Source organism: Hyphomicrobium sp. (assembly GCF_041659645.1).
Lineage (GTDB): Bacteria > Pseudomonadota > Alphaproteobacteria > Rhizobiales > Hyphomicrobiaceae > Hyphomicrobium_B.
Window position 1 is genome coordinate 455386 of the sequence record NZ_JBAZXX010000004.1, and the last position, 112922, is coordinate 568307.

General features: G+C 60.1%; 104 protein-coding genes and 2 tRNA genes. 51 read left to right on the forward strand and 55 right to left on the reverse strand.

What is annotated here, in order from left to right; all coding sequences use genetic code 11:
* Positions 1-38 precede the first annotated feature (38 nt).
* On the reverse strand, positions 39-731 hold the full coding sequence (locus tag WC811_RS16610; RefSeq protein WP_372646432.1) for a TetR/AcrR family transcriptional regulator: 693 nt from the start codon (positions 729-731) through the stop codon (positions 39-41).
* Between the two features lie 255 nt (positions 732-986).
* Here WC811_RS16610 and WC811_RS16615 point away from each other — a divergent pair, with 255 nt between their 5' ends.
* From WC811_RS16615 to WC811_RS16625, 3 genes are all read left to right on the forward strand, one after another.
* Entirely contained in the window at positions 987-2177 is a 1191-nt protein-coding gene (locus tag WC811_RS16615) for an efflux RND transporter periplasmic adaptor subunit (RefSeq protein ID WP_372646433.1), read from the forward strand.
* Positions 2178-2192: 15 nt separating this feature from the next.
* Positions 2193-5366, forward strand: a complete 3174-nt coding sequence (locus WC811_RS16620) for an efflux RND transporter permease subunit (protein ID WP_372646434.1) — start codon at positions 2193-2195, stop codon at positions 5364-5366.
* A 119-nt stretch (positions 5367-5485) separates the two neighbouring features.
* Positions 5486-8773 carry a tetratricopeptide repeat protein gene (locus WC811_RS16625; RefSeq protein WP_372646435.1) on the forward strand — a complete coding sequence of 1096 codons (3288 nt, stop codon included), beginning with the start codon at positions 5486-5488 and terminating at the stop codon, positions 8771-8773.
* An 18-nt stretch (positions 8774-8791) separates the two neighbouring features.
* Here the strand turns inward: WC811_RS16625 and WC811_RS16630 are convergent, their stop codons facing one another.
* The 3 genes from WC811_RS16630 to WC811_RS16640 form a co-directional block, all read right to left on the reverse strand.
* Positions 8792-9997: an extensin family protein gene (locus WC811_RS16630; RefSeq protein WP_372646436.1), complete on the reverse strand. Its 1206-nt coding sequence runs from the start codon at positions 9995-9997 to the stop codon at positions 8792-8794.
* A 202-nt stretch (positions 9998-10199) separates the two neighbouring features.
* Entirely contained in the window at positions 10200-11210 is a 1011-nt protein-coding gene (locus WC811_RS16635) for a helix-turn-helix domain-containing protein (RefSeq protein WP_372646437.1), read from the reverse strand.
* 132 nt (positions 11211-11342) lie between these two features.
* On the reverse strand, positions 11343-11804 hold the full coding sequence (locus WC811_RS16640; protein WP_372646438.1) for a MarR family winged helix-turn-helix transcriptional regulator: 462 nt from the start codon (positions 11802-11804) through the stop codon (positions 11343-11345).
* Between the two features lie 475 nt (positions 11805-12279).
* Between WC811_RS16640 and WC811_RS16645 the strand changes: the two genes are divergently transcribed.
* Positions 12280-14196, forward strand: a complete 1917-nt coding sequence (locus WC811_RS16645) for a hypothetical protein (RefSeq protein WP_372646439.1) — start codon at positions 12280-12282, stop codon at positions 14194-14196.
* A 13-nt stretch (positions 14197-14209) separates the two neighbouring features.
* Here WC811_RS16645 and WC811_RS16650 read toward each other — a convergent pair whose 3' ends face one another.
* Positions 14210-14908 (reverse strand): SDR family NAD(P)-dependent oxidoreductase, encoded by a 699-nt coding sequence (locus WC811_RS16650; protein ID WP_372646440.1) that lies wholly within the window; start codon positions 14906-14908, stop codon positions 14210-14212.
* A 320-nt stretch (positions 14909-15228) separates the two neighbouring features.
* On the opposite strand from WC811_RS16650, the gene WC811_RS16655 reads away from it, so the two are divergent.
* The gene (locus tag WC811_RS16655) at positions 15229-15927 is read left to right on the forward strand and encodes a hypothetical protein (RefSeq protein WP_372646441.1); all 699 of its coding nucleotides are present in this window, start codon (positions 15229-15231) and stop codon (positions 15925-15927) included.
* 103 nt (positions 15928-16030) lie between these two features.
* On the opposite strand, the gene WC811_RS16660 is transcribed toward WC811_RS16655, so the two are convergent.
* The 4 genes from WC811_RS16660 to WC811_RS16675 form a co-directional block, all read right to left on the reverse strand.
* On the reverse strand, positions 16031-16993 hold the full coding sequence (locus WC811_RS16660; protein ID WP_372646442.1) for a phenylacetaldoxime dehydratase family protein: 963 nt from the start codon (positions 16991-16993) through the stop codon (positions 16031-16033).
* 264 nt (positions 16994-17257) lie between these two features.
* Complete coding sequence (locus WC811_RS16665) at positions 17258-17920, reverse strand: response regulator (RefSeq protein ID WP_372646443.1); 663 nt, start codon at positions 17918-17920, stop codon at positions 17258-17260.
* Positions 17917-19296: a sensor histidine kinase gene (locus tag WC811_RS16670; RefSeq protein ID WP_372646444.1), complete on the reverse strand. Its 1380-nt coding sequence runs from the start codon at positions 19294-19296 to the stop codon at positions 17917-17919. The genes WC811_RS16665 and WC811_RS16670 overlap by 4 nt, the downstream gene beginning before the upstream one ends.
* 132 nt (positions 19297-19428) lie before the next feature.
* Complete coding sequence (locus WC811_RS16675) at positions 19429-20580, reverse strand: hypothetical protein (protein ID WP_372646445.1); 1152 nt, start codon at positions 20578-20580, stop codon at positions 19429-19431.
* 592 nt (positions 20581-21172) lie between these two features.
* On the opposite strand from WC811_RS16675, the gene WC811_RS16680 reads away from it, so the two are divergent.
* Together WC811_RS16680 and WC811_RS16685 are read left to right on the forward strand one after the other, a co-directional pair.
* The gene (locus WC811_RS16680; protein ID WP_372646446.1) at positions 21173-21871 is read left to right on the forward strand and encodes a CoA transferase subunit A; all 699 of its coding nucleotides are present in this window, start codon (positions 21173-21175) and stop codon (positions 21869-21871) included.
* Positions 21872-21889: 18 nt separating this feature from the next.
* Complete coding sequence (locus tag WC811_RS16685; protein WP_372646447.1) at positions 21890-22528, forward strand: 3-oxoacid CoA-transferase subunit B; 639 nt, start codon at positions 21890-21892, stop codon at positions 22526-22528.
* Positions 22529-22655: 127 nt separating this feature from the next.
* Here WC811_RS16685 and WC811_RS16690 read toward each other — a convergent pair whose 3' ends face one another.
* From WC811_RS16690 to WC811_RS16715, 6 genes are all read right to left on the reverse strand, one after another.
* Complete coding sequence (locus tag WC811_RS16690; RefSeq protein ID WP_372646448.1) at positions 22656-23576, reverse strand: SHOCT domain-containing protein; 921 nt, start codon at positions 23574-23576, stop codon at positions 22656-22658.
* A 179-nt stretch (positions 23577-23755) separates the two neighbouring features.
* Complete coding sequence (locus tag WC811_RS16695; RefSeq protein WP_372646449.1) at positions 23756-25270, reverse strand: sodium:solute symporter; 1515 nt, start codon at positions 25268-25270, stop codon at positions 23756-23758.
* The gene (locus WC811_RS16700; protein WP_372646450.1) at positions 25270-25506 is read right to left on the reverse strand and encodes a hypothetical protein; all 237 of its coding nucleotides are present in this window, start codon (positions 25504-25506) and stop codon (positions 25270-25272) included. Before WC811_RS16700 ends, WC811_RS16695 begins: the two co-directional genes overlap by 1 nt.
* Positions 25507-25573: 67 nt before the next feature.
* Positions 25574-26170 carry a hypothetical protein gene (locus WC811_RS16705; protein ID WP_372646451.1) on the reverse strand — a complete coding sequence of 199 codons (597 nt, stop codon included), beginning with the start codon at positions 26168-26170 and terminating at the stop codon, positions 25574-25576.
* Positions 26167-26820, reverse strand: a complete 654-nt coding sequence (locus tag WC811_RS16710) for a hypothetical protein (RefSeq protein WP_372646452.1) — start codon at positions 26818-26820, stop codon at positions 26167-26169. The genes WC811_RS16705 and WC811_RS16710 overlap by 4 nt, the downstream gene beginning before the upstream one ends.
* The gene (locus WC811_RS16715; protein WP_372646742.1) at positions 26817-27557 is read right to left on the reverse strand and encodes a MotA/TolQ/ExbB proton channel family protein; all 741 of its coding nucleotides are present in this window, start codon (positions 27555-27557) and stop codon (positions 26817-26819) included. Before WC811_RS16715 ends, WC811_RS16710 begins: the two co-directional genes overlap by 4 nt.
* A 308-nt stretch (positions 27558-27865) precedes the next feature.
* Here WC811_RS16715 and WC811_RS16720 point away from each other — a divergent pair, with 308 nt between their 5' ends.
* Entirely contained in the window at positions 27866-29266 is a 1401-nt protein-coding gene (locus tag WC811_RS16720) for a sensor histidine kinase (RefSeq protein WP_372646453.1), read from the forward strand.
* Positions 29263-29931, forward strand: coding sequence for a response regulator (locus tag WC811_RS16725; protein WP_372646454.1), 669 nt, complete (start codon positions 29263-29265; stop codon positions 29929-29931). The genes WC811_RS16720 and WC811_RS16725 overlap by 4 nt, the downstream gene beginning before the upstream one ends.
* Positions 29932-30001: 70 nt before the next feature.
* Here the strand turns inward: WC811_RS16725 and WC811_RS16730 are convergent, their stop codons facing one another.
* A complete protein-coding gene (locus tag WC811_RS16730; RefSeq protein WP_372646455.1) occupies positions 30002-30964 on the reverse strand; it encodes a LysR family transcriptional regulator in 963 nt (320 codons plus the stop codon).
* A 107-nt stretch (positions 30965-31071) separates the two neighbouring features.
* Here WC811_RS16730 and WC811_RS16735 point away from each other — a divergent pair, with 107 nt between their 5' ends.
* The 4 genes from WC811_RS16735 (at position 31072) to WC811_RS16750 (ending at position 35868) form a co-directional block, all read left to right on the forward strand.
* Positions 31072-31395, forward strand: coding sequence for a hypothetical protein (locus tag WC811_RS16735; RefSeq protein WP_372646456.1), 324 nt, complete (start codon positions 31072-31074; stop codon positions 31393-31395).
* A gap of 654 nt (positions 31396-32049) precedes the next feature.
* Positions 32050-33612 (forward strand): putative bifunctional diguanylate cyclase/phosphodiesterase, encoded by a 1563-nt coding sequence (locus WC811_RS16740; protein WP_372646457.1) that lies wholly within the window; start codon positions 32050-32052, stop codon positions 33610-33612.
* Positions 33613-34026: 414 nt separating this feature from the next.
* Positions 34027-35031: a tRNA dihydrouridine(20/20a) synthase DusA gene (gene dusA / locus WC811_RS16745; RefSeq protein ID WP_372646458.1), complete on the forward strand. Its 1005-nt coding sequence runs from the start codon at positions 34027-34029 to the stop codon at positions 35029-35031.
* A gap of 9 nt (positions 35032-35040) precedes the next feature.
* Positions 35041-35868 carry a sulfite exporter TauE/SafE family protein gene (locus WC811_RS16750; RefSeq protein ID WP_372646459.1) on the forward strand — a complete coding sequence of 276 codons (828 nt, stop codon included), beginning with the start codon at positions 35041-35043 and terminating at the stop codon, positions 35866-35868.
* Here the strand turns inward: WC811_RS16750 and WC811_RS16755 are convergent.
* From WC811_RS16755 to WC811_RS16775, 5 genes are all read right to left on the reverse strand, one after another.
* Positions 35865-36470 (reverse strand): hypothetical protein, encoded by a 606-nt coding sequence (locus WC811_RS16755; protein WP_372646460.1) that lies wholly within the window; start codon positions 36468-36470, stop codon positions 35865-35867. The genes WC811_RS16750 and WC811_RS16755 overlap by 4 nt on opposite strands.
* A gap of 184 nt (positions 36471-36654) precedes the next feature.
* Positions 36655-38160 (reverse strand): phosphomannomutase/phosphoglucomutase, encoded by a 1506-nt coding sequence (locus WC811_RS16760; protein WP_372646461.1) that lies wholly within the window; start codon positions 38158-38160, stop codon positions 36655-36657.
* A 109-nt stretch (positions 38161-38269) separates the two neighbouring features.
* Positions 38270-38851, reverse strand: a complete 582-nt coding sequence (locus tag WC811_RS16765) for a TIGR02281 family clan AA aspartic protease (protein ID WP_372646462.1) — start codon at positions 38849-38851, stop codon at positions 38270-38272.
* Positions 38852-38898: 47 nt separating this feature from the next.
* A complete protein-coding gene (locus WC811_RS16770) occupies positions 38899-39591 on the reverse strand; it encodes a TIGR02281 family clan AA aspartic protease (RefSeq protein WP_372646463.1) in 693 nt (230 codons plus the stop codon).
* A gap of 27 nt (positions 39592-39618) precedes the next feature.
* Positions 39619-41259 carry a sensor histidine kinase gene (locus WC811_RS16775; protein WP_372646464.1) on the reverse strand — a complete coding sequence of 547 codons (1641 nt, stop codon included), beginning with the start codon at positions 41257-41259 and terminating at the stop codon, positions 39619-39621.
* A gap of 225 nt (positions 41260-41484) precedes the next feature.
* Here WC811_RS16775 and WC811_RS16780 point away from each other — a divergent pair, with 225 nt between their 5' ends.
* From WC811_RS16780 to WC811_RS16790, 3 genes are all read left to right on the forward strand, one after another.
* Entirely contained in the window at positions 41485-41970 is a 486-nt protein-coding gene (locus WC811_RS16780) for a thermonuclease family protein (RefSeq protein WP_372646743.1), read from the forward strand.
* A gap of 3 nt (positions 41971-41973) precedes the next feature.
* A complete protein-coding gene (locus WC811_RS16785; RefSeq protein ID WP_372646465.1) occupies positions 41974-42585 on the forward strand; it encodes a glutathione S-transferase in 612 nt (203 codons plus the stop codon).
* Between the two features lie 147 nt (positions 42586-42732).
* Positions 42733-43233 (forward strand): Lrp/AsnC family transcriptional regulator, encoded by a 501-nt coding sequence (locus WC811_RS16790; protein ID WP_372646466.1) that lies wholly within the window; start codon positions 42733-42735, stop codon positions 43231-43233.
* A 12-nt stretch (positions 43234-43245) separates the two neighbouring features.
* Here the strand turns inward: WC811_RS16790 and WC811_RS16795 are convergent, their stop codons facing one another.
* Together WC811_RS16795 and WC811_RS16800 are read right to left on the reverse strand one after the other, a co-directional pair.
* On the reverse strand, positions 43246-44127 hold the full coding sequence (locus WC811_RS16795; RefSeq protein ID WP_372646467.1) for an NAD(P)-dependent oxidoreductase: 882 nt from the start codon (positions 44125-44127) through the stop codon (positions 43246-43248).
* A gap of 124 nt (positions 44128-44251) precedes the next feature.
* Positions 44252-44935: a hypothetical protein gene (locus tag WC811_RS16800; protein WP_372646468.1), complete on the reverse strand. Its 684-nt coding sequence runs from the start codon at positions 44933-44935 to the stop codon at positions 44252-44254.
* A 170-nt stretch (positions 44936-45105) separates the two neighbouring features.
* Between WC811_RS16800 and WC811_RS16805 the strand changes: the two genes are divergently transcribed.
* The 3 genes from WC811_RS16805 (at position 45106) to WC811_RS16815 (ending at position 50722) form a co-directional block, all read left to right on the forward strand.
* Complete coding sequence (locus WC811_RS16805; protein ID WP_372646469.1) at positions 45106-46365, forward strand: threonine ammonia-lyase; 1260 nt, start codon at positions 45106-45108, stop codon at positions 46363-46365.
* A 573-nt stretch (positions 46366-46938) separates the two neighbouring features.
* The gene (locus WC811_RS16810) at positions 46939-49263 is read left to right on the forward strand and encodes a DUF4384 domain-containing protein (protein WP_372646470.1); all 2325 of its coding nucleotides are present in this window, start codon (positions 46939-46941) and stop codon (positions 49261-49263) included.
* A 280-nt stretch (positions 49264-49543) separates the two neighbouring features.
* Entirely contained in the window at positions 49544-50722 is a 1179-nt protein-coding gene (locus WC811_RS16815) for a type III PLP-dependent enzyme (RefSeq protein ID WP_372646471.1), read from the forward strand.
* Between the two features lie 116 nt (positions 50723-50838).
* Here the strand turns inward: WC811_RS16815 and msrA are convergent, their stop codons facing one another.
* The 5 genes from msrA to WC811_RS16840 all read right to left on the reverse strand — a co-directional run bounded on the left by msrA (position 50839) and on the right by WC811_RS16840 (position 53784).
* On the reverse strand, positions 50839-51579 hold the full coding sequence (msrA, locus tag WC811_RS16820; protein ID WP_372646472.1) for a peptide-methionine (S)-S-oxide reductase MsrA: 741 nt from the start codon (positions 51577-51579) through the stop codon (positions 50839-50841).
* A gap of 119 nt (positions 51580-51698) precedes the next feature.
* A complete protein-coding gene (locus WC811_RS16825) occupies positions 51699-52247 on the reverse strand; it encodes a YSC84-related protein (protein ID WP_372646473.1) in 549 nt (182 codons plus the stop codon).
* Positions 52248-52465: 218 nt separating this feature from the next.
* Positions 52466-52945, reverse strand: a complete 480-nt coding sequence (locus WC811_RS16830) for a hypothetical protein (RefSeq protein WP_372646474.1) — start codon at positions 52943-52945, stop codon at positions 52466-52468.
* 157 nt (positions 52946-53102) lie between these two features.
* A tRNA-Val gene (locus WC811_RS16835) sits at positions 53103-53177 on the reverse strand.
* 82 nt (positions 53178-53259) lie between these two features.
* Entirely contained in the window at positions 53260-53784 is a 525-nt protein-coding gene (locus tag WC811_RS16840; protein WP_372646475.1) for a hypothetical protein, read from the reverse strand.
* Between the two features lie 224 nt (positions 53785-54008).
* Here WC811_RS16840 and WC811_RS16845 point away from each other — a divergent pair, with 224 nt between their 5' ends.
* Entirely contained in the window at positions 54009-56405 is a 2397-nt protein-coding gene (locus tag WC811_RS16845; protein WP_372646476.1) for an RND family transporter, read from the forward strand.
* 78 nt (positions 56406-56483) lie between these two features.
* A complete protein-coding gene (locus tag WC811_RS16850; RefSeq protein WP_372646477.1) occupies positions 56484-56861 on the forward strand; it encodes a DsrE family protein in 378 nt (125 codons plus the stop codon).
* 4 nt (positions 56862-56865) lie between these two features.
* Here the strand turns inward: WC811_RS16850 and WC811_RS16855 are convergent, their stop codons facing one another.
* A complete protein-coding gene (locus WC811_RS16855; RefSeq protein WP_372646478.1) occupies positions 56866-57549 on the reverse strand; it encodes an HAD family hydrolase in 684 nt (227 codons plus the stop codon).
* Positions 57550-57713: 164 nt separating this feature from the next.
* On the opposite strand from WC811_RS16855, the gene rpiA reads away from it, so the two are divergent.
* From rpiA to gltX, 8 genes are all read left to right on the forward strand, one after another.
* A complete protein-coding gene (gene rpiA, locus WC811_RS16860; protein WP_372646479.1) occupies positions 57714-58436 on the forward strand; it encodes a ribose-5-phosphate isomerase RpiA in 723 nt (240 codons plus the stop codon).
* A gap of 2 nt (positions 58437-58438) precedes the next feature.
* Positions 58439-58930 carry a DUF2059 domain-containing protein gene (locus WC811_RS16865; protein ID WP_372646480.1) on the forward strand — a complete coding sequence of 164 codons (492 nt, stop codon included), beginning with the start codon at positions 58439-58441 and terminating at the stop codon, positions 58928-58930.
* 46 nt (positions 58931-58976) lie between these two features.
* Positions 58977-60359, forward strand: a complete 1383-nt coding sequence (gor, locus tag WC811_RS16870; RefSeq protein WP_372646481.1) for a glutathione-disulfide reductase — start codon at positions 58977-58979, stop codon at positions 60357-60359.
* 56 nt (positions 60360-60415) lie between these two features.
* Positions 60416-61171 carry an SDR family NAD(P)-dependent oxidoreductase gene (locus WC811_RS16875; RefSeq protein ID WP_372646482.1) on the forward strand — a complete coding sequence of 252 codons (756 nt, stop codon included), beginning with the start codon at positions 60416-60418 and terminating at the stop codon, positions 61169-61171.
* Positions 61172-61309: 138 nt separating this feature from the next.
* Positions 61310-62713, forward strand: coding sequence for a class II 3-deoxy-7-phosphoheptulonate synthase (locus WC811_RS16880; protein ID WP_372646483.1), 1404 nt, complete (start codon positions 61310-61312; stop codon positions 62711-62713).
* 96 nt (positions 62714-62809) lie between these two features.
* Positions 62810-62971: a hypothetical protein gene (locus WC811_RS16885; protein ID WP_372646484.1), complete on the forward strand. Its 162-nt coding sequence runs from the start codon at positions 62810-62812 to the stop codon at positions 62969-62971.
* A gap of 61 nt (positions 62972-63032) precedes the next feature.
* The gene (locus tag WC811_RS16890; protein WP_372646485.1) at positions 63033-64766 is read left to right on the forward strand and encodes an NAD+ synthase; all 1734 of its coding nucleotides are present in this window, start codon (positions 63033-63035) and stop codon (positions 64764-64766) included.
* Positions 64767-64850: 84 nt separating this feature from the next.
* On the forward strand, positions 64851-66227 hold the full coding sequence (gene gltX / locus WC811_RS16895) for a glutamate--tRNA ligase (RefSeq protein WP_372646744.1): 1377 nt from the start codon (positions 64851-64853) through the stop codon (positions 66225-66227).
* Between the two features lie 23 nt (positions 66228-66250).
* Here the strand turns inward: gltX and WC811_RS16900 are convergent, their stop codons facing one another.
* Positions 66251-67528, reverse strand: coding sequence for a DUF2865 domain-containing protein (locus WC811_RS16900; RefSeq protein WP_372646486.1), 1278 nt, complete (start codon positions 67526-67528; stop codon positions 66251-66253).
* Between the two features lie 242 nt (positions 67529-67770).
* Between WC811_RS16900 and cysS the strand changes: the two genes are divergently transcribed.
* Entirely contained in the window at positions 67771-69384 is a 1614-nt protein-coding gene (gene cysS / locus WC811_RS16905) for a cysteine--tRNA ligase (protein ID WP_372646487.1), read from the forward strand.
* A 130-nt stretch (positions 69385-69514) separates the two neighbouring features.
* Here the strand turns inward: cysS and WC811_RS16910 are convergent, their stop codons facing one another.
* Positions 69515-70405 (reverse strand): SDR family oxidoreductase, encoded by an 891-nt coding sequence (locus WC811_RS16910; RefSeq protein ID WP_372646488.1) that lies wholly within the window; start codon positions 70403-70405, stop codon positions 69515-69517.
* A gap of 92 nt (positions 70406-70497) precedes the next feature.
* Here WC811_RS16910 and WC811_RS16915 point away from each other — a divergent pair, with 92 nt between their 5' ends.
* Complete coding sequence (locus tag WC811_RS16915; protein ID WP_372646489.1) at positions 70498-71334, forward strand: helix-turn-helix transcriptional regulator; 837 nt, start codon at positions 70498-70500, stop codon at positions 71332-71334.
* Between the two features lie 32 nt (positions 71335-71366).
* Here the strand turns inward: WC811_RS16915 and WC811_RS16920 are convergent, their stop codons facing one another.
* Entirely contained in the window at positions 71367-71816 is a 450-nt protein-coding gene (locus tag WC811_RS16920) for a nuclear transport factor 2 family protein (RefSeq protein ID WP_372646490.1), read from the reverse strand.
* A gap of 328 nt (positions 71817-72144) precedes the next feature.
* On the opposite strand from WC811_RS16920, the gene WC811_RS16925 reads away from it, so the two are divergent.
* Together WC811_RS16925 and cimA are read left to right on the forward strand one after the other, a co-directional pair.
* Complete coding sequence (locus tag WC811_RS16925; protein ID WP_372646491.1) at positions 72145-72657, forward strand: GNAT family N-acetyltransferase; 513 nt, start codon at positions 72145-72147, stop codon at positions 72655-72657.
* Complete coding sequence (gene cimA, locus WC811_RS16930) at positions 72654-74285, forward strand: citramalate synthase (RefSeq protein ID WP_372646492.1); 1632 nt, start codon at positions 72654-72656, stop codon at positions 74283-74285. Before WC811_RS16925 ends, cimA begins: the two co-directional genes overlap by 4 nt.
* A 31-nt stretch (positions 74286-74316) precedes the next feature.
* Here cimA and WC811_RS16935 read toward each other — a convergent pair whose 3' ends face one another.
* From WC811_RS16935 to WC811_RS16955, 5 genes are all read right to left on the reverse strand, one after another.
* Positions 74317-74556, reverse strand: coding sequence for a hypothetical protein (locus WC811_RS16935; RefSeq protein ID WP_372646493.1), 240 nt, complete (start codon positions 74554-74556; stop codon positions 74317-74319).
* A gap of 85 nt (positions 74557-74641) precedes the next feature.
* Positions 74642-74938, reverse strand: coding sequence for a MoaD/ThiS family protein (locus tag WC811_RS16940; protein WP_372646495.1), 297 nt, complete (start codon positions 74936-74938; stop codon positions 74642-74644).
* Entirely contained in the window at positions 74935-76050 is a 1116-nt protein-coding gene (locus WC811_RS16945; protein ID WP_372646496.1) for a WD40/YVTN/BNR-like repeat-containing protein, read from the reverse strand. Before WC811_RS16945 ends, WC811_RS16940 begins: the two co-directional genes overlap by 4 nt.
* A 195-nt stretch (positions 76051-76245) precedes the next feature.
* Entirely contained in the window at positions 76246-76572 is a 327-nt protein-coding gene (gene soxZ / locus WC811_RS16950; protein WP_372646497.1) for a thiosulfate oxidation carrier complex protein SoxZ, read from the reverse strand.
* A 12-nt stretch (positions 76573-76584) separates the two neighbouring features.
* Positions 76585-77076: a thiosulfate oxidation carrier protein SoxY gene (locus WC811_RS16955; RefSeq protein WP_372646498.1), complete on the reverse strand. Its 492-nt coding sequence runs from the start codon at positions 77074-77076 to the stop codon at positions 76585-76587.
* A gap of 183 nt (positions 77077-77259) precedes the next feature.
* On the opposite strand from WC811_RS16955, the gene WC811_RS16960 reads away from it, so the two are divergent.
* The 5 genes from WC811_RS16960 (at position 77260) to WC811_RS16980 (ending at position 86212) form a co-directional block, all read left to right on the forward strand.
* Positions 77260-78591 carry an FCSD flavin-binding domain-containing protein gene (locus WC811_RS16960; protein WP_372646499.1) on the forward strand — a complete coding sequence of 444 codons (1332 nt, stop codon included), beginning with the start codon at positions 77260-77262 and terminating at the stop codon, positions 78589-78591.
* Between the two features lie 218 nt (positions 78592-78809).
* Positions 78810-81287 (forward strand): acyl-CoA dehydrogenase, encoded by a 2478-nt coding sequence (locus WC811_RS16965; RefSeq protein WP_372646500.1) that lies wholly within the window; start codon positions 78810-78812, stop codon positions 81285-81287.
* A gap of 33 nt (positions 81288-81320) precedes the next feature.
* Complete coding sequence (locus WC811_RS16970) at positions 81321-83342, forward strand: 3-hydroxyacyl-CoA dehydrogenase NAD-binding domain-containing protein (protein ID WP_372646501.1); 2022 nt, start codon at positions 81321-81323, stop codon at positions 83340-83342.
* 151 nt (positions 83343-83493) lie between these two features.
* On the forward strand, positions 83494-84795 hold the full coding sequence (locus tag WC811_RS16975; RefSeq protein ID WP_372646502.1) for an acetyl-CoA C-acetyltransferase: 1302 nt from the start codon (positions 83494-83496) through the stop codon (positions 84793-84795).
* A gap of 103 nt (positions 84796-84898) precedes the next feature.
* Positions 84899-86212 carry a class I SAM-dependent methyltransferase gene (locus WC811_RS16980; protein ID WP_372646504.1) on the forward strand — a complete coding sequence of 438 codons (1314 nt, stop codon included), beginning with the start codon at positions 84899-84901 and terminating at the stop codon, positions 86210-86212.
* Here WC811_RS16980 and WC811_RS16985 read toward each other — a convergent pair.
* Both WC811_RS16985 and WC811_RS16990 read right to left on the reverse strand, forming a co-directional pair.
* Complete coding sequence (locus WC811_RS16985) at positions 86203-86649, reverse strand: MerR family DNA-binding transcriptional regulator (RefSeq protein ID WP_372646505.1); 447 nt, start codon at positions 86647-86649, stop codon at positions 86203-86205. The two genes, WC811_RS16980 and WC811_RS16985, sit on opposite strands and share 10 nt — an antisense overlap.
* Positions 86646-88367, reverse strand: a complete 1722-nt coding sequence (locus WC811_RS16990) for a long-chain fatty acid--CoA ligase (RefSeq protein ID WP_372646506.1) — start codon at positions 88365-88367, stop codon at positions 86646-86648. The genes WC811_RS16985 and WC811_RS16990 overlap by 4 nt, the downstream gene beginning before the upstream one ends.
* Positions 88368-88698: 331 nt before the next feature.
* On the opposite strand from WC811_RS16990, the gene WC811_RS16995 reads away from it, so the two are divergent.
* The 6 genes from WC811_RS16995 to WC811_RS17020 all read left to right on the forward strand — a co-directional run bounded on the left by WC811_RS16995 (position 88699) and on the right by WC811_RS17020 (position 94119).
* Entirely contained in the window at positions 88699-88968 is a 270-nt protein-coding gene (locus tag WC811_RS16995) for an acyl carrier protein (protein WP_372646507.1), read from the forward strand.
* A gap of 95 nt (positions 88969-89063) precedes the next feature.
* On the forward strand, positions 89064-90308 hold the full coding sequence (locus WC811_RS17000; RefSeq protein ID WP_372646508.1) for a beta-ketoacyl synthase: 1245 nt from the start codon (positions 89064-89066) through the stop codon (positions 90306-90308).
* Positions 90309-90543: 235 nt separating this feature from the next.
* On the forward strand, positions 90544-90924 hold the full coding sequence (locus WC811_RS17005) for a cyclophilin-like fold protein (RefSeq protein ID WP_372646509.1): 381 nt from the start codon (positions 90544-90546) through the stop codon (positions 90922-90924).
* Positions 90925-90967: 43 nt separating this feature from the next.
* A complete protein-coding gene (locus tag WC811_RS17010; RefSeq protein WP_372646511.1) occupies positions 90968-92110 on the forward strand; it encodes an L-lactate dehydrogenase in 1143 nt (380 codons plus the stop codon).
* A gap of 330 nt (positions 92111-92440) precedes the next feature.
* Positions 92441-93853, forward strand: coding sequence for an ammonium transporter (locus tag WC811_RS17015; protein WP_372646512.1), 1413 nt, complete (start codon positions 92441-92443; stop codon positions 93851-93853).
* Between the two features lie 74 nt (positions 93854-93927).
* Positions 93928-94119 carry a hypothetical protein gene (locus tag WC811_RS17020; RefSeq protein WP_372646513.1) on the forward strand — a complete coding sequence of 64 codons (192 nt, stop codon included), beginning with the start codon at positions 93928-93930 and terminating at the stop codon, positions 94117-94119.
* Positions 94120-94223: 104 nt separating this feature from the next.
* Here WC811_RS17020 and WC811_RS17025 read toward each other — a convergent pair whose 3' ends face one another.
* From WC811_RS17025 to WC811_RS17035, 3 genes are all read right to left on the reverse strand, one after another.
* A complete protein-coding gene (locus WC811_RS17025) occupies positions 94224-95450 on the reverse strand; it encodes an MFS transporter (protein WP_372646514.1) in 1227 nt (408 codons plus the stop codon).
* 239 nt (positions 95451-95689) lie between these two features.
* Complete coding sequence (locus WC811_RS17030) at positions 95690-96088, reverse strand: DUF305 domain-containing protein (protein WP_372646515.1); 399 nt, start codon at positions 96086-96088, stop codon at positions 95690-95692.
* 141 nt (positions 96089-96229) lie between these two features.
* Positions 96230-96688, reverse strand: coding sequence for a hypothetical protein (locus tag WC811_RS17035; RefSeq protein WP_372646516.1), 459 nt, complete (start codon positions 96686-96688; stop codon positions 96230-96232).
* Between the two features lie 117 nt (positions 96689-96805).
* Between WC811_RS17035 and WC811_RS17040 the strand changes: the two genes are divergently transcribed.
* On the forward strand, positions 96806-97633 hold the full coding sequence (locus WC811_RS17040) for an LssY C-terminal domain-containing protein (protein WP_372646517.1): 828 nt from the start codon (positions 96806-96808) through the stop codon (positions 97631-97633).
* Positions 97634-98009: 376 nt separating this feature from the next.
* Positions 98010-98213, forward strand: a complete 204-nt coding sequence (locus tag WC811_RS17045) for a hypothetical protein (RefSeq protein ID WP_372646518.1) — start codon at positions 98010-98012, stop codon at positions 98211-98213.
* Between the two features lie 105 nt (positions 98214-98318).
* Here the strand turns inward: WC811_RS17045 and WC811_RS17050 are convergent, their stop codons facing one another.
* Positions 98319-98789, reverse strand: coding sequence for a hypothetical protein (locus WC811_RS17050; RefSeq protein ID WP_372646519.1), 471 nt, complete (start codon positions 98787-98789; stop codon positions 98319-98321).
* Between the two features lie 278 nt (positions 98790-99067).
* Between WC811_RS17050 and WC811_RS17055 the strand changes: the two genes are divergently transcribed.
* The gene (locus tag WC811_RS17055; RefSeq protein WP_372646520.1) at positions 99068-99541 is read left to right on the forward strand and encodes a VOC family protein; all 474 of its coding nucleotides are present in this window, start codon (positions 99068-99070) and stop codon (positions 99539-99541) included.
* A gap of 117 nt (positions 99542-99658) precedes the next feature.
* Here WC811_RS17055 and WC811_RS17060 read toward each other — a convergent pair.
* Together WC811_RS17060 and WC811_RS17065 are read right to left on the reverse strand one after the other, a co-directional pair.
* Positions 99659-99734 (reverse strand) — tRNA-Ile (locus tag WC811_RS17060).
* 96 nt (positions 99735-99830) lie between these two features.
* Positions 99831-100598: a hypothetical protein gene (locus tag WC811_RS17065; RefSeq protein ID WP_372646522.1), complete on the reverse strand. Its 768-nt coding sequence runs from the start codon at positions 100596-100598 to the stop codon at positions 99831-99833.
* Between the two features lie 213 nt (positions 100599-100811).
* Here WC811_RS17065 and WC811_RS17070 point away from each other — a divergent pair, with 213 nt between their 5' ends.
* Positions 100812-101543, forward strand: a complete 732-nt coding sequence (locus WC811_RS17070; protein WP_372646523.1) for an SIMPL domain-containing protein — start codon at positions 100812-100814, stop codon at positions 101541-101543.
* Positions 101544-101605: 62 nt separating this feature from the next.
* Here the strand turns inward: WC811_RS17070 and WC811_RS17075 are convergent, their stop codons facing one another.
* The 3 genes from WC811_RS17075 to WC811_RS17085 are packed head-to-tail and all read right to left on the reverse strand — an operon-like array spanning position 101606 to position 103568.
* A complete protein-coding gene (locus WC811_RS17075; protein ID WP_372646525.1) occupies positions 101606-102511 on the reverse strand; it encodes a carbon-nitrogen hydrolase family protein in 906 nt (301 codons plus the stop codon).
* Positions 102511-103119, reverse strand: a complete 609-nt coding sequence (locus tag WC811_RS17080; protein ID WP_372646526.1) for a GNAT family N-acetyltransferase — start codon at positions 103117-103119, stop codon at positions 102511-102513. The genes WC811_RS17075 and WC811_RS17080 overlap by 1 nt, the downstream gene beginning before the upstream one ends.
* 14 nt (positions 103120-103133) lie before the next feature.
* Positions 103134-103568 (reverse strand): ketosteroid isomerase-related protein, encoded by a 435-nt coding sequence (locus WC811_RS17085; RefSeq protein ID WP_372646528.1) that lies wholly within the window; start codon positions 103566-103568, stop codon positions 103134-103136.
* A gap of 137 nt (positions 103569-103705) precedes the next feature.
* On the opposite strand from WC811_RS17085, the gene WC811_RS17090 reads away from it, so the two are divergent.
* Both WC811_RS17090 and WC811_RS17095 read left to right on the forward strand, forming a co-directional pair.
* Complete coding sequence (locus WC811_RS17090; protein ID WP_372646530.1) at positions 103706-104326, forward strand: TIGR02466 family protein; 621 nt, start codon at positions 103706-103708, stop codon at positions 104324-104326.
* 101 nt (positions 104327-104427) lie between these two features.
* Positions 104428-104496: a hypothetical protein gene (locus WC811_RS17095; protein WP_372646745.1), complete on the forward strand. Its 69-nt coding sequence runs from the start codon at positions 104428-104430 to the stop codon at positions 104494-104496.
* A 498-nt stretch (positions 104497-104994) separates the two neighbouring features.
* Here WC811_RS17095 and WC811_RS17100 read toward each other — a convergent pair whose 3' ends face one another.
* Positions 104995-105414 (reverse strand): secondary thiamine-phosphate synthase enzyme YjbQ, encoded by a 420-nt coding sequence (locus WC811_RS17100; protein WP_372646531.1) that lies wholly within the window; start codon positions 105412-105414, stop codon positions 104995-104997.
* Positions 105415-105451: 37 nt separating this feature from the next.
* Between WC811_RS17100 and greA the strand changes: the two genes are divergently transcribed.
* Positions 105452-105910, forward strand: a complete 459-nt coding sequence (gene greA, locus WC811_RS17105; RefSeq protein WP_372646532.1) for a transcription elongation factor GreA — start codon at positions 105452-105454, stop codon at positions 105908-105910.
* A gap of 47 nt (positions 105911-105957) precedes the next feature.
* Here greA and WC811_RS17110 read toward each other — a convergent pair whose 3' ends face one another.
* From WC811_RS17110 to dnaG, 6 genes are all read right to left on the reverse strand, one after another.
* Positions 105958-106452: a VOC family protein gene (locus WC811_RS17110; protein ID WP_372646533.1), complete on the reverse strand. Its 495-nt coding sequence runs from the start codon at positions 106450-106452 to the stop codon at positions 105958-105960.
* Between the two features lie 203 nt (positions 106453-106655).
* Positions 106656-107351 carry an acireductone synthase gene (gene mtnC, locus WC811_RS17115; protein ID WP_372646534.1) on the reverse strand — a complete coding sequence of 232 codons (696 nt, stop codon included), beginning with the start codon at positions 107349-107351 and terminating at the stop codon, positions 106656-106658.
* Between the two features lie 52 nt (positions 107352-107403).
* Positions 107404-107952, reverse strand: a complete 549-nt coding sequence (locus WC811_RS17120) for an acireductone dioxygenase (RefSeq protein ID WP_372646535.1) — start codon at positions 107950-107952, stop codon at positions 107404-107406.
* Complete coding sequence (gene mtnB / locus WC811_RS17125) at positions 107949-108599, reverse strand: methylthioribulose 1-phosphate dehydratase (RefSeq protein WP_372646536.1); 651 nt, start codon at positions 108597-108599, stop codon at positions 107949-107951. The genes WC811_RS17120 and mtnB overlap by 4 nt, the downstream gene beginning before the upstream one ends.
* Positions 108600-108697: 98 nt before the next feature.
* A complete protein-coding gene (gene rpoD, locus WC811_RS17130; RefSeq protein ID WP_372646537.1) occupies positions 108698-110674 on the reverse strand; it encodes an RNA polymerase sigma factor RpoD in 1977 nt (658 codons plus the stop codon).
* 105 nt (positions 110675-110779) lie between these two features.
* A complete protein-coding gene (gene dnaG, locus WC811_RS17135; protein WP_372646538.1) occupies positions 110780-112768 on the reverse strand; it encodes a DNA primase in 1989 nt (662 codons plus the stop codon).
* Positions 112769-112922: the final 154 nt, after the last annotated feature.

Below are 112922 nucleotides of genomic sequence, written 5' to 3' on the forward strand. Positions count from 1 at the left end.
TTGCCGCCGCCTTATGCGTGACGCCTATTCCGTAGGCATCATTTTTCCGGCGAGCCCTCGGCCGAAAACCATGTATTTGCCGGCACGCTGCCCGTGCTGGCTTCCGCCCGCGGGCTTGCCGCAAGCAGGCCGCGAAGCATCGCAACGAGGCGCGATACCGGCCCCTTGCCGCCGCATTGCAGACTGATGCGGGCACCCTCGAAAAGAAGAAATACCTCATCCGCAAGGAGCTCCGGCTCGCGATAGCGTGCAGCCCGGAAGACGTTGACAAGGCTATCGTGTTTCCGCTGCTTGTAGGCTTCGATCACGGCGCGGGCAGGGTGCCCGGCATCCAACTCGACAGCGGCATTCGCAAGCGCACATCCGCGCTCAAGCTTGTTAGCGAGAACGTCCTCGACGTGATTGATCCAAGCAGCGAGCTTCTGTTCGGGAGTGCTCGAACTTTCACCAAGCAGGCGGTCGAGGATCTCGACGTTTTCGCTTGCGAGCTGTTCGACATAGGCAACGATGAGATCGTCCTTCGATCGAAAATGCCGGTAAAGCGTCATCTTGTTCGTGAGGGCGGTATCGGCGATCGCCTCGACCCCAACCGGGTGGACACCGAAACGATAGAACAGCTCGCATGCCGCTATTAAAATGCGCTCGCGCGGCGGCTTACCCGCAAGGCTGGCGCTGATTTCCGTGCGCAACTCGCTGAAATTGCGCGCCTCCCTGTCCAGCGTTGTACCCATCGCCCTCTTGACGAAAAAGTTAGCGGCCGTTAGCTGTGTTACCGATCGGTAACTGCACCCGTGACTCGCTAACATGACTCCTCGGGTCTGTCATTCGCTGTTTGGCGCTCGCGGTCGATGGGGTGGGTCTGAACAAAATTGATCGGTGAACGCGCCGGGGCGCTGTTCGCCGTCGGAACTGGCGCTCGATGTCGAGAACGCGATCGCGTTCGAATGCGACGTTGACGGCAAATATTCGAGATGGAGAAAGAACGCGTGTTCCAACGATCCGCTCCAATCGTCGCGGCTCTGCTCTTTCTGTCGGCGGGCATGTCCGGATGCAGCGAGGAAAAATCCTCGGCTCAAGCTGCGCCGCCGCCACCGCCGCAGGTGACTGTTGCTAAACCCACGAGCAAAGTCGTCACGGACTATGACGAGTACGTTGGCCGGTTCGTGGCGCTCGATTTCGTCGAGGTGCGGGCTCGCGTCTCGGGCTATCTCGATAAAATCCATTTCACCGATGGCCAGATGGTCAAGGCCGGTGACCCGCTGTTCACGATAGACCGCCGGCCTTTCCAGGCCGCTCTCGATCAGTCCCAGGCTGCCATTGCTCAGTCGCAGGCGAACGTCGCTTTCGCACAGGCCGATTTGCAGCGTGGCCAGAGTCTGGTCACAGGCACCACAATCACGCAGCAAACGTTGGATCAGCGCCTCCAGGCGAAGCGCGTTGCCGAAGCCAACCTGACCGCGTCGGAAGCCGCAACCCGTCAGGCGGCTCTCGATCTTGAGTTCACCGAGCTTACGGCGCCTGTCGCTGGCAGAATTGGTGATCGCCGCGTATCGGTCGGGAATCTCGTCACGGGCGGAACAACCGGCAACACGACGTTGCTCGCGACGATCGTCTCCGTCGATCCGATTCGCTTCGAATTCACGATGGATGAGGCGTCCTATCTTCGCTATCTGAACGCAGCGTCCGTAAAGCGTGCTGACAGCATCGATCGCGGCCTGAGCCTTAATGCCCAGCTGAAGCTGATCGACGAGAAAGACTTCGTGCACCAGGGCCACATCGACTTCGTCGACAACGCCATCGATCCGTCGTCAGGAACGATCCGCGGCCGCGCTGTCTTCAAGAATGCCGATGGCCGGCTGACGACGGGCATGTTCGGGCGCATCCGGATTGCCGCGCAAGAACCGGCCGTAGCGCTCCTTGTTCCGGATGAAGCAATCGGCACCGAGCAGGTCCGCAAATTCGTCTACACGATCAACAGCGACAACGTCGTGATGCCTAAATACGTCACCCTCGGCCCCGTTGTGGATGGTCTGCGGGTCATCACGAAGGGCCTCGTCGCCGACGATACGATCATCGTCAACGGCCTGATGCGCGTTCGCCCCGGCGCCAAAGTGACGCCGCAACTGGCGACCGCCGACGCATCGAAATCCAAGGACCAGACGGTCCGGACCAACTAAAGAACGGACCGTCCAATGCGTCTCTCGCACTTCTTTATCGACCGGCCCATCTTTGCGGCCGTCATCTCGATCATCTTCGTCATCATTGGCGCAGTCTCGGTCAGCCGTTTGCCGATCGCCCAGTATCCGGAAATCGCTCCGCCCGTCGTCAATGTCACGGGGCAATATCCCGGTGCCAGCGCCGACGTCGTGGCAGCGACCGTCGCCACTCCGCTTGAGCAGCAGATCAATGGCGTCGAGCGCATGCTGTTCATTTCGTCGAACTCGACGAATGACGGACGCTTCACCATCTCGATCACATTCGACATCGGGACAAATCTCGATATCGCCCAGGTGCAGGTGCAGAACCGCGTCTCCATCGCGCTGCCACGCCTGCCATCCGACGTCCGCAACATCGGCGTGACGGTTGCGAAGGCGTCGCCGGACCTGATGATGGTCGTGCACTTGCTTTCGCCCGACAACTCGCGAGATACGCTTTTCATATCGAACTATGCCAACGTGAACGTCATCGACCAGCTGACCCGTATTCAGGGCGTTGGTTCGATTTCGGTTTTCGGCGGCCGCGATTATTCGATGCGTGTCTGGCTTGATCCCGACAGGCTGCAATCGCTCGCACTGACCGCAAGCGATGTCGTCACGGCGCTCCAGGGTCAGAACGTCCAGGTGGCCGCGGGCATTCTGAACCAACCGCCGCTGCCGAACCCGGGAGCCTTCCAGATTACGGTGCAGACGCAGGGGCGCCTGATAGATCCGAAGGAGTTCGGAAATATCATCGTCAAGCAGTCGAGCAATTCGATCGTTCGCGTGAAAGACGTCGCGCGCGTGGAGCTTGCCGGCCTCGATTACGGCATCAACTCGTATCTCGACAAGCAGGCCGCCGTCGGCCTCGGCATCTTCCAGCTACCTGGTTCCAACGCCATCGAAACGGCAAAGAAGATCCAGGACCAGATGCAGGAAATTTCCAAGACTTTCCCGCCGGGTCTCGAGTATACGATCGTCTACAATCCGACCGACTTTATTCAGCAGTCGGTCAATGCCGTCATTCACACGATCCTCGAAGCCATCGTGCTCGTCGTCTTCGTCGTCATTTTGTTCCTCCAAACATGGCGCGCGGCGGTCATTCCGATCGTGGCGATCCCTGTATCGCTCGTCGGCACGTTCTTCCTGATGGCGCTGTTCGGATTCTCGCTGAACAACCTGTCGCTGTTCGGTCTCGTCCTCGCCATCGGTATCGTCGTCGACGACGCGATCGTCGTCGTCGAAAACGTCGAGCGCAACATGGCGAACGGATTGAGTCCCCGGGAGGCCGCCTACCGCACGATGGAGGAGGTGGGGACCGCGCTCATTGCCATCGCTCTGGTGTTAAGCGCCGTCTTCGTGCCGTCCGCGTTCATCACCGGTATCGCCGGCCAGTTCTATCGCCAGTTCGCATTGACGATCGCCGGTGCGACCGTCATTTCGCTGATCGTGTCGTTGACGCTGTCGCCCGCCCTCTGCGCCCTTTTATTGAAGCCGCATGATGAGAACCCACGGCACAGCATTCTGACTTGGCCGATCCGCGCCTTCTTTGGTGCCTTTAACTGGAGCTTCGACAAGCTCTCGCGCGGCTACGGATGGGTTGCTGGTCGTGCGGTCCGGTTCGCGGCAATTATGCTGATCATTTACGCGGGCCTGATCGCGTTCGGCCTCAATGAATTCCGCAAGACGCCGGTCGGTTTCATTCCCGATCAAGACGGCGGGTATCTGATCACCATCGTGCAGTTGCCGTCGGCCGCCTCGCTGGCGCGCACCGACGCCGTCAATCAGCGCATCGTCGACATGGCTCTCACCGTCCCCGGCGTCGCCCACTGCGTCAATCTCGTCGGCTTCTCCGGCGCAACGCGTGTCAATGCCTCGAACGCCGGAGCGGTCTTCGTCGTGTTGAAGCCGTTCGAAGAGCGCGCGAAAGATCCGAATATGTCGGCGGCCGCCATTCGGGCCGCGTTGCTGAAGAAGTTCTCGACGATTCAGGAGGGACTGGTTCTCGTCGTCGCGCCGCCACCGGTTCGCGGCCTCGGCAATGCCGGCGGTTTTCGCATGATGGTCGAGGACAGGAGCGGCGCGGGCTCGGGCGCCCTGCAGCAGCAGGTCAACGCCATGATGGGCAAGGCCGCACAGACGCCCGGCGTCCGCCAGGTTTTCTCGCTGTTCGAAACCTCCACCCCGCAGCTTTACCTCAACATCGATCGCGTGAAGGCCGAGATGCTTGGGATAAATATCCCCGATGTGTTCGCCGCGCTGCAGACGTACCTGGGCTCGCTCTACGTCAACGATTTCAACATTCTTGGCCGCACGTTCCGTGTCACCGCGCAGTCCGATAGCTCCTTTCGCTTGACGGGGAGGGATGCGCTGGACATTCGCGTCCGGAATAAAAGCGGCAACGCTGTTCCGTTGGGATCGTTCGTAACGGTCAGCGACATCTCTGGCCCGTCGCGTGTCCCGCGCTATAATCTCTATCCGGCCGCCGAGCTCGATGGCTCCGCCGCCATCGGATACTCTCAGGGGCAGGCGCTCGACATCATGCAGAAGATGGCTGGTGAAACATTGGCGCCGGGCTTCAGCTATGAATGGACCGATCTCGCCTTCCAGCAGATCAGAGCCGGCAATACCGCCGTCTTCGCATTTGCTCTCGGCGTTGCGTTCGTGTTCCTGGTGCTCGCCGCCCAGTTCGAAAGCCTGACGTTGCCGCTCGCCGTCATCCTGATCGTTCCGATGAGTTTGATCGCATCGATCTCGGGCGTCATCATTCGTGGCATGGACAACAACATCCTGACCCAGGTCGGTTTCATCGTCCTGATCGGCCTTGCCGCGAAGAACGCGATTCTGATCGTCGAATTCGCTGAGCAACTCGAAGCTCAAGGCCGCAGCCGGTTCGAGGCGGCGACAGAAGCAGCGCGTCTCCGAATGCGGCCGATCATCATGACATCGCTCGCATTTATTCTCGGCGTCGTTCCGCTTGTCTGGGCCGTTGGCGCCGGCGCCGAGCTTCGCCAGGCCCTCGGCACCGCCGTCTTTTCCGGCATGATCGGCGTGACCTTCTTCGGCCTGATCTTCACCCCGGTTTTTTACGTGGTTTGTCGCTGGCTTTCGGGCCTTGGGCGCCGCAGGTCGGAGGGGCAACACGAGCCGCCGCCACATCCCGCGGAATAGGCAACCTGCGTCCTAATTCGCTCACCGGCCCGAGCCGGTGCAAGCCTCGCACATGACGCCGGAGTCAAACTCGACTCCGGCGTTTTTTGTCATGCGGCGGGTGAGGGCGGGGCAGCGATATGAATCGAAGAGAGCGGCGGCGCGCATCGGCGGTTTCGCAACCCATAGCGCAGCGTGTCGAACATCCCGAAGCGGCTCGCCATTATCACGACGCGGTCCAGCATCTGAAACTCGAGCGCTTCGCCGAATCGGAAGTGGCCCACCATCGCGTCCTGTCTCTGGTCCCGAGCCACGCGCCGAGCCTCCACCATCTCGGGCTGATCGCCTTTAAGCGCCGTGAGCTGAACGGCGCCGTCGATTTCATCCGCCAAAGCCTCTCCGTTCAGCCCGATTATCACGAGGCGTGGCTCAATCTTGCGATCATCCTCACAGAGATGAAACGCTCGCAAGAAGCCATCGAAGCCTGTCGGGAATGCTTGGCCTTGCAACCAAGACATGCCGAAGCCCATGCCGTGCTCGGCAATCTCCTTCGCCTCGTCGATGGCGACGAGGCGATGAAAGCCTATAGCAATTCCCTCGCATTAAAGCCGGACCAGCCGCTTGTTCTTACCCGCCTCGGTGAATTGCGCCTGAAGTCGGGTGATGTCGACGCAGCCGCCGCGCACTGCAGGCGAGCTCTCGAACTCGATCCAAATCTTGACGACGCGCGAAATCTCGACCGGCGCTTGTTAGCCGCCACGTCGCGCTCCATCGCAACGCTGGCGGCGGAAATCGAGGCGCAATCGAAGACGGCGAGCGAACGCGCCAGAAGGTTCGATCAACTGGCAACCTATTTCAGGGACGAACGCCGCCTCCCCGAAGCCGCCGACATGGGTCGGCGCGCCGTCGCGGCCGATCCGGGCGTTGCTGACTACCACCTTAATCTGGCCCTTACATTGGAAGGCCTTGGATTTAACGAAGACGCACTCAAGAGCTATCAGGCGGGCCTCGCGATTGAGCCGGACCGAGCCGAAGCATACGCTAGCGTCGGCACGTTGCTCCGGAACATGAACATGCACAACGGCGCCATTCAGGCGCTTGAGCACGCCGTGAAGCTGAAACCCGATTTGGCGACCGCGCATTACGAGCTTGCGATCACCTACAAGCTTCGCGACCGGTTTGACGAAGCATGCACGGCGTTTCAGAAAAGCATCGAGTGCGCGCCGGATTCCGTCGTCAATCGCTTCGAATACATCAACCTGCGGCGTACGCTTTGCGATTGGGACGGGGTCGACGCGGAGGAGCGGGTCTGCCTTCAGATATTCCGGTCAAAGACCGCGCGCATCGCTCCGTTTCAATTGATTTCCTTGTGGTCGAGTCCCTCCGATCAACTCCGGGCGGCCAAGGAGTACGCGAAGACGTTCGACGTTCCTCAATCCCTCCGGTTGGCGACAAACCAAAACCTTCGGCGTTCGGAACAGCGCATCCGTATCGGTTTCCTCTCATGCGATTTCTTCGAGCACGCGACGGCGATGCTGTTCGCCGAAGTCCTGGAAAAGCTCGACCGCAGTCGCTTCGAAATCTTCGGTTACTGTCACAGCCCTGAAGACAACAGCGCCATGCGCCAGAGGATGCTTCGCGCTTTCGACCACACGCGAAAAATCGCCACGACGACGAACCGCGAAGCAGCGGCGATGATCCATGATGACAGCCTGGACGTACTCGTTGATCTCAAGGGCTACACCCGCGACGCACGGACTGAGATCCTCGCCTATCGGCCTGCACCCATTCAGGTGAACTACCTCGGGTATCCCGGTACCATGGGCGCCGATTTTATCGACTATATCGTGGCTGATGCGGTCGTGGCGCCGATGGAAATGCAGGCGAATTATTCCGAGCGGATCGTGCATCTTCCGAACAGCTATCAACCGAACGACCGCCAGCGCGTGATTTCCGACGAGCCCGTGACGCGCGCCGAATACGGTCTGCCTGAAGATGCCTTCGTGTTCTGCTCGTTCAACAATAGCTACAAACTCAATACGACGATGTTCGATCTGTGGATGCCGCTCCTCCGTAAGGTGCCGGGCTCTGTGCTGTGGCTGCTCGTGCCGAACGCGACGTGCGCCAGTAATTTGCGCCGCGAATCCGAAGCGAGGGGCGTCGATCCTTCGCGTCTCGTTTTTGCCGAACGCGCTTCGACCGCGAAGCATCTGGCCCGCCATCGCCTCGCCGACCTCTTCCTAGATGCGCTGCCCTGTAACGCCCACACGACAACCAGCGATGCCCTCTGGGCAGGCCTACCCGTCTTGACGTGCCTTGGTGAGACGTTCGCCGGCCGCGTTGCGGGCAGCCTTCTGACAGCCATGGGGCTGCCCGAGTTGATCGCCTCCAGCCTCGACGATTACCGCGTTCGAGCATTGGAACTCGCTCACGACAGGGAAAAGCTCGACGCGATCCGTCGGAAACTCATAAACCAAAGAGAGACGGCTCCTCTCTTCGATTCAACGCGCTACACGCGCAACCTCGAGAGGTCTTTCGAGACAATGGTTGAGATCATGCGAGCAGGCGAAGTGCCTCGGCCTTTCGTTGTCGTCGAGACCGATCCGCCGCGATCCGCTCCGCCGCCGACGGCCAGCACGACGTCCCCGGTGCTCCGCGCGGCCTTCGACGGGTGCCCGATCTGTGACAGCCGCGAGACATCGCTCGAAAGCGAAGCTCGGATAACGAACCACATGCTCTACAACACCATTCTGCCACCGGTACTGAAATGGCGCCGTTGCACGAGTTGCGATCACGTCTTTACGGAGGGATATCTGACCCCCGCGGGCGCTGCGATCATTCATTCCGCGATCAAGGCCGAAACAAGCGTCGGCAAGGATGCCGAAAATAGCCGCAAGACCTCGGCGAAAATGGTGTCGCGCGTCGCCCGCTTTGTTCCTGACGGCGACTGGCTCGATATCGGCTTCGGCAACGCGTCGCGTGTATTCACGGCTTCGGAATGGGGGTTTCGGGCGGTTGGCATAGATGCGAACGAGGGAAGCGTCGCAAAGCTCAGGAAGTTCGGATATGAGGCCTATCGCGATCTCGATGAAATAAGCGGTGCCGGCCGATTCAGCGTCGTAAGCATGATTGATGTCTTGGATCGCACGCCATTCCCTAGCCACATGCTGGCTGCGGTTCAACGGGTGATGCGCCCCGGTGGCGCCCTCGTCTTGTCGATGGCGAATACGGAATCCATCGTCTGGCGCGCGCTCGATGCAACTGGAGCCAACCCATATTGGTCCGAACTTGAGCGCTATCACAACTTCACGCGCGCACGCCTTGTCGGCCTACTGAGCGCGCACGGCTTTAAATTCGCCGAATATGATATCGCGGAAGATCATCGCAGCGGAATGGAGGTCGTGGCGCTCAAGATGCCTGCCGACTAGCCTTGGCGGTGCGCGGCGCTATTGGCAAAGCGTGAGATGACGCTTTCGCTCTTTCATATCGAGATGCAAATGGTCGTGATGCGCGTCGTTGGTGTCAGGCCCGAGAACGGTGTCGAAGACATCGCACGCGCCGTCGTGAGCCTGATGCAGAAACGCAGACATGGCCTGCTTCTCCTGCTCTTCTTTTAGGGCTTCCGGGGATTTGGGCTTTTCGTCGGTCTTTGGCTTGCCGTCGACCTTTTCCTTGTCTTCGCTCTTCTTCGCGATGTCGTGGGCCCCGAGTTTCGCCGCTGCAACTTGGAATTTGGCCTTGTGCTCGACCGATGCGGCATCGCTCGACTTTTGAGCCCGTTTAAGCTCGTCCGCCGTCGGCCCCCAGTTCCTCGATACACGAATGATCTTGCCGTCCGCCAGAACGAAGGCCGAGACGTCGATGGCGTTCATCAGCGCGTGCTCGCTGATCGGCGCGCGGGCAAGGCCATATCTGTTCCGGCAGGAGTAAGATTCCGCGATCACACGCGCCACCGGCGAGCCAAAGTTCTTCTGCGCCGCCGGCTGCAATTTGTCCGTGACCCAGGAATTGACACTCGCAATCATCTGGCAATTGAGCGTCGCTGCGGGCTCGATCCTGACCTTGCTCTCACTGACACTTTTCAAAAGGCGCGGCGCTGGTGCCCCGCAAATGCCTTCGCGCGTCGGCGGAAGCTCCTCGGAGACGACGGTGATCTTGCCGAGCAGCTTCTCGCAATCCTGTTTTGCCGCCGCAATCTCGGATTCCGTCCAGGATGGCGCGCTCTGTTTATCTGGTGGAACGGGCTTCGTTGATGCTTCGGTATCGGCGGGCAATGCGGTGACGGATGAAGCGGGGCCGTCGGACGCCGACAAACTCGGCCCGTGCGAGTCCGCCGCTTTATCGGTCGGAGGCGCATCGGCTCTCTCATTGGAGGGAGGTGCATCGGCTTTTATTGCGGCTCCAGGCGCAACGGCCGGCGCGATCACCGAAACATCGGATCGCGCATGCAACTCGGCTTCGGGCGGCGAGCTAAGACGTCCCGCGCGGACGATATAGAAGCTGTTCGGCTCGCAGAGGGGGAGGAGAAGGATGCCAAGGAAAACGATGCGCGTCAGCACGATCGAAACGCGAACAGCGAGATCATCGGCCTTGATGGCCGCCTTGGATCGGAGCGCCATGGCGCGAGCTAACAATTCTTGTTGCCTGCTCAAGACGGATCCTATTCGCCGATGCTCCCAAGGGCTCTGGTGCGATTGGAATTTCTAACTGCGATAGCCCCAAAATTTGACGACAGATGGCCTTAACCGGGAGCAAAGGCGAAATATCGGCCTCCACCCTTCGGAAAAAAGGAGCCTTTCGAAACTCTATGAGTGGCGAGAGGTTCCGCCGCGGTCGATTATAAGCGGAATGTCTTCAAATTCGGTCAACGAGGCTGAGGCTATGCTTCTTGAAATCCCTCGGGGTCATGCCGACCATGGCCTTGAAGAGACGACCGAAATGCGAGACGTCGCCAAAGCCCCAGGAATAGGCGATATCGCTGATCTGACGATGCGCCTGCGCAGGGTCTGAAAGGGCCGCCTGACATTTTTCTATTCGCCGGCTGAACAACAGGCGCTGCAGGGACGTCTTCTCGGGGTCGAGCAGCTGGTTCGCGTAGCGAACGGAAATGCCGGCGGCACCCGCGAGGTCTTCGCATGTTGCGTTGCAATTCGATAGGTTGTCGTCGACGACGGATTTGAGCCGCAGAAGAGACGCGAAGCGCGCGGACGAATGGACGAAGCCGTCGCCTTCCGCGTCTTTGATGGCCAGTGCCACGAGATCGAGCAACTGAAGTTTGACCTGAGATTGGGACGGCGCGCTCAAATAAGTGATCTGCTCCGGCAGCAGCTTGGCGAACGTCGAGGCCAGTGCCCCGCCGCCGTGCCCGCCATCGACGCGCCTGGCAGTCCAACGAGCCATTGGTCCGAGCCGCGCCTCGAAATCGCGCCGCGAGACCTCAATCACGAGGCCGCCGGCGTCGTGCGATTGAACGCAAGACGCGGGCCGACCGACGTCCAGCAAGCAGAGGTCGCCGGTCCTCAATTCCGCTTCGCGCCCGTCTTGGGCGATCCGCGCGTTGCCGCTGAGCTGGACGAGAATATGAACGGCGTCAGCAAACTGCGCGGCCTGCCCCTTGGTGCGCCACGCCGTCAGACCATTGCAGCTAAAGGTCGAGAGCGACATTCCGGCTACCCTCACATAACGCAGGTCGCCTTTGAAACGTGTTGGATGGGCTGGGCGAGTCTCGTGGGGACCAAAAACCTTACGGCTCATTTCGAACCAGTATTCGAACCGGTCTCGAGGGTGGACGTCTGATGTGGTGATGAACCATTCGGTCGGCTCGGCCTCTAGAGAGGGAGCCGTATCGCCGAGAATGTGCAGCATTTTACTTTGATCCCTACCCGCTCGCGGATGATACGAGGGGAAGGGATCAGGTCAAATGCTAAGAAAGGAGAGCCGATAATAATTCTGCGGATGGAACTATTGTTCGTGGGCCGAGTTTTTGAAAGTTGGTCTCTATGCGGGCGCCCCTGATTGTTCATCGGTATGAACAGATAGGATCGCCTTCAGTGTCGAGACGAATTGGATTGCTTCGGCCGCGGGAACGCCGGCGAGAAGTTTCTTCTCGACGCGCGAGTAAAGACGGTCGGCTCCGGCGATCACTTTCGCGCCTCGCTTCGAAAGGCGCACGCAATAGGCGCGACCATCGAGTGGGGAGCGTTTGCGTTCGAGCAATCCCTTACGAATGAGACGGCTGACGATGCCGGCGACCGTTGAACGATCTATTCCCGTAATCGACACCAAGTCCGTCTGGCTGAGATTTTCCTGACGCGAGATCGCGGTAAGGATCGCAAGCTGTCTGAGCGTCAGATCGCTATCTGCCGTTTCCGTTGAGTAAAGTTGCGTTGCGCACTGATCGACGCGCCGAAGAAGATGAATGACAGATCGCTGAAGATGGGCTGCCGACCGCTGGCTCATTGCTGAAGTGTTCCTCCGCTAAAAAAGTTCGATTTGATCAGCATGCAAATGCTCCGTGGAGAAAACAGTAGTCGGCCGTGAGTTTCTCTGCTCATGAGGGTTTGAAAGTCGGATGTGAAGGAGATTGCGCAGAATTAAGGTGATCGTGAGCGTCCGAAAATCGTCCTGGCCGCGAGAACAAAACCCGGAGTTCGCATCCGCGCGGACTCATCCAAACATCCTATTGCCGACTCCGGACAATGCCGCGGGCGGCGCTCGAGCCAATCTGTCGCGAGCCAAAGGGGATTCGTGGCAACACGAACCAGCTTTCGCACGCGAAATCGCATTGCTGCAATGGTACTTTTGATCGGATGCGCCATCATCCGCCGCCGGCCCGCAAAAGACCCCCATCGCTGGGGCAGCATGCGTGGTCTAGTGCCCGGTCTGCCCCCCAATATCGAGCGGCCAGCCGGAGCGACGTTAAGGGGAGGCGGCGTTGGCGACCATCATCACCGTGCACGGAACATTCGCCGCGCCGACGGCCGCTGATCCAAATAGCGGCGCGATGCCCGAGCTGCAATGGTGGGAGAAGGGCAGCACGTTCGAAAGCGATATGCGTCAGTTCGTCGAAGCCCGCGACGGCGAACTGAATTTCGTTCCGTTTCCCTGGGCAGGCGATAACAGCGAAGTCGAGCGTCGCGACGCGGGCGATCGGCTGACAAAAGTGATGCGTGAACTCGAAGCCAAGAGCGAGCCATACTGCGTCATCGGACACAGCCACGGTGGCTCCATCCTGTCTGACGCCCTGTTGACCAATGCCGCCCGTCGCCGCCCGCTTGCAAACTTGAAGCGCTGGATCACCGTCGGCACGCCTTTCCTGAAGCTCAGGAAAGAGCTTTGGCTTCTGACGCGGCTAAGCCTCATGCGAAAGGTGATCTTCGTCGCCTCGATGATGCTGTTGATGATGTTCGTCGTTTATATCATCGAGACGCAGATCGGCGGGGAGAGGACGCTCTTTGGAAGCACGTTCCCGCGCGTGTGGGTCTTCACGGGCCTCCTCGCCAGCCTGCCCGCACTCATATTCTACATTGTGCTGCGCTGGCTCGATGGCCGCAGCATGTTGGGCTATCACAGGCGAACCACGAAGCGCGCCTTAGCCAATTTCGGGCCGCGCTGGTTGCCGCTGTCCCATCCCGATGACGAAGCAATCCAAGGTCTTTCGTTGCTTCCCGATGCGCGGCTCGATTTCTTCGACAAATCCTTCGCTGTTTCGTCGATTACGCTCCTTTCGGTGATCGCGTTACCGATCATCTATTTCGCGGTCCTTCTGTCACCGACGACAATGGTGAGCATCGCGGATTGGTTGAAAACGGAAATCTACGATGCCAATGCGTCAGCCGAAGCGGAAGCAGCGTTGAACGACCTGCGCAGTCAGCTGATGTCGGCGCGCAAAGGTGAGGGCGAAGCGGTGACAAGCGAAAGCGGAGCCACTGTACCGTCCCCTCCAGACCGAAAGGCCGCCTGGCAGCAATATCGCCAGAAGCGCAGCGAGCTCGAAGATAAATATCCGAACCTCGATGCGATCGAGCGCGGCATACGCTTCAAGCGGCGCTTCTTTCAGAGGGACGGTCAGGCTTGCGACGGTGGAGTGTTGTGCGGAGCGGGACGGGATCTCGCCGTCAATAGCGGCCTGCTGCTCCACGTCGCCACCGACGAATTGTCCTGGGCATTTGGCGCCGCAGATCTTCAAGATCGAAGCAAGCGTTGGTTCTGGTCGCTGTTCGTCCCCGCAATCATCGTCCCCGCAATCCTTGGCGTCGTTGCCCTCGTTCTGATGGTGCTGATTCAGGGCATTGCGACACTCGTCAGTGCCATCGCCAGCAAGGCGCTGAACAGTATCACCAACGCCGAGGTTAAGCGCGCCGCTTACGGCAACGACACCGACGGAGAGATCGCAATCGGCGCGTTGGATCGCCCGATGTGGGTGGAGAAATCCCTGCCGCGCCTTCCGGCTCCGGTCGCCGATCTCATCACGAACTACAGCAATGCCGCGGCAAGCTTGACCATCGCCAAGTTTCGCCACGCCATCGGTCAAATCCGGTTTGCGGTGCCCCCCCATACGGCTGATACCGCAATCAGCACGTACTTCACATGGAAGGAACTCGTTCACGCGTCGTATTTCGACGTTCCGGAATTTCGCAAGTTGATCGCGCAAGCCATCAGCAGGTCCGAAGGTTTCGTTCCGAGCGAACGGTTTCGCGCCGACCCGGATTTCACACACACGGCAGAATGGCTCGATGCAATAGAGACTGGGCCGGGTACGACGGAAGAACCGGGTGACCGCGAGCCAACTCCGCAAGACTCCAAGGCTGTCGCCGCTGTCGTCGGCTCGACGGTGAAGGCGTCGCCCTAGTTCGAAGTCGATCCTACCAGGGAACCGTCAGTCCCCGGTAGTCGAGAAAGCGCAGCCCCCGTTTCCCAGCCTGCCCCGTAATCGTATCGACGACACGCGGTATGCTTTCCTCAATGCTGAGAGACGCACGCGGACCGCCCATGTCGGTGCGGACCCAGCCGGGAGCGATGATGATAAGCGAGCGCTGGTCGTTCCGGTGCCGTGCCGCATAACTGCACATCAACGTGTTGAGCGCCGCCTTGCTGCCACGATAGATCTCCCATCCGCCATCCTCGTTGTTGGCGACGCTGCCGAGGCCCGAGGACATGACGCCAATCGTACCTTCGTCCGACACGAGATCGCCGAGTCCTTCGATCACGCGCATTGGGCTTAGCGTATTGGTGACCATCAATCGGATGAATTCTTCGGTCGTGACGTTGCCGATTGTCTCATCGGGATTGTTGGCGACGCCAGCATTGACAAACAGGAGGTCGAACGTGCGCCCCTTAAGTCGGTCGCGCAGAGCGCTGACCTCATCCGGCTTAACGATGTCGACCGTTTCGATTTCGAGCGCATGTTCGTATTTATTTTTGAGATCGTGAAGTCGTGTGTGCGTCTTGCCACGCACCGTCCCGACGATGCTCCAGCCGCGATTGAGATCTTCCTCCGCGAGGGCAAGCCCCAAGCCGCGTGACGCGCCGACAATCAAGGCTGTCGGTTTCGTATGAGACATCGGTCGTTCCTTTTAATGGCGCCAATTGCATGTTTCTCGCCTAAGGTCCCGGCGATTCTATGCGGGCGAAATTTGAAGCTTTTGCGGAGCGAAGGCGAGTGCGGATATGTCAACGGAGTGATGACGGAAAGCATCCAACCGGCTTTTCATCCAGCGGAGAATATCGATGCGCAACCCCATAAAGAATAGCTGAAAGGGCTCTCGCCCGTCTCGCTTTGAGCACACCGCATCGCGAACGCGCAGGGTTTCCATGCCGCGTCTTGACGTTGGCCAGTCATGCTGGTTGCCTGCCGCCCGCATCAGGGGTGGGAGTAGCCGAAATGACGAAAGCTCAACACGAGCTTGGGGGCGAGGGCGCGGAGAACGAAGCGAGGGGATACTCGGGTCACCGTCGTGGTTCGTTTTCAGCCGTGATTTCCGTGCTGGCTCTCGCGTTCTCTGGCTACAGTCTTTGGGATAGTTCGCTCAAGGCGCCGGATCTCAAGGTCTTCGTGCCGCCCGTCATCCAATTCACTGCGCCCTATAACAACACCAACTTCGAAGTGGTCGAGGTTCCCGTGACGCTCCTGAATGATGGCGGCCGCACCGGTACTGCCCTTTCGATGGACCTCGAGGTGACGAACCCGAAGACAGGCGAAGTCAAACGCTTTTACGCCGCCGACCTCGGCCGGTGGACGATGGATAAAGCCCGTGCCAACGGCTTTGATCCATTTGCTCCCATTCCACTGGCGGGCAAGTCGAGCAAAACGGAGACGGTTCTCTTTTACACGAACGGGCCGGCGCAAAAGCCGGATCAGATCATTCGCGAACCCGGTACGTACGGCTTTCGTCTCGTGTTGGACGAGGCCGACGTGAACGAATTTGGCCCCATCGATAAGATCTTCCGCCATGGCCCCGCCGAAGTGGAATTCAACATGGAACTGCGGAACTACGATGCCCGCGCCTTCCAGACTGGAACTCTCCCGCTCTATTCGACATCGGGCCGCTCGGCGAAAGGCGGCAGCAGCGCGCAGCCGTAACCGGTCTCGCCAATCGCTCCGGTCTCTGTCTCCAGCCGAACGCAAAGTCCAACGGCGCCTCCCGCGAGGGTGGCGCCGCAGTCGATATAACGATAATGGCTTCCTACACGGCGCGCATAACACCGGTCTTCGGGTGACAGTTGATATACTCGAAATATTGGGCGGCCGCATCGAAGACCGAGACTTCGTGATAGAGAGTAAGGTTCTTGAACTTCTTGGCGAGACGATTGAACGTCACGAAAATCTGTAGATGGGTGTGGTGCGATTCCGCCCACTGCTCGAGATTGGTGATGGAACGCCAGAGGCTGTATCCAAAGCCCTTCTCCAAAAGGTTACCGTTCTCGTCCATATGATGGAGATAGCGGTTACAATAGCAGCCAGATTCGAGGCCGTCGTCGCGCAGATAGTTCATGCCGTCGTGGAGCACCGGCTCGATCTCTTCGAACCACGTCCGGCGTTCCTCACCTTCCGTCAAACTCCAGTCCTCACCGGAGCGGATGAGCGCCAAGTTCTGATGGCCCGCCACGACGACGCGACCGCCGAGAGCCGGCGTTCCTTCCTTGACTGTAAGGCTTCCTGACGGATCCAAAGTATCGGTCTGCGACAGCGGCAGGCGATCGCGCATCGATCCCCAATAGCCGTGCTCGATAATGGGTTCGCTCATGCCACCCATCAAAATACTGATGCCTTCGAGCGGTCCGTGTTCATGCGTGAAGATCGTCTCGAACTGCTCCATACGCGGGCGGAGGATCTCGCGGAAGTAGCCGACGCCCTCATTGAGACGGTCTTGCGACGCCCACCAGCTCGAAATAGCGGGGCTGTCTCTCCACCTTTCATATTCGTTCGGATCCACCCAATAGCCGACAGCGATCAAATTCAGGTAGCCCTGGCCATCGACGAACTGGACGAGATCGTGGCGTGCCGGGCCATCGGCCGCTTTGAAGCTTTGCAGGATGTTTTGAAACGCCGCGCAGGCGCGCCCTTTCATGTCGTCGCCTTTGGACTGAACGCCAAAGTACGCCATGACAAGATTCTCGATCGTCTCCTCGCCCCGCGCCGAATACATCGGGACCGCCGGGTTCCATTTATCGCTGACGCGTCGCGTTCGCGTACGTGGGCATCTCAGATGACTTGGGATCGAAGAGTCCAAGGGCATGAGGTCGTCCTCCCGGCTTTTTTTGTTTGCAATAACTGGCGCGGATCACCCGAGGGAAATACAAGTGCGCACGCGCGCGCCGCGCACCTTCTCGACGACCCAGATGGAAATTGTTTTGAAGTGCCCTGGAACGATAGAGCACGGTGCCCGCATTCACCGGGCAAAATGCCCGCGTCAGGCTCCGCTCGATACGAGCTGGTCGGCGGGAATAAGTCCGGCCGCCAATGCTAGCCACACAAGATGCGCGTCGTTGTCAGCACCGATCTTCGCCTTGACCGCATAGTGGATATTCCGCACCGTCTTGAGACTGAGGTTGAGAAGACCGGCGATGGCCTCGCTGCTAAGGCCGGTCGCAACGAGTCTCAAAACCTCCATTTCGCGCGGCGATAATTCATCGATCGCGGGACGGCCGCCACTCAAGCGGTCGGCGGCAAGAGCCCGCGAGATGTCTTCGCTCATGGCCCTGCCGCCGTCGGCAACAATTTCAACGGCTCGAATAAGCTCTCCAGGCGGACTACTCTTGGTTATGTAACCTCTGGCGCCGGCCTCGAAAGCCTTCAAGGCGAAAGCCGAGCCGAGGTGCATCGTGAAGACAAGGATTTTTGCATCCTTGTCGAAATCGCGAATTCTGCGGACCGCTTCGATCCCGCTCGCGCCCAGCAGCGTCAAGTCCATGATGACGACGTCGGGGCGATGCGTTTTGTACGCCGCGTAGGCCTGTACGACGTCCTCGGCTTCCGCGCAGACGGAGAACCGCGGCCGCATTTCCAGAAGCCGCCGGTATCCTTCCCGCACGATAGGATGATCGTCGACCAGCAATATGGAGATGCGGCTCATGCGAAAACGCCCTCGGGTCCGAGCGGCACCATCGCAAAAATGCGAACTCCGCGTGGCGCGTTCCCAATCGCGAGAGAGCCGCCGAGCCCCGCAAGTCTTTCGCGAATCCCAAGGATGCCGTGGCCCGTGGATGTGTGGACGCGGCTGATGTCGCCGCCGCCGTCGTCTTCAATCGTCAGCGCAATATGCGGGTCTCGCGTGGATCGATGTTCGATGCGAACGCTGACTTCGGTGGGGCGACCGTGCTTGCTCGCGTTCGTCAGGCATTCCTGAACGATGCGATAGAGATCCACGGCGACGCGCTTTTGCAACTCTGCTAGCCGTCCCGCCATTTGCAGGCGGAAAACGGTGCCGGTCTTGGACTGGGCGTTGAAATCGGTGATGAGTTGCCGGAGGCTGGCCTCCAGCCCGACCTCCTCGATACTCTGCGATCGCAAGCGAACCAATGTGGTCCGCAATGCCCCCATCATGTGTTCTTGCATTTTCGCGATTGCTCTGGCGTCCTGCGCTATGTCAGGCCTGTCCGGCATCGCACTGGTCTCGATGACCGTCGCAAGGGCAGTCGTGGCGCTAAGGGCTTGGCCGAATTCATCGTGAAGATCGCGGGCGATCGACCTTCGTTCTTCTTCTTGAACCTGGAACAGCCGGGCCGTGAGCGCCATGCGCTCGGAGTTCGTCTGCCGAAGCGTCGCCGCGAGGCCGTTTACGGCATTTGCAATGTGATTGAACTCAGTGCTTTTGAACTTTCCGAGATGCAGGCCGAGTTGCCCTCCCTCAAGTTTCTTGAGCGCGCCGACGATGGCTCGCGCAGGCTGCAAAGCATGTCCAATCATCAGCGCCGCGAGAACGGCGATGCCTGCGGCTAACATGATCGCGACGTCAACGACGGTCGAAATTTCGCGCCATGCGCGTCGAAGCGCTGCGTCGGGGTCGGCGTTTGTCACGATAACGCCTGCACTTTGGTCGTGGATTGAGAGGTTCTGTTCGACAGGCTCGTATGATCCGAAGAGCGGCAGGTAAGCCATCGCGAACCAAGCAGGTGCGGGTGGGCCTAATGCCTCGACCTGACTGCACAGCTTGCGGCGATCGGAATTCGTCAAACCAAAGGTCACGCAGACGCCAGGAGAAATTATGCTCTGTGTCTCGACAGTATCCCAGTCGGGGAGCGGGACAAGCGAGCCGCGCTGCATCCCATTGCGCCACATCAGACGCTGCCAATAGAGGGCCTGCAGGCGTTGATCGACCCGCGTTGCGGTCGAAGCCACGTCCGCCTCTATTGAGCGATGAGCGTCCCACACCAGACAGCAAATAGCAGCGGTAAGGCACAACAGCACGACCGACATGAGCCGAATGATCAGCAGCGTAAGAAGGCGCATGGTTTCCTCCCGTCTTTTTCGGGGGAGTGTGCATCCTACCTGTCCGGAAATGAAGGGGTGCCAACGATCAGCGGGCAAAATGCCCGGTCGAGCACTCCCTTCGCTAGTTAGGCTGGCTTTCGAAGCGGTCGCTTACTCGTACAGATAACCGACAGGCTTGCCCTCGGCTTGCATCGGACGAACGTCCTTCCCCGAGATGATTTGACCAGCCAGACCGTCGATCTCGTCTCGTTGCGTCGGCGTCCAGCTGCGAAGATTTTCCATGCCCTTCAGGAGCCCGAGCCGGAGGACCTGCGTATTTTCCCCCATGCCGTCGAGATGTATTGTGTTCTTGCTCACCGTCACCACATCGCCTGTCGAAAGCTCGATAATCTTGCCCGCACTGTCTTTGAATTCGGCTGTGCCGCGAATGACGCGATAAATAACGACCTCGCCTTTCGCAAGAGATGCGGCGTCCGCTGTTGCCGAGGTGCTCTTTGGCAAGAGCGAGTGGTCACGAGGGTCGGTGGCTATGATGTGGCCGGTTACAAGATGACCACTCGGAATCTCGATTCCGATGTCTCGCACGTAAACAGGCGTGTCCGATTTAATGACGCTATCGGATGAGCCCGCTACGAGAGGTTTGAACAGCGCATCCAATTCCAATGGATCCTGAAGCCAGAAGCCCGCGTCCGCCGGGCGATCATGCAACTCGTGGGTCCAGGCGATGCGTGGCGTTTCGGCTTCGTCGATGTGATCGGGAGCCACAATGGTCGGATTGGGAAAGGTCGTAGGATCGGTAATGAAGGCTTCAAGAAACTTTCCCGAGTAGCCCATCGAAATCGCGTCCGGCACCACTGTCTGCGGCGTCTTCAGGTTCTCTTCGGTCGACATTCCTGACCAAGTATAAAAGAGCTGACGATGCACGATCGCGCTTTGCAACATCACCGCGCCGGGGCCGACGTAATACAGCCGGCCATCGTAGTTGAACGTGAACATGCCCGACGTGACCACCACGAGCTGGAAACCGCCCGGTGGAAGGTGGAGGTGGAAATCGGTGGGGCCGGTATCTTCGCGGTAAATCGGGAGATTTGTCGCGACCTCATGGAAAAGGAAGGCTTCGTTGTTTGCATGGAAGCCTTCGTTCGCGCGGTTATAGAGAGCCTGCGGGCGATAGGTCGCCTCGTAGACCGCATCCCGATAGCGATCAATCGCCACGAAACTCTGATTGTTCAGGCGGACTGGATCGCCGTTGGGGCGCGTAAGACCAGGCCCTTTAAAATCGACCGCAGCATGCACGTTCATGGCATCCTCCAAGGGACGAGCAGTCATCTAGCTGGGGGTCTCAAGCAAAGCTTACGGGAAGCCCCGTCTCGTTCATTAGGCGAGGGCACGGCGTGCAACCCAGCCAGGAAACCAACCCATCGCGCATCAATCTTGCTGCGCGACGGGGACTGAGTTTGCGCCGCAAGAAATGCGCACACAAGCGGAAAGTCTTTTTGAAAACAACGACAACTTGCTAATTAAGCGGCAATTTGCTGCCTCGTTGTGCAATGCCGATCCGCCGCTCGTGTGGGGAAGGGCTTGCATCTGACCCGATCCCGGAAGCCGAGAGCCTCACTATCAACGTGCCGGACCTGTGCGAATCCGCTCGCAGTGCAATATGAAGTGATCTAACTTTCTTGAGTCCGTTTTATTGCAGATGTTCAGGAAGCATATTAGTCGGACGATGCGCAGGCATGATCTTACTGCGGAAGTCTAAAAGGTCGGGGGCCATCTCCATGTCGCTCGTAGGCAAGACCGCACTCGTGACCGGTTCGTCTTCCTCAAGCCCAAGCCCGCGGCACGCTCAATAGCCCAGGTCGGGAATTCAGGACGATGCAGATCAAGGGTGCTCATGAATAAAGTTTTCTCGGACGCGGCGACGGCACTCGATGGCCTAGTCAAAGACGGTCAAACGATCGCGGTTGGAGGCTTTGGCCTGTGCGGTATTCCCGAGGCGCTGATTGCGGCCCTCCGGGATTCAGGCGTTAAGGGCCTAACCGCAGTCTCCAATAACGCTGGTGTCGATGGCTTTGGTCTCGGCCAACTGCTGGAGACGCGGCAAATCAAAAAAATGATCTCGTCCTATGTCGGCGAGAACAAGGAGTTCGAGCGCCAGTTTCTCGCCGGCGAGTTGGAACTCGAATTTACGCCCCAAGGCACGCTGGCGGAGCGTCTGCGCGCCGGCGGCGCCGGCATACCCGCCTTCTATACCAAGACCGGCTATGGAACACTGGTGGCGGAGGGCAAGCCCGTCGCGGAATTCGACGGTGAGTCCTACATCCTTGAGCGCGCCATCACCGCGGACGTCGCGCTTGTGAAGGCCTGGAAAGGCGACAAATCGGGCAATCTCGTCTACCGCAAAACCGCGCGCAATTTTAACCCCATGGTGGCGACGGCCGGCAAGATCACCATCGCCGAGGTCGAGCATCTCGTGGAAGTCGGTGAGATCGATCCCGACCACGTGCACACGCCCAGCATCTTCGTGTCGCGCATCATCCTCAATGCCACCCCCGAGAAGCGCATCGAGCAGCGCACCATTCGCAAGGCTTGACCCGGAGATCTATAAGCAATGGCCTGGACACGTGATCAAATGGCAGAGCGCGCAGCCAAAGAACTGCGCGACGGCTTCTACGTCAATCTCGGCATCGGGCTGCCGACACTCGTCGCGAATTTCATTCCGGACGGGATGAGCGTGATGTTGCAATCCGAGAATGGGTTGCTTGGCATCGGCCCGTTCCCGACCGACGCCGAAGTCGATGCGGACCTCATCAATGCGGGGAAGCAGACGATCACCACACAGCCTGGATCAAGCTTCTTCTCATCAGCCGATAGTTTCGGAATGATCCGGGGCGGCCACATCGATCTCGCAATTTTGGGGGCGATGCAGGTCTCCGAGAAGGGGGACCTCGCGAACTGGATGATCCCCGGCAAGATGGTCAAAGGCATGGGCGGAGCCATGGACTTAGTGGCCGGCGTGGACCGCGTCGTCGTTGTCATGGAACACACAGCGAAAAAGAAGGACGGCACGACCGAATTGAAGATCCTGCCGCAATGCACGTTGCCGTTAACCGGAGTCGGGGTCGTCAATCTGGTCATTACCGACCTTGCCGTGATGGAAGTCGGTCCTGGCGGCCTGAAACTCGTTGAGCTGGCTCCTGGCGTGACGCGCGATGACGTTGTGGCGTCCACCGGAGTTACCGTGCAGTGATCGGCTGCAATGATTTAGCCTGACCTTTATCGATCGGCGGGCTCGGCGGGATATGACGACCCGCCGGTCGCGCTCATTGCCCTTCGGACAACGCAGGGTCTTCGCAGAGCGACGCTCGCAAATCGGGTTATAGACGGCCCAGCAGCTCGCCCTTTTTTGACTCATACTCGCTATCTGTCAGGATGCCTTTTTTGTGCAGATCGGCGAGTTTTTCAATGAGCGAAAAGATCTCGTCGGGTGCCCCCGCGGCTACCGCTCCCGCATCGCGGCCCACCGACGACAGAGGAGCTACCGCGTCGCGAACCAGTGGCGAAACAGCTGGTGCTGGTTCTGGCGCGATGATCGGCGCCATTGGGGCGACAAGTGCGGGCTCGCGAATGCTCGCATAGGATTGGGTCGGAGAAGCGGCCCCGTTCGTCGGATAGGCGGAGGTGATGAGGGGCAAGTCAAGCACTCGCACGAGCCCAAACTGACTTGTGAAGGTAATCGACTGATCGCCGCTCTGCTGTTGGGAGAAACCACCGATCTGATGATTGCCCGTATCGTAGACCGATACTTGGCCGCCAACGTCGATTGCGAGCCTGCGTGTTGCGGGAAAGTAGGCATACCTCAGATTGTTTTGTGCACCGGTCGACCCCGGGACGCCCAGATCAGTTGGCCACCAGTTTCCCGATTGCGCGTTGGGCACGAAGAAGCTTGAGCCGGTGACGCCGCCGTTGCCTTGCTGTTGATAGCCACCGCCCTGGGACTGGTTCTGGCTTTGAGCGGGCATGGCGAAGAGCGGCTGCCCCTGGATCAAACCAGACAATTCCTGGCACAGTGACGCAATGCGGCCCTTGAGGTAGTTGTTGAACATGTCGCCGATCATGATCATCCCTCCGGATGACCACTGGCCCATGCCGCCGAACTCCGGATGATTGAACTGGGCTTGGTTGCCATACCCAGCCGACACCGCGATGAGCATGGTAGTAACAGCGTCGCTCGAAAACCCATGGCGGCGCGCCACGTCATCTACGATCCGTCGGCCTTCGTCGGTCAATTGTTCCATAACTTACCTTTTAAATAGACATGGAATACTTGTGGCTTCGCCAGCTTTACCCACGGGCTATCACACCCTCGACACCGGTGACAGCACGGAAACCAATGCGGCTGCTTCACGACGCAACGTGACGCTATTTTGAGCATGCCAAAGGGCGATGACTGGACCAAAGTACGGGCTTCGCTGGTTCAGCATCCTGATTGTTGGACACGTTGGGAAAGAGGTGCCGTCAGAGGCCGCCCCTCTTTCACCAATCCAAATAATTCCTTCACCCGCTGCTCCTCCTCGCGAGACTGAGGAAGCAGGTAAGCCATACTGACGTAGATCACGAGATTGGCGAGGAGGCCCACAGTACCGGACGTCAGCCCATAAGCCCACGGCAGGAAGCCCGGATATTCAAGCTCGAGAACGACGGCAATTATAAATCCGACAACCATCCCGGCGATGGCGCCATACGTGTTCCCGCGCTTCCAAAAGATGCCGAGGAATTGCGGCACGGCAAGTTGGATGATGCCTTGATAAGCGAGGATAGCGAGCGAGAAAAGTGCCGGCAGCTCGAGGCAAGCGAGCCACGAAGACAAGATTGTCAATGCCAGCATCCCGAGCTTGGCGATGACAATCAGCTGGCGCTCGTCAAGGTGCCAGTAGTTACCGATGAGATCGTTCGCGATCTGGGCGCCGGTTGCTTGGATGTTGCCGTCGGTGTGTCCCATCGAGGCGGCGAGCACGATTACGCCTGCCAGTCCCAAGAGCCAAAGCCCCCCAGCTTGCTCGCTGACGATAAACCAAACGTCGTTGGGATGAGCCGAAACGCCCGGCATCTGCGATCCGAGCATTCCAAAGACCAAGAGCGCCACGCCGAAGATGAGCGACAATGGTACTGCAAGAGCTGCGGATTTCTTCAGGCTTTGAACTCCATCCGCGGTGAAAAGGCGAACGAAGATGTAAGGCCAGCACCAGCCTCCGATCGCGCCGGTCAAGATCAAACTGAAGACGTAAAGCGGACCCTCCTTCGAGCCGATACTGGGGATCGAGAACATTTTCTGATCAAGCGTGTCGAACGTGATGCCACGAACAAACACCATCCATAGGATGAGGCCAATCAGCGTCGCGCTACCAACAATGTAAGCGACGATTCCTTGAGCCATATCGGAAATGACGACGCCTCGCATGCCCATGCGCATCGTCCACACTTGCCGTAACGCGATGATGGCTACTCCAAGCATGACGGAGTGCGCAAACGACAACGTGCCGAGCGACATATGTTGAAACAGCGTTCCGAGTGCTTGCATGCCGAGAACGAGCCACGGGATACCCGAGATGATCCCGACTACAGCTGCAATGGTCCGGATATGCCGTGAGCCAAAACGCAGTGCCAGAAGATCGGGCTGCGTGCGCAGGTTGAACGTCTTCCCCCAAATCCAGACGGGCCGAGCCATCAGGTACATCAGGACGACGGTGAGCAGGCTGTAAGAGAGAACGTAGAACGAGATCACGCCGGCGCTAGCGGCCATTCCGCCGAAGGCCGTGAACATTGCTCCGGGGTACCACGTGTTGAGAAACGACATGGCCTGATAGCGAGCGTCGAAGGAGCGGCCCCCCACAGCGTACTCGGTGAAGCCGCGGTCCCTGATGCCGCTGAACTGCAGAATGACGATGATAATTGCGAAGAAGAAGGCGATTGCGCCAAACGTTATGAGCATCAGCCGGCATCCGCTCTATCGGCTTCAGTGAGATACGCGGCGACGATGCTGCAGGTGATGAAGATCGCGACGGAGACAAAGTAGAGCGCAGCGATTGGAAGCCCGAGGACCGAGGTTCGGTCACCATCAACAGCCCAATAGAGGGGCGGGGCGAGAGCCACGACTGCGTCGAGAATAAACCACGTGATGATCCATGACGCGTGTCTGCCGGGATCGGCCATACCCTGGTCGGACATTGAGGGAAGCTCCATGTTTTCTGAGTTTCTTATTTTTCTAAAAGCCGAACTCGGCACATCTCCGACGTCAGGGTTCATCCTTCGGCGGCAGGATCGGAGGGGGCAAAGGCGCAAAATTGATGGAAGGCGCACCGCCACCGAGAAACGTTGTATCGAGAAATCCGCCCGATGGATCTCCACCGATACCGCCACCTGTTCGAGCCGGCGCGCCTCCAGGATTATTCTGTCCACCGCCGGAGCCGAAGTCCTTCGGCTTAGCCTCAATGTGATGGCCAAGCATGAGCTCGTTTTTTGCCACTTTGACTTTTTTTGCGAGTTCCGCCGAATAGGGCAGCACATAAGCGCGCGGTACGAGGCTCGGCCGGTTGGAATCGTCTAACGTCTCGACCCATAGATAGATGGCGCCGGCTTCGTTATCGACGATATCGCTTTCGACAACACGCGCCCACAAAAGCTCAAATCGAGGCGGCAACGCTTCATAAGCGGACCATCCAAGCAGTCCCTGCAATCTGAAGAAGACAACAACGTATAAAGCGCTCGTCGCGACGATTGCTCCTGCCTTGGCCCTCCATGGAAGATTGCCACGCGTAACCGCTATCAAAAGGAGCGCGCCGAGCGTCGCATAAGCGAGCGCAAGCCCGAGAATTTCGCTTTGCAGGCTCATTTATCTATGCCCATGCCGGTCCAAACCGAGCCGTTAAACGTGGCGAGCTGGCGTAACAACGACTTCTGCTCGCGATTGACGCCGGTGACCTTGCCGGCCGAATCCATGGTGAAGCGGACCGCGGTCTTCTCTTCACCACTGTCGTTGAGTTCAATCGTGTCATAGTGCACGACCTGCACCGTGGGATTGAGCCTCTCGACCTTCACCGATACCGGCACGGGGCGCCCGGTGACGGCAGTAAAATGATAGACGTTGACGGTGTATTCGCCGGCGACGATCCCCCGAATACTGACGATCTCCTGTCGGATCGGCGAGTCGACCTTCGTGTCGCCCACCAGAATGAAATCGTTGGCGCCGCCGCGGTCGTCGCGGTCCAGCACCATGAAGCCGGCTTCGCGGCGACGATAAAAGACGATATGGCCGAGCGGATCCTGAACGAAGAGATCGATATCGTCGGGATGGCCGTCGGGCCACGTCATCGTGATGAGAAATTCCGCCTTGCTGTCGACTTTTCCGCCCTTCGCCTCCGGTGCGACCATCATCAGGGTGATGAAGAAGAGGAAGGCGATGACCTGCAGCGCCTTGAACAGCATCACGCCAAAGGGATCGAACGGTTCGTCGCGAGGCCCAAAATCAAAATCGTCCATCATCGGCGTGCAACCGATTGTCGCTCAAGGGCGGAGACGACATGAACCTCGGTGACGCCGACAGCAAAATTGAACAGCCGGCTCGTGGCGTCATCGAGCATGTAGTATTGTATTTTGATGAGGATCGAGCCGACGAGCCCCGCCAGCGTCGTGTACATGGCAACCGCCATACCATCGCTCATCAGGGTCATCGAAGATTTGAGCGCGCCGCGATTGTCCGCATCGAGACCCGCAATGGGTGCGAGCATCATGATGAAGCCCACGATCGTACCAAGAAGACCGAGCTTCATCAGCGTATCGCTTGCAAATGCCCCGAAGTGATTTGATCCGCGCAGTTGGCTGGCGAGGCCGCGCAAGAGGAGGGTTTGATCAAGACGCGAGGGGCCCTGCGTTTTCGCTTTGGTTGCCAGATTGCGAATGTGCGTCGTGAGGACGCCGTCCGGCAGCCCGCCTGCGGTCGCTAGAGCGCCACTATCGAACTCGAGATGCCGGCCGTCGGCGACGAACTCCGCCGAACGCCGGGCCGCATCGTCCTCGCGCGAGATGACGATCGTGCGCCACAGGCAGTGCAGCGACGCACCGATGTAAAGGAGCGCGATCAGAGACGAAATATGCGTCCGGTCGCTGACCACCATTTTCTGGATAAGGCCATAATGCCAAAGGAGCACGACAGCAAAGCCAGTGATACCGGTAAAGATCAGCCAGTGCAGCAACGGCCCGCGTCGGACGATATCGCGCATGTCTTGGAGTTTCACGTCTTCCACGCGGTTGAGCTTTCTCACGGGTTGAAGCGCGGGTTCCTTCCGCGCAGATGATGATCCGGTCGGCGTCATGTTCTGAAACAGCGCATCAAAGCGCGCTCCCGGATCTCGGACGAACGTCCGCCCGGTCGGACATTGCCCGCGATCTGCGCGTTGCCGAAGGGCACGGAACACGCCCTGAGTTGGGCAATATGCCCGACGTGGCCCCAAGCCCCTTGCCAAGTCCCCGCCTCTCGGTGCCAAGTTTGCCGCGCCGGAATTGAGAGCCCGCAACACGGAGCCTAGCCATGCACTTGCTCGTTCACCTCGTCGGACGCCTTCTCGCCGTCGTGTCGCTCTGTCTTGCCGGCGCAATCGGCTGGGTGATGATCGATGCGCACCGGTCGATCGAGGCTGTGACCTCAGCGACCGCCGAGCGCGTCGGCCAGCGACTCGAAGGCCTCTACTGGCAAAAGCTCTTGTGGCGGGCGGGCATGAGCAAGGACACCCTGCTGCCGATGCCTGATTGGGAAACGCTCGCGACCGCAAGCGTCGTTTCTCCCGGCGTCTGCGTGACGTTCGTCCCGCCGAATGACGATCCGCGGCAGATGTGCAGTCAGATCGAAGCGCTCGGCACTGCCGCGCCCGCGTGGTTCGCAGAGGTCAATAATTTCCTTTTCGGCGTCGAGGCGCCGGTGAAGCGCTACCTCTCGCTTCGCGACAGGAACGCCGGCTTCATCCTCTCGGCCGCCGAGCCGGACGCGGCGCAGCGGCTTTCGTGGCATCAAGTCTCGATCGTCGTCGGCGTCGCGATGGCCATGGCGGCTGCCATCGCCGTTCTCGCGACGTTGATGATCGGCCATGCCCTCATCCCGGCGCGAACCATCATCGATGGCTTGCGTAAGCTGAAGCAGGGCGACCTCGGCTGGCGCCTGCCGCGATTCCGGACTGTCGAGTTCAACCTCATCGCCGGGGCTGTCAACAACCTCTCGGAAGAGCTCGCGCGCACGAATGCTGCTCGCGTGGCGCTGACGGCGCGACTGTTCCAGGTTCAGGAGGAGGAGCGCCGCGCGCTCGCCCGCGACCTGCATGATGAGTTCGGACAGTGCCTGACGGCGACCGCCGCCCTCGCTGCCAGCATCGAAGCCGGCGCGCCGCCCGACCGCGAGGATCTTGCCGACGAAGCGCGCGCCATCGGTCGCGCGCAGAAGCGCATGATGGATAATCTACGGAGTGCCCTCGTGCGTCTGCGCTCGCAGGACATCGATGAAATCGGCCTTGAGGCGAGTCTCCGCCAGCTCGTCTCCGAGCACAACACGCGGCCGGCCTCCGACGCCGTGTTTCGGTTGAATGTGATCGGCAAGCTGGCCGCTTTGCCGAAGCAGGCAGCGATCGATATCTATCGCATCGCTCAGGAGTGCCTGACCAATGCCGTCAAGCACGGTACCCCGACCGAGGTGCGCCTTAGCGTAGAGCGCCGGATGAGCGACAGCGAAACCATCGCTCTGACCGTCGAGGACGATGGTGGCGGCGACGCCACGCGGGTCAATGGCGACCAGGGTCACGGCATTCTTGGTATCCGCGAGCGCATCGCCGCTCTGGGCGGCAGCCTGTCGATCGGCAAGGCCGCGAACGGTGTGCGCGTCGCGGCGATTATCCCGGTTATGGCACCGCGAAATGCGCAGGCATTCGGCCACGCTTTCGCATGAGCGGCATCGAGATCCTGCTGGTCGACGATCATCCGATCGTTCGCGAGGGCTACCATCGCCTGCTCGAACGCCAGCCGGAATTTCACGTCTGCGCCGAAGCCGACGACGCGCAGCAAGCCTATCGCGCCTATAAAGAGCATCATCCGAACGTCGTTGTGATGGACCTCGCTCTGCCCGGCGCGAGCGGCCTCGAAGCCGTCCGCCATATCCGCCTATGGGATAAGAATGCGAAGATTCTCGTCTTCTCGATGCATCAGGGCGCCGCGTTCGCGCTCAAGGCGTTCGAAGCCGGCGCTTCGGGATACATCACAAAGAGTAGCTCACCAAAGGAACTGGTAGGCGCCGTGAAGACAATCGCCGCGGGCGGACGCTTTCTGAGCGAGGATATATCGCGGGCGATTGCCGTGGATCGCTTGGCGGGACCCGAGCGCGCGATCGACCAACTCGGACCTCGGGAAACTGAAATTCTCCGCCTGCTCGCTTCGGGGCTGGCCAGCGAGGCGATCGCCGAGCTTTTAAACCTCAGCCCAAAGACAGTGCGCAATCACCACTATGCGATCAAAAGCAAGATCGGTGCGCAAAATGACGCTCATCTCGTCTGGCTCGCTGTCGGCGCTGGTCTCGTCAATATCGACGACGCGAGATTTGATGCCCAAGCGTCGTAGCGCTTTTTATCGCGCCCACCGCACTACACTTTCGGTCTTGGTCCGGAACAGACTGCCAACAATATGACTGTCAGCGCGCCTTGCGCACCGTGACTGTCTTTGTCTTGCGCTCATCGGCAGCAACGCGAATGATCGTATCGCGTAGCCAAATGTGCGCGGGATCCGTGTCGTAGGAGGCATGCCACAGCAGCCAACTCTTGAGTTCCGGCAGCTCGACGGGCGGCGGGCTGAGGCTGAGGCCCAGCTCCTCGGCAAAATAGTGTGCGAGTCTCGCATGCATGGTGGTAACGACCGCCGCGCCAGCAACGAGAAACGGAACGGCGACGAAGCGCGGCGTCACCAGTGCGATCTTGCGGCTAAGGCCAAGTCGTTCCAGCGCCTCATCCACCACGCCGCGCTCGCCACTGCGCAGGCTCGTCAGGACGTGCGGCAGTCGCACGTAATCCTTAAGGGAGATCGGTGGTTCTACCTGCACCTTCTCGGCGTTGAACATGACGAGATAGGTATCCGTGCTCAGCAATCGCTGCTTGTGGTGCATCTGGCCGCCGGCGAATGCACCGACTCCAACGCCGAGATCCAGTCGATCGGCATCGAGGTCATCGAGCAGGCCTTGTCCCTCGGCGGCGTAGAAGCGAAAGCGAATTCCGGGCGCGTGCTCGCAAACGTAGGCAAGCAGCGCCGGACCCACCAGGACCTCGACGCTGTCGGGCAAGCCGATACGAAAGACCCGCTCCGCCGTCGCCGGATCGAACGCTTGCTCGGGCGAGACCAACGTCTCGATTTGCGCCAGCGCGATGCGTACCGGGTCGGCGAGCGCCAAAGCGCGCGGGGTCGGCTGCATCCCAGCCGGGCCGCGCGTCAGGAGTTCATCGCCAAACAGCTCACGCAGCCGAGCCAGATTGTGGCTCATGGCCGATTGACCGATGCCGATCCGAGCGGCCGCCCTGGTTACGCTGCGCTCCGCGAGCAGCGCGTCGAGAGCGACCAGTAGATTGAGGTCCACGCGGGATAAATTGATGTGGTCGATGGGCATTATCGATCCAATTCATTGGACTAATTATGCCCTCACTATCATCTCTCTGAGCAACAGACCAGATCATCCGCGTTCTGGCGTCCAATCAGCAGAGTTAGGAAATAGTCATGAGCCTTTCAAAAATTGCCTTCGTCGCTGCGGTCGCCGCCTTGGCTTCGACCGGTTCGGCGTACGCCGGTGGGCCGCGCGCCCACAAGATCGACCTCGGCGGCGTCAACGGCGTTGCCTACTACACCGAGGAAGCCGGCCGCTTCCGTGTCGTCGCGACACTCGCTCAACAAGAGGGTCTCCCCATCCGCGTTGAGACGGTGCTCGCCCCAGGCCAGTCGGTCGTCCTCTCGACGGCAAAGGGTCAGGCTGGATCGACGAGCGTTGAACTCAGCCGTGAAAACAACGACCTGACGGTTCTTCCCGTCGCCGCGACCAACTAAGGCCACCTCTCGAATGAAAGGGCCCGGCATTTGCGCCGGGCCTATTTGTTTTTCCAAGGCTGACAGTTGCGGGGCCGGTGCCTCCTTTGGCACGTTGCTTGGAGCGGATGGAGCCCATCACCCGCTCCAACCGCCTGAGAAATTCTCTCGATAAAACAAAAGTGTTTGGAAACTCCAGAGGTTTCGCGCGACGCTGAAGTCAGAAAACGTCCTACATTCCTTGCGTTGCGTCGAGCGGTGCTGACCGACCGCCGCACTCGCGGCCAGCATCGAAGCCGGCGCGACGCCCGGAGACGTGAAGCTCACGTCTAACATGCTCGAAGCAAACGCGTTGGCGTGCGGGGCTTAGAAGTTTCCTTTGGCGGGCACTCGCGACGCCAGCGGTAATATACGTGACATCCGTTACCCCAATCGACCGAGCCGCATCCGGAGCCTTGGTCCCTCGGGACACCAGAACGTCCATCTATGATGGATGGGTACGGCTAGTCCGCATCATAAATAATAAACCTATGAATTGGAAAAGCGTGCGGAAACGTTCCCGGCGAGAACGCTTCTAACAATAACCTCCGTTGACAGATTATTAAGGCACGCGGTCGCAGTTTGGTTGCTGCGTTCCGCGTTGTCGCACAGCCACAAAATAAAATGAGAGGAGACATGCCTTTCACTAGGTTTCGATCAGAGCGACGGGCCAACAAAGAAGCCATCAACGACGCAGTCATTCTGCTGATTATCTGCGTCGTAGTGTGGGTTCTCATAGAACGAACAGAGACCTGCACGCGCTTCTTTCAGTACGTGGCAGCACACCCGGATATGGAACTCGACTCTGTCGTCTTGGCGGGCATATTTTCGGCCATCGGCTTACTGATCTTCGCGCTTCGGCGTTGGGCTGAGGCGGCTCGCTCCGAGCAACGCTACAATAAGCTTGCTCATCGCGATGCATTAACGGGCCTCTCGAACCGGCTCTCATTCATGGAAGCGTTGGACAATGCGGTCGGTAGAGGGACCAAATACCCCTTCGCGTGCCTCTTGTTCGACCTCGACAGTTTCAAGCAGGTGAACGATCTCCGCGGTCATTTTGTAGGAGACAAACTGCTAGAAGAGGTTACCCAACGTCTCAGCAGTGTCTTGCCGCCTGGTGCGCTCCTCGCACGCATGGGCGGCGATGAGTTCGCCATGTTGTTTTCGCTAGACACGCCCCACCGTGTTACGCAGGTGGCCGGTCTCGTGATGCGTCTTGTCAGTGAACCGCAGATGCTTGAGGGGCAAGTCGTTCAGGTTGGAGTTTCCGTTGGAGTTGCCCGATATCCAGACGATGCCGACCAGCCCGACGCGCTTCTGCGCCGAGCCGATATTGCGCTCTATCGAGCCAAGACGCGTCAGCACTCTATTCAGCTCTTCGAACCAAGCATGGAGGACGCCGACCACCGGTATGCACTGGTTGCGGCGACGCTTCGGGATGCAATACCCAGAAGAGAGATAGTTCCCAATTATCAGCCCCTTGTAGAACTTGGGACCGGCGAGGTGATCGGCTACGAAGTGCTGGCGCGGTGGACGAACAGTCCGGTTCTCGGGTCGGTCGCGGCAAGTGAATTCATACCAGCAGCCTCGCAGGCGGGCCTCATCGACAAGTTATCCCGTCATCTCCTTGAGCAAGCGTGTTCAGAAGCAGTGCGGTGGCCGCGACCACTACGCATATCATTCAATTTGACACCACGGCAGCTTTGCGACCCACTGCTGCCAATGCAGATATTGGCGGTTTTGACAAAGACGGGCTTCTCACCGCGACGCCTTGATATCGAAATGACCGAAGATGCGCTCCTGGAAAATGCCGACACGGCGCGCGTCAATCTCCAGATGCTGAAGGACCAAGGAGTCACCCTCACGTTAGATGACTTTGGCACTGGATATTCATCGCTGCATCATCTTCGGATGTTGCCCTTCGACAAAGTTAAGATTGATCGCAGCTACGTGGGAAAGATGGTGAGCTGTGATAAATCGAGACTGATGGTCGATGCGATCATCAAGCTTGTCCACGCCGTTGAGCTTCCCGTGTTGGCCGAGGGTGTTGAGACTGAATTTCAGGCGCAAATTCTGAAAGAGTTAGGATGTGATTTTGCGCAAGGTTGGCTCTATGGCAAGGCGATGCCGAACGTTGATGTTCACCGCGCCCTCATTAGAACGAAGCGAGGGGCGCATTCGGCGGCTTTGATAGCGTAAGCATTTCCCGCTTTGAGATCAGAGGCGGCACGACCGATCACACGTCCGCTTTGCGACCTTAACCTGACCTCGATAGACCCGATCAGGGACCGGCCAATTTTTCGGAGTTGCCCCTCTCGGCAAATGGCTGACTTTGTAGCAGGCGCAGCGCTAACGAAGCGCCGCCATCCCCGGGGCGGAAATGACGAACCTCTTGTCAGTAGGATTCCGTCTTCGGCGAAAATGCTCACGTGAGCAATTCGTGTACAATGCCAAAGTGCGCTCCGCCGACGGATATGTTTCCCAAGAATAGAATTGTGTGATCAAGCGTATTGCTGCTTGTTGCTGCATGCGGTTAAGAAGCTGTTCGATATCGTTTTTGGATCCGCATCCTATAATGGATTGAGGCGACTGCAATGAAAATAACCTAATGATATGAATTACTTAAGTCATAGGTTCAGCGTGGCCCCCATGATGGATTGGACCGACCGGCATTGCCGCGCCTTCCACCGTGGGCTGACCAAGCGCGCGCTGCTCTATACCGAAATGGTCACTGCCGACGCCGTCATTCATGGCGACCGCGAGCGGCTGCTCGGCTTTTCAGGGGAGGAGCACCCGATTGCCTTACAACTCGGCGGCTCGGATCCGGCCAAGCTTGCGAACGCCGCCCGCATCGGAGCCGACCTCGGTTACGACGAAATCAATCTCAACGTCGGCTGCCCGTCAGATCGCGTCCAGGAAGGGCGCTTCGGCGCGTGCTTGATGGCCGAACCCGAACTCGTGGCCGCATGCGTTGAGGCCATGAGCGAAAGCCAACCGGTCCCCGTCACCGTCAAGTGCCGCATCGGCATCGACGATCAGGATGCCGAAGCCGACTTGCAACGCTTTATCGACGTCGTCGCGGAGACCGGTTGCCGAACCTTTGTGGTGCATGCCCGCAAGGCGTGGCTGAAGGGACTTTCGCCGAAAGAGAACCGCGAAGTTCCTCCGCTCGACTACCAACGGGTCTACCGCCTGAAGGCGAGGCGTCCCGAACTTACGATCGTCATCAACGGCGGTATCGAGACCATCGCTGAAGCCCAGACTCATCTCGACCATGTCGACGGTGTGATGCTCGGACGCGCGGCCTATCAAAATCCGTACATTCTGGCCGACGTCGACCGCGCGATCTTCGGCGAGCCTACGTCGGCGCCGACGCGTGACGAGGCGCTGTCGCAGATGCTTCCCTATGCAAACCGCCACCTTGCGAAAGGGGGCCGCCTCTCGAATATCACCCGCCATGTTCTCGGCCTTTATCATGGCCAGCCGCGTGGCCGAGTCTTTCGGCGCATCCTGAGCGAGCGCGGCAGCCAAGCCTCCGCAACAGCCGACGTTTTGAGCGACGCGATCGCGCTTGCGGAGCAAGGCATCACCCGGCAAGTCCGGCCGGACGCAGCCTGAGACCATCGCATGTCGGCATCAGGCCTTACGACGCAGTATCTGATTGAGTTATTGGCGCTGCTCGCTTGCGCTGGCTTGCTAGCGGGATTTCTTTCCGGACTTCTCGGAATCGGTGGTGGTGGCGTACTCGTGCCGGTGCTCTACGAAGCGTTTGGTGCCGCCGGCGTTTCCGAAGACGTTCGCATGCACGTCACACTCGGGACGACGCTCGGCGTCATCGCCCCGACCGTCTTTCGCTCGTTCTCGGCATTCCACGCTCGCGGCAGCGTCGATCTCGACGTCGTCAAGCGCATGGGACCGTGGATCTTCCTCGGCGTCGTCGCGGGCATCGTCATCGCTTATTACGCCAGCAGCGAGGTGCTGCGCTGGTTGTGGGTTGTCTTCGGCACGTCGTTGGCGCTGAAAATGTTCCTCGGACGTGACAACTGGAAAATCGCCGACACCCTGCCGCGCCCGCCGTGGCTGGAGGTCGGCGCGTCGCTCATCGGACTGATATCGACGCTGATGGGGATTGGCGGTGCGACGTTCACCGTTCCGCTGTTGACGCTACACGGTATGCCGCTGCTGAAAGCTGTCGGCACCGCGACGGGCATCGGCGCCGTCATCGCCGTTCCTGGCATCGCGGGCTACATCATCTCCGGTTGGGGAGAGCAGGGGCTGCCGCCGCTTTCGCTCGGCTATGTCAACCTTGGCGCCTGCCTCATCGCACCGCTGGCGGTGCTCACCGCACCTTACGGCGTGAGGCTTGCCCACCATATTTCGAAGCGTACGCTGGAACTTGCCTTCGCGGTCTTCATCACGACGGTCGTCGCCCGCTTTCTGTGGACCTTGCTTTAAGGCGCCGCCGTATCGCACTTGGCGCGGATTTTTGCGGCTGAGCGGTTGAATGTGTGGGCTGCGACGAGACCGGAAGCGATCACCGCGAGCGCCATACCGATCATTTGCGGATCAATGGAGCGCACGTTTCTGGCAAGTCCGAGCAGCAACAATGCGCCGGGCATCAGTCCCAGAAGATAGATGCGCGTTGCCTCCGAGGCCGGAACCGCACGCGTCCAACTATAAAGGCTGAAAATTGCGGGAGCGAGCAGCAGCGCATAAAACGGCGCGGTGATGATCGACAGATGTGCGGCGATCATCGCGACGATGTTGAAATGGCGACTCATGAGATCGCCGAGCAGCAGGTAAGTCGCGAAGCCGGCTCCGAATGCTGCCATGTAGGCACGCACGAACTCTATGAAGCGTAGACTCGAAGAGACCGCTTTATGGGTAATCGCCGCGCGATCGTTCCATGCGTCAGCGGCAGCGAGGACGATGGCCTCATCCGCGCGCGGAATGCGTTGCACGGTCGATTGGCGTGGCGCCGCCGCCGCCTCGCCGCGTCGTAAAGGCTGATAGGGTTTGATTCCGGCGCCGGGCCGTTTGCCGAAGATAGAGTTCATGCTCGGGCACCGTTGCCGACTTAATCCACCGCAGGGATAGCGTGGGTGGGGCAACAAGGACTTAAAGCGCAAGGTTTTGAAAGGCTGCCGGCGCTTTAAGACGCGGCTATGCTTTACGAAAGATAAAAAGAAATACGGGCAGCATTACTGCTGCCCGCGATGAAACTAAAATCGCGCCATCAAATCATACCGCTATTTTCTGATTGTATTCGCCGACCTCGGGAAAGCGCGACAGCTGCAGGTCGATGTCCTTGAAGATCGCCTTCATGTTGGCTTCCGACGTCGGGCTTTCGACCACGACGACGAGCTCCGGCTTGTTCGAGGAAGCGCGAACGAGACCCCAGGTGCCATCCTCCAGCATCACGCGCACGCCGTTGACGGTGATGAGATCGCGTATCGACTGTCCCGCGACCAGGCCACCCGTTTCCTTCAGGTGCGTGTAGTGCTCGGTAACGCGATCGACGACGCCATACTTCTTCTCGTCGTCGCAATGCGGCGACATCGTCGGCGAGCCGAAGGTCTTGGGCAACGCGTCGCGCAGATCGGCGACCGTTTTTCCAGGGCTGCGGTCGAGCATGTCGCAAACGGCTATTCCCGAAACAAAGCCGTCGTCGTAGCCGCGACCGAGCGGCTCGTTGAAGAAGAAATGGCCCGACTTCTCGAAGCCGACCAGCGTTTTGTGTTCGAAGTTATAGCGCTTGATATAGCTGTGCCCGGTCTTCCAGTAACTCGTCGTCGCGCCGTTCGCGATGAGCACGGGGTCAGTCGTGAAAAGGCCGGTCGATTTCACGTCGACCACGAACGTCGCTTTCTTGTAGATCGCCGAAATATCGCGCGCGAGCATCACGCCGACTTTGTCCGCGAAGATTTCATGCCCGTCGTTGGCGACGACCCCGCAGCGATCGCCGTCGCCGTCGAACGCCAAGCCGACATCGGCGCCTGTTTCAAGAACTTTGGCCGAAACCGCGTGAAGCATTTTCATGTCTTCGGGATTCGGGTTGTGGTTCGGGAACGTGTAGTCGAGTTCGGTGTCGAGCGGCACAACTTCGCAGCCGATGGCCTCAAGAACTTGCTGAGCGAATGCGCCCGCGGTGCCGTTGCCGCATGCGGCGACAACCTTGAGATGGCGCTTTAGCTTTGGCCGGTTTGTCAGCGCCTTGATGTAGCGTTCGGCCAGATCCTGAACGAAGATATAGCGGCCGCCGGTTTTTGCCTCGAATTCGCCGTTGAGGACAATCGATTTCAATTCGGTCATGTCGTCGGGGCCGAACGTCAACGGCCGCGACAATCCCATCTTGATACCGGTCCAGCCGTTGTCGTTGTGACTCGCCGTCACCATCGCGACGCCTTCGACGTCGAGTTCGAACTGCGCGAAGTACGCCATCGGCGAAGTAACGAGGCCAATATCGTGAACCTCGCAACCCCCGGCAAGAAGACCCATCATGAGCGCCTGCTTAACGGCGCCGGAGTATGAGCGATAGTCGTGACCGACGACGATGCGTTTCGGTACGCCGCGGCGCGCGAATAGCGCCGCCATTCCAAGCCCGACGGCATTGAGCCCCATCAGGTTGATTTCTTCCGGGTACAGCCAGCGTGCATCGTATTCACGAAAGCCGGTCGGCTTGACGAGCGGAAAGCGTTCGAAGTCAGCGGTGTTGGGCTTCAGATCGGCGCGCGGCTTCGGCAGCATAAAGGCTCTCCTCGAGCGTTGTTCATCGGGGAACGTAACGCGCCAACGCTAGCGCGCGGTTCCGACGCGCCGCTCTATCAGCAATGTTCTGGGCGGAAAAGTGGAATAGTCACTCTTCGAGAAGTAGAGTGTCGCCGCGCATTTCGACGCGCGATAGCCGCCCTAGAAATGACATGCCGAGCAATGTCCGCTGAGAAGCACCCCTCTCGGAAACGACGGCTTGCACGTTCCTGACTGTAATATCGCCGATTTGGATGCTCGAAATTGTGACGGGAGCCACCCGGGCGATGCCGTTCGCCGTCTGTGCGGCATGGGTGAAATCCGAGGGATTGACGAAAATTCCAGCCCTGCCGGCGTCATCGTAGGAGAGTGCGACAAGAGACGCGCCCGTATCGACCATGACGTCGACGGGCCGGCCATTGATCTCGGCTTCCGTCAGAAAGTGGCCGTATTCGCCTGCCGGCAGCGTAACGGCGCCGGGCTGGCTTGCGACGGAAGCAGGTTGTGTGCCGTCGTGAGCAGTGTCGCTGGGCGCACCTGGAGGCGCCTCGGCCGAGGACATCGACGTCACGCCGACGCGATCCAGCAATCCGATGATGGTTCCGGGATGGCTCAGGCTATAGGCGAGTCCGGCCGCCCCCAACGCGGCGAGCGCGAAAGACGCAAAGAGGCTGGCCGTTGCCGATGACATTCCGGTCGCCTTTCAAATGCGCCGACGATGATCCACTGAGGGCATGTTTATTGCCGGAGGGTCGCGAAGTTGCCCGCTACCTCATAAGAGGTCAGACGTCTTAAAAAACTCGTACCGAGCAGGTTTTCGTTAAGACTTCCCGCTCGCGCGACCAAGCCTTCGACGTCGCCCATGAAAAGCGGGCCGATGCGCACGGATTTCAGTCGGATCGGGGCGAGATAGCTCGTCCCATTGGCGGTGCGAAGGGGCGTGTCGTAGTTCAGCCCCTTGACGTCGATCCCGGCTTTCTCGGCATCCGACTGCTTGAGAATAACGGTTGCGGCGCCGTTATCGAGCCGCACGGTCATCGTCGCGCCGTTGATTTCCGAATTCGCGAAAAAGCCGCCGTCGTCGCTTCGCCGAAGCCGAACTGACGCCGAAGCATCGCGCATCAGCGGCGCAACTTCGTTTGCAGGCTTCGCAAATGTGAAATAGTCCGCGAGCGCCAGCGGCGCGCTTTTGTTGAAGGCGCCGGTCACCAGCACAGCTCCGGAAATGCACGCGACGAGCGTCGGCCAGAGCGCGAGGCGGCGCTCACCGCGATGGCTCAGGAGCGTCGCGAGATAGAGAGCGATCAGAATTCCAATGACAGAGACGGCGACGGGCAGGTTCGGGATAGCATCGAAATTGAGCCCCCCGAATGCCGTCGTGCCGAGTACTCCGGCGAGGCCGACGACGACAATGAAAAGCAAGATAAGCATGATCTAGCCTTGGGTGGGGAATGACGTTTAGTGCACGTCTCCCGTGAGACGGAACGGTGTTTGGGTGGTGTAGGGGGAAGCGGACCGCATTCGCGGCTGGCGCGGAGATCTCGGGGCCGCCGGATCGCGATGTCGCTCTTGCCCGAGCGGCTGCAACGGAAGGACTGCATGCAGAACGCGTTGCGGTGGCAGCGTAACCGTCACTTCGGTTCCCTTGCGCAGTTCCGACTGTAGATCGAACGTTCCGCCGTGCAGCTGAATAAGATTCTGGACGATAGAAAGTCCAAGTCCGGTGCCGCCCTCCGCCGACTCGTGCGCCAGCGAGCCTTGTCCGAACGCCTGCAAGACGCGTGGAATTTCATTTTTTGGAATGCCGGGGCCGTTATCGGCGACGGTAAGGAATTGGCCACCGTCCTGCGTATGCCCGACAATCAGCGTAATGCGTCCTCCCTTCGGCGTGAACTTCAGGGCGTTGGAGAGAAGGTTGAGACAGATCTGCCGGAGCGCGCGGGGATCGGCCCAGACCTGGGGCAGATCGGGTGCAAAATCCTCGACGATGGTCAGCGCTTTGGCGTCGGCCTTGATCTTGACCAGGCGCTGGCAATCGTCGGTGATCTCGGTGAGGCGGATCGTCTCCTCATTGAGGTCGTACCGGCCGGCTTCGATCCGCGAGAGATCGAGGATTTCGTTGATGATGCTGAGAAGGTGATCGCCGCTCTGATAGATATTCAGCGCGTAGTCCCGGTAAATGTCGCTGCCGATCGGGCCGAGTAGCTCCTTTTCCATCACTTCCGAAAAGCCCATGATGGCGTTGAGCGGTGTACGCAGCTCATGGCTCATCGTCGCGAGAAAACGCGATTTGGATTTATTGGCGGCCTCGGCGCGCCGCCGGCCTTCGTCGGAGATGGCCGTCGCTTCTTCGAGTTCCGAAATCAGATTGTCTTTCTCGGCGCGGAATTCCACCATTGCCAACGCAGTCGAATGCAGCCCTCGCGCCAGATATACGAAGAAGACGTGAATCCCGATCGCCATCGAGGCGAGCGCAAAATAAAACGGATCGCCGAGCGTGAAGAGCCGCGCCGCCACCGCAACTGTCATCGGCACAGTGCCCGCGAGAAACAGACGGGGAAGCGTCGACGCAAACGTCATCCGGATTGCGAGCACGACCATCAGCGTCGCAAAAATGAAGACGTGTGAAGAGAAGGTCGCCGGCGAGTTCAATTGCTGGCCGCCGTGGATAGACATGCCGATCAGGGCAAATGCCGCGAGCGCAAAACCGTTGACAAGTTCGATACGGACGAAATGGCGTCGCCATTGTCCGATGTTCACCTCGGCGCGCGGAATTGAAAGCAGACGCCGGCATTGATCCAGCATGTAGACGCGCGAGATGGAAACGATAGCGATCCAGGTCGTCGCCTCGGTGAAGGACGCCCAGAACATCGACGTGATGTAGAAGATGAAGCACAACGCCGGCATCGCGAAGGGCGCGCTTGTTTCGTTGCGCGCAAACATCGTCAGGAGTTCGTATTCGAATTCCGGTTTATTGACGGTGCCGTGCGTGAGCCGCTCTCGAAATGATTTGAGTTCATCGTCCCGTGACCGGCCGCGCCGCGGCGGCATCGCCACGTGCGTATCAGCCGTTTCGGCGATATCGGCGTTGTCGTCCATTCCGTGAGCCGTTATCCCATCGGTGATGCTGCACGGGGCTCGTGCCTCGCGCAGTTCGTAAAATGGCGACAATTCGTTAAAGCAAGGCTTAAGAGCTTCCTCCGTTAGTCGAAGAGTCGGGAGATGCAACCCATAAGATTTCCTCGACGACCATGGCTCCGACGCCGATGGACACGGCGAAACACGGCGTCCTACGTTAAACTTTCGCTCGTATTAACCTTGGCGATGGCGATTGCGGTGTTTGGCCGCCATCACGGTGGGCCGTGGCGCTCGCCAGTCGCCAACGACCCATTTCCTCCGACGGTGACCGGCTACGGCAAGCCGATCGACGGCGACAGCTTGTGGGTCGGCGCCGCCGAAGTGCGCCTTAAGGGCATCGACGCCCCCGAATGGAAACAGCGTTGTCGGCGTGACGCTGTGCCATGGAACTGCGGTGAAGCCTCCCGCGAAGAGCTGCGTCGTTCCATCGGCCGCGATGATGTGACCTGCGCGATCAGCGAACGCGATACCTATGGCCGGATGCTCGGCCGCTGCACGGCTGGTGGCCGTGATCTCAACGCCGGAATGGTCGCATCCGGCATGGCGATCGCCTACGGCAGTTATTGGAACGAGCAGGCGAAGGCGCGGGCCGGGCGGCGCGGTCTCTGGGCCGGAGATTTCGAAAATCCCAAGGATTGGCGAGCGAAACAGGCCGCGGAAGGGGGCAAGTAATCGATGCGCATCATTGAGACACACGCTGCCCCGAGCCCGAGACGCGTCAATATTTTCCTCGCCGAGAAGGGCATCGTCGTGCCGCGCGAGGAATGCGATATGATGACGGACGACCTCAAAAGCGGCGACTTCGCAAAACTCAACGCATGGCACCGTGTTCCCGTGTTGGTGCTCGATGATGGCCGCACGATCGCTGAGACGGTCGCAATCTGCCGCTATTTCGAGGAGATCGCGCCCGAGCCGCCCCTGTTCGGTGTCGGCGCGGTCGGCAAGGCTGAAGTCGAGATGTGGAACCGGCGCGTCGAACTTGGATTAGCCAGCGCGGTCTTCAGCGTCTTCCGTCATTTGCATCCGAAAATGGCCCACCTCGAAGTGCCGCAAATTGCTGAATGGGGCGAAGCGAACAAGGAGAAAGTTGCTCAAGAACTGCGCCGCCTGGATGACCGGCTTGCCGTCAGCCGTTTCATCGCCGGAGACGACTATTCGATTGCCGACATCACGGCCCTCGTCGCCGTCGATTTCATGCGGCCCGCCCGCCTTGGCAGACCCGACACGTTCGCCAACGTCACACGCTGGCATCGAGAGGTATCGGCGCGGCCGAGCGCCATGGCTTGATCGCGTCAAAACCAATCGCCGAAATTATCCGGAAGCAATGGAATAAATTGCCAATAGCGCCGTTGACACGCGAGATGAGTAGAATAATAATCTCAAAAATGCCAGAATCATGTAAAATGATATTTCCAATCCGAAGGATGTTGCCGCATGCTCGACGATATGGACGTCAAAATTCTGCGCATTCTTCAACAGGATTGCACGCGTCCCGTGGCCGACATCGGCAAGGAGGTCGGCCTATCGACGACGCCGTGCTGGCGGCGCGTCCAGAAGCTTGAGGAGTCGGGCGTCATCCAACGCCGCGTCGCGATCCTGGACGCCCAGCAGGTGAATGCGGGTGTCATGGTCTTCGTGTCTATCAAGACCGACAAGCACTCTCTCAACTGGCTCGAAAAATTCCATGCCGCCGTCGCAGAATTTCCGGAGGTCGTCGAATTCTATCGCATGTCCGGCGACATCGACTACTTGCTGCGCGTGGCGGTGCCCGATATCGCAGCTTACGACGCGTTCTATAAGAAGCTGATCTCGCGGGTGGATATTGCCAAGGTCTCGTCGGCCTTCGCGATGGAGCAGATCAAATATACGACCGCCCTGCCGCTCCAATTCGCGATCACCGAGCGCTCGGGAAAAAGCGAGCGGGCCGAGGCCTGATCGCTTCAGTTCTTAGCTTGCCTGCTTGGGCTTGAGGCGCGCGATAAGGCTCGACGTATCCCAGCGATGGCCGCCTAGCTCCTGGACGTCGCCGTAGAACCGATCGACCAGTTGCGCCACCGTCAAATCCGCGCCGTTCGACGCGGCTTCATCGAAACAGATTGCAAGATCCTTGCGCATCCAATCGACGGCGAAGCCGAAATCGAACTTGCGCTCGTGCATCGGCTGCCAGCGGTTTTCCATCTGCCACGATTGCGCTGCGCCCTTCGAGATCGTCTCGATCAACGCGGCCACGTCGAGCCCGGCGCACTCGGCGAAATGGATCGATTCCGCCAAGCCCTGAACGAGCCCGGCAATGGCGATCTGATTGCACATCTTGGCAAGCTGCCCCGATCCCGGCGGCCCCATAAGGCGGACGGCGCGCGCGTAGCTTTTGATCAGCGGCTCGGCGGTGCCGAAAGCCGTTTGGTCGCCGCCAGCCATGACGGTCAGCACGCCGTTCTCGGCGCCCGCTTGGCCGCCTGATACCGGACAGTCCAAAAATTTGAATCCATTTGCATCGGCCGCGGCTGAGAGTTCGCGCGCAACCTTGGCGGACGCCGTCGTGTGATCGACGAAGATCGTGCCCGCGGCCATTGATTGAAACGCGCCCTCAGGCCCCGTCGTTACGTTGCGCAGATCGTCGTCGTTGCCGACGCACGCAAACACGGCGTCGCAGCCTCGCGCCGCTTCAGCGGGAGTCGCTGCAATCGATCCGCCAAATTTGCGCTGCCACGCCTCGGCCTTCGCGGTGGTTCGATTGTAGACGACGACATCGTGGCCACCACGCGCTTTCAAGTGGCCGGCCATGGGAAAGCCCATGACACCCAAACCTAGCCAAGCCACCTTTGCCATATCGCCAATCCCCGTCCGCGTTGTTCAGCGTAATCTCGACCGCAGCCGCAGATGGCAAAAAGAAACGCCGGGATCAACAGGCATTGTCCCGGCGCGTCATGTACCGATGCCCAACTTCCGGTTATCAACGGCCGTCCCGGTCAAATCCGCGCACAGGCTGACCGCTCGCGGTACAGACGAGGCCGTCGCGACGATCCGGATGGCAATTGACGCGTTTGTCGATAGCGGCACGCCATTGCGAGAATTCTGGCCCATAGCGGTCGGCAACCTTGCTTCGCCAACCCTGAATTGCAGCGCGGCGGGCATCACCCTCGCGGACGCTGAGAGGAACACCGTCGTCGGGCGCGGCAACCTGGACTTCGACGCGCGGCGGCCTGTCGTCGAAATCGGGCGGGGGTGGTCCTCCGACGCCGCGCGGCGGCGGTGACGATGGTGGTGGTGGCGTTCCTCGTCCGTCGCGGGAGGGAGAATAGACGTCTTCCGAAGGAGAATAGGTCCCGCTCGGGGGAGCGTACGCATCGCCCGAGGAGGCTGGAGCGCGACCATTGTCGCGGTCATCTGAGCTGCCATCCTGTCGCGCGTCGTCCTGGTCGGCCTGTCCCGGCGTGCCCGGCGAGGGGGCTCCGAATTGCCCGTTGCCCTGATGCGTAGGGGTATAATTGTCCTGCGGAGGTGCGTCGCTCGGCAGGCCCGTGTTATTCTGCCCCCGGTACGGCGTGTATTCGAAATTTTGCGCAGCCAAAGGCGTTGCGAATCCCACAAGCAGAACCGCGACTGCGAATTTCAGCTTGAGGGGCAGACGTTCCATTCACGTTCTCCGAACCACAATTCAACAGCGAAGCTTCGTGCTTCGCTTTCCAATAGATAGATGCCATGACCTGAGCCGATGCTGAACGGTGGAATGCCCAGGGATGGGCGCCGCCGAACCCTCCAGCGATATGCTAAGTGAAGACCTCGACTGAAACCTGCCGGAAGACAATGACAAAATTGGCGACACTTGATTCCCCACCTCTTGCTGTGACTTACGGCGACGTCGTGCGCGCTGCCGACGCGATCCGCGGCGCGGTCATCCAAACACGTTTCGAGCCCAGCCGGACGCTCAGCTCGCTTCTCAACGCCGAGGTCTGGCTGAAATTCGAGAACTTACAATTCACAGCCTCCTATAAGGAGCGCGGCGCCCTCAATAAGTTGCTGTCGCTCACGGGCGCCGAACGGAAAAATGGCGTCATCGCCGTCTCGGCCGGCAATCACGCGCAGGGGGTTGCCTATCATGCCCATCGCCTCGGCATCCCCGCGACGATCGTCATGCCGGCCTCGACGCCGACCATCAAGGTCGAGAATACCCGCAGCCACGGCGCCGAGGTCATTCTCGAAGGCCAGACGCTGGAGGATGCCTATGCCTTCGCGGTCGCCTATGGCGCCGAGCGGAGCTTGACGTTCGTCCACCCGTTCAATGATCCAGCCGTCATCGCGGGACAAGGAACGGTCGCGGTCGAGATGCTGGCCGTGGCCCCCGACCTCGACGTGCTGATCGTGCCGATCGGCGGCGGCGGTCTGATCTCGGGAATGGCCGTCGCGGCGAAGGCAATCAACCCCAAAATCAAGGTCGTCGGCGTCGAGGCGCAGCTTTATCCGTCGATGCTCAATGCCGTGAAGAACTCGTCTCTGCCTGTCGGCGGCGACACGCTCGCGGAAGGCATCGCAGTCAAGACGCCCGGTACGCTGACACAAGAGATCGTCAAAGCGCTTGTCGATGACATCCTGCTGGTGTCGGAATCCGATCTCGAACGCGCCGTCTCGCTTTTGATCACGATCGAGAAGACGGTCGTCGAAGGGGCGGGCGCTGCCGGACTTGCCGCGCTCATCGGCGCGAACCGCTTGTACAAGGGACGCAAGATCGGGCTCGTTTTATGTGGCGGCAACATCGATACGCGGCTGCTCGCGAGCGTCTTGACGCGTGAACTCGCCCGCGACGGCCGACTCTCCCGCCTCGCCATCGACATTCCCGATCGCCCCGGGCAACTCGCCAAGGTCGCCGGTATCATCGGCGGCGTCGGCGCCAATGTCGTCGAGGTCTACCATCAGCGTGTCTTTACGGATGTCCCCGCGAAGGGCACGGAACTCCACCTCGTTATCGAAACGCGCGATCGCCTTCATCTCGATCAAGTCGTGCTTGGCTTGAAGGAGGCGGGCTACGTCGTGATCGTGAAAAGTTCGACCGGCGCCGGCGCACCCTGACGTCGAAGGCAAAAGAAAGGGCCCTACGCGCGGTGCGAAGGGCCCTAAGGGGTTCGAGAAGGTCGGATCGAAGAGCTCGGAATCGGGTGAGTAGAAGTCGGTCGTGAAGGTGACGGAGGAGACTTGGTTACCTGGAAGACAAAAGCGTCGGGAGCCGGAAGTCCAATCCGGAACCATCGTGAAATGTATCGAAGGCAAGACTTCCGATCAGAAGCACACCGGTTGCCAGAAAACACAACGCCATACCCGCACGCGTCAAACGATCGAGGGTGGAGTTCTGATCACTGGCGGCCTTGAGGTCCATCGGACAAACCCGCTTTCATCTACTGAAGTAAGACTCTTGTAACCGACTTTTACGAGACCGTCGATTTTGAAGTCTTGCGATGACTAACTCGCGTTTTACGAATTTAATGAAGTGTTCACACCTCCTAAAAAGTCGTAATTCCACGCTCCATTCCGGGAACAAATCGAAGCGGGGTATTTGCGGAAAGCGCCACTATGGCGCCGCGCCCGAGCCCTAGGGATGGAGGACGATAACGACGGGCAGGGGCCGGAAGGCGGGACGCGAGAGACGTGCAATTCAAATACCTGATCCGTTCCGCGTGCCGCCTGTCGGTCTTGCTGGCTGTCGCTTGGCTCGGCGTCGCCGTACCCGCAGCCGTTGCGCAGACCTCTCGGAAGGCGGCGGCATCTTCCGTACCGGCGCGGCCTGAAGAGCCTCTCGCCGCGAAGGCGTATAGCGTCCTTGAAACCTACTGCGCGCGCTGCCACCAAACCGGCGCATTGGAACGTCCGCTGGCGTCTGGCGGCCTCGCGAATATTCTTGCGATCGATGCTCTGGCGCGCGATCCGGTCCTGGTGAAGCCGGGCTTTCCTGATGCGTCCCGCCTCTACGACGTGCTTGAGACGCGGCACGCGCCGCTCGACGTTTTCCCTGGCGCGAACGCCGTGTCCGAACCACAGCCCGACGATATCGAAGCGGTCCGCCGCTGGATCAAGGATTTGCCCGACACAGCGCAGACCTGCCCGTCGCGCCAACCCGTTCTACCGGTCGATGTCGATAAGCTGATGCGCGATGCCCAGCGACTCGAACGCGATCAGGGCAAGGACGTGCGCTTCATCTCCCTGGCCCACCTCTACAACGCATGCGCGACGCCGGAAGAGCTGTCGGCCTACGAAGCTGCGCTCAACAAGCTGATGAATAGCCTTTCCTGGTCCCCCGATCCGGTGAAGCTAACGTCGCTCGATGCGGCCGGCACCGTATTGTCCTTCCGCCTTTCCGATTTCGGCTGGAATGCTGCGCGCTGGGCCTTGATCGAGAAAGCCTACCCGCCAGCGCTCGTTCATGCGGTCGCGCCGGATGTCTTGAAGACAGCGGGCAGCAAGGCGGTCATCGTCAACGGCGATTGGCTCGCGGCGGCCGCGGGAGAGACGCCGCTCTATTACGATCTTCTCGGTATCCCGCCGAAGTTATCGGCGCTCGCCAAGATGAACGGGACGACGATCGATGCCGACATTCGCTCCGGCTCCGTTCGACGGATCGCCGTTCGCGAAAGCACGGTCACGCGTGGCAATCGCCTGATCGAGCGTCACCCCGGCGACCGGGCGGGTATGTGGCTCGTATATGATTTCGCGACCAGCGGCGGCGCGCAAAACATATTCGACCACCCGCTCGGACCGAAATCGGCAACCAAGGCTGCTTCGCCCTTCAAAGCCGATGAAGTTCGCGCGCTCTTCGCGCTGCCGAACGGCTTCTATGCCTTCGCCCTGTACGATGCCGATGGCAATCGCATCGATCGAGTTCTGCCGGGCATCGAAAAACCCTACGCGGGCGATGAGGCCGATGCCGTCGAGCCGACGACCAGGGCCGGCACCAATTGCTTTGCGTGCCATAACGAAGGCTTGATTAACGCCAAGGACAATTTCAGATCGGCGGGACCGATCGATATCTCCGCTGCGCCAATGCCTGCCGATCGCCGCGTCGCGCTGCCGCTTTTCGGCACCGACAGCGAAAACGCCCTGCTGATGCTCGGCGGCACCGATCGCTATCGCGCCGCTGCGAAATCCGTCGGCATCGATCTCGGACTGCGGATCAACGGCGAAGAATTGGTCTCGGGCCTCGCGCGTCGTTATCGCGAAGGCGCCGATTTCGAGGTCGCGCTGGGCGAGACGGGCCTCGAACGCAAAGAGTTCCTGAATGAGCTGGCGGATGCCAAAGGCCCCGCCGCACCGCTCGCACGACGTCTCCTCCATGGCGTGCTTTCACGGACGCAGCTCGAACAGCTTTTCTCGCTCCTCAAGGGGATTGATGCGCCGAAACAGACGGCTTCCGCAGGCTTTCTTCGCGAGGTGAGATCCGAGATCGGCCTCAGCATGTGGCTCGACAGGCCGCGCCCTGTTCCCGGCGACCTCGTGACCATCGAGGCCGAAGCCGATAACGACTGCTACCTCACGGTCATCAGCGTCAATGCGGAAGGCGTCGCGACGGTGCTGTTCCCGAGTGATTTCCAGACCGACAATCTTCTCGCCGCAGGCAAGCCCGTAAGCATCCCGCCTCCCGATGCACCTTTTCAGCTCCGCTACAAGGCGGAGGGGAGCGAAACGCTTCTGGGCCGTTGCTCGGCGCGCTCCGCTCCACCCGTCGGCATCGAGCATGATTTTGAGCGCCAGCGGTTCACCGTGCTCGGAAACTGGGAGAACTTTCTCGAAGATACCCTCGTGACCGATTGGGAGATGCGCACCAACCCCGAAAAGGCCGAGCGCGCGCGGATCGCGCGGACCGGGTCCATCGGCCGTCGCCAGGCACGCGGTGAACGCGTCGACGCGCCACGTCCCGACGTCGTCAGCGAGAGATCACTGCGCGATGGGCGCGCCGTCCTCGTCTTGGGACTGAGATAGCGCTTCGGTTGTCGCCGGGAAACGCCTGGAAACAGGGCAATTTCATCAAACTGTCATAAGCGATAGGTGCCGAAAGGCATCGCTCTGCGTGCCAATTGCGACCGCACCCTCGCCATCGGGAGAGAATCCGACAACCCTGTAGAGCGTTTGGGTTCGGGAAAGGCTTTACAGAGGGAGCCGAGGTACCTAAATGCACCCCTTCAGCATCGTATCGAAAGCCGACATCGCTCGGCTGCCGCGCGCGAAACCGGATAGCTCTTCCTCAGGAGGTTCTTTCGCGATGGAGAAGTTTGCCACCGCCCTCGAAATGGTGACCGAGTTGAAGCCGGATCTGCCGGTCTTCGCCGCTCGTCCCCATGCCGCCGGCCGTGCCGCTCGCTGGTTCATCAAAAACTTCCCCGGAGAGGTCGCCTACGCCTACAAGGCGAATAGCTCGGTGTTTCTTCTTGGCGCGCTTTACGGCGCCGGCATCACGCAGTTCGACGTAGCGTCCGTCGCCGAACTCGAGGACGCGGCGACGATCCCGGGCGTTCGCCTGCATTTCATGCATCCCGTGAAATCGCGCTACGCTATCCGCCGCGCCTATTTCGACTACGACATCAAATGCTACGCGCTCGATACGGAAGAAGAGCTGCAGAAGATCGTCGAAGAGACGGACGGCGCCAAAGATCTTGAACTGTTCGTGCGCATTTCCGTTCCGGCGAAGAACAGCCGCGTGCCGCTCGAGCATAAGTTCGGCATCTCGGGACAGAAAGCGCAGCGGCTTCTCGTCAAGGCGCGTCAGGTCGCTGACGAACTTGGCATCACGTTCCACGTCGGCTCGCAAACGACGACGCCCGACGCCTACGCGATGGCGTTCGATGAAGTGAAAAAGCACATCGTAAAGGCCGGCGTCGTCGTCGATGCCATCGATATCGGCGGCGGCTTCCCGTCGCGCTATACCGACAGCGTCCCGGCGCGCTTGTCGGACTTCATCGAAGTCATCAAATCCTCGATGGCGAAAATGCCCGTGACGGAGCATTGCCGCCTGATCTGCGAACCGGGCCGCGCCCTTGTCGCGGAAGCCGAAAGCCTGATCGTAAAAGTCGATCTCCGCAAGCCTGGGAACCAGCTTTACATCAACGATGGCTCATACGGTGCGTTGTTCGATAGCGCACACCTGGGCTTTGTTTTCCCCGTTCGTCTCATCCGTCCTGGCCTCGATCCGAATGAGCCGCTCGAACCGTTCGAGTTCTGGGGACCGACGTGCGACTCCATCGATCGCATGAAAGGTCCGTTCATGCTGCCGGGGTCAGTCCGCGAAGGCGATTACATCGAGATCGGGAACCTCGGCGCTTATGCGCGCGCGATGGGCACCCGCTTCAACGGTTATGGCGAATACGTCGACGTCATCTTACAGGACGAGCCGATGTATTCGATCTACACGCAAGACCTCGAGCCGATTGCCCGCAACGCCTAGGCATATTCGTTCGATATGTCCCCTCATGTCATGGCCGCAAAGGTGGCCATCCACAAGAACCGATTATTGCTCGTTGACTGGGCGCCGGCCTTCGTCAGCATGACGGAGTAAAGGTATCAGTTCGACGCCTTCGCCAGCGAGACAAGCACCGGCTCAACCCGGTAGCTTTCGGGGAAGAGCCGCTTCAAGTTTGCGACCTTCGGCAAATCGTTGATCACGATGTACGGATAGTTCGGGTTCAACGTCAGGAAGTTCTGATGGTAGTTCTCAGCCGCATAGAACGTGCGATCGGGCTCGACCGTCGTGACGATCGGGTCCGAGAAGACATGCGCTCCGTCGAGCTGCGCGATATAGGCTTTCGCGACCTTTGCCTGCTCGGCCGTCATCGGGAAAATCGTTGAGCGGTATTGCGTGCCCGAATCCGGCCCTTGGCGATTGAGTTCGGTTGGATCGTGCGCGACTGAGAAGTAAATCTGCAGCAGCTTGCCGTAACTCACCTTCTGCGGATCGAACTTCACCTGCACGGATTCTGCGTGGCCGGTCGTGCCCGTTCCGACAACCTGATACAGCGCATCCTGCTGATCGCCGCCGGTATATCCCGAGACGGCGTTCGTCACGCCGGCAACGTGCTGGAAGACGCCTTGGACGCCCCAGAAACAGCCGCCTGCAAACACCGCCGTTTCGAGCTGGGCACCCTGCGGCGCGGTCTCATCGACGGCCGGAGGCGGCACGCGCCGGCCTTCCTCGGCATCGACCCGGATACCGCCGACGCTGAGAACGACGGCCAGAACTGCTATTGCAGTTAGCGAGTAGAAGACACGATCAGGCCGAAAGAACGATTTGAGATCGATTGCCATCGGAAACACTCCCGGGGGAATGGCTGAATGAACATACTGATGGCTGTTCGCTCGATCGACGCGGTTCGTTACATCGGCCTGTCGCGGTCATGTCCTGGTGAAGCCTATGAGCCGAGGGCTTATTTTGAGATGCGCGAAATTTTCGAACCTTCGAGCGTCAAATTATACATGAGGCCCTTCGGATCGAGGATGAAGCCCACGACCGGGCTCGTGATTTTGTTGGTATCGATCGATCCGCCAGCGCCAATCGTGATAATCGCAACGGACGCATCGGCGCCGACCTTCCAGCCTGACGTGTTGCGAAACTGGCGGAGCGCCTGCGGCGTCATGAACGCGATGATGACCGAACGCGCCTGAACGCCGAGCTGAAATCCGAACGAAGCCGACACCGTATTATAATATCCGGCATTGCGGCCTTCGATCATCAGCGCGCCTTCACCGTATTCTCCGCCGACGCCGAAACCGGCTTTCACGACGGACGGAAAGACGAGGATGCCGACGGACTTGTTCGCGAGTTCACGCGCGCCACCGACTTGGCGAAAAAATCTGTCGAGTGTTTCGTGCACGCCCGCATCGATTTCCCGGGCCGACGCCGCGTGGCCGTCCGGTGCCGCAGCGACGATTGCAAAGAGCGCGAACAGCGCAACACAAAATCCCTTGATGGTCATTTTTGTTTTCTCCCTCGTTCCCCGCCTGACGCTTGGCGGTGTTTCATGGCCGAATTCCGCATTTCGGCGGAAAATCTTACGTCGCGGAATTAAAGTCGGCGATTAACGCTGTTCGGCGACGAACGCAAATGCCCCGGGCTGCCATTCCGGGTTGGACGTTTGGCCAATAGGGATGGGGACCGAGAGGGCAGGCCCCCGTTGCCTTTATCGCTTCCGTCTTACCGGATGAACACCCAGATAAGCGCCATCGCCGTGGCACCGACCGCGAGCCCCAAGGGCAGCGTCGCGATCTGGAGCATCGCTTCGCGTCCGCTGATGAGACCGGTTGCGACGTCGACCCGGCCGCGGAGGAACTGGCGGAAGGTGCGCCCCCGTCCGGCCGCCCGGCTGTTGGCGGAATAGTACGCGCCAAGGGCCATGCCACCGAGATACATGACGAATGTCGTGGTGACGACACCGACTGCCATCCCGGTTTCGCGGTCGAACGCGGCGAAGCATGTCCAGCTGAGCAACGCAAACCAGGCGCAACTCGCGAGCCCTATGAAAATCGGGGCAGAATGGACCGAGAGATCCGTGTCGGCGGCTAAATCGGCGGCCCGCGACTGCGACTGCGACGGCGTGGCGATGCGGGGCTTATGATGTAGCCAAGCCCCGGTCTGCCGGGGGAGACGGTCGCTGAAAATATCTGCGAAAGCCATGAGCAAACTCCTGTCTTCAGATCATTTGCCGGAGCCTCCTGTATCGAAGCATCGCCCGGCGCTGAACCTAAGATCGAAGGTCGCGATCCATAAATCTAACGCATTGTTCCAATCCAATTGATCGGCAAAATCGATCGAATGTTATGGGAGAACAAAATGGTGGGCGGTATAGGGATTGAACCTATGACCCCACGCGTGTGAAGCGTGTGCTCTACCGCTGAGCTAACCGCCCGTTTGGGACGGCCCTTATGCGAGGCGCCGGATCGGACTGTCAAGCCGCAAACCGGGGCCTGACGGTCGCGGCGAGGCAGACCCTACGGCTTGGCGGCGGGGGCTGGCACCACCGACGCCGTTTCCAGAATGGCCTCGATTCCAGCGCGGCTCGCATGTCCGTTGGCGAGTTCGCTCTTCGGCACATAGGCCGTCACGATCGCCGCACGCCCTTCGCCACCAATGACGAGCAGAAACCGCGACTGCGGCCCTTCGGTGCCCTTGGCGTCCGCGAGGACATAGGTATGCGCGTCCGTCCGCTTCAGCGCGTCGTCGGCGTAAGTCGGATTGGTGTAACCGAGGCTCTGCAAGAATTGCAGAAAGGTAGGACCTTTGAACTCGTGCAGCGCCTCGGGCGGCAGCTCCGAGATTTCGACGGTGATGCCCGACGAATCCTGATGGATGGCCGGTACCTTCCCACCGACATCCTTGAAATCGTCCGGAACGTTGAGAGACACCGGCCCGACCACCGCTTTCTTCGCGAACGCATCCGGCGCCGTGGCGAATGACAGCGCAAGAGCCGCAAAGGCAAAAACGGCGAAGCGCGAAAGCGAAAAAGTCGTCGGCATGGCCAATCCTCAAGGTACAAGCGCCGTCATCGTCGACGCGGCCGACGCTGTCACACACCCTGCGGCTAGGACGCAAGAGAAACTCTGCGTACCAGGATTGATTCGCCGGCGCCGGACATCCCGTTTCTCTAGCGAAAGTTGCGGGACGCGGCTGTGGACCCTCGATTTTCGGCCATTTGCCCACGGATGTGATGCCGTGCGGACCTTGCGCGGGTTCGTTCATAATGCCATGTCTCCCGGCAAACACGAACGATGCCGGGGCCGCCAGGGCGACCTCTCAAATCGGCATCGTTGGGGAGGACGTTTTGGAGTCAGGGGAGCCGCAACGCCCGAGTCTGATCTCTTTGGGGCTGAACAAAATCGGCCTCGTAGGGATCAGGGCGCCGATATTGTCGGCGATCATCGTCCTCCTGCTGACCGCCGTCGCCGCCGCTGGCATCTCCCGCTTGCGGGTCGACGATAGCCTTTCGGAATTGTTCCGCACCAACACCCCCGAATTCAAGACCTACGAAGAGATCGATAAGCGGTTTCCCTCAAGCGAATACGATGTCCTTGTCGTGGTCGAGGGCAAGAACCTGTTGACCCGGGAAGGGCTGACAGCCTTCGCCAACGCAGCCGCCGATCTGCAACTCGTTGATGGCGTCAACGGCATCGTGTCGATGCTGTCGGCGCGCGGCAAGCCCGATGCGACGGGCTATGCGCCGCCGATCGTACCCGATGACCTGCCAGACAATCCGGCCGAGTTCGACAAGATCCTCGACGCGCTCAAGACCAACGACATCGTCAAAGGCAAGTTTCTGTCGAATGACGGTCAGCTTGCACTGATGGTTCTGGCGCTCAATCGCGACATCGTTGCCGAGAAGTCCGCCAAGGTTGTCATCGGCGAGATCGAGCAGACGGCGAAGCAGGATCTCAATTCTGTCGGCCTCTCCGCGAAGCTTGCCGGCGCACCGGTGATGCAGCTCGAAATCCGCAACGCCGTCGAGCGCGACCAGATCGTCTATAACGGCTTGGGCCTCTTCTTCGGCGCCGGGATCGCCGCACTCTTTTTCCGGCGCGTCTCGCTAATGCTGGTCGCGGCCTTGCCGCCGGTCATCGCCGTCGCGTGGTCGCTCGGCCTCCTCGGTTGGCTCGGTTTCAAGCTCAATCTCTTCCTCAACGTCATGACGCCGCTCATCATGGTGATGGGCTTCGCCGACAGCATGCAGATGGTGTCGGCCTTCCGCATCAGGCTCCGCGAGGGCGATACCAAGCTCGCAGCCATCCGCTTTGCGATCCTCGTCGTTGGCCCCGCGTGCGTGCTGGCCCACGCCGCCACGCTGCTGTCATTCCTCGCACTCCTCTTCTCTGAATCGGGCCTAATCCGCACCTTCGGAGAGGCGGGCGCGATGGCGGTCTGCATCTCGTTCTGCGCCGTGATCATCGTATTGCCCATCCTCGCGCTGCTGTTCGTCCGCAACGAGAAAACTCTCGCCCGCGATCACAATCCGGCCGACGGCCTGATGGATGCTCTGGGCACGTTCGTCGGCACCGTCGTCGACCGCGTCGTCAAACATTCAGTGGCCTACACGCTGATTGCCTTTGCGCTATTTGCGTGCTTCGCGGCGCTGCATTTACAGCTCGAGCCGCGCTATCGCCTCGCCGATCAGGTGCCGGACCGTGAGCAGGCCATCGCCGCAACGGGACGCATCGATTCAAAGCTCACCGGCGCCAATCCGTTTCACGTCATGATCCAGTGGAAAAACGGCGCCAGCCTCTACGATCCCGCGACTCTCAAGGTCATCGAAGAGACGCATGTTGCGCTTGAAAAGGCGGCGGGCCTCGGAAACGTATGGTCGCTCGAAAGTCTGCGGCGCTGGCTGCGCGAAAACGGCTCCGACAACGTCGCGACGATCAAGAAGTACGTCGGTCTTCTGCCTGAGCATCTCGTCCGCCGCTTCATCGCACAGGACGAAAAAGCCGTGCTCGTGACGGGCCGCTTGCCCGACGTCGACGCCAGCCAGATCTTGCCGCTCGTCCATAAGGTCGATGCCGCTCTCGATCCCATCCGTAAGGCCAATCCAGAATACCAGATCTCCGTGACCGGTCTGCCGGCGCTCGCGGCGCGCAACAGCTACCGGATGATCTCACAGCTCGACGAAAGCATTCCGCTTTGCGTGCTCGTCGCGGCTGTCCTGCTCGCGCTTGCGTTCCGCTCCGTCTTCGTCGGCTTCATCAGCCTGCTTCCGGGCCTGTTCCCCGTCGTGACATCCGGCGCCGTGCTTTATTTCATGGGGGGCGGGCTCGAATTTTCGTCCGTCGTGGCGCTGATCGTCGTCTTCGGCCTCGGTGTCGACGCGCTTATTCACTTCCTCAACCGGCTGCGAATGGAAGAGAAGCCCGGCGTCCCGCCGGAGCTTGCCATCCGGCGCGCCCGCGTGCTCGTGGGCCCGGCGATCATCCTGACGACGATGGTGCTGGCATTCGGCCTCGGCGTGACGATCTTCTCCGATCTGCCGTCGCTCCGCCTGTTCGGATTGGTCTGCGGCGTGACGTTGTTGGCCTCGCTTGTCGCCGACCTCGTGTTCCTGCCGGCAACGATCCTTGTCTACCGCCGTTATATCAGCGGCCACGACGTTTGATGCGGTGAACAATCGTTAAAGGTTGCGGCCGCCGCGGTTGGCAGCCTACTGTTGCGTGCAATGCTCTCCGAGAAAGCCATGGCACGCAAGCTCATTGTCGTACTGGCGAACGCCGATCCCCATAGCGATGAGGCGATCGGTGCGCCGATTTTTCAGGCGTCCGTCGCGGCCTCGATGGGTTATCAGGTGGAAGTCGTATGCACCGGCAACGCTGCCACGATCCTGAAAAGCGGCGTCGCCGAAGCCATCCACGTCAAATCCGCCGAAGCCCGCACGATCTATGACTTCATCAAGGAAGCCCATGCCGCGGGCGTGCGGTTCCACTGCTTTTCGACGGGCCTCGATACGTGCGCGATGCGTAAGCATGATCTCATTGCCGAATGCAGCGGCGTCATTGGCGCCGCGCACTTCATTGAGGAGATCATGGAAAACGATTGCCGAGTGCTGACCTACTAGGGCCTCACGAATTGACCGACGTTCCCGCAAGCTTCCCGAGAGCCGCCCGCAGATCGCGATAGTCGTCGATCACGATGTCCGGACCGAACGACAAAACGGGATCGACGCTATATCCGAAGCTCACCGCCACGACCGGCACTTGCGCGGCCTTCGCCGTCTTGATGTCGGTTTCGCTGTCGCCGATCATGATGCTCTTGTCGGCCCGCCCGCCGGCCATCGCGATCGTTCCAGTCAAATGTCGCGGATCGGGCTTATAGGTCCCGAGACTATCGCGCCCGGTCAGCGCCGAAAAATAACCGTCGAGCTTAAGGGCTTCGAGAACGGAACGCGCCTGCGCTTCCATCTTGTTCGTGCAGACAGCAAGCGTCGCACCCTCGGCTTTGAGCCCGTCGAGCACCGCGACGATGTGGGGGTAGGGGACGCTTCGATCTGCGATGTGCGCGGAGTAATAAACGATAAAGATCTCGAACAGATCGTGTAGCTCGCGTTCGGAGAGCTTGCGGCCGTGCGCCTCGACGGCCCCATTGATCATCGCCAGCGCCCCGTGGCCGACGAAGGGACGAATCTCCATCTCGTTGATTCGCTCAAGGCCGAGCGTCGACAGGACGTAATTCGTCGCCTCGGCAAGGTCGGGTGCAGTATCGACAAGCGTGCCATCGAGGTCGAAAACGACCGTCCAATCCTTCATGATTTCTCCTCGCGTTTTCAACGCACCGTATTCGCCTCGATCCACTCTGTCACGGCGTCACGAATGCCTGCTAGATCGGCGCTCGGCTTGAAAGCGCCACGCGGTCAGCCTAGACAGGGCGCGCGGCTCGGCGTGGCAGCAACGTTTTGGTCTTTGGGGGCACAATGAGCACTGACGATTGGAAGCGGCAGGCGGCCGAGCAGGCGCTGGCCTATGTCGAAGACGGGATGAAGCTCGGTCTCGGCACGGGGTCGACGGCCGCGAAATTCGTCGAGCTGTTGGGCGCGAGGGTGAGATCGGGCCTCAAGGTCATCTGCGTTCCGACATCGGAAGCGACCCGGGCTCAAGCAGCCGCACTCTCGATCCCGCTGACGACGCTCGATGCCATGCCATCTCTCGATCTGACGGTCGACGGCGCCGACGAAATCGACGATGAGCTTCGGCTTATCAAGGGCGGCGGCGGCGCATTGCTTCGGGAAAAAATCGTGGCGGTTGCCTCCAACCGCGTCGTGATCATCGCCGACAACAGCAAGCGCGTCGAGATGCTTGGCAAGTTTCCATTACCACTCGAAGTCGTGCCGTTCGGTTTGGCCGCGACCGAAAGCCTGATCGCCAAGCTTGCCGCCGATGCCGGGCTCGACGGCGAGATCACGTTGCGCCGTGGCACGGACGGCAATCCATTCGTAACCGACAACGGCAACCATATTCTCGATTGCGCGTTCGGCTCGATTGACGATCCCGAAGCCCTAGACGACGCTTTGAAGCTCGTCCCCGGTCTTGTGGAAAGCGGCCTTTTTCTCGGCATTGCCGACGTCGGCATCATTGCTGGGCCGAAAGGCGTGGAAGTGCTATCGGGAATTGAGATCGACTTCGAAGAGGACATGTGATCATGAGCCGCGTACTGAAAGTAATCGCTCTGCTTTTCGTCTGCTTTTCGAGCGCCGCCCTTGCCGATGACACGACAGCGACGCCGCCCGATCCGGCCCGCGTCGCCGCCGCCCGTGATCTTCTCGAAGTCACCGGCGTGACGAAGCAGATGGACGGCATGGTCGAAGCCATGTCTCGCGGCTTTGCGAAAGGCGCCAATGCCGACAACTCGGAAGCGGGAAAGAAGCTCTCCGCTCAGTTCGACTCGAGCATGAAGAAGCTGCTAGACTACAAGGATCAGATGATCAGCGACTTCGCCAACCTTTATGCCGAAACATTCACGGCGGAGGAAATGAAAGCCGTCGCTGATTTCTATCGCTCCGGCCCCGGCGCCAGGTTCATTTCGATGACCCCGGAGCTGATGAAAAAAGGTGCCGAGATCGGTATGAAATACAGCACGAAGATCGCCGACGAACTTAAGGCTGGCCAAACGCCGTCGGCCGACCAGAAATAAAATCAAATAGATTCCGCCGAATAGATTTCCGCTCTAAAGATTCAGAATGTCAGACTTCGAATACGATCTGTTCGTCATCGGCGCGGGTTCGGGCGGCGTCAGGGCCGCCCGAATTGCGTCGAGCCATGGAGCCCGCGTCGCGATCGCGGAAGAGGACCGCATCGGCGGAACGTGCGTAATCCGCGGCTGCGTCCCGAAAAAGCTTCTCGTCTACGCCAGCCGCTTTTCCGATGAATTCCGTGATGCCGAGGGTTTCGGCTGGACCTTGCCCGAGCCAAAATTCGACTGGGCGTCGCTTATCGCCGCGAAAGACTCGGAAATATCGCGCTTAGAGACGGCATACCGTTCGACGCTCGATAAATACAAAGTCTCGATTTTTCCCGAACGTGCGATGTGCTTGTCGCCGAATGAAGTGCGCCTCGCCGCGTCCGGCCGCACCATTTCAGCGAAAACCATCCTGATCGCGACGGGCGGCCACCCAAACGTCGATCGCAAGCTGCCCGGCATCGAGCACGCCATCACGTCGAACGAGGTCTTTCATCTGTCAGAACTGCCGCGCCGCATCGTCATTGCCGGAGGTGGATATATCGCGACCGAGTTCGCGTCGGTGTTTCATGGCCTCGGATCAGAGGTCACGTTGATCTACCGCGGCGAAAAAATTCTCCGCGGCTTCGACGACGATCTGCGCGACGGTCTGATCGCCACCATGCGGGGCCGCGGCATTCGCATCATCAACGGACAAGTCTTCACGAAGATCGAGAAGACGCCGTCTGGCCTCCTCGGAACGATCTCGGGCGGCGATACGCTCGAAGCCGATCAGATATTGTTCGCGATTGGACGTTCGCCGAATGCGAGGGGCCTCGGACTCGAAGCCCTCGGCGTCGGAATGGACGCCACCGGTGCCATTGTCGTCGACAACGCATCGCAAACGGCGGTGCCTTCGATCTACGCCGTCGGCGACGTAACGAACCGCGTCAACCTCACGCCGGTCGCCATCCGCGAAGGCCAAGCCTTTGCCGACACCGTGTTCGGCAACAAGCCCTGGCAGGTCGACTACACGACAATCCCGACCGCAGTCTTCACGACGCCCGAAATCGGTACTGTCGGTTTCACGGAACACGAAGCGCGCGCGCAATACGGCAACGTCGATATTTACAAAGGCAGTTTTCGGCCGATGAAAGCCATCCTCGCCGGTCGCGACGAACGTATGCTCATGAAGCTCGTGGTCGAGGCCGCGACCGACCGGGTCGTCGGCGTTCACGTCCTTGGCCCCGATGCCGCCGAAATCGTCCAGACTGCAGCCATCGCAGTTCGCATGGGCGCGAAGAAAGCCGATTTCGATCAAACCATGGCCTTGCATCCATCCGCCGCAGAGGAACTTGTGACTTTGCGCGAGAAATGGCTCGCGCCGGGAGAAGCAGCGGCTTGATCGCGGAATAGCCGCGCCCTATGGGTTCTCCCCCCAATCGACGACGTGAGGTTCACATGGCGCGGCTCAGCGGCAAAATTGCTATCGTGACGGGCTCGGGCGGAGGCATCGGCGCGGCGATCGCGCGACGCTTCGCTGCTGAAGGCGCCCACGTATGGGTGACCGATATCAACGGCGAGACCGCGGAAGCAACCGCGAACGGTATCACGGCTCAAGGCGGCGCTGCGACTGCGATGGTCGTCGATGTCTCGAAAGGCCAGGACGTTACGGCGCTTTTCCGCAATATCGAAAGCGCGCACGGCCGCGTCGACGTCGTCGTCAACAATGCCGGCATTCTCGTCCGCGGTGAAATCCGTCAGCTTTCCGATTCCGACTGGACCAAACTGCGCGAAGTGAATATCGACGCCATTTTGCGGATTTCGCGCGACGCGCTGCCGCTGCTCCGGAAGTCGAAGTCGCCGTCGCTCATCAACATCTCGTCGATCATGGCGTACCGCGGTCTGCGTCCTCTCGCGGCTTACACGACGACCAAAGGCGCGATCACGGCCATGACCAAGGGCCTCGCCGTCGAATACGCGCCCTTCAATGTCCGCGTGAACTCGATTGCGCCGGGTTACGTCGAATCCGCGATTACCGATCGGCTCTTGAAGCTGCCCCCCGTCAGGAAGGCACTGATCGACAAAACGCCCATGGGCCGCCTCGGCACGCCCGAGGACATAACGGGAGCCGCAGTCTTCTTTGCGTCGGACGACAGCCTATATTGCACGGGATCGGAACTGGCCGTCGATGGCGGCATGGGAGCCGGGCTTTGAACGCGGGGATCGACGCCTAGGGTGGGCTGGCGCCGGTCGCCGATATCACCTATAAGCGCCCCGAGATAATATGCCACAGAGCAGGGTCAGGCGCCGCCTCCGGGTCGGCGTCCAATCGGTGCTTTTCAGGAGTTTACTATGGCGTCCAACGCCCAAGCTGAAAAATGGTCGCCGGAAAGCTGGCGCGGCAAGCCCATCATGCAGGTGCCGGACTATCCCGACGCCAAGGCCCTCAGCGACGTCGAATCCCGCCTCGCGACCTTCCCGCCGCTCGTTTTCGCGGGCGAAGCACGCGAGCTGAAGAAGCAGCTTGCGGCGATCGCCGGCGGCCGTGGCTTCCTGCTGCAGGGCGGCGACTGCGCCGAAAGCTTCGTCGAGCATCGCGCCGACAACATCCGCGATTTCTTCCGCGTCTTCCTGCAGATGGCGGTCGTGCTGACGTACGCTGGCGGCGAGCCCGTGACCAAGGTCGGGCGCATCGCTGGGCAGTTCGCCAAGCCGCGCTCTTCGCCGACCGAGAAGAAAGACGGCTTGGAGCTGCCGAGCTATCGCGGCGACATCATCAACGGCACCGAGTTCACGTCTGCGGCTCGCATTCCCGATCCGCAGCGCCAGCTTGAAGCTTATCGTCAGTCGGCGGCGACGCTGAACCTGATCCGCGCCTTCGCGACCGGCGGTTATGCCGACCTCGAACGCGTGCATCAGTGGAACATGGGCTTCGTAAACGATAGCCCGCAGGGGCACCGTTACCAGGAAATCGCCGATCGTATCGCCGAAACGCTGCAGTTCATGCGCGCCTGCGGGATCACGTCCGACAACACGCCTCAGCTTCGCACCACGAGCTTCTACACCAGCCATGAAGCACTGCTTCTCGGCTATGAAGAGGCCCTGACGCGTAAGGATTCGACCAGCGGTGACTGGTACGCCACGAGCGGCCATATGATCTGGGTCGGCGACAGAACGCGTCAGCCCGATCACGCGCATATCGAATACTGCCGTGGCATCAAGAACCCGATCGGGTTGAAGTGCGGCCCGTCTCTCGATGCCGATGGCTTGCTGCGCCTGATCGATCTTCTGAACCCGAAGGATGACCCCGGCCGCTTGACGCTTATCTGCCGGTTCGGCTTCGACAAGGTGGAAGCTCACCTTCCGAAGCTCATCCGCGCCGTGAAGAAGGCGGGGCGGTCCGTCGTCTGGTCGTGCGACCCGATGCACGGCAACACGATCTCGGCCGTCAACGGCTACAAGACCCGGCCGTTCGATCGCATCCTGAAGGAGAGCCTGTCGTTCTTCGAGGTTCACCGCGCGGAGGGCACGCATGCGGGCGGCATCCACGTCGAGATGACCGGCCAGAACGTGACGGAATGCACGGGCGGCGCGACGGCGATCTCCGAACAGGATCTGTCCGACCGCTATCACACCCACTGCGATCCTCGCCTCAATGCCGATCAGGCCTTGGAGCTGGCTTTCCTCGTTGCCGAGCAATTGAAGAAAGAGCGGGACGCGGACGCCCATCCGGAGCAGAAGACGCTGATCGCCTAACGCGGCGGCGATTTTCAGGACGAGCCATTGTGTGTATGCTGAACGGCGGCCGGATCTAACGCGGCCGCTGTTTTCGTCCCGAGGTCCGAGGCTAGAATGGGATTACGCCTCCTGATCATCCTCGCGGTGCTGGCCGCTGCGCCCGCCCCCGTCGCACACGGAAAAAGCCCGCGCGCCGATGCTCGCGTTCACGACGGCCAGGTTTGCTGGGATCCCGACGTCGAGTTCCCGGTCCCCTGCGACGACGATGACGATTGAGCGTTAAGCCAGCGGCTTCGCGGTTCTGGACCTTGATCGCGACGAGCCCTAAATAGCGGGCATGACATCACCAGCTTCGCTCAAGATCGCCCTCGCTCAGCTCGATCCCGTCGTCGGGGATTTGCAAGGCAATGCCGAACGCGCCGTTGCCGCCCACGCGCGCGCGAAAGAACTCGGCGCTGACGTCGTTTTATTCCCGGAGCTATTCCTCAACGGCTACCCGCCTGAAGATCTCGTACTGAAGCCCGCGTTTCAGCAGTCGACCCATGCCAAGCTCGAATGGCTGGCGGCCGCATGCGCGGACGGTCCCGCGATCCTGATCGGCACGATCTGGGCGGCCGGCGGGAAGGTCCATAACGCCGTTGCTCTGCTTGATCGTGGCCGTATCCAGGCGACGACTTTAAAGGTCGATCTTCCGAACTACGGCGTCTTCGACGAAAAGCGCGTGTTCGCGCCGGGTCCGTTGCCGGGACCGCTGAACGTCCGTGGCGTTCGCGTCGGCGTTCCGATCTGTGAAGATATCTGGGGCTCGGAGGTCGTCGAGACGCTGGCTGAAACCGGTGCCGAGATTTTGCTCTCGCCCAACGGCTCGCCGTTCGATTGGCCGAAACCCGATAACCGCATGAATGTTGCCGTCGCGCGCGTGACCGAAAGCGGCCTGCCGCTCGTCTATCTCAATCAGGTCGGCGGCCAGGACGAGCTGGTCTTCGACGGCGCGTCGTTCGTGCTGAATGCCGATCGCAGCCTCGCCGTGCAGCTTCCGGCCTGGCGCGAAGCGATTGTTCTGACCGAATGGAAAAGAACCAATGACGGTTGGCGGTGCGAACGCGGCGACGTCGCAAAGTTGGACGACGGCTGCGCGTCCGCCTATCACGCCTGCATGCTCGGCCTCCGAGATTACGTAACGAAGAACGGCTTTCCAGGCGTCGTGCTTGGCCTTTCCGGGGGCATCGATTCAGCTCTTGTCGCTGCGATTGCCGTCGATGCGCTGGGAGCCGAGCGGGTCCACGCGATCATGCTGCCGTCGAAATTTACCTCCGACGACAGCCTCCAAGATGCGGCAGCCTGTGCCAAAGCTCTTGGTATTCGCTACGACAAACTTTCGATCGAGCCCGCCGTTGCTGGACTGACGTGGGGACTCAAGGATCTCTTCGCGGGCACCAACGCCGACATCACGGAAGAGAATTTGCAAAGCCGCGTGCGCGGCACGATCCTGATGGCGGTGTCGAACAAGTTCGGCGGCATGGTCGTGACGACCGGCAACAAAAGCGAAATGTCCGTCGGCTACGCGACGCTCTACGGTGACATGAACGGTGGCTTCAACCCGATCAAAGATCTTTACAAGACGGAGGTCTACGAGTTGACGCGGTGGCGCAATGCGCATCTGCCGGAAGGCGCGCGCGGGCCATCTGGTGTCGTCATACCGGAACGCATCTTGACCAAAGCACCAACGGCTGAGCTACGCGCCAACCAGACCGATCAGGATTCGCTGCCGCCCTACGAAGAGCTGGACGACATACTGACTTGCCTCGTCGAAAAGGAAATGCCTGTCGCCAGTGTCGTTGCCCGCGGCCACGCCATCGAAACGGTGAAGAAGATCGAGCGGCTGCTTTACCTCGCGGAGTACAAACGCCGCCAAGCCGCGCCGGGCGTGAAAATTTCCTCGCGCAACTTCGGCCGCGACCGCCGCTACCCAATCACGAACAAGTTTCGCGAGGATGTGGCTTCCTCGGTCGATCGTCATCCTCGGCCGAACGCGCCGGAAGGTGCGTCGAAGGTCGGTGATCCAGCGTAAGGCGTGCCGAAGGCGCCATATCACTAAACCTTGCGTTCGACAGCCCGCAGGGTAGGTTGCGCGCAAATCCGATCACAAACCGAGATTGCAATGAAACCACGCGTCCGCTTCGCACCGAGCCCAACCGGGCGCATCCATATCGGCAACATTCGCACGGCGGCGCTGAACTGGCTGTTCGCTCGAAAATACGGCGGCACGTTTCTGCTGCGCCTGGACGATACCGATATCGCCCGCTCGACGGATGAATTCGCCGACGCGATCCGCGACGATCTGCAGTGGCTCGGCCTCACCTGGGATGATGTGGCGAGGCAGCAGGACCGCACGCCGCTATACGAAGAAGCAGCCGAAGCGCTGAAGGTCAGCGGCGCGCTCTATCCGTGCTTCGAAACCGAAGAAGAATTGGATCGTCGCCGCAAGCGCCAGCTCGCGATGCACAAGCCGCCGATCTATGATCGCGCCGCGCTGAAGCTCTCCGACGACGAGATCGCGACGCGGATTGGATCGGGCGAAAAACCCCACTGGCGCTTTCGTCTGCCGAACACGACCGAAGAACGCGGGCTCGTGCCGCAGCCGACGCTCGTGTCGTGGAACGATCTGATCCGTGGCGATCAGACGGTCGATCTCGGTTCGCTCTCCGATCCTGTGCTGATCCGTGAGGACGGTACATTCCTCTATACGTTCACCAGCGTCATCGACGATATCGCGTTCGGGATCACGCATATCGTTCGCGGCGAGGATCACGTCACGAATACCGGAGTTCAAATGGCGATCTTCGAAGCGGCGGGGGCCACGCCACCCGAATTCGGTCATCACTCATTGCTGGTCGGTGCCGACGGACAGGCGTTGTCGAAGCGTCTCGGCGCGCTCTCCATTCAGAGCTTCCGCGACGAAGGCTTAGAACCGATGGCCGTGCTCTGTCACGCCGCGCTCGTCGGCACGTCGGACGCCATCGAGCCGTTCAAGTCGCGCGATGAGCTGGCGGCGAAACTCGATTTCGCGAAGATCTCGACCGCGCCCGGCCGCTTCGATGTCGCCGACCTCAAAGGGCTGAATAGCAAGCTGCTCCACATGCTCGATTATGCCGACATCGCGGATCGTCTCCGCGCGCTCGGCATCGAGGGTCACGAGGATTTCTGGCACGCGGTGCGCGGCAACCTCGACGTCTTCGCCGACGCACGCATCTGGTGGGATGTCGTCGCAGGCGATATCGAACCGGTCATCGAAGATTCGAAAATGACCGTTGCGGCCGCTTCGGTTCTGCCGCCCGAGCCGTGGGGCGAAGCGACGTGGCCGGAATGGACGGCCGCCCTCAAAGCGAAAACCGGCGCCAAGGGCCGGGCGCTGTTTCATCCGCTACGGCTTGCGCTAACGGGACGCGAGGCCGGTCCCGAGCTCAAATTTCTGCTGCCCATGATGGGCCGCGATCGCGCCCTCGCGCGCCTCGAAGGCAAACGGGCCTGAACCTGCGTTCTGCGGTCGGTCGTTTACTGCTGTGGTTCGGCCTGCGTCTGCCAGCCGCCGTCGCCGCTGGATGCAGGCGCGGGCGATTGAGGCTGGGCCTCGGGTAGCGGCGCGGTATCGACCGTCGTCGATCCCGTCGTGGTGACCGGCACGCGGGCGGTCGCGTCGGCATGATGTTGCGCATCGGCGCCGCGCGGCTGACCTTCGGCCTTCTTGTCGGCTTCGCCTTCGGGCGGAACATAGTCCGCCGCCTTGCACGAGCAGCCGGCGACGTATTCCTTCCGATACCGGAACGCGAACTTGAGCTTGGTGTAGGGCGCCTGATCTTTAAGCGCTACCGACTGCTCGACCGTCCCGCCGGGGTTCGGATAGTAATACAACTCCGACGGGGCCGCGCAGTGTGACGAGCACACTTCGGCGTCTTGTTCGAAATGGCTCGGCAGCGTCGAGAAACTCACCGGAAAATAGAAGCCGTCGCACGAGCGGACGCAAAGCGTGCGATAGGTCTGCGCGCCGTTTGCGGCTCGCGGATTCCAGGTGTTGCCACCGCTCGACTCTTCGTCTTCCCACATGCCGCCGCTGTCGCCGCCGGCCCTGCGCGCCATGTTGGTGTAGTTCGCGCCGCAGTTGTTGCGTGCAAGCTCGCGAACGATATCATCCTGATAGGAACGCCCCGACGATCCGAGGATATCCTGACGTTGCGTGTCGAGGTCGGACAGACGGCGCTTCGAGGCGTCGGCCTGCCGCGCAAGATCCTTGCACTGCGGCGAGTTCTTCAGCGACTTCGTGAATAGGAAATATTCGTAGCAGCCGCGATCGAGGCGCGACTGTGCCTGATCGACGACCCGCTCGAGCTGGCGAATTTCGTCTTCGATGCGCGGCAGGTCGGTCTGCGACTGACCGTGCTTCTGGTTTTCCTGGACGAGGCGTTGCTCAAGCTGCAGGCAGATCGGATTTCGGTTCGTCCAGTTCGCGGTTGGCGGTTGTGGGGGCGGCGCCGAACCGCCCGCCTGTGGCGGTGGTGCCGGGTAAGCCGGCGGTGGTCCCGACGGATACGACTGCGGCGGCTGCTCTCCCGGAGGCCCAGGGGCAGGGCCGAGGGGCGGCTGCCGATAGACGGGCTCCTGCGGCACCGGCCCGCGATCGTTCTCCTGCTGCTCGTCGCCGCCACCGCCGCCGCCGAACGGCCACCAGCTTTGCGCCGAGGCCACCTCCGTGACGAAAAGCAACGCGAGCGTCATCGCAGCCAGCCCAAGCACCAGTCTGCGAACGGCAATTCTGAATGAATTTCCCTGGCTCAAGCCTGCTCCCGACGCCCGTTTGGCGGCTCCAATCCTTGTGTTGCGGAGCCTAAGCAGCGATTTGCTAGCCGGTCAATTGGGAGCAATTGAGACACCCAGTGTTTTACAAGCGGTTTCAGACGCTTGACGGAAGTGTGGACAAGCGCATAAGGCCCCGGCGGCGAACTTATTCCCGCACGGTGCCCCTGTGGCATAATCCTGCAATCGATATACTGGGAACAGACGACGGACGAGGACCGGATTTGGCGCTCAAACTTTACAACACCTTGACCCGGCAGAAGGCCGAGTTCGTACCGATCGATCCTGAGAACGTGCGCATGTATGTCTGCGGCCCGACGGTCTACGACTATGCCCACATCGGCAATGCCCGCCCGGTGATCGTGTTCGACCTTCTGTTCCGGCTGCTTCGCCACATCTTCCGGCCCGATCACGTCACCTACGTGCGCAACATCACGGACGTCGACGACAAGATCAACGCCCGCGCCGCACGGGATTATCCCGACCTGCCGCTGAACGACGCCATCCGCAAGGTGACGGAAGCGACGGAGATGCAGTTCCATAAGGACATTGATGCCCTCGGCGTCCTGCCACCGACATATGAGCCGCGCGCGACCGAATACATCCATCGCGCCGAAGGCGGCGAAGACATGATCTCGATCATCGAGACGCTGGTCGGCAATGGCCATGCCTATGTCGCCGCAGATCACGTCCTGTTCGACGTCGCTTCGATGCCCGATTACGGCCGTCTCTCGAACCGCTCGCTCGATGAGATGGAAGCGGGCGCTCGCGTCGAGGTCGCGCCCTACAAGAAAGGGCCGATGGACTTCGTGCTGTGGAAGCCGTCGAAGCCCGGCGAACCGGCGTGGCCGTCACCGGCCGGCATTACAACTCCGGGACGCCCGGGCTGGCATATAGAATGCTCGGCGATGGCAGGTGCGTTGCTCGGTCCCGTGTTCGACATTCACGGCGGCGGCATCGACCTGACGTTCCCGCATCATGAGAACGAGATCGCGCAATCGCGCTGCGCGCACAATACGTCGGTGATGGCGAACGTCTGGATGCACAACGGCTTCTTGCAAGTCGAAGGCGAGAAGATGAGCAAGAGCCTCGGCAACTTCATCACCATCAATGAATTATTGGAGACCGACCGCTTCGGCGGTCAACGGTGGTCGGGTGATGTGCTTCGCATGACTATGCTTAGGACGCACTATCGCCAGCCAATCGATTGGACTGTCACCGCATTGCGAGAGAACCAGAAAGTCTGGGCATCGATAGGTAATTTAATCCGCGATCACGCAGAAGCGGAAGAGCACGATCAAGAATTTCTCGCCGCGCTTCGAGATGATCTCAACACTCCAGCTGCATTTGCGAGACTGTTCGAGTTGCGAGAAGCCGCGTCAGCAGGGGAGGAATTGGCCGCACAAAAACTGCGAAAGGCCTTCGGGCTTCTGGGATTTCTTCGTGAATGGAAATTCAATGAAGAAATTGTGATTCCGACGCACAGGCCGCTTGAACTCGCGGATATTGTTCCAAGAGTTTTCCAGACGAATGGCGATATTGAACTTGATGCATGGGCCAAACATTTTGAGAGCAATTACGGAAAAGATGCGCGAAGCGTAATCGCATTTCTCCGAAGGTTCGTCCCGGGCACGACAGTAAAAGCAATTCGACCTATTGAGTTCAGTTGGCCGAGTGTGATTCAGTTAACGGACGAACGCCTCGAAGCCCGCAAGCGCAAAGACTTCGCGGAAAGCGATCGCATTCGCGACGAGCTTTCCGGAATGGGCATTACGCTGAAAGACACCAAGAACAAAGACACCGGCGAAATCGAAACCACCTGGGAAGTCGCGCGGTAGTCTGTCATCACCTCCGTCATGCCGACGAAGGTCGGCACCCAGACAAGCCTCCACGGTGAAACTGTCGAAGCATGGCTGGGTGCCGGCCTTCGCCGGAATGACGGAATTTGGGAGTCGAAAACAGCCAGGATTAGACCTGGAAATATCCCGGTTGGCCGATGTCCGCGATGAGCCCGATCTCCTTCGGCTTCCAGCCGAGCCGCTGCTGCGTCAACGCGCTCGACGCCGGCATGTCGAGACCGGCAAACATCGCGAGCGGGCCGAAATAATCGCCGGCTTCTTCCTTCTTGATCGAGATCGCGGGCACATTCAGAGCGCGACCGATCACATCCATGACTTGGAGCATGGGCACGCCTTCCTCGCCAACGGCATGATAGATGCTGTTTGCGGTGCCTTTCTCCAATGCCAGCCTGTAGAGGCGGGCCACGTCCAACCTGTGCGCCGCCGCCCAGCGTTCGCTGCCGTCACCGACATATGCGGCTACGCCTTTCTGGCGCGCGCTTTCGACAAGATACGTAATCAAACCGGCTTTACCTTTTTCGCCGTGCACCTGCGGTAGGCGTATCGCCATCGCCTGCACGCCGCGTGAGACGTAAGCCAGAGCAGCCTGTTCCGACACGCGCGGAACGTGCGCGCTGCCGTCTCGCCTCATATCTTCGGTAACGACTACCCCAGCTTCCACGAGGCCCGTTCCTGACGTGACGATGAAGGGCTTGTTCGTGCCTTCCAGCACATCGCCCATCGCTTCAATGGCGCGTTTGTCGATCGCGCAATTCTCCGCGAATTTCGTGAAGTCATGGATAAAGCCGAGATGGAGCACGCCGTCCGCCGATGATGTGCCGCTTTTCAGACTTTCGAGATCTTCGAGATCGCCGCGATGAACCTCAGCGCCCGCCGACGAAAGGGCCGCAGCTCCTTTGTCGGAGCGTGTGAGTCCAAGGACTTGATGCCCGGCGGCGAGCAACTCCCGAACAACCGCCGAGCCGACGAATCCTGTGGCTCCAGTAATGAAAACACGCATGAAAATGCCCTCCTTGTTACGTCGGAGGCTATGTCGTGCTAAAGTTCATCATGGTAAAGTAGTGAGATTATACAGGTATAAACGCTACCAGGATGAACCTTCCGAATACGAGAGAGAACGCACTCGGCGCATACTTGCGGGACCGCCGGACGAAGCTCGATCCCGCGGCCTTTGGCTTGCCGTTGGTTCGCCGTCGCACGCCCGGTCTCAGACGCGAGGAAGTCGCGCAGCGCGCTAACCTCAGTGCAACCTGGTACACTTGGTTGGAGCAGGGGCGGGGAGGCGCGCCCTCCGCCGATGTGCTTGACGGGATTGCGCGCGCTTTGATGCTGACGGACGCCGAGCGCGAGCACCTTTTCATTCTTGGACTGGGTCGCCCGCCCGAAGTCCGTTACCAGGTTGACGATAGCATCACGCCGCGTCTGCAGCGCCTGGTGGATGCCTTCGAGTTCAGTCCCGCGATGATCAAGAATGCGACGTGGGACGTCGTCGTCTGGAACCCCGCGTTCGCCACGGTGCTGACGGACTATGGATTGCTGCCGCCTGAAAAGCGAAACATTCTGCGCGTCATATTTGGCAACCCGCAGGTTCGCGAGGCGCAGTACGATTGGGAAAGCGTCGCACGGTTCGTCGTCGGTGTCTTCCGGGCGGACGCCGCGCGTGCGGGCGCCGCAGCGCGGGTCGCCGCCCTCGTGGACGAACTCTGCCAGCTAAGTCCGGACTTTGAGAGGTTTTGGCGTGAGAACGATGTCCACAATCACAGCGGTGGTATCAAGAGGCTCCGCCATCCGATCCTCGGCACGATTGCATTCGAGTATTCGACGCTGTCAGTTGACGGCCGTCCCGACCTCGGGCTGGTGGTCTACAATCCCGCGACGCCCGAGGATGCCGAACGCGTAAAGTCGCTGATCAACTCCGCCACCAGTTGAGAGTATCGAGCGTCCGTCATCAGGCGTTGGCGTCAGGCGCGATCCTTGTGAAAAGTCGGCGCTTGGATCAATCGGAAAAAGGCGTCTAGACGCGCGGCATCATGAAACTGTTCCATCCGCGAAATCTGCATACCCCGAAACATCACGATCTGGCGATACGTGGCGGAGAGACTTTGGTCAGTCTCCAAATCCTGTAAGAAATACGAGACGCGCGTCCGCGCGATGCCGGAGTGGAACTGAAAACTTTCCAGCACAGCCATTCCTTTGGCCTTCGACGCGACAGACCTTAGAAATGTCCCCATCGCGTCTCTGCCGCGGATGATCATCGGCGGCGTTGAATAGTCGACCGAATTGCGTTGAAACCAGATATCGTCGGCATAAGTACGGAGGACGGCGTCGATGTCTCCGGCGCTCCAAGCGCGATGCGCTTCATCAATAACGGCTTTTGCGGTATCGTAATTCAGCGGCATGCATCTGGCCATGTCAAAGACGCCTGGAAGGCAGGGCACAGGCGAGACCCCAAGGCGAGCCGGTCGACAGCGGCGAGGCGATGCGGGGCGTTGTGCATCGGAATCCTGAGATCAATCGTCGTATCAACCGTTTTAGGTCGGTTCGGAACGACGTCAATCCACGAAAGTCACCATTTTAAGGTGCTTCGGATAATTGGGTCGCCCCCGGATGATGCCGGAAACGATCAACGAAGGGGTTGCATCGGTGGCCGCATGGGGATACGCGGGACGCTGCATCCCATAACACCCGTTCCAACACGTAAAGGCTGGCCCAAACCGGCCCTCAAGCAGCTTTGAAACCATGTTCGAAGAAGATTATCCGCTCCGACCCTTCCTTCCGGCCGACGCGATGGCCTTGCGCGATCTTTTCGCTCAATCCATCGACGAACTGACGGTCGACGACTACGACGAAGATCAGAGGATCGCCTGGGCGTCGAGCGCCGAAGATGCGGACGAATTCCGTGCGCGGCTCGCGGCAGCGTTGACGCTCGTCGTCCAGCTTGAGGGCGAATACCTCGGCTTCGGCTCTCTTAAGGACAATAAAACCATTGATATGCTTTATGTGCATCCCGACTACGCGGGCGAGGGAGTGGGCACAGCGCTCGCCGACGCGCTTGAGAAGATTGCCGGTGCACGGGGCGCCGAGGCGTTAACGGTCGATGCCAGTGATACCGCCGTGCCGTTCTTCGAACGCCGGGGCTATGTCGCGGCGCAGCGCAACTCAGTCCCGCGCGACGATCAGTGGCTTTCCAACACGACCATGATAAAGCGGCTCGTCGAAAGCCAACCGAAGAAGCCTTTAAAACCGTCATGAGCAAGGAACGCCTTTATCTCTTCGATACGACGCTGCGCGACGGCGCGCAGACGACGGGTGTCGACTTCTCGCTCGAAGACAAGCGCCGGTTGATGCGCGTGCTCGACGATCTCGGCATCGATTACATCGAAGGTGGCTATCCCGGCGCCAACGCGACGGACACGGAATTGTTTTCTTCGCGCCCCAATTTCAAGTCGGCGCGCTTTACCGCATTCGGCATGGCCAAACGCGCCGGCCGCTCGGTTTCCAACGATCCCGGCTTGCAGGCGGTTTTGCAGTCGGCGGCCGATAGCATTTGCCTCGTCGCGAAGTCGTCGGATTATCAGGTCCGCGTCGCGCTCGGCATCACGAACGAGGAAAACCTCGAAGCCGTCGATCAATCTGTGCGCGCGGTCGTCCAGACGCAGCGCGAGGCAATGATCGACTGCGAGCATTTCTTCGACGGCTATAAATCCAACCGCGATTATGCTCTCGCCGTCGCCAAGACCGCCTTCGACGCGGGCGCGCGCTGGGTCGTGCTCTGCGATACCAACGGCGGGACGCTTCCGCACGAGGTCGAGCGCATCGTAGCTGACGTCGCGAAGCATGTGCCGGGAACGAACCTCGGCATTCATACCCACAACGACACCGAGAACGCCGTCGCCAACACGTTAATGGCGGTGCGCGCCGGATGCCGCCAGATCCAAGGCACGCTCAACGGTCTGGGCGAGCGCTGCGGCAACGCCAATCTCACATCGATCATTCCGACGTTGCTGCTGAAAAGCGAGTTCGCGGAATATTTCGAGACCGCCGTCACGCCCGAGAAGCTGCGCGCGCTGACGCACGCGAGCCGCGTTCTTGACGAAGTGCTGAACGAAGCGCCGAACCGACACGCGCCCTACGTTGGAGAAAGCGCCTTCGCGACCAAGGCCGGCATTCATGCGTCGGCGCTTCTGAAGGCGCCGGAAACGTACGAGCACGTTTCGCCCGAAAGCGTCGGCAATGAGCGCCGAATTCTCGTTTCGAAGCAGGGCGGGCGCTCGTCGCTGACGTCGGCGCTCGAACGCCTCGGCCTGCCGTCCGACAAGGACGATACGCGCGTGCAAGCTCTGCTCGATGAAGTGAAGGCGCGCGAGGACCAGGGCTATTCGTATGAATCGGCTGAAGCCTCGTTTGAGCTTCTCGCCCGCCGCACACTCGCGACCGTGCCGCGTTATTTCTCCGTCGACAATTTCCGCGTGACGGTCGAGCGCAAGGAAGAGCGATCCAAGTCGGCGAATGGCAACGGCACCGTTTCGCAAGCCGTCGTCACCGTCTCGATCGCAGGTGAGGAGGCGGCGTTGGTTTCCGTCGGCGAGGGTAACGGTCCGGTCAACGCCCTCGATAACGCACTTCGCAACGATCTCGGCCGCTATCAAAAGCATATCGAGAACGTCGAACTGGTGGATTACAAGGTTCGCATTCTGACGCAAACCCGCGACGGCGGCACGGCTTCCGTCACGCGCGTTCTCGTCGAAAGCCACGATACGGAAACGGGCGCGCGGTGGACGACGGTCGGCGTCTCACCCAACATCATCGATGCGAGCTTCGAAGCCCTTCTCGATTCGATCAACTTCAAACTTCTGCGCGACAACGCCCGCGCCGGTTGAGTAGGCGCGACGCGGACGACGCCATCCCGATTTATATCCAGCTCTTGCCGTCCGGCGCTTGGCACCCATAGGGCGGCAGGGCGCTGGCAAAGTTTGCGTGAAGTTTATCGCATCCCCACTTGCGGATCGGACCGGGCATCGCGCTGTTGATCTGAATCCCAACCTCATCGTACGGGCTCGTCTTGTTATTCACGTACGAATACCAGCGCTGGCCGAAGAAGATGACTCCGGCGACGATGATGATCAGAAGGGTGCGTCCGGCTTTTTTCATGCGTGTATCCCGAGGCGTGTGCGATAGGGCTTCGCCATGCCGCGTGATTGTGTCGAGGTCGCGACGTTCCGAGCGCTAGCTCGGCTCAACCGCCAGCAATCGCGCCGACGATCAGGAGCGGCTGCGATCCGCGCGCGACCTCGTCCGGCAGCGGCGCGTCGGGGGCTTCATGCGAGATATCGCGCTGGCACGCGAAGAACCTGAGAAACGGTCGCCGCTTCTTCGTATCGTGATCGCGGATCGTTCCCCGCAGAACCGGATACGCTTTCTCCAGTGCATCGAGCACCGTTCGCTGCGTCGCCGGGCCGTCGGGGTCGACCGCGATCTCGCCGTTGATATCGGCATGTTTCCTAAGGTGCGAGGGCAACACGACGCGGATCATGTCAGCGTTTGCACCTCGACGGAAAGCACGGGCGGTAAATCGCGCACGATGGCGTTCCACGTATCGCCCGCATCGGCGGATCCATAGACCTGTCCGCCGGTCGTGCCGAAGTAGACGCCGCAATCATCGAGCGTGTCGACGGCCATCGCGTCGCGCAGCACGTTCACATAGCAATTGGCTTGTGGCAGGCCGTTGGTCAGCGGCTCCCAGTCGTTGCCGCCGCTTCGGCTGCGCCAGACGCGAAGCTGGCCATCAAGGGGAAAGTGTTCCGCATCGCTCTTGATCGGAACGACGTAGATCGTCTCCGGCTCGTGCGCGTGAACGTCGATGACGAAGCCGAAATCGGTTGGCAGATTGCCGCTGACTTCATGCCACGAATTGCCCGCATCGTTCGAGCGCATCACGTCCCAATGCTTCTGCATGTAGAGCACGTTCGGCCGAGACGGGTGCATCGCGAGCCGGTGAACGCAATGCCCGACCTCCGCTGTCGGATCAGGCATGAACTCGGACTTGAGGCCCCGGTTGATCGGCTTCCACGTTTCCCCGCCGTCGTCCGTGCGGAACGCGCCCGCCGCTGAAATCGCGATGAACATGCGCTTGGGATCGGTGGGATCGAGCAGAATGGTGTGCAGGCACATGCCGCCCGCACCCGGCTGCCAGTGCGGTCCCGATCCATGGCCGCGCAAACCCGAAAGCTCGGTCCATGATTTTCCCGCGTCCTTCGATTGAAACAACGCGGCATCCTCGACGCCCGCATAAACCGTATCGGGATCGGAAAGAGACGGCTCGATATGCCAGACGCGCTTGAATTCCCACGGATGCGGAGTGCCGTCATACCACTGGTGGGTACCCGGAACGCCGTCGTAGGCGAATGAATTGTCGACCGCTTCCCACGTCGCGCCGCCGTCATTCGAGCGCTGGACCTGCTGCCCGAACCACCCGCTCGATTGCGAGGCGTAGATCCGGTTCTTGTCCACCGGCGAGCCCTTGAGATGATAAATCTCCCACCCCGCGAAATGCGGGCCGCTGACGTTCCAGTCCTTGCGCGCGCCGTCGGCCGTGAGAATGAATGCGCCTTTTCTCGTGCCCACCAGCAATCGTACGCTCGTCATGTCACCTCCGATTTTGTTGCGCAGCGATCGGACGATTATCGGCCGACTGAAGGCCAAATTCCGTCCGCCGTCCACTCCAGGACGAACGAAGGGCACGATTTCCGACAGGGCGATTCAAAAAAGAATTGAACGGGCTTTGCCATCGTCATCCTCGGACGCGTGAGCAACGCGATCGCGTTCGAGGATGACGATGGCCTAGGCAACATTCAAAGGCGCCGTCGCGACCACCGCCACTCCACGATCGTCGATCCAGGTAATCTCGATAACGCCGGGACCCGGCACCCGCATTTGAAACGACAGATACGGGTTGGCCGAAATTCCGGGACCGAACTCGGCGCGAAACACATCCCGGCCGTCGAACTTGGCAATGAACGTATTGATGATATCGCGCGGAATGGGCTTGCCGGTCTTATCGTGACGGTTGCCGGTTTCCATCACATGCCGGACCAATGTCTTCACCTCGACGACGTCGCCGACCTTTACGCTGTCGGGAAGCTTGATGCGAGGATCGGGGGCAGCCATTCGTCTGTGCTCCTAAATCCCGCAACCGCCGATGGTGACTTTGACGCGTGTCGTCGAAATCAGCATGTCGCCGCTCGAAAGTTCGGCCAGCACGATCACGTCTTGCGTCTTCGCCAGACGCATGCGGCTTTGCACGCGCGCGACGGCATTCACCGGCGCAAGGTGAAACGTCGCGACGTGCGCGTGCGGGTTGGCGGTCGAGAGAAGGTGAATGGCCTTGACGTGATCGGCGTCCGTCATCGGGCTTTCGATGGCAATCGTGATCGGCACAAAGTTGCCGTTGTCCGCGGTCTCGGGAAGGTCGACGGCTATTTTGCCGTCAACCGGCGTCGCGGTCCCGACGATGCGCGCGAATTCATCCTTGAACTCTTGGCTCGGTGCAAAAGAAGCCGCTGCGCTGCTATCATCCGCATGGACGACGAACGGCGCCAAGCCGACCGCCGCCACGCCGGCGACGACGAACGCCCGGCGGCTCAGGACGTAAATGTCGATGCGGTCTCGCACCCGTGCTGCCTTGAATAGAGGATGTCAATTGGCGTCATATATAGGGATGAGGCCGCGCCGGCCCCAACCTTACCATTTATTTTCCTGACATGACCGTCCGCTCGTGGCAAATGTCCGGCAAAACCGGCGTTAAGAATGAGAAGTGACGGCGCACCGGAATAGAGGCGGAGATTAGGGGCGGGAATGACCGGGATCACGCGCCGCGAATTCAACGTGTTGGCAACGGGCGTAAGCCTGGCGACGGTATCGCAACTCTCCCGCCCGGCGTTGGCCGCTGGCCCGGCGAAGATCGTGATCATCGGCGGCGGTCCAGGCGGCGCGGCGGTCGCAAACCGCTTGAAGTCGGCCGACCCGGCGCTCGACATCACGCTCGTCGAGCCCAAGGAAAAATACACGACCTGCTTTTATTCGAACCTTTATCTCGGCGGCTTTCGCTCCTTCAAATCCATTACGCATGATTATGCGGGTGTGAAGAAGCGTGGCATCACCCTCGTGACCGATACGGCGACGGGCATCGACACGACGGCGAAAACGGTGACGCTCGCCAAAGGCTCGCCGCTGCCATACGACCGCCTCGTCGTCGCGCCCGGCATTGATTTCAAATACGACGCCATCGAAGGCTATTCACCGGAAGCGGCCAAGATCATGCCGCACGCCTGGCAGGGTGGCGAACAGACATGGCTCCTGAAGGAAAAACTATTGGCGCTTCCGGACGGCGGGCTCGTCGTGATGGCGGTGCCGCAGAACCCCTATCGCTGCCCGCCGGGCCCCTACGAGAGGGCCTGCATGATCGCGCACTTCCTGAAGACCAGGAAGCCAAAAGCCAAGCTCGTCATATTCGATGCGAAAAAGACCTTTTCGAAGCAGGCCGTCTTCGAGCAGGCGTTCGACGAGTATTATAAGGACATCGTCGAGATCAATCTGACGAACGAGATCGATGATTTCTCGGTCGTCAAGGTCAACGCCGCGACGGGCGCGGTCACCACCAAAGCAGGGCGCGCCGAACGTGCGGCGCTGGCCAATATCATTCCGCCACAGAAAGCCGGTGCGATTGCCGCTAGCGCCGGTCTCACCGAGGGGGACTGGTGCCCGGTGCACCCGGAAAACTTCGCCTCGACCAAAGCCAAGGACGTCTATGTGTTGGGCGACGCCGCGATCGCGCTCGATATGCCGAAGTCAGCCTATTCCGCCGTCAGCCAAGCGAGCGTCGTGGCGGCTGATATCATTGCCGACCTTCACGGTAAGCCGCGCGTGCCGGGCCGCTATCGAAACACCTGCTGGTCGATGGTCGCGCCCGATAACAGCGCCAAGATCGGCGGCGATTATGTGCCTGCAACCAAAGACGGAAAGTCCTATCTTGAAGTCAAGGACCCGTTCATCTCAAAGGCCGACGACAGCGCCGATCTCCGCCGCCAAGTCTTCCAGGAAAGCGCCGACTGGTATCAGACCATCGTCGAAGACCTCTTCGGCGAAGTCCCGCCGCAACCGACGCTTCCCAACTTCCGCAATCCTTAAACTTTATCGCGCAGCATCGTGCCGGGCCGGAGGGATGGCCTATGTATCTGCAAGATAGGCGCTGCCGCACAATCGTGATTAATTAGGCTCAGAATAGCCCCGGAAGGCCCCACCCTGGAAATCCAGGCGAGGGCCACCCAAGTTGACGTATACGTCAACCAATGATACCAGGCGCGCTGAGATGATCGCCTTGCGCAGCCCTTATGGGAGGCACGGAAATGGCACCCGTCGTTCTGCTGGTGGTGGCTTTGGCCGCCGTTTTGGCACTGGGCATGATGCGCGCTCCCCTTTGGGGCTGGGCCGCTGCCGTCGGCGTCTGGACGCTTCTGGCGACCGGAGGCAGCGTTGGCCTCTTCTCATGGATCGCGTGGCTGCCGTTCGTGGCGCTCGCCGTGCTGTCGATCCCATCCGTTCGCAGAAGCCTGATCATCGCGCCGGTTTTCGCTCAGATCCGCAAGATCCTGCCGCGCGTATCCGACACGGAAGCCCAGGCCCTTGAAGCAGGCACCGTCGGATTCGACGCCGAGTTGTTCTCCGGCACGCCCGACTGGGACAAGCTCAAATCCATTCCGCCGATCGAGTTGACGCCTGAAGAGCGCGCCTTCCTCGATGGCCCGACCGACGATCTCTGCCGCATGATCGACGATTGGCAGGTGCGCCATAACCTGCACGATATCCCCGACGAGATCTGGGACTTCGTCAAGAAAAACGGCTTCCTCGGCATGCTGATCTCGAAGGATCATGGCGGCCTCGGTTTCTCTCCGCAGGCGCAATCGCTCATCCTCGGAAAGATCGCCTCGCGTTCGCCGGATGTTGTCACCATCGTCATGGTGCCGAACTCGCTCGGCCCCGGCGAACTGATCGAGAAGTACGGTACCGACGAGCAGAAGCACTATTACCTGCCGCGCCTCGCGCGTGGCGATGAAGTGCCCTGTTTCTCGTTGACCGGCCCAACGTCGGGCTCGGACGCCGCCACGATGCGCGACATCGGTTACGTCGCCCGCGACACGTTCCAGGGCAAGGACACGCTCGGCGTTCGCCTATCGTGGGACAAGCGCTATATTACGCTTGGACCGAAGGCGACGCTCGTCGGCCTCGCGTTCCGCCTGTTCGACAAGGACAACCTGCTCGGCAAGGGCGAGGACGTCGGCATCACTCTGGCTTTGATTCCGGCCGATCATCCGGGCGTAAATATCGGCCGCCGCCATTTGCCCTCGGGCGCCGCGTTCCCGAACGGCCCAAACTGGGGCAACGACGTCTTTATCCCGATGGACTGGATCATCGGCGGCGACAAAATGGCCGGTAACGGCTGGCGCATGCTGATGGAGTGCCTGTCGGCCGGCCGCGCCATTTCGCTGCCGTCGTCGGCGACAGCCGGCGCCAAGACGATGCTGCGCGTCACCTCCGCTTATGCCCGCATTCGGAAGCAATTCGGTTTGCCCGTCTCGCGCATGGAAGGCGTCGAGGAAGCACTCGTCCGTATTATTGAGACGGCTTACGTCAACGAGGCGGCCCGCGCCATGACGGCGTCGATGGTTTCGCGCGGCGAGAGGCCATCGGTCATTTCTGCGCTGATGAAATACCAGACGACTGAGAAGATGCGCCGCGCCGTGAACGACGCGATGGACATCCACGGCGGCCGCGGTATCTGCGACGGGCCGTCGAACTACCTGCAGTCGGCGTATCAGATGGTTCCGGTCGGCATCACGGTCGAGGGCGCCAACATTCTCACGCGCACGCTGATCACGTTTGCCCAAGGAGCGCTGCGCTCGCATCCCTATCTCTACAAAGAGGTGCAGGCGGCGCAAAATCCCGACAAGGCGCGTGGGCTCGATGCCTTCGTGGACGCCTTCAACAATCACATCTCCTTTTCGCTTTCGAACGCGACGGGCGGTTTTGTCCACAATCTGACCGGCGGCGCTTTCGTGAAGGCGCCGGACCACGCGCTACGCATGTCGCATTGGTATCGCCAGCTCGGCCGCGCAAGCCGGTCCTTTGCCTTTGTCGCGGATTTGACGGTCGCGCTGCTCGGCGGCGGCCTCAAGACCAAGCAGAAAATCACCGGCCGCATGGCCGACGCGCTGTCCGAACTTTACATGCTGTCGGCGACGCTGAAGCGCTACGACGATGACGGCCGCCCGGAAGGCGACGAGCAACTCGTCGAGCTTGCGGCCGAAAATGCCCTCTTCGGCTTCCAGGAAGCCATCGGCGGTGTGGTCGACAACTTCCCCGTCGCTTGGGCGCGGCCATTGATGCGCGTCGTCGTGTTTCCGCTCGGCCGTCGCCACAAACCGGCGTCCGATGCGCTGGGCCACCGCGTCGCCCGCCATGTGCTGCAACCGGGCGCGGTCCGTGACCGCCTCACGCGCGATATCTACGTTTCTAAGGACGTCAACGATCCGACCGGTATTCTGGAGGTCACGCTCGAAAAGGTGATCGCCGCCGAACCGGTTGAGAAAAAACTCGAAAAAGCTATCCGCGAAGGTCAGGTGCAGCGCTATCATGGCAACGATTGGTTTGCGGAAGCGCAGGCCAAGGGCGTCATCACGGCGGCGGAAGCCGAACAACTTCGCGAGGTCGAACGGCTCGTGGCGCGCGTCATTGCAGTCGACCATTTCGATCCCGCCGAAGTGAAACCGAATTATATCTCGCTCGGCCACAACGTCCGTGGCGGCGAGAGTCTGGCCGCGGAATAGCGTCCGCTCAGTCTGTATGTGTTGAGGTGAACGATGACGGAAGGTGCGGCTGAGGTGAGCGGTCTCAATTTGAAAGACTGGCGCTATTCGGTGGACGGCGAGGGGATCGCCTGGGCGATCTTCGACCGCGAGGGCGAAAGCATGAACTCGCTTGGCCGCCGCCCGATCGAAGAATTGGCCGAGATCATCTCGCGCGCCGAGACTGATGCGGCGGCCAAGAAGATCCGCGGCCTCGTCATCATGTCGGGGAAGGATCGCGGCTTCATCGTCGGCGCCGACATTCGCGAGTTTGAAACCTTCACGAGCGAGCAGGATGTCGTCGCGGCGCTGAAGCCCGTCAACGAGCTGTTCGAACGGATCGAAAAGCTGTCCGTTCCGGTCGTCGCGGCAATCCACGGCGTCTGCGTCGGCGGCGGCCTCGAACTTATCCTCGCCTGCCATTACCGCATCGCCACGCGAGACGATTCCACCCGTGTCGGCTTCCCGGAAGTGAAGCTCGGCATCTTCCCGGGCTTTAACGGCACGGCACGCTCGATCAAGCAGGCGGGTCCGATGGCCGCGATGCAATTGATGCTGACGGGCGGCATGATCCGTTCGTCCGTGGCCCGCGCTCAAGGCCTGATCGACCAACTCGTCGGCAGCCCAGGTGAACTCCATTGGGCGGCCCGGAAGGCCGTGCTGCAGAACCGCCGCTCGAAGTCGGCAGGCACCGTCAAGATGTTGCTCGCGAAATGGCCCGCTCGCGGTTTCCTTGCCGGCAAGATCCGCCAGGAGACGGCGAAGAAGGTCCGCGAAGATCACTATCCCGCGCCCTTCCGCCTGATCGAGCTGTTCGAAAAATACGGCGGCGATCTCCAGACCATGAAGCGCGAGGAGACGAAAGCTTTCGCGCCGCTGATGATGTCGGATACGTCGAAGAACCTCCGCCGCGTCTTCCGCCTGACGGAGCTTCTGAAAGCTCAAGCGCCGAGAGGGTTCAAATGGCGGCCGAGCCGTGTCCATGTCATCGGTGCCGGTACGATGGGCGCTGATATCGCCGGTGTCTGCGTTGCGTCGGGCATGGAAGTGACACTGCAAGATATTTCGCCCGAGCAGCTTGAAAAGGGCATCAAAGCCCAAGGCAAGCTCTTCGCTCGCAAGTTCAAAACCAAAGCCACGCGCGACGCCGCCAAGGCACGCCTGATCGCGGATCCCGAAGGCAAGGGCGTCGGCCGTGCCGATGTTGTCATTGAAGCCATCGTCGAACGGCTCGACATCAAGCAGAAGCTCTTTGCCGATCTTGAAACCAAGATCAAACCCGGCGCGGTGTTGGCGACCAATACGTCGTCACTGAAGCTCGAAGACATCGCCGCGCCGCTGCGCGACCCCGGCCGCCTTATCGGCCTGCACTTCTTTTCGCCCGTACAGCAGATGCCGCTCGTCGAAGTGGTTCGCGGCGCCAATACCCGCGACGACGAAGTGAAGAAGGGCGCGACGTTCGTAACGGCCATCGACAAGTTCCCGCTGATCACGAAGGACGTGCCGGGCTTCCTCGTCAACAAGGTGCTGACGCCCTATATGTTCGCCGCCATGACGCGACTGGAGCAGGGCGACGACAAGGAAAAGATCGACGAAGCCGCGCGCGCGTTCGGAATGCCGATGGGTCCGATCGAACTCGCGGATAACGTCGGTCTCGATATCTGCGCCCACGTCGCGAATATCCTCGGCCAGTCGAGCGAAGGTTCCAGGCTCGATCGCCTCGTCGCTTCCGGTCGCCTCGGCAAGAAGACAGGCGAAGGTTTCTACGTCTGGAAGGACGGAAAGCCCGTCAAATCAGATAAGAAGTACCCGAAAGCCGAACTCGAATTGCTCGGCCGCGACCTCGTCGCGCCGATGATCGACGAAGCCCAGAAGTCGCTCGACGACGGCGTGGTCGAAACCGCCGATCTCGTCGATGCCGGCATGATCTTCGGCACCGGATTCGCACCGTTCCGCGGCGGCCCGCTGCACTACAAGCAGAGCGTCGCCGCCAAAAATCCCGCGCCGGCAGCGCAAGCTGCCGCCGCAGCGGAGTAACGAATCTCCCTCGCTTCACCCCTCCCCCTTGCGGGGAGGGGCCGGGGTGGGGGTTAACCCATCCAACCGCGACGGCCTGGTCGTCGCGCCGCAATCATCACCCCACCCCTAACCCCTCCCCGTCGAGGGGAGGGGATAAACGGAGGAATGCATGACACGAGAACTTCGGCGCGTTGCGGTGATCGGCGGTGTCCGCATCCCATTCTGCCGGTCAAATACGTTTTACGCCGACCAGTCGAACCTCGACATGATGGCGGCTGCGCTCGGAGGTCTCGTCGATCGTTACGGCCTCAAGGGCCAGCATATCGACGAAGTCGTCGGCGGCGCGGTCGTCACGCATTCGAAGGATTTCAATCTCGCGCGCGAAGCCGTGCTCTCGACCAAGCTCGCCCCCTCGACGCCGGGCGTCACACTGATCCAGGCCTGCGGAACGTCGCTGCAATCGGCGCTGATGTCGGCCGGCAAGATCGCGACGGGCGAAATCGAAAGCGCGATCTCGGTCGGCTCCGACACGACGTCGGACGCGCCGATCGTCTTCTCGAAGAAGTTTTCCAAGCGCCTGATCGAAGTGCAGCAAGGCAAATCGGCAATGGCCAAGGTGAGAGCCTTCAAGGGTCTGTCGCCCGCCGAGCTGGCGCCGCAGCCGCCATCCGTCGCCGAGCCGCGTACTGGCCTGACGATGGGTCAGCATTGCGAATTGATGGCTCAGGAATGGCACATCGCGCGCGCCGACCAGGATCAGCTCGCCTATGAAAGCCACAGAAAAGGCGCTGCCGCCTACGACGAAGGCTATATGGATGATCTCGTCATTCCGTATGCCGGTGTCTTCCGCGACAACAACCTGCGCGCCGATCTCACGCTCGAAAAGCTGGCTTCGCTGAAAACCGCATTCGAGAAATCGGAACGCGGCACGCTGACCGCCGGCAACTCGACGCCGCTGACAGACGGCGCCGCCACCGTCCTACTGGCGTCCGAAGAATGGGCAAAGCAACGCAATTTGCCGATCCAGGCGTATCTCACCTATGGCCAACACATCGCCAACAATTTCGTCGGCGGTGACGGTCTGCTGATGGCCCCCACGATTGCCGTTTCGAAAATGCTCGACCGCGCCGGGCTGACGCTTCAGGACTTCGATTTCTACGAGCTTCACGAAGCCTTCGCCGCGCAGGTGCTGTGCACGCTGAAAGCCTGGGAAGATCCCGAATACTGCAAGACGCATTTGGGCAAGGATGCGCCGCTTGGCTCGATCGATCGCTCGAAGCTGAACGTCAAGGGCTCGTCTCTCGCGTTTGGGCATCCGTTCGCGGCAACCGGCGCGCGTATCGTCGGCAACCTCGCGAAACTGTTGTCGACCAAGGGCGGGCGAGGCCTTATTTCCGTCTGCACCGCGGGCGGCATGGGCGTGACCGCAATCATGGAATCCCCAACCACCATCGAAGCGCGCGCCGCATAAGGGCCCAGGCAGCTTAAGGACTTGCCGGGAAGACTCTCACGCGGCAATGCGTTATGGACCTCGCGGCCACCGGCAGCGAGGGCCAGCAGCGAGGGAACGGCGCATGGGCGCGAAAGACGATAAGCAACTCGAAGCAGCGCGCGTGCTTGTCCGCAAGCTGGCGGAACGCCTGAACGCTGACGGCTGGGTGCGCCTGTGGGATGGCACGCGCCTGCCGCTTGGCGACGCGCCGAAATCGAACTTCGAAATCTCGATCCGTGACCCGGGTGTGATCGGCGCCATCTTGCGGCGGCCTTCGCTCGATTCGATCATCCGCCAATACGTCGAGAAGGGAATCGACTTTTCAGGCGGCACGCTCGTCGATTTTGGCTTAGGCCTTCAAGACGGCCGCAAGTCCGTGAAATTGAAACTGGCCGAAGTCGCGAGCCTAGCCCTGAAGCTCGCGCCGTTTCTGTTCGCGAAGACGGCCGACGCCCGCGACGCCCACGGCTTCCAAGGCGAGATCACCGGCAAGAACCGCAAGACCGACGACAACAAGGCCTACATCCAATTTCACTACGATCTCTCGAATGATTTTTACGCGCTCTTCCTCGACCCCGAGATGGTCTACTCGTGCGCCTACTACACCGACTGGTCGAACGACGTCGCCCGGGCCCAGCACGACAAGCTTGAAATGATCTGCCGGAAACTACGGTTGAAGCCCGGCGACCGGATGCTCGACATCGGCGCTGGTTGGGGCGGACTGCTTTGCCATGCGGCTCAGAACTACGGCGTCACCGCGCACGGCGTGACGCTATCGGAAGAACAGCTCGCGTTCGCGCGCGCCAAGGCGAAACGCCTCGGCATCGATGACCGCGTCACCTTCGAGTTATCCGATTATTCGAAGCTCACCGGAACCTACGATAAGATCGCGTCCATCGGCATGTACGAACACATTGGGCTGAAGAATATTCCGGCCTACATGCGCAAAGTGCGCTCGCTGTTGAGCGATGACGGCTTGTTCCTCAATCACGCCATTTCGCGCCGCGCGCCGAAGCATAAGCCGGGCTTGCTCAAAGGCCGTATGCGGCCCGAGAAGAAAGCCATCGCCAAATACATTTTCCCAGGCGGCGAACTCGACGACATCGGCCATTCGATTGCGGCCATGGAGCGCGCGGGCTTTGAGGTGCATGACGTCGAAGCATGGCGGCTGCATTACGCGCGCACATGCCAGCTCTGGTGCGAACGCCTGATGGCGAACAAGGACCAGGCGATTCAATACGTCGGCGAGGAGAAATATCGCATTTGGATCGCGTATCTCGCGGGCGTCAGCCTCGCATTCTCGCGCGGCACGCTGCGGCTGTTCCAGACGCTGGCGTCGAAATCCGCAAAGCGGGAGCCGGTATTACCGCCGACGCGCGCCGATCTCTACCGCTGAGGCCCTGCAGTCTTTCTGAGGTGCATCTCGCAGCGCGCGCGGATCTCACCGAGGTCCGCCAGCGACCGCTCAATGTCGTGCCGCTTCGCTTCGAGATCGTCGATGGCAGCGACAACCTTATCGAGCAGAAGCCGCGTCTGCGCCAACTGCCCCGGATCGGAATCGTAAAGCAACAGGTACTCGCTGACATCGTCTACCGTGAAGCCGAGATTGCGCCCGCGCAGAATGAGAATGAGCCGCGCACGGTCACGCTTTGAATACTTCCGTGTCATGCCGACCCGCTCGGGAGCAATCAACCCTCGGCTCTCGTAGAAGCGGATCGTGCGCGTCGTGATCCCGAATTCCTTCGCCAGCGCCGAGATCGAGTACGATGTCTCGCGCGGCTTTTCGCGCTGGGCGGCCTCACTGCGGGCAAGCGGGGCGGTTTTGGCGGTCATGCCGGTTTGCCGCGTTTGGCTTCTTCGGCGGCTAGCTCTTTCTTCGACAGTTTCCCGATCATCGTTTTGGGCAGAGTGTCGCGAAACTCGACAGCGGCTGGCATCTCTATTTTTGAGATCTTGGGCTTCAGGAACTCCATGATCTCAGGCGCGGTCGCCGACATGCCGCTCTTCAATTTGATGAAGGCCTTGGGCGCTTCGCCACGATAGGCGTCGGGAATGCCGATGACGGTGACTTCCTCGACCGCGGGATGAGCATAGATCGCCTCCTCGACGCGGCGCGGGTAAACATTGAAGCCCGAGCAGATGATGAGGTCCTTGATCCGGTCGACGATAGCGAAATACCCGCGCGCATCCATGATCGCGACATCACCGGTCCGCAGAAAATCGCCGACGAACTGCTTTTCCGTCTCCTCTGGCCTATTCCAGTAGCCCTTCATCACCTGCGGCCCTTTGGCACAAAGCTCGCCGCGTTCGCCTTGCGGAACCTCTCTCGTCGGGTCGTTGAGGTCGCGCAGCGAGATGATCGTGCCAGGCAGCGGAAGCCCGATCGAGCCGGAGACGGGTTCGCCCTCGATCGGATTTGCCGTCAGCACCGGCGACGTCTCCGACAAACCATAACCCTCAACGACTTTCGTTTGCCGGGCGAGCGCCTCAAATTTGAGCTTCGTCTCCATCGGCAGCGGTGCGCCGCCCGACAAGCAGAACCTGAGCGACGAGAAATCAAAGGAATGGATGTCGGGGTAGTTCAGCATCGCCGTCAAAATCGTTGGCACGACCGGCATCATCGTCGGCTTTTCACGATGGATGAGCTTCACGGCTTCGGCCAACTGGAAGCGCGGCATCAGCACGATTTTGGCCGCAAACTCCACGCCGACCGTCATCACGACCGTCATTGCGAAGACGTGGAACAGCGGGAGGGCGCCAAGCATGATCTCCTCGCCGTGCTTGAAGCCCACGCCCCAGGCGACAACCTGCTTCGTATTCGCCACGATATTGGCGTGCGTCAGCATTGCGCCCTTGGGTGTGCCTGTCGTGCCACCTGTGTACTGCAACACCGCAATATCGTTGTCCGGGTCGATCTCGACCGGGGCGGGAGGCGTGGCAGTGGCCGCGATATCGAGGCCGTCCAGAATACGCGTTGCAACCGATGACGCGGCGACATTGGCGATGTCCTTCCGCTTGAAGATCCTGAAAAGCACCGATTTCAGCGGCGAAAGCACGCTGCTGAACGGCACGACGACCGCACGCGTAATGACGTCCGCCTGAAGCAACGCCTCGATCTTGGTAAACAGCATCGCCAGATCATGCGTGACCATGATCTCCGTTTCGCTGTCGTTGGCCTGAAACGTCAGCTCTTCGACAGTATACAGGGGGTTGAAGTTGACGACGGTTCCACCCGCTTTGAGTATTCCAAAATAGTACACGATGAAAGTCGGGGTATTCGGCAGGAAAAGGCCGACTTTTGTGCCTCGTTTTACTCCAATGCGTTGTAACCCGGCTGCGACTCTGTCGACCTCGGCGGCGAGATCGGCGTAGGCCGTTATACGCCCGAGGAAGCTGACCGCTGGGTTTCGCGGGAAACGCCTTGCCGCGCGCTCTAGAAGCTCGTGGACGGCCTCTGTGGTAATCGGCATGCGCCAATCGACCCCAGCCGGGTAATTATCGACCCACGGGGGCGATATCTCGGACACAGGCGAGGCGGCTTCTGCTTTCATGGCTGTCCGGTGCTCGATTTTATTTTATCCGGATCGCGTTGACCTTCGCTGGAGATGTCGTAAACCGTTCGGGACCAGCAAGGGACGCGCGAATATTAGACAACTTTCGGTAGCCAGCGCTAGCGCTCTATGGCTCGTATGAACACCTCTCCGCAGGGTGGCGGACGAGTAAGGCCGGACTGCAATGCGCTGAGCGCGACGGTCCGTACCTGGACTTCGCGGTTGTTTAAGGATAAGTGACCCCCCCGCTTGCTGATGTAGTGGTCTTGATTTAGGTAGATGCCAAGCAAAACTGGCCCGTCGCAGTGAATTGCGAGGGTGGGAGAGGCCGATGGACGAAGTCGCGACTAAGGTTATTGATATCCTCAAGAAGCATATGAAGGAGCCGCGCGACGATATCTCGCTCGACACCCAGCTTACAGATCTCAAGATTGAGTCACTTGATCTTGCGATGATCGTTTTCGATATCGAAGATGGCTTCGGGATTGAGATCCCATATAACGCCAATGAAGAAGTCGAAGCGTTCAAGACTGTTGGTTCAGTCGTTGATCGCGTGAAGTCGTTGATGGCCGCGAAGCAGGCTTCCGCAGCCAAAGCTTAACGGCCGCGAGCGATCTTCTGTCGAAATCGAAGTGTGAAGACCGGAACCCCCTTCCCGGGGGTTTCCGCGCATTCGCCAGACAAGAAAGATTGAAGATGTCGAATGGTAAGCCGGGACGCCGAGTCGTCGTCACGGGTCTCGGAGTCGTAACTCCGATCGGTCAGAATGTTCCTGATTTCTGGGCGAGCTTGAGAGCAGGTAAATCGGGCGTCAGCAATCTCGAAGGATTCCCTGTCGACGATCTCAAGATCTTGATCGCCGCGCAAATCAAAGGTTTCGATCCGAAGCAACGCCTGAAGCATTTCAAGCGCGACCGGATCATCTCGCTTGCCGACCGCTATTCCTGGTTCGCCGCCGCGGCTGCAGACGAAGCCGTGAAGATGTCAGGCCTCGAGATGCCGCTCGTTGATCCCTATCGTTCGGCTTGCATCATCGGTTCCGGAGCCGGCGGTCTGACGACCTTCGAGACCGCGTATCGCGACCTCTTCATTCTAAACAAGCGCGCGACCCATCCGCTGACGCTTCTTCGCATCATCGGCTCGTCGGCCGCCGCCCACGTCGGCATCGAATTCGGCGTCAAAGGCCCGACCTTCGCAACCTGCTCGGCATGCTCGACCGCGACACACGCAATTGGCCTCGGCCGCGACTACATTCGCGACGGCCTCGTCGACGTTGCGATCGTCGGCGCATCCGAGTCCGTCATCACCTACGGAACGATGAAGGCTTGGCAGGCGCTCCACGTGCTGTCGCCGGAAGGCTGCTTCCCGTTTGCGAAGAAGCGCAACGGCACGGTGCTCGCTGATGGCGCCGGCATTCTCGTTCTCGAAAGCCTCGAACATGCGCAGGCGCGCGGTGCGACAATCCTCGCCGAACTGCGCGGCTTTGGCATGGCCTCCGATAGCCAAGACATGGTCAAGCCGACTGTCGAAGGTCCGAGCGAAGCCATGTTCAACGCGCTTGCCGAAGCCGGCATCAAGCCCGAGGACATCGATTATCTGAATGCGCACGGCACCGCGACCGCCGATAATGACATCAACGAGACGAAGGCGATCAAGAACGTCTTCAAGGATCACGCTTATAAGCTCGCCATCTCGTCGACGAAGTCGATGCACGGTCATCCGCTCGGCGCGGGCGGAGGCGTCGAAGCCGTTGCAACGATCATGGCGATGCAGGAGAACTGGGTGCCCCCGACGATCGGTCTCGACGAACCGGGCGACGGTTGCGATCTCGATTACGTCCCGAATGTCGGCCGCGATATGAAGCTTGGCTACACGATGTCGAACTCCCTCGCATTCGGTGGCTTGAACACCTCGCTCGTGTTCGGGCCGGCGCCGAAGTGATCAAATTGAAGCTCGGCCGTCGCCAAATGTCTTCGCACCGGCCGTTCTTCGCGATTGCAATAAAGGCGTTGCGCCGCGCAAACAGCAAATCCTGCGCAACTTTCACGCGCGCAGGACGTTTTGTTTGCACCCAAGGGCAGTAAAGCGCTTGATGGCGACCTCTCTCAATGAGACACTTCCAAATTGCGGCCGCTTTCTAGTCCCGGTCGCGAAGCTCTGATCGGGATTGTGCGGTATGCGAAAGATCGTCATCCGGGCCGGGAGTGTTGCCATTCGCGCAAGACTCCTCGACACGCCAACGGCGGAGCGAATATGGGCCGCGCTTCCGATTCAATCGGCAGCGCGCACATGGGGCGCTGAAATCTACTTCGATGCGCCGGTAAGCTCTGCGGCTGAGCCTGACGCCCGCGTCACCGTAAAAGCCGGCGACATTGTCTTTTGGCCCGAAGGTGACGCCATCTCGATCGGCTTCGGCCCAACACCGCTTTCAAGAACACGCGGTGAGATTCGCATGGCAGGTCCATGCAATGTTTGGGCGGAGGCGCTCGACGACGTTCGCCAGCTCAAGGCCATACATCCCGGCGTCGCCATATCGGTCAGCGAAGCCGATTGTTGAGCGCATTGGTTCTCATGCTTGACGTGCTGTTCGGATGGGTCTCGTGACTCTCAGGTCGGTTGCCTGCATCGACGATCTCCGGCGCTTAGCGCATCGCCGTGTTCCGAGCGATTTCATGGGCTATTACGAATCCGGTTCTTATTCGGAGACGACGCTCGCCGCCAATCTCCGCGATCTTTCAAACATTCGCATTCGTCAGCGTGTCTTGGCCGGCGCCGCCAATCGCAACCAATCCCAGACCGTACTTGGCGTGATGCAGCCTTTGCCGCTCGCGTTGGCGCCGGTCGGCTTGAGCGGCATGGCTTATCGAGATGGCGAAATCGCTGCGGCCCGTGCCGCCGAAAAGGCCGGCATTCCCTACACACTGAGCACGCTGTCGATCTGCTCGATCGAGGATGTCGCGGCCGCGGTCACGAAGCCGTTCTGGTTTCAGCTCTACTTCATGAAGGATCGTGGCTTCGTCGCGGATCTCATTGCTCGCGCGCGCAAGGCAAACTGCAGCGCTCTCGTCTTGACGGTCGACCTGCAAGTGCTCGGTCAACGCCACCGCGACGTACGCAGCGGCCTCACGGTTCCGCCGCGGATCAATCTCGCCACCATCGGACGCATCGCATCGAAACCGGCATGGATCGCGAATGTTCTGATGGGCAAGCGCAAGACCTTCGGCAATGTGGTTGGCCGCATTCCCGGCACCGAGAATCTCAGCTCCTACATGGACTGGATTCAAAGCCAGTTCGATCAGGCGTTGTCGTGGGACGATGTTGCGTGGATTCGCGAACAGTGGTCCGGCAAGCTCATCATCAAAGGCATCATGGACGTCGATGACGCGCGGCTCGCGGTCAAGAGCGGCGCGTCGGCGATCGTCGTTTCCAATCACGGCGGCCGCCAGCTCGACGGCGCGGCATCGTCGATTTCGATGCTGCCGCGTATCGTCGACGCCGTCGGCTCCGACGTCGAGGTCTTCTTCGATGGCGGAATTCGCTCCGGCCAGGACGTGTTCCGTGCACTCGCGCTCGGAGCACGGGCGTGCCTGCTCGGGCGCAGCTATCTTTATGGTCTCTGCGCTGCGGGCGAGGCCGGTGTCGGCAAGGCGATTGATCTCATCGCCAAAGAGCTCGACGTGACGATGGCGCTTGCCGGCGTTCGCACCATCGACCGGATATCGCGCGACTGCCTCGAGAGCTAAGTCCAGAACGAGTCAGCCGGTTGCTCCGGCCGTCGCATTTCTCATTGTCGACGCCGTGCTGCCGATGCCCCAATCGCGCCGACGCTACATAAGTTTTGAACGCCGTTTCAGCCATCAAAGCTTACGGGAATGTATGGCAAGTTTTTATGCAGATGCCTGCGTACCCAGCAAATAAGCGCGCGCTTTCCTGCCAATTTGGTTGAAATTCCGCAGAAGAATGTAGGCTATGCCAAGTCGACCGCTCTGGCACGAAATGTGCGCTTACAAATTCGTAAGGTAACTTTGCCTGGACGCCGGACATGGCGGAACAGGCCCAGAGGGGAGTCGCTTATGGCCGATCAATCCACGGCAATGCTGACGATTTTCACCGAGTTCTATTTCTTTCTGACCATCGTTTTGATGTTCTTCATTCACATCGGCTTCTGCATGTACGAAGTTGGCGTCGCGAGAACGAAAAACGTTCAACACACGTTGCTGAAGAATGCGATGGCAATCCCCGTCGTTGGTCTCGCCTTCTTCCTGTTTGGCATGTGGATGTACATCGGCCTGCAAGGCTGGCCGGTGAATTCGACGACAGTCAGTTTTGCGACCGGGTTCGAACCTTGGTCTGAAAAGCTCGCTCCCAATCTTTCGGATCGGATTTCCGGCGTCTTCTGGGGAGCATTTGCGCTCTTTGGCATGACCGCGGCGTCGATCGTGTCTGGCTCGATCATCGAACGCGCGAAAACGTCGGGCTTCCTGATCATTGCGATCTATGTCGGTGCGGTTGCTTGGGTCATTCCGGCGGCGTGGGGTTGGTCCGGTAACGGCTGGATGACCCAATATCTCGGATTTCACGATCAGTATTGCTCGGCGGTTCTTCACTCTGTTTCCGGCTTCGCGGCCCTTGGCGTTCTCCTCAATCTTGGCCCGCGCATCGGCAAGTTCGCGTCAGACGGTACGCCGCGCGAAATTCCGGCGCACAATCCGTGGATGGTCACCGTCGGTCTCTTCATGATCTACGTCGGCTTCTTCGGCTTCTATGCCGCCTGCCATATCCCGATGGCCAATGTCGCGGCTGAAGGCCAGCCCGCTTACTGGACGGCAACGAACATCTACGGCTTCCCGATCACACTCTCGGGTGTCACGATGAACTTCCTGCTTGCCCTCTTCGGCGGCATGATGACGGCCTACCTCGTATCGAACGGTAATGCCTTCTGGACCTTCTCCGGTGGTCTGACCGGACTGATCTCGGCAAGCGCCGGCAACGACCTGTACCACCCCGTTGTCGCGCTCGCGATCGCGGTCGTCGGTACAGTCATGGCGTACTACGCGCACAACTGGGTCGAGAAAAAGTACAAGCTCGACGATGCCGTGGGCGCGGTTGCGGTGCATGGCTATTGCGGACTGTTCGGAGGCATCGTCGCCGGGTTTGCGCTTTGGGGCTATCCCGCGATTATGCCGAGTACCGGCGCGGCTGTGGCCCTTTCCGAAGGAGCCGGATGGTTCGGCACCAACGCGGAAGGTCTGCCGATCGTAACTCCGATCGGCAACGCCATCGGCTCGTTTGTGTTCGCAATCGGGTTCGGCCTGATCCCGGGATATGTCCTCGGCAAAATCCTGAAGATGCTCGGCTTGCTCCGTGTCGATGCGAAGGTTGAGCTGACCGGTCTCGACGGCGAGCACATCAGCACGACGTATCCCAACCTTTCGGGTGCGGAAGCTGCTTTCGAAGCGCTGCAGCGTAAGGAAGTCAGAATTTAAGCTTCGCGCTGGCGGCGGGATAACAAGCCTGCCGCCGGCCGTTTGCATGACCCCCCAATCGAAAGGAGAGTTTCATGAACACCGGCGTCACGACCTTGACCAAGCTTCCCGACATCACCGCCATCTATCCGTTCCACGGTGACGAAGTGCTGTTCGCACTGGGCATTCTCGCGTTTTTCATCGCCTTCTTCATCTTCCAGATCGGCATGGAAACGCGGCATCACAAAGCGATTATCGGTGACTTCACCGCCAGCCCGGCTGAGTAAATATCGCACAACGGAGAACCGCCGGGCCCCTGGCTTCGGAGGAATTCCGTCTTGGAAACCCCGGTCCATTGCTCCCGGACCGGGGTTTTTGATTTGGTCGCGTCCTATTCCAGCCGCTGCAGATTGCGCAGCACGGGGAAGAGCTTCATCCAGATCAATGCAATCGCAATCGTCCCAAGGCCGCCGAGAGCCGCGGCAGGCACCGCGCCGAGAAGAGCCGCAGTCAGTCCGCTCTCGAACTCGCCGAGCTGGTTCGACGCGTTGATGAACAGGAAGTTCACCGCGCCGACCCGCCCGCGCATGTCGTCGGGCGTCGCGAGCTGCACGAGCGAAACACGGATGACGACGCTGATCGTGTCGGCGGCACCCATCACCGCGAGCGCCAGCACGGACAGCCAAACGGTCTGCGAGAGCGCGAACACCACTGTTGCCATCCCGAAGACAATGACCGCCTGGAACATCCGCATCCCGATGTGTCTGGTGATGGCATGGCGAGCTAGAAAGCCTGTCATCATCAAAGCCCCGACCGCTTGCGCGCCGCGCAACATGCCGAGCCCCCACGGTCCGGTATGGAGGATGTCGCGCGCGTAGATCGGCAGCAGCGCGGACGCGCCACCAAGCAGCACAGCGAAAAGGTCGAGCGAAATCGTGCCGAGAATTGCCGGGTGCGTGCGGACAAAATGCGCGCCGGCAAACAGCGCACCTGCCGTCGGCGATTCGCGCGCCGCGGTCGGGCGGTCCAACCTGATCGCACCGTTGAGGATCGCCGCGATCGTCCAGAAAATCGCCATGCAAGCGTAGGGCACGGCCGGAGAGATACCGTAAGCGAGACCGCCGATTGCAGGTCCCGAAATAGCCGCGACCTGGAAAACGCCGGTCGCAAGCGCCGTCGCTTTCTGCAGCATGCCCTCCGGCGCGACGCCCGTAAGCAGTGCAGCCGTGGCAGGACTCTCGAACGCGCCGGCGACACCGAAAAGCGCGACCGCTACGAAAATCTGCGGCACCGTCAGCCAACCCTCGTAGCTGCCCCAGGCGAGAAAAATCGCGGCCGAAGCTTCGACGACTTGGCAGATCTGGATGACACGCTTACGGTCGTACTGGTCCGACGCATGCCCGGCGACGAAAACCAAAATCGCCGTCGGTAGAAATTGCACTAGACCGACCATGCCGAGATCGAACGCGCTGCTCGTCAAGGCATAGACTTGCCAGCCGACGGCGACGGTCAGGATCTGCGACGAAAACTTCGAGAACCCTCGCGCCCATAGAAAGTATTGCAGCGGCCGATGGCGCCAGAGGCTTTGAGTGTCACGAGAGGAGGCGGGCGAACTCATTGATCGGCGGGCGCCGCCTCCATTGCTATGCGCGTCCTAGGGGAACGAAAAACGGCATGTGGCTCGCCGCCTTTCACATCGCATTACGTCACGAGATAACGCCCTTGCAAGCGATGTCCATCGGCCAATCGTGTGGGGCGAGGAAGGAAATACGGCACGAAGGCGAAAAACTCCACGATGAGGCGCGTGACGTACGTGATCTTACCCGCTCCGATGCCGTATCTCCCGTGCACTCGGCGCTATTGGTCGTGTTTTTTGAGCCAAGACGTCATGAAGGCGATCTCGGATTCCTGGGCCTTGACGATGTCTTCAGCGAGTTTGTGCAACTCGGGGTCCTTGCCATACTGAAGTTCGATTTTGGCCATGTCGACCGCGCCTTCGTGATGCGGGATCATACCTTGCACAAAGTCGACGTCGGCGTCGCCGGTCATTTTCATGGTCATCTTCTCGTGCATTTTCATCATCGCATCGTTGAGAGCTTTCGATTCGTCTGACGGAGCAGTGTCCGTCATGTCGCTCATTCCCTTCATACCGCTCATGCCTTTCATGTCGTGCATATTCATGTCTTCGGCTTTTGCAGCCACAAGCGAGAGCGCGAGAGCTGATGTCAGTGTGATAGCGAGCGTTGCAAGTTTCATTGCCTTCAATCCTTCGATGAAATGGGGTAGCGTTTCCGGCCATTCGGATCGCCGAACGCAATCAGTCGGGGCAAAAATAGAACAGGCGCAAATGCTCGAGCGCGCTCGGAGCACGCCGGAGACATCGTGGAATTGGCGGGATCAGGCTTTTGGGGGACGGTCGAGGCCGGAACCGACGCGCCCCGAATGAACGTCCGAGATTTCGAATGCGAGCCTGCCTGAGCGCAGCGGCCGCGGCGAGACGTCATCGGCCGCCAGCAAGGCATGGGCCGCGCATCCAGCCATGGCGCACGCGGAGCGACCGTGGCAGCAGCAGCCATGACCGCAACCCGGCATCGACGATAGACCGGCCGGATGTGCTGTAACGACCGCGGCATCGCGCGGCGTGTGCCGTATCGCGAATGTTCGCAGCGATAGCTTAGCATCGGACGAATTTTGAAGATGAGCGGCCATCGGAGAAGCGGCATGCATGACGTGAGCAATCTCCGCCGGCCTCTGTCCGCCATCGTGATCGCACGCATGCGCAAACGCCATCGTCCCCGAGAGGGAGAAGAGGAGGGCGGTCGCAAGGACGAGCCGTATGACGTCAAAGAGCTTCAAAAAAATCTCACAAGTTGATCGGCAATATACCCCGTAGGGGTATGCAAGGTCAACGCCATTTGATTTTTTCACGCGCCTGCCATCCAATGTCTGACGAACATCTGAGAGGTCGCACATATGCGGTTCGCGATTCGAATGTTGCAGCGGGCGGTAATCCTAGCTCTTGGAGGACTCAGCATTTGGTTGATCGTCGATGTCTTTGAGCTCGTGGACCGTCGGCTGCCGTTGATCCTCGCCCTCATCGCCACCTACGCCATCGGTGCCTATCTCATTCTTCCGCGCGCCGTCAGGATGGGACTCAAGGTTCTCCAGCGCAAGCGCGTGCCGAGCTTCACGATCACCGGAGACGGTCTCCCCGGCGATCCGGTGAATTTGGCTTTGGCCGGCACCTTCGATCAGCTCAGAAATGCGTTTACCGTCGCCGGATGGGTAGAAGCGGACCCCCTGAACCTCGCAAGCTCGTGGCGTATGGCCCGCGCTTTTGTTCTTAACAGGCCGTACCCCACCGCGCCTTTCAGCACCCTCTATCTCTTCGGTCGCGGACAGGACGTCGGCTTTCAAAAGGCGATCGATGACAGTCCGCGAAAGCGGCACCATGTTCGCTTCTGGGCACAGAGCCTCGCGTATGCGGAGGCTGATTTAGCAACACCGGACTTCTGGCTGAACGATCAGCGGCCGTCGAACAACGAGCCCGCGCTCTGGGTCGGAGCCGGCACCAAGGATACCGGTTTTTCACTGACCAGCATGACCTTCCAGATGACCCACGCCACGGACTCCGATACCAACGCCGAACGCAATTACGTCGTCAACGAATTGCGCGACTGCGGAGTGATCGGAAAGGTGACCAATTATAAGACCGGAGACGAGGTGGTGACCAGGCGGGTCAATCATTACGTCACCGATGGCGACATCGCCGTTGCCGACATCGAAGCAATCCCGCATTAGCATTCACGTCGACGAGCGAGCCATTCACCGACGCGACACTCTGATCGGCGCGCGGGCAGCGGTATTGATCAATTCCATCCAACCTGAGCGGCAATCCAGTTCATCAACGCGCCACCGTTGAATGCGATGTCGACCGCGAAAATCGCGAAAATTACCACCACGGCAAAGAGAACTCGCATGTCGTCCATGGAGCGAGAAACGTGCCGGGGTAAGGAAGCGTTCCCGCAGCATCTTTTCGGCCCGATGCCCGCCGTTAACATCCAAGGCGAAATAACCGCTTTCACTCGCGGCTAACCAACACCGCGACACACGCTCGCTGTCCGGCCCAATCGGCGTAGATTCTATCTATCGTTGAAAGGCAAACAGGAGTTCTCGCATGAAACGTACAGTCCTTGGTGCCGCAATGGGAATTGCTGCGCTCGTCACATTGCCCGCGGTCTCAGAGGCTCATTGCCTCGGATTCAAGAACATGCGGTCCGAAGTCTCGTCCGCTGTCGATGGCACGACAAGCTTCGCGAAGCGTGTCGCTGATCGAACGGAGAAGTTTGGACATCGGATGTTTGGTTGGCTGAAGTGCTGAGCGACGCGGTGGCGGCAACCTAGTCGCCTCCGTCACAGGGCGGAAGTTCGCCACACGCTTTGGTCGTCCGCCGGAGTGTGTGGCGTCGGTCTGCCGGGCGCGGTCTTAGCGTACCGACGAAAAGCCGTGGGCCGCTCCGTGATTGAATCCAGGCGTTCCTGGATGGGCGCCGGGCATTCCACCTCGCCGCCCATTGAAATGCCCGTTGAAATGATTGAATCCCCCGTGGCCGCGGAAACCACGGCCCCAAGCAGGCGCGGAGTAGATCTCGCCATCGGGTCCATAACGGGTCCCACCGGCAGCGCCAGCATCACCCGCGCTCGACGACGGTATATATCCGTAAATTCGCGTGTCGCTGTAGCTGAGGGACAGGGGCACTCGATCCGGGTTGATGATGACTTGGCGCTCCGGCGGCAGCGGACGAATGACGCGCACGCCATGTTCACGGGAAATGATCGCACCAGAGTAATCGTGGGTCACAATACGCGTCGTGAAACTTTGGGCGCCGGCGGAGGTCGCGAGTGCGACGAGCGCTGAACCGGTAACAGCAACAAAAAGCGCGCGCTTGCAATGCATGGCTGGCTCTCTAGTACCGATCATCAGCCTCAGATTAGCCCACGGTCGCGAAGGTCTCAGCGATTTTGAAAGCAATGATTAATTACGTCAGGCGGACTTTGAAAATTAATCGCGATCGAGTGTCGGTATGACGTCCGCAGTGTCGTCCTAAGGGCAGCCGCGAAGGCACCGCCATGCCGTACACATACAAAGAGCAATTACTTGGCTGGTGGGGGCCCGGCCGGCCCATCTATTGAAGCTGTTTGCACAACTGCAATTCAACGTAGGGAAAAATCTTCATGGGCAAAAATACGATCTGCGTTTGGTACGATAAGGACGCTGAAGCTGCCGCTCGTTTCTATGCTGAGACGTTTCCTGAAAGCTCGGTGGGCGAAATCCATCGTGCCCCTGGCGACTTCCCATCTGGAAAGGAAGGCGACGTACTGATTGTAGAATTTACCGTCGCCGGTATCCCCTGCATCGGTCTTAATGGCGGTCCTCACGTCAAGCACAGCGAGGCATTCTCGTTCCAGATCGCCACCGACAATCAGGAGGAGACCGACCGATACTGGAACGCGATCGTCGGCAATGGCGGCGAGGAAAGCGAATGCGGCTGGTGCAAAGACAAGTGGGGCATATCCTGGCAGATTACGCCGCGCATCCTCACGGGCGCGCTGGCAGCCGGCGGCGAAAAAGCCAAGCGCGCATTTGATGCGATGATGACGATGCGGAAAATCGATATCGCCACGATCGATGCGGCGCAGCGCGGCTAGCTTTCCAGTACCAGCAATGTTCATCCGGTTTCGAAGCGATGGCGCCGGAGATTGTCGTCTTACATCGTAAGTTCGAGCGCGACCCGCCCTAGGACATCGATAACTCATTGATTTTAATGGTGGGCCCGCCAGGACTCGAACCTGGAACCAGACGGTTATGAGCCGTCAGCTCTAACCATTGAGCTACGGGCCCACGCGGTGCTTCTCATACCAGATGTTCGCCGGGCGGACAGCCTCAACGACGATTTTGTGTCAGGCATTCTGTCGCCGCGACGGGAGGGGGACGGGACTATTGCGGCCGGCTTCGCGCGCCGCGCTTGCCGTAACGCTCGTCGTAGGTCTTGCCGGTTGCAAGGCGAAAGGCCGCGTTCCGGCCGGCACGAAAGTAGCGCTGCGCACTTCGGCGCAAGGCCCAGGCCGGACGGGTCTGATCGTGAATGCTGTCATGGACGATGACGGCATTGACCGGCGCATCGTGCAATTCGATGCCTGCGTACGTGAGAGGCAACGTCCCGACCGCATAGCGCTCAGGACTGTCAGACATGACTTCGATGAGGACCGCCTCGGCGGAATCGCCCTTTCCGGCATGTTGACAGCCCGCTTCCCAGGCGGCGACAAACGCGTCCGCCCCCGCCGTCGGCCGAAGAAGCAGGACACGCGTCGTCGGCTTCAGCGCGCGCCGCACCGATCCTAAAGCCGTACCCTTGGTTCGCATCGCCAGATCGCCTGGCGATTGCAGAATGCCGCTGACGTCGCCGCGAACCGTGCAATCGACGTCCATGAAAATCAGCGGCCGATCGGGATAGTCGGTCCGCGCAAGCGCCAGGACCGTCGGCTTCTGCCGCGTCTGCGAATACCAGCTGTCGCCGAGAACCGGGCGCGCATAAAGATGGTGCGAGATGCGATGCTCGATGAGGTTTTTCGAAAACGCGGACGCCGACGGTTCGTAATTCGGCGTGAAAAACCCGATGACGACAAAATCCGAGTCGAAAGACCGACGAATGTCGGGACTCTGGTTCTTTGTGTTAATTTCGTCTCGAGACTTGGTATCGACCATTCTCAATTCTCTGCGCGCTTTCAATAGCCTTGGGGCCGAGCAATCCGCGGCCAGCCACCGGCAAATGCTATAGCAGGAGATGCGGGCGTCGCAAGGCGGCGGCACTCGCATCGGGCGGTGGAACGAGTGCCCATTCACCCCAAAGACAGCGTTTCGCCGTCATTTGTCCTCGAAGCGACGATAGCCACCACGGAAAAACGTCAGGAGACATCGATGTTAAGCGCTTTGCGTCCTCAAGTGATCCTTTCAGCACTCAAGATCGGCGGCGTGGCGGCGGTGCTCATGATCCCGTCAACCGTCTTGCGCGCAGAGGACAAGCCCATGGAACGGACGATAACCGTCTCGGCAGCCGGCACGGCGGAAGCCGAGCCCGACCGCGCCCGCATCACGTCGGGAGTTTCCACCGAAGCCGAGACCGCCCGCGACGCGTTGACGAAAAACAGCGAGACGATGAGCAAGATCATCGGCGAGCTGAAAGCGAAGGGCATCGACGCCAAGGATATCCAAACGGCGTCCTTCAACGTCGAGCCAGTGATGGATTATTCCAAGGACGGCCAGCCGCCGAAAGTTCGTGGCTATCGAGTCAGCAATCAGGTCATCGTACTCGTGAGAAAGCTGGATCAGCTCGGCGACGTGCTCGATAATGTCGTGAGCGCGGGCGCCAACCAGATTCAGGGTCTCGCGTTCGAGGTCTCGAAGGAAGACACTCTCAAGGATGATGCTCGCAAGGAAGCCGTAGCCAACGCCCTGCGTCGCGCCAAGCTTCTGGCGGCTGCCGCCGGCACCGAAGTCGGCGACGTCCTCCAGATCTCAGAAGAAACGACGTCGAGCGGCCCGGTGATGTACGCGCCGCGCCTCGCGAAGGCGGCCGCGTCATCGGTTCCCATCGAAACCGGCACCAGCACGCTCGAAGCGCGCGTCACGGTCACCTGGGCGCTGAAGTAAGAAAGTCGGCTTCCGCCCTCCCCGCGAAGGTGGGGATCGGACGAAGGAGAGTCGGAAGCCAATTAAACAAGCTTCACGACTTCGACGTTGACCTTTGGCGTAGGTGCACCAGGCTGCACCGACCAATCGCCGTAATTGTGCATCTCGCCCGTCTCACGCAGGCGGGCGAGGCGCGCGAGATTAATCTCGGCCGTCACCCATTCCGCTCCGTTGAGGGTACCTTCCGCGAGCACGCCCGTATCGGAAACGTCGTGTTCCGACGGCACGTAGATGCCCGCCGCACCGGCATTGAAATCAACGGCAGGAGACCACGGCGCATCGCCGACGGTCGGGCTCTGAACCGCAGCGATGGTGTTTTCGAGTGCCCGCGCCATCGAGCCGGTGCGAACGCGGTGATAGCCTGACACGCGCTCCGTGCATGATGGAACAAGCAGCACTTCCGCACCGGCTTCCGCCATGGCGCGTGCGATGAGCGGAAATTCGCTGTCATAGCAAATCGCGATGCCGAACTTGCCGATCGATGTCTCGAACACGCGAACCTGCTTGCCCGCTGTCACGCCCCAGCTGCGCTCGAACGGCGTCATAATCAGCTTCTCTTGCACCCCGACCGAACCCTTCGGCGTGACGAGCTGCGCCGAGTTGACGAATTGGCCGCTAGCCGTCTTGTCAGGCCCGGAGCCCACGAGAATGTGGACTTTGTGCTTCTTGGCGAGATCGACGTGAAGCTGGACGCGTGCGCCCGTGATCTCGGCGACCTTGGCGAGCGTCGCCTGCAGATCGCTGTAGACCTCCGGGCCGAAGCAAGCCGCCTGCTCAATCGCTGCGTATTCCGGAAAGATCAGAAGCTCTGCGCCGGTCGCGGCTCCGGTCTTGACCCAAAGCGCAATCTTCTCCTCCCACTCGGCAAGCGTGTTCGGCTGGCCGATCGGATATTGAGAACTTGCGACTTTAAGGGTCTCACGACGCATCAGAGTGTCTTCATCCAGAATTGCATCTTGTGGGGCGTTTCGCCGGGTTGGTCGACGTCCTGCCATTCATAGGTGGCGACGAGGCCCTCGACCGGTTCATAGCCCCGCTTTCTCCAGAACGGATCAAGTGGGGCGTAATCCGCCGGTTTCAACGGATGATCGTCCGGCCGCACGACGCGGCAGAACGAGGAGTGCGTAAAGCCGCCGAGCGCTTTTGCCTGTGCTTCGCGCCCGTCGAAAAAGGCGTGTCCGAGACCATGGCCGCGATGGCTTTTGAGCAGCACGCTCTCGCCGCAGTAGAAGATCTTGGAGATGTCGTAACCGGCTTTTTTGAATGGCTCGCCGAATTCGTCGGCATGCTCGATCATCGGCGCGCCGGTCGATGCGCCGACCATCGCGTCGCCGTCGTAGGCGCAGATGACAACCGCGCCCTTGGCCTGTGCAAACTTCTCCAGATATTTTTGTTCGTATTCGAGCGTGCCTTCATAGAGATACGGCCAATCTCGAAAAACGATCATCCGCAGCCGGCTTAGATCGGACAGCACCGGAAGAATATCCGGTCCCGTCACCGATTTCACCACGAGCTTCTTTTTCTCGTCGGCAGCCATGCCTTGTCGGTCCCTTAGCCCGCGACCTGCGCGATCCAGTCGGTGAGATTGTAGTAGGTGGTGACGCGGGAGATTTTGCCGTCGCGGACCGCGAAGAACGTACCGGCGGGCAGAACGTACTTCTGGCCGACGGCGTCCGGCAGACCTTCTTCGGAGTTCTTATAAATGCCGTGGACGTTGAATTCGGCTGAGGCGCGCGTCGCGTCCTTCGACACCATCACGGTGATGTCCTTCAGCTCTTCCTTGTAATTGTGCGTCATGCGCGCATTGAAGGCGCGAAACTTCTCGATGCCCTGGCGGCGCTCGCCCTGGTTAATGTCGTGGATCACGTCGTCGGTCAGGAAATTGAGCATGCCGTCGGTGTCGCCGCGATTGAAGGCCGCGTAATAATCGCGGATGAGAGCGGCCGTCGCGGCGCGAGCTTGCGATTCAGGGGTTGTGTCGGACATCGGGGGCTTCTCCGGTAAGCTTTTTTAGATTCAATTCGGTCGGGGGGTCTTAGCAGTTCAGGTTCCCTCCTTCCATGCGCAAGGATGTTGCGGTAAACGCGACATTTCACCTTCCGTTGAGCAGTTGGGAATAGGCCATGGCACGGGTCCAAGAGCTTTTTGTCACCCAGATTTACCGTGAAGAGCTTCAGCGCGGCGCGACGTCCGCGCTCGTATCCGAACTTCTTGCCGCAGCGCACGACATCGCGGCCGCCGACCGCGCGGGGCAGGGGTGGTCGAAAGTCCATGATTATCCGGGATATACATCTTATGCGTCTCTCAACGATCTGCCCGACCGGCATCCGGCTTTTGCCGATCTCGTCACGGTCCTAGATCGCCAGGTATCCGCCTTTGGCCGCATGCTGGAGTTCGACCTTGCCGGCCGGCGTCTGACGCTTGATAGCCTCTGGATCAACGTCCTGAAGCCCGGCGGGCGTCACGGCTCGCATATTCACCCGCATTCGGTCATTAGCGGCACGCTGTATTTGGCCGTCCCCAAGGACGCCAGCGCGATCAAATACGAAGACCCGAGGCTGCCGATGCTGATGGCCGCTCCGCCGAAAAAGCCCTCGGCGAAGGGCAAGAACGAGACGTTCGTCTCGGTCGCGCCGTCGCCCGGCACGCTCTTGCTGTGGGAAAGTTGGCTTCGCCATGAAGTGCCGGTCAATCACGCCAAAGCCGAGCGCGTCTCGGTAAGCTTCAACTACCGCCTGGATTGATGCGGATCAGTCCGCCGTCCCGTCATCGGGCAGCGGCACGTCGAAGCCGTTCAGGATGACGGAGACCGCGCAATAGAGTCCGACGAGGTAGATGAACTCTGCTGCGCCGTCTTCGCCGAATGCGCCGACCGCGCGCTTGTACGTTAGCGCCGGAAGCGTGCTTCCGGTGACGAGGCTCGATGAGAGATCGTAAGCAATCGTTTCCTCGCTGCTTAGGTCACTCGGTCTGTGCCCGGAAATGATGGTCGTGATCTTGTCATCGGAGAGTCCGCGCAACTCCGCGACGAGAACGTGCGCATAGAGTTCGTATGCGGCGTGAAACTTCGTGCCCGTAACGAGGATCGCGATCTCGCGCACCGGCCGCGGCAACTTCGGCGAAAACGACATCGCCTTGGTCAATTCCCAGACTGGGCCGCCGAATTGCGGGAACCGCAGCCACGGGTTCCAAGGCCCGATAAGCTGGCCGTCCTCGTTGATTGCGGTGAAGCCTTTGAAGTGGCTTTGAATGCCCTGCTTCATGTCCGCGTAGAGAGCTTTCTGCTCCGGAGTCAGGGTGTTCATGGGGATGAGCGGCAAGCGCATGGGTCACTCCTTTGAGGGAAGGTCGGCGGACGGTCTCTGCTCTTTGGTAAGCCAGGGATGTTTCAGGGCGATGCCAAAAGGAAGCGTTAATCGCCCATCACGTGAACCACCACCTGCCGCGTATGTGGCTGCATCCGATGCTCGAAAAGATAAATGCCCTGCCACGCCCCGAGCATCATCCGGCCGTTCGAAATCGGGATCGTCAGCGTTGGTTGCGTCAGTGCACTTTTGACGTGCGCCGGCATGTCGTCCGGCCCCTCGGCGCGATGGATGAAAAGCGGATCTCCATCCGGAACCAGCCGCTTGAAGAACGCGACGAGATCGCGCTGCACATCCGGGTCGGCGTTCTCCTGGATCAGCAGCGACGCCGAGGTATGGCGGCAAAAGACGTGCGCCAAGCCCGTCTCGATGCCTGAAGCCTTTAAGATCCGCGCAACGTCTCGCGTGAATTCGATCAGGCTTTGGCCGCGGGTCTCGATGGTTATCGTTTCTTGGTGCTGACGCATTCTGGTGCCGGCCTTGGAAAGTGTTTATATTACTTCGATGAGCAGAGCATTCGTCCGAGAATCAGACGCCGTCGAAGAGCTTCCCGAGAAGCTCCTTTCCGAGCACCGCAATCTCGTTACGCCCGAAGGGTTAGCCCTGATCGAAGCCGAGGTCGAACGGCTTCAGGACGAACTTGCCGACGGACAGCGAGCAAGCGACCGCGATGTGATCCAGCGCATCTCCCGCGACCTGCGCTATTGGAACCAACGTCTCGCGACAGCAGAGGTTCAAGCCGCGCCTAAAAGCGCTTCGGTCGTTGCATTCGGATCGACCGTCACGCTCGAGCGAGACGATGGCCGCGTGCAGACGTTCCGCATCGTCGGCGAGGACGAATCCGATCCCTCGAAAGGCAAAATCTCTTACGTCTCCCCCCTCGCGCAGGCGCTGTTGGAAAAGAGCGTCGGCGACACCGTCGCCGCGGGAGCGGGCGAAGTCGAGATCATCAAGATCGAATAGCGTAAGCTTCAGTCGATCGAATTGTAGCCGCTTCGAGCGGTTGTCGCCTATGACGCGCTGCCGCGAGGCGGCATGAATTTCTTCATCGCCTCTTCGATCTCGTCTCCGCTCATGTCACGCAGATGCGTCGCCACCGACCACTTGTGTCCGAACGGATCTTCGATGATGCCGTAACGATCACCCCAGAACATATCTTCGACCGGCATGCGGAGGATAGCTCCGGCCTTCACCGCACGCGCGACAAAGGCGTCGACGTCGGCAACGTAAAGATGGAGGGTCACCGGACTGCCGCCGAGCGTCAGCGGCGACGACGATCCCCATTCCGGCAGTTCATCGACCAGCATGACGCTGGCGTTGCCGATCTTGATCGCGGCATGCATCAGCTTGCCGTTTGGGCTGGCCAATCGCATGACCTCTTCCGCGCCGAACGCCTTCTTATAAAAATCGATGGCGTCGGCCGCGCCTGCGCAAACGAGGTGAGGGGTGATGGCCTGGCAATTTTCGCTTCTGATGCCGCCAGGTTTCTCCTGAACTTCGGACATTTCGCTCCTCCATTTTTTTGTATTCCGCCGCGATTGTTTTTGAGGATGCGCGAAGAATGGCGCGGCATCGGCGCAATCCCGTCGAGTGATTTTTACCGCGAAAGAAGGCCTCTTGAAGAAACTGTTACGCTTCACGCGGCCGAACTAGGAATAGCGCTAAATTCTTCGGAGGCGAAGGAATCCCATTCCGAGAGGATAACACCTCACGCCGGGCTGTGTTCCTTGCGCGCGACGGCGACATCGCAAAAGTCCGAAATTCCAAGGAAATCCGGATGATACAGCGTTTCGCCCTTCACGACATGCACGGTCTGCAGCGCCGCCGCTCGCGCAGCTTGCAGTTCTTTCTCGTTGTCGGAAAAGAAGACGATGTCGCCGGGAGAGGCGCCGATTTGCTCCGATATACGAAGGTAGGAGGACGCCCCGTTTTTGGGGCCGATGGTCGTATCGAAGTATCCGCTAAACAGCGGCTGTACATCACCTTCCACGTTGAATTCAAAGAAGAGCAGCTGCGCCTGCACGGAGCCGGACGAGTAAATATAGATGGGAAGAGAGGCAGCCTTCCACTGCTTCACTGCCAAAAAAGCATCCGGAAAAATCGGGCTCCTGAATGCGCCGGAGCGATAGCCGCTTTCCCAAATCAATCCTTGTAGGGCCTTGAGCGGCGGAGCCTTGACGTCGCGCTCCTGCCAATCGAGGAGCGCGGTTACAGCGTCGCCTCCGTCAGCAAGCGCCTCCGCCTGCGTGAGAATATCTTGAACGACTGGGCTCGCGAGATTGGTGGACACGAAATCTTTGAGACGATCTCGCGAGTAGGGAAACAGCGTATCGCGTACAAAGCTGATCGGGCTGATCGTCCCCTCGATATCGAGCAACACGGCATCCGCTGTGATGCTCGACAAGGGTCGCTTGTCCGCCGTCCTCGTCTGAGGTTCGCTGATAGTATTGCGCACGTCAGGCCGCTTCGTACGTCGGTACGCTCTCGGCAATCGCGTCACCGGTGTAATGAGCAATCCAGCCCGCGGCATCGTTGAACAGACGGATCACAGTGAAATTTCCTTCCGATCCACCATCGAACCAATGCTTGGTGCCCTGCGGAACGGAAAGCAAATCATCGGCCGTTCCGACGATTTGATAAACCTTATCTTCGACGTGGAGATAGAAGGCACCGCTTCCTTCAACGAAAAACCGAACCTCGTCTTCGTCGTGTGTATGCTCGCTCAGAAACTTCTGCCGCAAAGCCGGCCAGTTCGGATTGCCCGGACGAACGTGAATGACGTCGGCATTGCCATATCCGCGCTCTGCTTTCAAACGATCGATTTGAGGTTTGTAAGCCGATAAAATTTCTTCGGAAGTGGCATCCGATGACAGCGGCGCCTCGGCTTTCCATCGCTCGATAGCGGCACCGGACTGAGCGAGTTCCTCTCGGATTACGGCAAAATCAATCGTGTCCAGCAGGACATCGGAGGCATCGGTTGCCGAGTAAACGACGAGTTGCGTCATGGGCAATAACTCCTGATCGTAAGAACCTGATTGAAGAGGGCTTCAAACGCCTGCAAGTGGCGTGTGGCATCGCGAGGCGTTCGTCCCCAAGCGGACAGACCATGGCCCGCGAGCAGATATCCCGGCGCGCGGAATTGGCCGGGCGGTACCGGCTCGGCGAGGCGCGAGGCAATTCGGTGCGAAAGCGTGTCGATATCCTGATCGTTGGCGAAGACGGGAACTTCGACAGTCACGCCATGGGTCGTCACACCCGAAAAGGCCTTTTGCAATTCCCAGCCGTTGAGATGCACGGCGCCTTGAGCAAGATGGGCTTGCCCGATCACGGATGAGCAGAGACCATGAATGTGAAAAATGGCGCCGACGTCTGGGTTGTCGGCATATTGCCTGATGTGCAGTGCTGCCTCGGCAGATGAACCAGGCAATAGCGGCGCGTCGATGGATTGAACCAAAACGTCGGAAGCCGTCAGCGCGCCCTTATCGATACCGCTCCGCGTAATCGCAATACGTGTTGCATCGATCCTTACGGAGAAATTTCCCGAAGTCGCGGGCACCCAGTGCCGGCTGGATGCATAACGCCCAGCGTCGATCACGGCGTCGATTGCCGTGTCGACGTCATCATTTTCGAGGATCGCGAGCGCCACTGTCATGATGACAGTGATCCACTGATTTTATGATAGTTGAATGACTACTATCTTATTCCATTATCACATGAAAAGGGCCGCTATAGCGGCCCTTTAGGATCCGATCAGTTGTCCAGGAAGCTTCTAAGCTTCCGTGACCGGCTCGGGTGCTTCAGCTTCCGAAGCGCCTTGGCTTCGATCTGGCGAATACGCTCGCGCGTGACCGAGAACTGCTGTCCGACTTCTTCGAGCGTGTGGTCGGTGTTCATGCCGATGCCGAAACGCATGCGCAGCACGCGCTCTTCGCGCGGCGTCAGCGAGGCGAGCACGCGGGTCGTGGTATCCCTGAGGTTCGACTGGATCGCGGCTTCGATCGGCAGCACGGCATTGCGATCTTCAATGAAATCGCCGAGATGCGAATCTTCTTCGTCGCCAATCGGCGTTTCGAGCGAGATCGGCTCCTTCGCGATTTTCAGAACCTTGCGCACTTTCTCAAGCGGCATCGCCAGCTTTTCAGCCAGCTCTTCAGGCGTCGGCTCGCGGCCGATTTCGTGCAGCATCTGGCGCGACGTGCGGACGATCTTGTTGATCGTCTCGATCATGTGGACCGGAATACGGATCGTGCGCGCCTGATCCGCGATCGAACGCGTGATCGCCTGCCGGATCCACCACGTCGCGTAGGTCGAGAACTTATAACCGCGGCGGTACTCGAACTTATCGACGGCCTTCATCAAACCGATGTTGCCCTCCTGAATGAGATCGAGGAACTGCAGACCGCGGTTCGTGTATTTCTTGGCGATGGAAATGACGAGGCGCAGGTTGGCTTCGACCATTTCCTTCTTGGCCTGGCGGGCTTCGCGCTCGCCCTTCTGCACCGCCTTGACGATGCGGCGGTATTCCGGAATTTCGAGGCCGGTCTCCGTCGCGAGCTGATGGATCTCGCCCCGGATATTCTCGACCGTAACGCGCTCGACCTTGACGAACTGGCCCCACTTCTTGCCATTGTTTGCAACGCGGTCGAGCCACGTTTGGTCAAGCTCGTTGCCGTAGTATTCGTCGATGAAGTGCTGGCGCGGCACGCCGTAGCTGTCGGCAAGGCGCATCAAGCGGCCTTCAAGTCCGATAAGCCGCTTATTGATCGCGTAGAGCTGCTCGACCAAGCTTTCGATACGGTTGTTGTTAAGCGACAGCGACTTCACGTCGACGATGATCTCGTCGCGGACTTTTTCGTAAATCTTCTGCTGTTGCCGCGAGCCCTGTTCGCCGACAAGCTGCTGTTCGAGCTTCTTGTCCTGCTGCTTGCGGAGCTTTTTGTAGGTTCCGGCGATCTGGTCGAAGGTTTCGAGAACCTTCGGCTTGAGTTCGGCTTCCATCGCTGCGAGCGACATCGCGTTCTCGAACTCGTCGTCGTCGTCGCTATCGCCCGACTGCGTCTCAGGTTCAGCCTGCGGAGGCCCGCCTTCTGCGGGCATGATCGGGACTTCCTTGGCCTCGGGACCTTCGTAGGTCGCTTCGAGATCGATGATGTCGCGAAGCAGGATCTTGCCGTCGTTGAGTTCGTCGCGCCAGATGATGATGGCCTGGAAGGTCAGCGGGCTTTCGCACAGGCCCGCGATCATCGCCTCACGGCCGGCTTCGATGCGCTTCGCAATCGCGATTTCGCCTTCGCGCGAAAGCAACTCGACCGAACCCATTTCGCGAAGATACATGCGGACAGGATCGTCGGTCCGCTCGGTCGGCTCCGACTTGCCTTCGGATTTGGTAAGAGCGCTGCTGCTCTGGGCAACGAGCGACCGGCCTTCTTCCTCGTCGGGTTCTTCTGTAGCTTCTTCTTTCTCTTCGCCTTCCTCCTGCTCGACAACGGTAATGCCCATGTCGGAGAGCGTGGCGTAGAGATCCTCGATCTGATCGGACGAAACCTCTTCCGACGGCAGCACCGAGTTCAGCTGATCGAGCGTGACGTAGCCCTTCGCCTTGGCTGTCTTCAGAAGACGCTTGACCGCCTGGTCCGATAGGTCGAGGAGGGGGCTGTCGCGCTCGGGCGCATCGGCTGCCTGCTCTTTGTCATCGGTCTTCTGGACTGCCTGCTGGGCGCGTGCCATCTGTGTTCCTTGTCGTCTGCGCCGCTCCCGCACGGAAAACGGCTCAATTTTGATTTAGGCTCCGAACTGCGGTATCGGAAGCCGGAAAGCGAAATAACGCACCGATCAAGCGCGTTTAACGTGTGAAGCGTCGTCGTCGGGTTGATCGAACTCTTCGTCCATTTCATTCACCGCCGCCTCGCGGGCGATTTGGCGTTTGATGTCGAGAAGGCGAATCTCGGCCTCTTCTGTGCAATCCCGATACCAAGCTTCCTCAGCTGCTTTCAGGGCATGGCCGAGTGCGGCCTGTCGCTGATGCAGCGCAAGAATATGGTGCCAGGCGGCTTCGACATCGGTGGCGGAAGCATCTGGCTCGGCAAAACGGTCGCTGATGTGCGTAATCGTTCGCGCGACGAGGTCCACCACCTTTGCAACCCCCGATTTGCTCAATTGGGTGCGCAAAGTGGTAGTGTCAAGTGAATTTTGGCGAGCATGGACCCCTAAAATCTCATCGCGAAGCACCGAAAGCGCGGGCGCGGCGAACTCGATGGCCGCAATCGCCTCTGAATACTCATCAATCAACCACGGATGGTTAAGAAGCGTTTTTATGATGAGCGCTTCCCGGGGAGATATGCTCTGGAAGTGTCCAACAAGCTCGGGGCTCGCGAGTTGAGAGATGGGAGGTGCGTCACGGCGCCCCGGAAAGCGCCGCTCGCCGGAAGTGCCGCTAAGGCGGTTCCGATCCCGCAGGCGCCAGTCGGCGGCAGCGACGGGGCGCGCATACGAGGATTGGCCGCGAAAGCTGTTAGGTCGTCCAGTTTGAGAGGCGAGACGCATGGATGATTGCTCGCGACCAAGTTGATACAACCTGTCTCTCAGCTCGCGCGAGTAATGGCTGCGAACCGTCGCGTCCTGAATGGAGGCGGTGAGGGCGTTGAGGCGAGCTTCGAGCGCTGCCCGCTGTTCCGGCGTACCGGTCGGCTGGGCTTTGATCTCGCGGTCCCAGAGGACGTCGATAAGCGGCCGCGTTTTGCCCAAGACCTCTGCCATGGCCGACGCGCCCTGCTGGCGGATCAAATCATCCGGATCGAGACCGTTCGGCAGGAACGCGAACGCCACGCTGACGCCGGGCTTGACCCAGGGTAGGGCAACTTCGATCGACCGGTCAGCGGCCTTCTGCCCGGCGGTGTCGCCGTCGAAGCAAAGCACCGGTTCCGGCGCAAAGCGCCATAGCAGCTTCAATTGGTCTTCAGTGAGCGCTGTCCCGAGCGGCGCGACGGTTTCTGTAAAGCCCGCCTCGCTCAGCGCTACGACGTCCATGTAGCCCTCGACGACGATGACCCTGTTCTTCTCGTGTCCCGCGGTCCGGGCGCGCGCGGCATTGAACAGGATGTGCCCCTTGTGAAACAGCGGCGTCTCGGGCGAATTCAGGTATTTGGCGGGGGCGTCTTTATCGAGGGCGCGTCCCCCGAAGGCGATGACTCGCCCCTTGAGGTCGAGGATCGGAAAGATCACTCGGTTGCGGAAGCGGTCGTAAGGCTCGGGAATATCGTCGCCCGCGATCAGCATTCCCGCCGTTGCCATGTCGGCTGCCGAAAAACCTTTCGCCTTTAAATGCGCTCCGAGCGCCGTCCGCGAATTCGGCGCGAAACCAAGTCGGAAGCGCGCGATCGTCTCCGCCGCGAGTCCGCGCTTTTCGAGGTATCGGCGGGCTTCCCCGCCCAGACCCGTCCGCAATGAGCCTTCGAAGAACTCCGCCGACTCTTCGAGCAGCCGGTAAAGCCGGTCGCGCTGGTCTTCCTGCTCGACGTTGCGCTCGATGGCCTTCGGCATCGGCACGCCCGCTTCAGCCGCAAGCCGCTCGACAGCTTCAGGGAATTCCAACCCTTCCGTCTTCATCACGAAGGTGAAGATGTCGCCATGCTCGCCCGATGCGAAGCAGTGGTAAAAGCCCTTCTGATCGTTGACGAAGAACGACGGGCTTTTTTCCGCCTTGAACGGAGACAGACCGCGAAATTCGCGGCCCGCCTTTTTCAGCGCGACTTTCCGGCCCACCACCTGGCTAACCGATAGCCGGGAGCGGATCTCATCCAGGAAGTTCGGACTGAAGCGCATGGGCGCGGGATGCCTCGGGAAAGTATGCCTCAGGTGAGCGATGTGCCGCGTCGCACCCTCGTCGAGAGGCTTGCAGCAGACTGATCAATAGGTGATTCGCTCAGAAGCTCGCCCATTCAACGCCTTGTCATAGAAAACCGTACCCGCTTTCCAC

What these genes read in the sequence shown, in the direction of transcription:
- WC811_RS16610 (WP_372646432.1), bottom strand. Translation starts at nt 731, where the DNA reads ATGGGTACAACGCTGGACAGGGAGGCGCGCAATTTCAGCGAGTTGCGC.
- WC811_RS16620 (WP_372646434.1), top strand. Translation starts at nt 2,193, where the DNA reads ATGCGTCTCTCGCACTTCTTTATCGACCGGCCCATCTTTGCGGCCGTC.
- WC811_RS16625 (WP_372646435.1), top strand. Translation starts at nt 5,486, where the DNA reads ATGAATCGAAGAGAGCGGCGGCGCGCATCGGCGGTTTCGCAACCCATA.
- WC811_RS16635 (WP_372646437.1), bottom strand. Translation starts at nt 11,210, where the DNA reads ATGCTGCACATTCTCGGCGATACGGCTCCCTCTCTAGAGGCCGAGCCG.
- WC811_RS16640 (WP_372646438.1), bottom strand. Translation starts at nt 11,804, where the DNA reads ATGAGCCAGCGGTCGGCAGCCCATCTTCAGCGATCTGTCATTCATCTT.
- WC811_RS16650 (WP_372646440.1), bottom strand. Translation starts at nt 14,908, where the DNA reads ATGTCTCATACGAAACCGACAGCCTTGATTGTCGGCGCGTCACGCGGC.
- WC811_RS16655 (WP_372646441.1), top strand. Translation starts at nt 15,229, where the DNA reads ATGACGAAAGCTCAACACGAGCTTGGGGGCGAGGGCGCGGAGAACGAA.
- WC811_RS16660 (WP_372646442.1), bottom strand. Translation starts at nt 16,993, where the DNA reads ATGTATTCGGCGCGGGGCGAGGAGACGATCGAGAATCTTGTCATGGCG.
- WC811_RS16665 (WP_372646443.1), bottom strand. Translation starts at nt 17,920, where the DNA reads ATGAGCCGCATCTCCATATTGCTGGTCGACGATCATCCTATCGTGCGG.
- WC811_RS16670 (WP_372646444.1), bottom strand. Translation starts at nt 19,296, where the DNA reads ATGCGCCTTCTTACGCTGCTGATCATTCGGCTCATGTCGGTCGTGCTG.
- WC811_RS16675 (WP_372646445.1), bottom strand. Translation starts at nt 20,580, where the DNA reads ATGAACGTGCATGCTGCGGTCGATTTTAAAGGGCCTGGTCTTACGCGC.
- WC811_RS16680 (WP_372646446.1), top strand. Translation starts at nt 21,173, where the DNA reads ATGAATAAAGTTTTCTCGGACGCGGCGACGGCACTCGATGGCCTAGTC.
- WC811_RS16685 (WP_372646447.1), top strand. Translation starts at nt 21,890, where the DNA reads ATGGCCTGGACACGTGATCAAATGGCAGAGCGCGCAGCCAAAGAACTG.
- WC811_RS16690 (WP_372646448.1), bottom strand. Translation starts at nt 23,576, where the DNA reads ATGGAACAATTGACCGACGAAGGCCGACGGATCGTAGATGACGTGGCG.
- WC811_RS16695 (WP_372646449.1), bottom strand. Translation starts at nt 25,270, where the DNA reads ATGCTCATAACGTTTGGCGCAATCGCCTTCTTCTTCGCAATTATCATC.
- WC811_RS16700 (WP_372646450.1), bottom strand. Translation starts at nt 25,506, where the DNA reads ATGTCCGACCAGGGTATGGCCGATCCCGGCAGACACGCGTCATGGATC.
- WC811_RS16705 (WP_372646451.1), bottom strand. Translation starts at nt 26,170, where the DNA reads ATGAGCCTGCAAAGCGAAATTCTCGGGCTTGCGCTCGCTTATGCGACG.
- WC811_RS16710 (WP_372646452.1), bottom strand. Translation starts at nt 26,820, where the DNA reads ATGATGGACGATTTTGATTTTGGGCCTCGCGACGAACCGTTCGATCCC.
- WC811_RS16715 (WP_372646742.1), bottom strand. Translation starts at nt 27,557, where the DNA reads ATGCGCGATATCGTCCGACGCGGGCCGTTGCTGCACTGGCTGATCTTT.
- WC811_RS16720 (WP_372646453.1), top strand. Translation starts at nt 27,866, where the DNA reads ATGCACTTGCTCGTTCACCTCGTCGGACGCCTTCTCGCCGTCGTGTCG.
- WC811_RS16725 (WP_372646454.1), top strand. Translation starts at nt 29,263, where the DNA reads ATGAGCGGCATCGAGATCCTGCTGGTCGACGATCATCCGATCGTTCGC.
- WC811_RS16730 (WP_372646455.1), bottom strand. Translation starts at nt 30,964, where the DNA reads ATGCCCATCGACCACATCAATTTATCCCGCGTGGACCTCAATCTACTG.
- WC811_RS16735 (WP_372646456.1), top strand. Translation starts at nt 31,072, where the DNA reads ATGAGCCTTTCAAAAATTGCCTTCGTCGCTGCGGTCGCCGCCTTGGCT.
- WC811_RS16740 (WP_372646457.1), top strand. Translation starts at nt 32,050, where the DNA reads ATGCCTTTCACTAGGTTTCGATCAGAGCGACGGGCCAACAAAGAAGCC.
- dusA (WP_372646458.1), top strand. Translation starts at nt 34,027, where the DNA reads ATGAATTACTTAAGTCATAGGTTCAGCGTGGCCCCCATGATGGATTGG.
- WC811_RS16750 (WP_372646459.1), top strand. Translation starts at nt 35,041, where the DNA reads ATGTCGGCATCAGGCCTTACGACGCAGTATCTGATTGAGTTATTGGCG.
- WC811_RS16755 (WP_372646460.1), bottom strand. Translation starts at nt 36,470, where the DNA reads ATGAACTCTATCTTCGGCAAACGGCCCGGCGCCGGAATCAAACCCTAT.
- WC811_RS16760 (WP_372646461.1), bottom strand. Translation starts at nt 38,160, where the DNA reads ATGCTGCCGAAGCCGCGCGCCGATCTGAAGCCCAACACCGCTGACTTC.
- WC811_RS16765 (WP_372646462.1), bottom strand. Translation starts at nt 38,851, where the DNA reads ATGTCATCGGCAACGGCCAGCCTCTTTGCGTCTTTCGCGCTCGCCGCG.
- WC811_RS16770 (WP_372646463.1), bottom strand. Translation starts at nt 39,591, where the DNA reads ATGCTTATCTTGCTTTTCATTGTCGTCGTCGGCCTCGCCGGAGTACTC.
- WC811_RS16775 (WP_372646464.1), bottom strand. Translation starts at nt 41,259, where the DNA reads ATGGACGACAACGCCGATATCGCCGAAACGGCTGATACGCACGTGGCG.
- WC811_RS16780 (WP_372646743.1), top strand. Translation starts at nt 41,485, where the DNA reads ATGGCGATTGCGGTGTTTGGCCGCCATCACGGTGGGCCGTGGCGCTCG.
- WC811_RS16785 (WP_372646465.1), top strand. Translation starts at nt 41,974, where the DNA reads ATGCGCATCATTGAGACACACGCTGCCCCGAGCCCGAGACGCGTCAAT.
- WC811_RS16790 (WP_372646466.1), top strand. Translation starts at nt 42,733, where the DNA reads ATGCTCGACGATATGGACGTCAAAATTCTGCGCATTCTTCAACAGGAT.
- WC811_RS16795 (WP_372646467.1), bottom strand. Translation starts at nt 44,127, where the DNA reads ATGGCAAAGGTGGCTTGGCTAGGTTTGGGTGTCATGGGCTTTCCCATG.
- WC811_RS16800 (WP_372646468.1), bottom strand. Translation starts at nt 44,935, where the DNA reads ATGGAACGTCTGCCCCTCAAGCTGAAATTCGCAGTCGCGGTTCTGCTT.
- WC811_RS16805 (WP_372646469.1), top strand. Translation starts at nt 45,106, where the DNA reads ATGACAAAATTGGCGACACTTGATTCCCCACCTCTTGCTGTGACTTAC.
- WC811_RS16815 (WP_372646471.1), top strand. Translation starts at nt 49,544, where the DNA reads ATGGAGAAGTTTGCCACCGCCCTCGAAATGGTGACCGAGTTGAAGCCG.
- msrA (WP_372646472.1), bottom strand. Translation starts at nt 51,579, where the DNA reads ATGGCAATCGATCTCAAATCGTTCTTTCGGCCTGATCGTGTCTTCTAC.
- WC811_RS16825 (WP_372646473.1), bottom strand. Translation starts at nt 52,247, where the DNA reads ATGACCATCAAGGGATTTTGTGTTGCGCTGTTCGCGCTCTTTGCAATC.
- WC811_RS16830 (WP_372646474.1), bottom strand. Translation starts at nt 52,945, where the DNA reads ATGGCTTTCGCAGATATTTTCAGCGACCGTCTCCCCCGGCAGACCGGG.
- WC811_RS16840 (WP_372646475.1), bottom strand. Translation starts at nt 53,784, where the DNA reads ATGCCGACGACTTTTTCGCTTTCGCGCTTCGCCGTTTTTGCCTTTGCG.
- WC811_RS16845 (WP_372646476.1), top strand. Translation starts at nt 54,009, where the DNA reads ATGCCATGTCTCCCGGCAAACACGAACGATGCCGGGGCCGCCAGGGCG.
- WC811_RS16850 (WP_372646477.1), top strand. Translation starts at nt 56,484, where the DNA reads ATGGCACGCAAGCTCATTGTCGTACTGGCGAACGCCGATCCCCATAGC.
- WC811_RS16855 (WP_372646478.1), bottom strand. Translation starts at nt 57,549, where the DNA reads ATGAAGGATTGGACGGTCGTTTTCGACCTCGATGGCACGCTTGTCGAT.
- rpiA (WP_372646479.1), top strand. Translation starts at nt 57,714, where the DNA reads ATGAGCACTGACGATTGGAAGCGGCAGGCGGCCGAGCAGGCGCTGGCC.
- WC811_RS16865 (WP_372646480.1), top strand. Translation starts at nt 58,439, where the DNA reads ATGAGCCGCGTACTGAAAGTAATCGCTCTGCTTTTCGTCTGCTTTTCG.
- gor (WP_372646481.1), top strand. Translation starts at nt 58,977, where the DNA reads ATGTCAGACTTCGAATACGATCTGTTCGTCATCGGCGCGGGTTCGGGC.
- WC811_RS16875 (WP_372646482.1), top strand. Translation starts at nt 60,416, where the DNA reads ATGGCGCGGCTCAGCGGCAAAATTGCTATCGTGACGGGCTCGGGCGGA.
- WC811_RS16880 (WP_372646483.1), top strand. Translation starts at nt 61,310, where the DNA reads ATGGCGTCCAACGCCCAAGCTGAAAAATGGTCGCCGGAAAGCTGGCGC.
- WC811_RS16885 (WP_372646484.1), top strand. Translation starts at nt 62,810, where the DNA reads ATGGGATTACGCCTCCTGATCATCCTCGCGGTGCTGGCCGCTGCGCCC.
- WC811_RS16890 (WP_372646485.1), top strand. Translation starts at nt 63,033, where the DNA reads ATGACATCACCAGCTTCGCTCAAGATCGCCCTCGCTCAGCTCGATCCC.
- WC811_RS16910 (WP_372646488.1), bottom strand. Translation starts at nt 70,405, where the DNA reads ATGCGTGTTTTCATTACTGGAGCCACAGGATTCGTCGGCTCGGCGGTT.
- WC811_RS16915 (WP_372646489.1), top strand. Translation starts at nt 70,498, where the DNA reads ATGAACCTTCCGAATACGAGAGAGAACGCACTCGGCGCATACTTGCGG.
- WC811_RS16920 (WP_372646490.1), bottom strand. Translation starts at nt 71,816, where the DNA reads ATGGCCAGATGCATGCCGCTGAATTACGATACCGCAAAAGCCGTTATT.
- WC811_RS16925 (WP_372646491.1), top strand. Translation starts at nt 72,145, where the DNA reads ATGTTCGAAGAAGATTATCCGCTCCGACCCTTCCTTCCGGCCGACGCG.
- cimA (WP_372646492.1), top strand. Translation starts at nt 72,654, where the DNA reads ATGAGCAAGGAACGCCTTTATCTCTTCGATACGACGCTGCGCGACGGC.
- WC811_RS16935 (WP_372646493.1), bottom strand. Translation starts at nt 74,556, where the DNA reads ATGAAAAAAGCCGGACGCACCCTTCTGATCATCATCGTCGCCGGAGTC.
- WC811_RS16940 (WP_372646495.1), bottom strand. Translation starts at nt 74,938, where the DNA reads ATGATCCGCGTCGTGTTGCCCTCGCACCTTAGGAAACATGCCGATATC.
- WC811_RS16945 (WP_372646496.1), bottom strand. Translation starts at nt 76,050, where the DNA reads ATGACGAGCGTACGATTGCTGGTGGGCACGAGAAAAGGCGCATTCATT.
- soxZ (WP_372646497.1), bottom strand. Translation starts at nt 76,572, where the DNA reads ATGGCTGCCCCCGATCCTCGCATCAAGCTTCCCGACAGCGTAAAGGTC.
- WC811_RS16960 (WP_372646499.1), top strand. Translation starts at nt 77,260, where the DNA reads ATGACCGGGATCACGCGCCGCGAATTCAACGTGTTGGCAACGGGCGTA.
- WC811_RS16965 (WP_372646500.1), top strand. Translation starts at nt 78,810, where the DNA reads ATGGCACCCGTCGTTCTGCTGGTGGTGGCTTTGGCCGCCGTTTTGGCA.
- WC811_RS16970 (WP_372646501.1), top strand. Translation starts at nt 81,321, where the DNA reads ATGACGGAAGGTGCGGCTGAGGTGAGCGGTCTCAATTTGAAAGACTGG.
- WC811_RS16975 (WP_372646502.1), top strand. Translation starts at nt 83,494, where the DNA reads ATGACACGAGAACTTCGGCGCGTTGCGGTGATCGGCGGTGTCCGCATC.
- WC811_RS16980 (WP_372646504.1), top strand. Translation starts at nt 84,899, where the DNA reads ATGGGCGCGAAAGACGATAAGCAACTCGAAGCAGCGCGCGTGCTTGTC.
- WC811_RS16985 (WP_372646505.1), bottom strand. Translation starts at nt 86,649, where the DNA reads ATGACCGCCAAAACCGCCCCGCTTGCCCGCAGTGAGGCCGCCCAGCGC.
- WC811_RS16990 (WP_372646506.1), bottom strand. Translation starts at nt 88,367, where the DNA reads ATGAAAGCAGAAGCCGCCTCGCCTGTGTCCGAGATATCGCCCCCGTGG.
- WC811_RS16995 (WP_372646507.1), top strand. Translation starts at nt 88,699, where the DNA reads ATGGACGAAGTCGCGACTAAGGTTATTGATATCCTCAAGAAGCATATG.
- WC811_RS17000 (WP_372646508.1), top strand. Translation starts at nt 89,064, where the DNA reads ATGTCGAATGGTAAGCCGGGACGCCGAGTCGTCGTCACGGGTCTCGGA.
- WC811_RS17005 (WP_372646509.1), top strand. Translation starts at nt 90,544, where the DNA reads ATGCGAAAGATCGTCATCCGGGCCGGGAGTGTTGCCATTCGCGCAAGA.
- WC811_RS17015 (WP_372646512.1), top strand. Translation starts at nt 92,441, where the DNA reads ATGGCCGATCAATCCACGGCAATGCTGACGATTTTCACCGAGTTCTAT.
- WC811_RS17020 (WP_372646513.1), top strand. Translation starts at nt 93,928, where the DNA reads ATGAACACCGGCGTCACGACCTTGACCAAGCTTCCCGACATCACCGCC.
- WC811_RS17025 (WP_372646514.1), bottom strand. Translation starts at nt 95,450, where the DNA reads ATGAGTTCGCCCGCCTCCTCTCGTGACACTCAAAGCCTCTGGCGCCAT.
- WC811_RS17030 (WP_372646515.1), bottom strand. Translation starts at nt 96,088, where the DNA reads ATGAAACTTGCAACGCTCGCTATCACACTGACATCAGCTCTCGCGCTC.
- WC811_RS17040 (WP_372646517.1), top strand. Translation starts at nt 96,806, where the DNA reads ATGCGGTTCGCGATTCGAATGTTGCAGCGGGCGGTAATCCTAGCTCTT.
- WC811_RS17045 (WP_372646518.1), top strand. Translation starts at nt 98,010, where the DNA reads ATGAAACGTACAGTCCTTGGTGCCGCAATGGGAATTGCTGCGCTCGTC.
- WC811_RS17050 (WP_372646519.1), bottom strand. Translation starts at nt 98,789, where the DNA reads ATGCATTGCAAGCGCGCGCTTTTTGTTGCTGTTACCGGTTCAGCGCTC.
- WC811_RS17055 (WP_372646520.1), top strand. Translation starts at nt 99,068, where the DNA reads ATGGGCAAAAATACGATCTGCGTTTGGTACGATAAGGACGCTGAAGCT.
- WC811_RS17065 (WP_372646522.1), bottom strand. Translation starts at nt 100,598, where the DNA reads ATGGTCGATACCAAGTCTCGAGACGAAATTAACACAAAGAACCAGAGT.
- WC811_RS17070 (WP_372646523.1), top strand. Translation starts at nt 100,812, where the DNA reads ATGTTAAGCGCTTTGCGTCCTCAAGTGATCCTTTCAGCACTCAAGATC.
- WC811_RS17075 (WP_372646525.1), bottom strand. Translation starts at nt 102,511, where the DNA reads ATGCGTCGTGAGACCCTTAAAGTCGCAAGTTCTCAATATCCGATCGGC.
- WC811_RS17080 (WP_372646526.1), bottom strand. Translation starts at nt 103,119, where the DNA reads ATGGCTGCCGACGAGAAAAAGAAGCTCGTGGTGAAATCGGTGACGGGA.
- WC811_RS17085 (WP_372646528.1), bottom strand. Translation starts at nt 103,568, where the DNA reads ATGTCCGACACAACCCCTGAATCGCAAGCTCGCGCCGCGACGGCCGCT.
- WC811_RS17090 (WP_372646530.1), top strand. Translation starts at nt 103,706, where the DNA reads ATGGCACGGGTCCAAGAGCTTTTTGTCACCCAGATTTACCGTGAAGAG.
- WC811_RS17100 (WP_372646531.1), bottom strand. Translation starts at nt 105,414, where the DNA reads ATGCGTCAGCACCAAGAAACGATAACCATCGAGACCCGCGGCCAAAGC.
- greA (WP_372646532.1), top strand. Translation starts at nt 105,452, where the DNA reads ATGAGCAGAGCATTCGTCCGAGAATCAGACGCCGTCGAAGAGCTTCCC.
- WC811_RS17110 (WP_372646533.1), bottom strand. Translation starts at nt 106,452, where the DNA reads ATGTCCGAAGTTCAGGAGAAACCTGGCGGCATCAGAAGCGAAAATTGC.
- WC811_RS17120 (WP_372646535.1), bottom strand. Translation starts at nt 107,952, where the DNA reads ATGACGCAACTCGTCGTTTACTCGGCAACCGATGCCTCCGATGTCCTG.
- mtnB (WP_372646536.1), bottom strand. Translation starts at nt 108,599, where the DNA reads ATGACAGTGGCGCTCGCGATCCTCGAAAATGATGACGTCGACACGGCA.
- rpoD (WP_372646537.1), bottom strand. Translation starts at nt 110,674, where the DNA reads ATGGCACGCGCCCAGCAGGCAGTCCAGAAGACCGATGACAAAGAGCAG.
- dnaG (WP_372646538.1), bottom strand. Translation starts at nt 112,768, where the DNA reads ATGCGCTTCAGTCCGAACTTCCTGGATGAGATCCGCTCCCGGCTATCG.